Raw genomic sequence first — 115343 nt, 5'->3', positions numbered from 1 at the left:
GTTTTCGTCTAACGAAATTGCAGTTAAAGCAATAATTGGTGTTGTTTTGTCAAACTCGCGAATCATTTTTGTAGCAGTTGTTCCATTGATGCCTGGCAAATGCACATCCATTAAAACCATATCAAAGCGCTTCACTTTTAAAAGATCGACAGCTTCCTCGCCATTGTCAATTATTTCACAGCAAATAGCTTTGTTTTCTAGCATTTTTCGAGTAATCATTTGGTTGATTTTATTGTCTTCAATTAATAAAATCGATTTGTGCTCCAATTGTTTGTCATTGTAAAGTTTGGATGTTTCTTCTGCTATTTCCAATGGTTCAGTATTGATATTGAAATTCAGCTTGAATGTAAAAGTTGATCCTTTGCCTACTTCACTTTTAAGTTTAATTTCTCCTCCTAAAAGCTCAATCAGTTTTTTTACAATAGTCAAGCCCAGACCAGTACCGCCATATTTGCGGTTTACTTCAATAGAGCCTTGAGAAAAACTTTCAAAAACGGTTTGCAGTTTGTCTTCTGGAATTCCAATTCCTGTGTCAACGATTTCAAAGTATACAGTTGCATTTTCTTCTTCAATTGCATACAATTTAGCTATTACATTTACATGTCCGTTTTGTGTAAATTTTAAAGCATTATTGATTAAGTTGAGAATGATTTGTGATAATTTTGTTGGATCTCCGATTAAATTATCTGGAATAGCTTCGTCAATTTCAAGATTGAAATAGTTTTTATTGGCTGTAGCCAATTCTTTAAGAGAACTTTGGATATTGAATAAAAGTTCTTTTAAGTTAAAACTGATATATTCAACTTCAACTTTTGTAGAATCGATTTTGTTGATTTCCAAAATTTCATTGATAAATGTAGTCAAGTAGTTGCCTGAGAATTTCAAAGATTCCAAGTATTTTAACTGATTCTTTTTCGGATTGTCTTCTAAAAGCAAATGTGTAATTCCATTGATTGCATTCAAAGGTGTCCGGAGTTCATGGCTTACGGTCGACAAAAATTCAGATCTGGCTTTTGATGCTTTTTCTGCTTTATTTTTGGCAAGAATCAATTCTTTGTTCTTTTCTCTTAAAAGCAAATTATTCTGATTTCGAATAATATTATTTTTGTATAAAGCCAAACTCAAAAGCGACAAAATCGAAATTAGAGCGATTGCCAAAATACTCACCAATTTTGAGTAACGATACGTTTTTAATTGGATTTTTTGATCACTTTCGCGTTTAAGCGTATTTTTGATAGACTGCGTTTTTTTGAATTTCTCAAATTCATTGAGATCCAATTTCGCATTTTTCAATTTCAAAATATAGTTCTCGATTTGATAATGTTCATCGAGATAGGAATAGGCGAGATCAAAGTTGCGATTCTTTTTATAATACTGGCTGATAGCGAGTATGATTTTTGATTTCTGATTTAGGTTGTTGTTTTTGGCACTGTAATCCAGACCCTTGTCAAAATAAACCAAAGCCGAATCATTTCGTTTTAATTTTGTCTCAATCAATCCGAGCTGATAATAAGAATCGGCTTTCGTTTTAATGATTTTTGCGTTGTCTGGCTTTTTTACGATTTTTTGGAAAGTTTTTGCAGCAAGTGGCAAATCTTTGCCAATTTTCAAAGCCATTGCTTTTTGATAATTTAAAACTTCGGCATGATCAACGATTTTCAGTTGTTTTAATAAGCTGTCTGCTTTTTTATAATAAATATTTCCAATCTCAAAATTGCCCTGTGCTGTGTTTGTTGCGCCTATATAGTGAAGTGCTAATATTTTAGTGCAAGTTGGTTTTACCTTGTCAAACAAAGAAACGCTTTTATGGAAATTTTTTAGTGCAGCATCATATTTTTGCTGGTTGTAATAAAGTTTTCCGAGCTTAAAAGTTTGATTGGCTAAATCTTGGCTTTTGTTGTTGTTTTGGCAAAAATCGATTGATTTTTTAGTATAAAATACCGCTTGGTTGTACATGTTCTTATTAATATTTGAGTTGGCTAACTTATTGTAATAGGAAACACTATCTGTATTCTTTTTGGTTTGAGAATACAAAAATGAATTTAAAAAACAAATAAGAATAAGAATGTGGTATTTCATGTATGGCAACGCTTTTACAATGAATCTATGTTTTTCTTATCAGTAAAATCAAATCTATTAATCTTGATGAATAGCCAATTTCATTATCATACCAGCCTACTACTTTAACCATTTTATCAATGACTGAAGTTAGTTGGGAATCAAATAAGCACGAATGCGTATTGCCAATTATATCAACAGAAACGATAGGATCTTCTGTGTAATCTAATATTCCTTTTAAATTTGTTTTTGAGGCTTTTTCAAAAGCTTTATTAATTTCTTCAATAGTAACGGCACGCTTTACATTGAATGTAATATCTGTTAATGAACCATCGGGAACTGGAACTCGAATACCGCATCCTCCGATTTTTTGATGCAATTTAGGAAAAATTTTTGTTAATGCCTTAGCTGCACCTGTAGTTGTTGGAACAATTGACTGACTAGCGCCTCTCGCCCTGCGTAAATCCTTATGTGGCTGGTCATGAAGACTTTGGTCGGTAGTATATGAATGAATAGTTGTAATGTAAGCTTGCTCAATACCGCATAATTCATCAATGATTTTTATCATTGGCGCGGCATTATTGGTGGTGCAGCTTGCGTTCGAAACGATTGTTTCATTTCCTTCTAAAATATTTTCATTTACGCCTAAAACTACTGTTTTGATTGTGTCGACTTCTGATGGAGCCGAAAGTATTACTTTTTTTGCTCCTGCTTCCAGATGCGCATTTAATTCTTCATGCGTCTTATATTTTCCAGTCGATTCAATTACAAAATCAATATTGTGGCTTTTCCAGTCAAGATTAGAAATGCTTTTTTCGTGAAAAAATAAATATTGCTTGTTGTCCACAATAATTGATTCTTCATTATGGCTTACGGCATAAGGCAAAACGCCATGTATGCTGTCGTATTTTATTAAATGTGCCATTGTTTTGTTGTCAGCAATATCGTTGATAGCAACAACTTCAATTTCAGGATGGTTTAAAAGCAAGCGGAATAAATTTCTTCCAATTCTTCCAAACCCATTAATAGCAATTCTTGTTTTCAATTATCTAGTCAATTTATTTAATCAGTAATCGTCAATTAGGTTCTTCAATTAAACAAATTGACGATTATTCGATTAAACTATTTTATAAAATGTGTTTTTGTGCTTTGTATGAAGAACGAACCAATGGACCGCTTTCAACATGGCGGAAACCTAATTCTAGTCCGAATTTTTCATATTTCTCGAATTGTTCAGGAGTAATAAATTCTTTTACAGGCAAATGTTTTTTACTAGGTTGAAGATATTGGCCAAGAGTAACAACATCTACATTTGCATTGCGTAAATCAGTCATTGTTTGAAAAACTTCTTCTTCAGTTTCGCCAAGACCTAGCATGATGCCAGATTTTGTTCTGTTGATTCCTTTTTCTTTTAAATAACGCAAAACTTCAAGACTACGATCGTACTTTGCTTGAATACGAACTTCACGTGTCAATCGACGAACCGTTTCAACGTTATGCGAAACCACTTCAGGATTTGCTTCAACGATTCGATCTAGATTTCTTTCAATTCCTTGAAAATCTGGAATTAAAGTTTCAAGAGTAGTATTTGGGTTCATTCTTCGGATTGCTTTTACCGTTTCAATCCAGATAATAGATCCTCCATCTTTTAAATCATCCCTGTCAACACTTGTAATTACTGCGTGTTTGATGTTCATGATTTTAATAGAGCGGGCAACTTTTTCAGGTTCATCCCAGTCCACAGTTTCTGGACGACCTGTTTTTACACCGCAAAAACCGCAAGAACGTGTGCAAACGTTTCCAAGAATCATAAAAGTTGCTGTTCCTTCACCCCAGCATTCTCCCATATTTGGGCAACTTCCAGAAGTGCAAATTGTGTTTAAGCTGTATTTGTCAACTAAACCACGAAGTTCAGTATATTTTTGTCCAATTGGAAGTTTAACCTTTAACCATTTAGGTTTTCCAGTTGGTATATTTTCAATGACTGTTTCCATATATCAAAATTCAAAACACAAAGATACGGAATGTAGTTCATTTAGAGGCGTTAATTTGCTTTTCGTTTAGTTTGTCTTTTTGTTGTAATTTGTGATTATTAGGTTCAAATGTTAATACTTTATTTTTAAAAGCACTTTTGTAATGTCTTTTTATTTCTTGCTTAAGTTTTTTTTCTTAAAACCTCACCTTTTTTCAAATTTTAAAATCGTCCTAATCTGTTATAAATTTGACTCAATTGGCTAACTTAAATTTCACCCTGTAGTAATTTTGCTGTTAATTTAATTGATTTCAAAATGAAAAAAGAATTTATAGTATTGGGGATTTTATTAACGGTTTTTGGTTTTAATCAAATGAATGCACAAATACTTTCAGATAAGGCTATGGGAGCTTTAGGCAAAGGTGTTTCAGGATTTACTTTTAGCGATGCTGATGCGGTGGCTTTAGCTCAACAGTCAATTGCAGAATTGGATGCAAATAATCCTGTCGCTGGTCCAACTGATGGTTATGCAATTCGGTTAAATCGTGTATTTGGCAAACATGCTTCTACGGATGGGGTTGCTTTGAATTATAAAGTGTATCTCGTAAAAGATATTAATGCTTTTGCTTGCGCCGATGGAAGTGTTCGTGTGTTTGCAGGTTTAATGGATGTTATGGATGATAATGAATTGCTTGCTGTTATTGGGCATGAGATTGGACATGTTGTAAATCATGACACCAGAGATGCTATAAAAGCGGCTTATAAAAAAGAAGCTTTACTAGATGTAGCATCATCACAATCAGGAAAAATTGAAACGCTTACTAGTTCTCAATTGGGACAGTTAGGAAGTGCCATGATTGATAGTAAACACAGTAGAAAACAAGAATCTGAGGCGGATTCTTTTTCATACAATTTTATGAAAAAGAATGGCTATGATGTGAATGCTGTAGAATCGGCATTTAGAATTCTTCAAAATTTAAGCCAAGGAGCAGAGTCGTCTTTTATTACCAAAATGATGAGTTCGCATCCAGATTCAGGCAAACGGGCAGATGACGCTAAGAAAAAAGCGACCAAAGATGGTTTGTATAATGCTTATGTGCAACAGAAAATCGACAATACAGCGCCTGTAAAAGCAAAAGCAACAACGACTAAAACAACTGCTAAAAAGACAACGTCAAAAAAGAAGTAATTTTTGCATGAATATTAAAACCGGTAAATTCTGAAGAATTTGCCGGTTTTTTGTTTGGTTTTGTATGAATAATAGTTGTAAACCTCCATACAACTCATTTAAAATTTATACCTTTATTGTTGAAAAAACAGGCTTTGTGTGAAATAATAAAGCATTTTGTTGTGCTAAATTTGTTGTCAAATTGTAATAAATAAAAAGATGAAAAAGAAATTACTAGTTTTTGGAGTTTTATTTGCCACATTGGGTTTTACTAAAATGAATGCGCAAATTAATTTAGGAGATAAAGCGATCGGAGCTCTTCAAAAAGGTGTTACGAGTTTTACTTTGAGTAATGCAGACGCTGCTGCCTTGTCAAAAGAAGCAGTGAGAAAATTAGATTCGACTAATGAAGTAGCGGGGCCAAATGATGGTTATACTTTGAGATTAAACAGGGTTTTTGGAAAATATACTTCAGGAGAAGGTTATACATTGAATTACAAAGTTTACAAATTAAAAGAGGTTAATGCATTCGCGACAGCAGACGGAAGTGTTCGTGTGTATTCTGGTTTAATGGATATTATGGACGATAATGAGTTGTTGGCGGTTATTGGTCATGAAATTGGCCATGTTGCTAATAACGATTCGAGAGATGCAATGCGTGCAGCTTATCAAAAAGAGGCTTTGATTGACGGTGCATCTTCACAATCTGCAAAGATTACTGCTGTAACAGATAGTCAACTAGGAAAACTTGGAAGCGCAATTATTGATAGCAAATACAGCCGTAAACAAGAAACAGAGGCAGATTTGTTTGCCTATAATTTCATGAAAAAGAATGGCTACGACGTAAATGCTGAGGAATCTGCTTTTAGAATTTTGGCTAAAATGAGTGAAGGGAGTCAGGCTTCTTTCATTGATCAAATGATGAGTTCTCATCCAGATTCTAAGAAAAGAGCTGATGATGCAAAAAAGAGAGCTGAAAAAGATGGTTTGTATAAGCCTTATGTGCAACAAAAAATTGTGAATACGGTTCCTGTGACAAAAACAACTACCACAAAAAAGACGACTACAACTAAGAAAACGACAACGACAACAAAAAAGAAATAATTACTCTTTAAATAAAAAACGGCAAATTCAAAATTTGCCGTTTTTTTATTTAAAAGATTATCCTAGAACATGATGTGCTAAAACTTTTTGAACATCATACACATTTACAGATTTATTGAATTGTTTTACAATGCTAGGGTTTAATTCGCTTGAAACCCAAATTTTTAATTCGGCATCCAAATCAAAAGTTCCAGCAGTTTCAACGCTGAAACGTGTGATGCTTTTGTAAGCAATCGATTTGTATTCTGTTTTGCTTCCTGTGATTCCTTGAACATCAACCAGAATTAATCTTTTATTGGTGAAAATAAAAGTATCTCGAATCAATTTGAAACCCATTTCAATTTCTTCGTTATCTGTTAAAAGCTGTCCGTATTTTTTAAGCAAATCGTCTTGACTAACAGTACCAGCGTTGCCCATAAGAGCAGAAAATATTCCCATTTTTTAGTTTTTAATTTTGGTTTAAAATGTTTTGCCTTTTTAGGAAGGACAAAAGTAGTTAAAATTAAAAAAGGATTTGGTGTTTCATTGTTTAAGAATTGTGATAAATGAGATTAAATTGAATATAAAAAAAAGCAGAACCTAAGTTCTGCTTTTTCCGCTTTTTGATTATTATTTTATTCCGGTTGTGTTTTAATTGTGATCGGAAGATTATATGCGGTTCTAACAGGTTTTCCGTTTAAAATACCCGGAGTCCATTTTGTTTTTAATGATTTTAATACTCTGATAGCTTCTTTGCCCATTCCGTAACCTGGATCTTTTTGCACCATGATGTCAGTTATTGAGCCATCTTTTTCAATTACAAAAGAAACATATACTTTAAGAGTCATTTCAGCGTCCAATTCTGGTCTTTTAAAATTATTTCCAACATAGCTGTAAAACTTGTCCATTCCTCCAGGGAATCCAGGCATTTTGTCCAATATAGCCGAATTTACAGGAGTGTTGTCTACCGGAGCAGGATCTGCAATAGTTCCTTCTCCGCCGCTGCTCCCTGGTATTGCATTTGAAATTGTTCCATCACCAGGTGTAGCATTGTCTACAACTGTGTGATTTTCTACATTAGTTGCAATTTCCTGAACAGCTTCTTCTGTATGAGATACAACAGGGTTCGTTAGTTGTGCAGAAGTTATTGGCTCCGAAACAGGGTGTTTTTGTGCGGGAGGAGCAACAGGCTCTTGTTTTTCAGGTTTTACCAATGGGTCTACTTTTACAACAATTGGATCTGGAAGAGTAGTGATAGGCTCAACAGTTTCATGCCCCCTAAACTTATTAATCAGCATCGATGCGCTTCCTACGGCGGTTATTAACAACAATGCAATAAATAAGGCATTAATTGTAGTTCTCGGATTTTCTTGGCGTAATTGATACGCTCCGTACTCTTTGTTTTTGTTTTCGAAAACAAGATCGGTCCACTTGCTTTCATAGATGCTTGATTTTGACATGATTTTTGGATTTTAAGGTTAAGTAACTTTAAATCATACGCGAATAGGGTTTGGGTTTTAGCAAACAACGTAGGAGTTGTTGTTTTAGTATGTTAGATAATAAGTTTTTTAAGAAAAAGTATGATAATACTTTAATCGTTTCTTAAAGATAGTGAATTATCTGTTGCGTTCAATGATTTCTGCCAATAATTTTTTTGCACGCAGCAGTTTGACTTTTACGTTGCTTAAAGGCTCGTCAATTTTAGCTGCAATTTCCTGATAGGACATTTCTTGGAAATAACGCAGCTGAATAACTTCTTGATAATGGGGTTTCAATTCTTTGATGCATAAAAGCAAACGGGAGAGATTTTGCTCTTTAATTAATGCATCTTCGGCTGATGGAGTAGGATCGGCGATATTATATGCCTGTTGGTCTTCGGTATCAGTGATTTCGATAAAAAGATTGGTTTTCTTTTTTCGCAAAATATCTATATAAACGTTTTTTGCAATACTGATTAACCAAGTGTTGAATTTGAATTCAGCGTTGTAGGTGGCAATTTTGTCAAAAGCTTTTGAGAAAGTTTCAATTGTAATGTCTTCGGCAATTGTTTCGTTTTCGGTGCGTTTCAGCATAAAGCCGTACACTTCATTCCAATAAAAATCTAATAAAAAAGTAAAGGCGATCTGATCGCCTTTTTTTGCTTTTTCTATTTTAGAATTTATTTCCAATGTACCGGTTTTGAAAAGATATTAGTTATAAAGATATTAATTTGTGTGAATATAACCATAACCTCTACAACAGGAAACCAAATTTTAAGATCTTTTTCTTTTAATTTTCCGGCCGAAAATCCCATTACGGTCCATGCAACGGTATATCTAGTTGCCAAAATAGCCAATACTGCAATCCATTGAAATTGGAAAGACAGTAGAATAATAACTAATATGAAGAAAAATAATTGCGAGATATAAAAAAGACCCAATTGCAATTTGTCAAAAAACTTATAATGTTCAGCAGTGGAAACATGTCTTCTTTTTTGGCTGAACCATTCCTTATAAGATTCTTTTGGTTTTGAATAAGTAAAACTTTCCGGGGTATAGGATATCGTCGTGTTTAATTTGTTGGCGGCTTGATTTATAAATAAATCATCATCTCCAGAACGTATCTGAATGTGATCGATAAAACCATTCACATTAAAAAACTCTTCTTTTTTATAAGCCAGATTACGGCCAACTCCCATGTATGGAAGTCCTATTTTTGCCCATGAAAAATATTGAACTGCAGTTAAGATAGTTTCAAAACGAATTACTTTGTTTAACATCGAACGATCTATTTTTTCATAACCACCATAACCCAGCACAATGGTTTTGTTCATTGTGAACTGCGATGTCATTGATGTGATCCAGTTTTTAGAAGTTGGATAACAATCGGCGTCAGTGAATAAAAGATATTCTTTTTTTGAAGCTTTGATTCCTAAAGTCAAGGAGTATTTTTTATTCCCCCAGAAAGCTTCGTTGTTTTCAACTTTTACTAAACGAATATTTGAATATTGTTTTTCAAATTCTTCAAAAACTTCTAATGTTTCATCACTTGAAGCATCGTCGATTAAAACAATTTCAAAATCAGGATAATCTTGTTCAGCTAAAAGGGGCACAAATTTCTTTACATTTTCTTCTTCATTTTTAGCGCAGACAATTACTGAAACCGGAAGTTTTTTTTGTGTAACCTCTTGTGGTTTAGCGAAAGCAAACTTTCCAAATACACCTAAGTAATAAAAAAGTTGTACGACAACGATACCAATAAAAAAGTAAAATAAAATTGTAAGCATCTGATTTTAATATCTTTTAATTTCTGAATCTTGCGAGTGCAAATGTACTTATGAATTCCTAATTTTCAATGTTCAAAACCAATTTACTTTCGGCATTTTGACATTTCTTTTGCAACAGCAATAGCCTAAGGGTTTTCGGTTTTTTCTAATTCCGAAATTATGTTTTTATAATTAAAATCATCACGATTTTGAGATAGTTTTTTAGTTGCCTGAATTTCACTGATTTCGATCTCAAAACCGAAGATTCCACGAGCTTCTCGCATGGTTTTAGCTGATAAATTTTCAACTCGGATTGGCTTTTCGGAATTTGCTTCGTATTTGTCGACCAATTTCTTTAATTGTTCTACCGAAGTTTCGTAATCTACAATCTTGATTTTTCCGTAAACATGTACGGCTATATAATTCCAAGTTGGCACATTTTCATGATCGTACCAAGACGAAGAAATATAACTATGCGGACCTGTAAAAACGGCCAAAACCTGATCGTTTTCTTTGAAACCTTCCGCTTGCGGATTCAGTTTTGAAATATGCCCTTGCAGAATCTCTTTTCCGTCAGCATTAATTTCAAGTTCTATTGGAATATGCGTTGCACATAATTTTCCGTTCGTTTGATTGATCAGGATTCCAAAACTATTCTCTTTCAAAAATGCTCTGATTTCGTCCTGATTTTCGTTTTTGTATAAGTCTGGAGTGTACATCTTGATTGTTTTTTTGCCACAAATTACACGAATTAGCACAAATTTAAATTAGTGAAAATTCGTGTAATTCGTGGCAGAATATTTTAGATTACATTTACTTCTGCTTCAATCTGAATTCCGAATTTTTCAAAAACGGTTTTTTGAACTTCTTTAGCAACGGCTAAAATTTCTTGACCAGTTGCATTTCCGTAGTTTACCAAAACCAAAGCCTGATTTTTATGTACTCCCGCTTCTCCAAAGCGTTTTCCTTTTAAACCAGAATGCTCGATCAGCCAACCAGCTGGAACTTTAACTTCGGTATCTGAAACTTTGTAAAACTTCATTTCAGGAAATTTTTGATGGATTTTCTCAAAATCAGATTTCAATAAAATTGGGTTTTTGAAGAAACTTCCGCTGTTTCCTAATTCTTTAGGATCTGGCAATTTGCTTTGTCTGATGGCAATTACAGCATTACTGACATCTTTTAATGTTGGTTCAGAAATGTTGTTTTTGGCCAATTCAGCCAAAATATCTCCGTAAGAAGTATTGATTTTATGATTGTGTTTTGTCAATTTATAAATAACCGAAGTAATAATGTACTGATCTTTTACTTCATTTTTAAAGATGCTTTCTCGGTAACCAAAATCACATTCTGCATTTGTGAAAGTTTTGGTTTCTTGAGTCGCAATATTCATCGCTTCGCAAGAAACAAAAGTGTCTTTAATTTCGGTTCCATAAGCGCCAATATTCTGAACTGGCGTTGTGCCGACATTTCCAGGAATTAGCGACATGTTTTCTAATCCGCCAAAATTGTTTTCGATTGTCCACAGAACGAAATCATGCCAAACTTCGCCAGCTTGACTTTCAACCCAAACAAAATCGTCGTCTTCTTTTGTGATTTTTTTTCCTTTTAAATCAATATGAATAACAAGAGCGTCAATATCTTTGGTTAAAAGCATATTGCTTCCGCCGCCCAAAATAAATTTTTTCTCGTTTTTGTTTTCTTGTAAAACTGTTTTTAATTCAGCAATTGAATGAACAGCAACAAATTGTTTAGCACTGGCTTCAATGCCGAAAGTGTTGTATTTTTTTAAAGAAAAATTGGATTGGATTTCCATATATAAAAGGCTTTTTAATATAGTTCAAAAGTAAGGATTATAATTTTTGGTTTAACCGCAAAAAAGGTAAAGTTTTAAGCTTTTAGGCATAGCTTAGAATATTTTGTTTATGTGGTTGTTAGATTTTTCAATCATTATAATGATGAAGGGAATTGATATAGAAATTATATAAATTAAGAATCCAACAATTTTATCAATGAATCTTATTCCATTTTTTCCTCTAGCTGGTCTGGATCCTTTGATTGCAATAATAATGTTTCGTTTATATAAATACTGAAAAATTGGATTGAGAATTTTTATTTGTAAAATAAAAATTAGTGGAACAGTATAATATATGTCAAAAGGATGCGACTTGTGTCGAAGTATTCCAATAACAAAAAAAATAATGGCAAATAATAATTGTTTTATGAAGAAATCTCTTTTAAAAAGTAAATTATACCTGAAAGATGTAGGATTGGAATTTGGACCAGCGATCATGTAAAAAACAAGATATCCAAAAGCAAATAAAAGTGGCAGCAGAATTATGATTTTATCCATTTTTATTTAGAACATGAGTCCAGCAACTCCTGATATTTCTCCGAAATAACCTTCATATTAATATCGTAACTTGCATTTTCTTCCACAAATTTTCTATTTCGAATTATTGTTTCATTTCTCAATTCCGAATTCTCAAAAGACCAAATCAATTCTTCGGCTAACATTTCAATATTGTCGATTTCAATCAATTGTCCGTTTTCGCGATGATTAATCCAGCTTTGATTTCCAGGAATATCTGAAACTATTGGGTAGCAATTGCAAGCCATTGCTTCGAATAAAGATGCTGAAACGCCTTCGGTAATAGGCATGCTAATGTAAATGTTGGATTGCTGTAATAATTTGGGAAGTTCTGTATTTGGAATTCTTCCTGTAAAAATGACTTTGTTTTCGATTTGGAGTTCTTTGGCCAAATCTTTTAAATATTGCAATCGAGTTCCATCTCCAACAATCGTCAGCGAAAAATCAATTCCATTTTGATTCAAAATTCCAAAAGCTTTCAAAATAGAATCATGTCGGTATTCTGGCTGAAGTGAACGTGTTACAATAGCTTCAATTTTGTTTGAATTATTTGTTGAAGGTGTAAAAAGTGCTAAGTCAATTCCTTTCGGGAGAACCAAAACTTTATTCATATCAACTCCAGTTGCTTTCATATGAATTGCCATTACAGGTCCCCAAGCATGAATTAAATGTGCTTTTTTGAAAGCATATTTTTGAATGAATTTTTTAAAAGGATACAATTTAGATTTTTCTGGCCATAAATCAGTTCGGCCTTGTTGTGCGATTGCTATAGTTTTTGAACCTGATATAGCAGCTAGAAAACCATAACTTGTCGTTCTTTCGGCAATCACCATGTCTGGTTTTTCTTTTTTTATGATTTTCCGAATAGAAATCGGAGCAAAGAAATACTCTAAAATACGTTTGAATCTTTGATTGTTTGAGGTTTGAAGTTCCCAAGTGATGATTTCAAAATCGCCAAATTCTTTCAGGCCTTTCATCCAGGTTATGGCGTCGGCGCGATAAGATTCTCCAAGAAAAAGTATTTTCCTTTTCATTAATAAAATGTTTTTTCGCCACGAATTTCACAAATTTCCACTAATTAATTCGTGTCAATTCGTGAAATTCGTGGCGATCTAATCTTTTTTAGAATTCTTCAGTATCTAAAGCTCGGTTTATGAATTCGTTTAATGGCTTTAACGCAATCAGTTTTTTGCTCATTTTTGAAACGAAATCTTTCTGAGTCACTTCAGAAATATCGTAAACTTGAGTTGCGGTGAAACTCTTCAATTTTAAAAACTCGGCAGCAGGATGGTCTTTTTCATAACCGCGTGGCATACTTTTAAGTGAATTGTTTTCGTTGAAATCTAAGCTTCCGAACTCTTTTCTAAAATCTTTATTAGTAAGGATTTCTTCTAAATCATCATAAAAGAAAGCAATTTCTTTACGGACTTTTTTCAAATCTTCCGATTCAGGAGAGTAAAATCCACCGGCGATAAAACTGGCGCCTTTTTCGATATGAACATAATATCCAGCGCGGTTTAGACCTTTTGTTCCGCCAGACATCCAGATTCCTAAATGCGCTTTATAAGGTGATTTGTCTTTAGAAAAACGAATGTCACGATTAATTCTAAATGTACAATTTTTAACTTCTAATAATTCTAATGAAGGATCGAGCGGTTTCATCGCATCCAGAAAATCGCTTACTAATTGATGGTAATCTTTTTTGAAAACTTCGTACCGTTTTTTATTGTCCTGAAACCATTCTCGATTGTTGTTCTTTTTTAAATCGTCTAAAAATTGCAATGATTCTTTCGTTAGCATATTCCTTAATGTTATTGCAGTTGTTTTTAAGTTTTTTATTCAGGCTAATTTAATAATTTCTACTTTGGGATTGATTCTAAAAACTGATACAAATTATATCAATTTTAGTAATCAGCTAAAATCATAAATTGAATATTTTATAACTCTGATGTGTTGATTTTACAATCGCTTCGGTTCTTTCTGGATGTGTGTCAGAAATAAAAAGCTGTCCAAAGGTTTCGCTGTTTACCATTTCTACAATTTTAGCAACGCGAGTTTCATCCAGTTTGTCAAAAATATCATCAAACAAAAGGATTGGTTTTACACCACTCTGTTTTTTCAGAAATTCAAATTGAGCCAGTTTTAAAGCAATCAGAAAAGATTTTTGCTGTCCTTGCGATCCGAATTTTTTTATTGGATGCGAATCAATTTCAAAAGATAAATCGTCTTTGTGAATCCCAACAGTTGTGTAATGCAATGCTCGGTCTTTATTTACGTTTTCCTGTAAAAGCGTTAGTAAGTCTTTTTCGAACAAATGACTTTCATAAACTAATTGAACGCTTTCTTCAGATCCAGTTATGGCTTGATGGTGTCTATTAAATATAGGTATAAACTGCTCGAGGAAATCTTTTCGTTTTTCAAAAATCGATTTTCCATATTCTTGCAACTGCTCATTATATATAGATAAGGTGTCGTTGTCAAAAGTATGATTGAGTGCAAAATATTTTAAGAGCGCGTTTCGCTGCGTAATCACTTTTTGGTAGTTTATCAATTCATGCAAATAAGTTGAGTCTAATTGCGAAATAACGCTGTCCATAAATTTACGGCGCGTTTCACTTCCTTCCACAATCAAATCGCGGTCGGCAGGTGAAATAATTACTAAAGGAATAAACCCGATATGATCAGAAAATTTATCATAGGCTTTTCCGTTTCTTTTTAAAACCTTTTTCTGTCCTTTTTTTAAACTGCAAACAATCTGTTCTGTTCTTTCATTTTTGTCAAGTTCGGCATCGATTACAAAAAACTCTTCGCCGTGCTTGATGTTTTGAACCGCAAGCGGATTAAAATAACTTTTTCCGTAAGCCAAATGATAAATTGCATCAAGTACATTGGTTTTTCCAATGCCATTTTTTCCCACGAAACAGTTGATCTTGACGTCGAAATCAAAATTAGCTTCAGAAAAGTTTTTATAATTGAATAATGAGATCTTGTTTAAATGCATTTTTTAGGGACTCCAAGTGTAAAATTTGCTGTTTTTGAACAGCAAAAATTTGAGGGTGCAAATTACCGAAAATTATCGATATAATTGGCTTTACAGCAATCTCTAGCCGATTTATTTTACCGCTTCCGCGAAAGGACAAGCGAATAAGAAAAATATTTTTTTTAAAATAGTGATAAAATTGATTTTTTTTGTCTCAGTTTCAAGAAAAATTTTATTTTTGCCGTTCACTAAATTATTTTTAAATGGCAACTTACAATAAAAGAGGATATAAGACACCAAAAGAGAAGGAAGTTAAAGAAGTTACTGAAGAACAACAGGTAGTTATTGATGAAAAAGACAGCACAACAGCTGGTGTTTTTTCTAAATTAGACGAAACTGCTTCAAGAACTGAGGATTGGGTGGCTAAAAATCAAAAAATTATTATTGGTTTAGTTGCTGGTATTGCAGTAGCTACTATCGGTTATTTGGCTTACCAAAAATTTATTGAAACTCCTAAACAAGACGAAGCTGCAAACGAAATGTTTGTTGCGCAGCAAAACTTTGATAAAGCTGTAAACGGTGTTGCAAGTGATTCGTTATATAAATTAGCATTAAACGGATCAGAAGGTAAATTTGGATTCATTAAAATTGCAGATGAATATTCTGGGACAGATGCTGGAAATTTAGCAAACTACTATGCTGGTATGGCATATTTGAATACGGGGAAATTTGATGATGCTATCAAATATCTTGGAGAATTTAAATCTGAAGATGCTATTTTAGGTGCTTTGGCGACTGGAGCTATTGGAGATGCTTATTCTCAAAAAAACAATCAAAAAGAAGCTTTGAGCTATTATGTTAAAGCGGCTGGTGTTAATAAAAATGATTTTACTACGCCTCGTTTCTTGTTAAAAGCAGCTAAAACTGCAATCGCTCTAGGTCAGAAAGAAGATGCTTTAAAATATTTAAATGATATCAAGGATAATTTTGATGCAACTCCAGAAGCTGCTTCTGTTGATGTATTGATTGGATTAGCGCAATAATTATACTTTTTGAGTTCAGATTTTTGATTTTAGATTCGTATTTTAGCAATCTGAAATCTATCCCGTCCCGATTGTTTCGGGATTTGGACTAAAATTTAAAATAGTACAAATGGCTACTGAAAATAAAAATTTATCAGAATACGATAAAAACACAATCCCAAATGCGAAAGACTTTCGATTTGGGATTGTTGTTTCTGAATGGAATGATGTTATAACAGAAGGACTATATAATGGTGCTTTTGATGCATTAGTAGATTGTGATGTTCCTGCGCAGCAAATCATCAGATGGAATGTTCCAGGGAGTTTTGAGCTTATTTATGGCGCAAAAAAAATGTTGCAAACACAAAATGTTGATGCTGTAATTGTAATTGGATGTGTAATTCAAGGAGAAACTAAGCATTTTGATTTTGTTTGTGAAGGCGTAACGCAAGGAATTAAAGATTTGAATGTACAAACTGATATCCCGGTTATTTTTTGTGTTTTAACAGATAATAATATGCAGCAGTCAATCGACAGAAGTGGTGGTGCTCACGGCAACAAAGGAACCGAAGCTGCAATTGCAGCAATCAAAATGGCATACATTCGTCAGCAGGCATCAATAACTCATGCTTTCAATCAGCCTTTATTGACTTCTGGCGCGCTTCAAATTGAAGATTCTCCAAGAAAAATCGAAAACGAATAAAACACAATTGTTTTAAAAAATACTAAAACCTATACTGTGTAAAAATAGTATAGGTTTTTTGTTTTTTTTATGACTGCAGATATTCAAAATCACAATCAAAATTCATTAAATTTGTACACCTTGGTTTTTTAAAATCCAAAGTGGACTAACATTTTTAATCTAAGATTTTTAACCATAAAATCAAGGAAAAAACCTTTAACCCAAATTTTTTAATGTCGAGTATTATTCAATTACTTCCTGATCACGTTGCTAACCAAATTGCCGCTGGAGAGGTGGTTCAAAGACCAGCTTCAGTTGTAAAAGAGCTGTTAGAAAATGCTGTTGATGCAAAAGCGACTGATATTAAATTGATTATAAAAGATGCCGGCAAATCATTAGTTCAGGTTATTGATAATGGAGTAGGAATGACGGTTACAGATGCCCGTTTGTGTTTTGCGCGTCATGCCACTTCAAAAATTCGTCAGGCGGAGGATTTGTTTTCGCTGGGAACAAAAGGTTTTCGTGGAGAAGCTTTGGCATCAATCGCGGCGATTGCTCACATGGAAATGAAAACCAAGCAAGATCAAGACGAATTGGGAACGCATATCGTAATCGAGGGAAGTAAATTTGTCTCGCAGGAAGTGGCTGTTTTGCCGAAAGGAACGTCATTTGCGGTCAAAAATTTGTTTTTCAATATTCCAGCACGCCGTAATTTCTTAAAGTCTGATACAGTTGAATTTCGTCATGTTATGGATGAATTTCAACGTGTGGCTTTGGCGCATCCAAATATTCATTTTAGCTTTTATCATAACGGAAGCGAATTGTACAATCTTCCATCAGCAGGATATCGTCAAAGGATTGTCGGAATTATGTCGGGCAAAACCAATGAAAAATTGGTTCCTGTAAATGAAGATACCGAGATTATAAATATTCAGGGTTTTGTATGCAAACCGGAATTTGCGAAAAAGAGCAGAGGAGAGCAGTTCTTTTTTGTGAACGATCGTTTTATAAAAAGTGGTTATTTGCATCATGCGGTTATGGCGGCTTATGATGGTCTTTTGAAAGATGGCATGCAACCAAGTTATTTCTTATACTTGCAAGTACCGCCAAATACCATCGATATTAATATTCATCCAACAAAAACTGAAATTAAGTTTGACGATGAATCGGCTTTATATGCCATTTTAAGAGCATCGATCAAACATAGTTTGGGACAATTTAATGTGGCTCCTGTTTTGGATTTTGAAAGAGATGCCAATTTAGACACGCCATATCATTATAAAGATTTAGAAGCTGAAACGCCAACAATTCAAGTTGATGGGAATTTCAATCCCTTCACAGATGATAAAACGAATCAGCATTATTCAAAAGGAAGTTCAGGATCTGGCTATAGTTCAGGATCTTCATTATCGTCGTCATCTTCTGGTTCTTCGTATTCAGGATCATCTTATTCGGGTTATTCAAAAAGAGTCGAACCAACAGTAAGTTGGGAGAGTTTATATGTTGGTTTGGATACCGAAAATCCAGAAACGATTGAAAGTTCGCCTTTTACATTTGAAAATGAAGAAGTGACATCGTCTTTGTTTAATGATGATGAAGTAGAACAAGCAAGTCAGAAAACGTATCAAATTCATAAAAAATATATTGTTTCGCCAATTAAATCAGGAATGATTATTGTAGATCAGCAACGAGCGCATCAGCGTATTTTGTATGAGCAATTTTTGTTGAATATGACTGTTAATCAAGCTTCAAGCCAACAATTGCTTTTTCCATTGGATTTGTTTTATTCTACTGTTGAAATGAAATTGATTGAGGAATTAAAACCTTCATTAGAAACAACAGGATTTATTTTTGAAGATGCGAAAACAGATCATATTGTGATTTCTGGAATCCCTGTAAATATTACCGAGAGCGAAGTTTCGATTGTAATTGATCAATTATTGAGTGATTTGCAGGACGGAATTCCGGCAAACAGTTACAGTCAAAATGATACAATTGCCAAATCAATGGCAAAAAGTTTAGCGGTTAAAACAGGGTCTTATTTAACCGAAAAAGAACAAGATAATCTTGTAAATGGATTATTTGCTTGTAAAGATCCAAATATTTCACCTTTTCAAAAACCTACTTTCATCACTATGCGTGTGGAAGATATAGATAAAAAGTTTGCTTTATGATGAACATGACTCCAGTTGTCAAACAACTGCTTATAATTAATATTATATTTTTTATTGGTGCTCAAATGGTACCGATTTCCTACGAATATTTTTCATTGTTTTATCCGGAAAGCAATGATTTCAGACTATGGCAGGTTTTTACGCATATGTTTATGCATGCGCCATGGCCAAATTTTGCACATATTTTATTCAATATGTTTGCATTATACAGCTTTGGATCTGCATTAGAGCATTTTTGGGGTGGAAAAAAATTCTTGTTTTTTTACATTTCCTGCGGACTTGGAGCTGCATTGCTTCATACAGGAGTAAATTATTTACAATTGCATTCGCTTCTGGATTCTGTATCTGGTTTAAATTTATCTAAAGCAGATCTTCATTTGATTTTGAATATGAGATATGAATCTGGCGAAATCATACAAGGTGAAGTTGCTACAATTTTAAAAAATGCACATTGTACTCAGGAGCAATTTAATGTTTTAGGACAGGCAGCAGGAATTGTTCAGTCCCCTGTTTTGGGAGCTTCTGGAGCAATTTACGGTTTATTAACGGCTTTTGCTTTTATGTTTCCTAATGCGCAATTGGGATTATTATTTATTCCTGTTCCGATAAAAGCAAAATATTTTGTTCCTGGAATTTTGGCAGTAGATTTGTTTTTAGGGTTTAAAGGAAGTTCTTTATTTGGAAGTGGCGGAACTGGAATTGCGCATTTTGCACATATTGGTGGGGCAATTGCTGGTTTTTTAATGATGTTGTACTGGAAAAAAAATCAGTTTAATAACAATCGTTGGAATTAATTTTTAACTTTAATTGATTAACTTTAAAAAACGAAAAGAAGACTTTATGAATATTCTAGACGATTTAAAACTGCAATACAAACTTGGTGGTATCGCCATGCGTGTTATTTATTGGAATGTTGCTTGTTTTTTAATTTCTTTGGTTTTCTATAAGTTTTCAATTGGTGTATTTGATTTTCCAAATTGGCTGGCATTGTCGTCAGATCCGCAGGTTTTTATGTTCAAACCATGGACATTTTTAACGTATTCTTTTTTCCATTTCGGATTCATGCATCTGTTGTTCAATATGCTGGTTTTGAATTTTGCAAGTAATCTGTTTTTAACGTTTTTTAGTCAAAAACAATATTTAGGTCTTTATATATTAGGAGCTATCTTTTCAGGAATCATATTTGCATTAAGTTATTATATTTTAGGGAATTCAGCTTTAATAGTTGGTGCTTCGGCGGCCATTATGGCAATTTTAGTTGCTGCGACAACCTATCAGCCTTTAATGAATGTGAGATTATTGTTTTTCGGAAATGTTAAACTCTGGCATATTACTGGCGTAATTTTACTTTTAGATTTAATGCAGTTGCGCCTTGAAAATATGGGCGGACATATTTCGCATTTAGCAGGCGCATTTTTCGGTTTTATATTTATAAAACTGCTTCAAAATGGTACTGATTTAAGTATCATTGTTTCTAGAGTATTAGACTTTTTTGCTAATCTGTTTAGAAAATCCCCAACGACCCCATTCACAAAAGTTCATAAGAATTACAAAAAACCTACGGAAAAAACTTCGTCAAGAATTGTTGCGAAAGACAAGACACAACAACAAATTGATGAAATTTTAGATAAGATTAGCCAGTCTGGTTATGATTGTCTGACAAAAGAAGAAAAAGAGTTTCTATTTAGAGCTGGAAAATAAATCCTTTTAGCAAATAATATGAAAAACCTTTCGTGGTTTAATAAAATAATGTTCTTTTTGAATATAGTGCTTACTGTTTTTACTTTTAGCATTTATATTTTACCTTTTTTAGCACCTAAAAGTTTTCCGCTTTTATCGGTGCTTACGCTGTTTATGCCTGCTTTTTTCGTCGCAAATGGATTCTTCTTTCTGTATTGGGCAATTCAGTTCAAAAAGCGTCTAATTTTATCTGGATTGGTTTTATTGATGGGAATTACTTTCATTAGCAAATTCTATAAATTTTCTGCTAAGGATTATGTTGAAGATGAAAAAAACTTTTCAGTTATGAGTTATAACGTTCGTCTTTTTAATGTTTTCAAATGGTTGGATCGTGATGATATTCCAGAAAACATCAAAACGTTTATTGATGAAAAAGATCCTGATATTCTCTGTATTCAAGAATATTCAAATTCGGCACATTTGGATTTAAAAGTGTATCCGCACCGTTATATTTTTATTGATGGTAATAAAATTAAAACCGGACAGGCTATCTTTTCCAAATTTCCAATAATCGAAGAAGGGAATATTGTATTTCCAAAATCAGATAACAATGTTGTATATGCTGATATTAAACGAGGAAAAGATATTATTCGTGTCTATAACATGCATTTGCAGTCTATTAGAATATCGCCAGATGTAAATGAGATTTCAAATGATATTGACAACGTAAATCAGAAGAAATCACAGCTAATTTATAACAGAATAAGCAAAGGGTTTAAGCAACAGCAAGAGCAAGCAGAGATTTTTAAAGAACATATTAAAAAATGCAAAACTCCAATGATCATCTGCGGAGATATGAATAATAGCCCTTTTTCGTATGTATATAGAAATATTAAAGGAAAACTAAAAGATGCTTTTGAAGAAGCTGGAGGGGGATTTGGAGCAACTTATAAGTTCAAATATTATCCAGCAAGAATTGACTATATTTTTACAGATAGTAAAATGAAAGTGAAACAATTCGAAAGTTTTTCAGATTTCGAAAATTCAGATCATTATCCTATTATGGCAAGGCTTTCGATGGAATAGGTTTTTAAGTCGAAAGTCGAAAGTCAAAAGTCGAAAGTCAAAAGTCAAAAGTCAAAGGTCAAAAGTCGAAAGTCGAAAGTCGAAAGTGAAATGTTGGATTAAAATAAATAGTATATTTCACAGCTTACAACTTACAATTCTGCAATTCAGAGCTTAAAGTATTTTCTGTGTTTTTAAATAATCCATTGCGAATTTGCCTTCGTTAAAAAGCAGATCCAATACGCTTAAATTGTTTATGAAACCATGTTTGTCATCAAAAACCTGAGTGTATTTTTCGAATGAATTAGCGTCTTTTTTTCCATTTGCTAAATATCGGAAATCATTAAAATCGGGTGTTTCATGAAAATATTCAGTGGTTTTGCTAAAATCTAATTTCATTCGTAGGCATTTTGTTACAGTGTCTAAAACTTCGAAATTAAGATCCGTTAAAAAAGTGTGTTTTTTTTCGAAAATAGGTACAATATCATCTTCGAAGTACTCGAAGAAAGGAGAGCTTCTATATGCTGCTTCAAGCGATTTAAAATGCTGTTTCTGCCAGTCAAATTCGTTTTCGATCAAAATATCTTTTGTTTTTTGATGCGCCGCTTTTGAATGCTTCACTGGAATATTCAACAATTGAATTCCATTTGGACTGTAAATGTAAGTCCTGTTTCTGTTAGTCTGCTTCTGAAAATTATCCTCCATTTCAAAAGTAATAGTCTCAGATTGAGCCATAACAGCAAAGTGGCTTATTGATGGAAAATAGGTAGGAAGTAGTAACGAATTCATCTTGTTTGTTTCAGGTTTAAAAGTTTCAGGTTCCAAGTTGACGTTAAATAACGTGAAACTTGAAACCTGAAACAAAAATAACTTATTTTTTATTATGCTTTGTTTTCTTTTCTTTTTCTCCAGAAGAATTCTCCAACGAAATAAAGAGCAAGAAGGATTAGGAAGTATTTGAAATACGATTGCGGTTGGCCTTCGCCGTCAACAGTTGTGAAAACTCTGCTCCAGCGTATTTTGTTGATTCCTTTTCCGTTTGTATCCCAGCTTAACCAGATGAAAACAGGTTTTCCAACAATGTGGTTCTCTGGAACATATCCCCAATAACGGCTGTCTTCAGAGTTGTGGCGGTTATCTCCCATCATCCAGTAGTAGTTTTGTTTGAAAGTGTAGCTAGTTGCTGGTTTTCCATTTATGAAGAACTTTGAGTCTTTTAATTCTAAAGTGTTTCCTTCATAATTGGTAATGATATCTTTATAAAAAGGAAGAGATTCGTTTGTTAATGCTACTGTCTTTCCTGCTTCAGGAATATAAATTGGGCCCATATTGTCTTGGCTCCATTTATTGATATGAGGGAAAATGGCATTGTCATTTCCTTTATCAATTTTTCTAATTACAGCAGTGACACCAGGTGTGTTTTTGAATCTTTCTGCTCCTAGTTCGGTTAAAGCTCCTAAATAGAGAGTGTCTCTTTTTTCGATTGCATTCCCCGCGGCATCAATTTCAGTTCTGAAGCCTGCACGATCAGTAATGTCTAATTCTTTAAAAATAGTTCCAAAGTCAATTGGCGTTTTTTCGTCTAAAGCAACAGCGTAAGAATATTGAGGTTTAGCTCTTTCTGGTAAAGCTAATTTCTTTCCGTTAATGAAGACATAGCCATCTTTTATTGCTAAACTGTCACCCGGAATACCTACACATCTTTTTACATAATTAGATTTTTTGTCAATAGGCTTGATAACACCCGGTCTTCCTTTTGGTTCGAAGAAATAATGAACGGTGTCGACAGGCCAGTTAAAGACGACAATGTCGCATCTGTTGATTTTTTCAATTGCTGGAAGTCTAAAATATGGCAATTGTGGCCATTTTAAATACGATTTGCTTTTTGTCAATGGAATAGAGTCATGAACCATCGGCAAAGCAACAGTTGTCATAGGGACTCTAGGGCCATAGTTTAATTTGCTTACAAACAAAAAATCTCCAATCAATAATGATTTTTCAAGAGATGATGTAGGGATTGTGTATGGTTGCACTACATAAGTATGAACCAATGTTGCAACGATTATTGCAAAAAGCAAAGAACTTACAGTGTCTGCAGTTTTAGTTTTTGGGGTTAAATCACGGTCTGCACGATATTCAAGCTTTTGAGTGTAGTTTACATAATAGATGTAAAATCCTAATGTGAAAATTCCCAAAACAGTATCTAAGGTTGATCTTTTTCCAAATGTTCTCAAGGTTTCAACCCAAACAACAGGAAACATAATTAAGTTGATAATTGGAATAAAAAGCAACAAAGTCCACCAAGTAGGACGGCTAATTATTTTCATTAAAACAATTGAGTTGTAAACTGGAATTGCTGCCTCCCAGCTTTTTCTTCCTGCTGCTTGATACAGTTTCCAAGTCCCAATAAAATGAATTACCTGAACAGCCAAGAAAAAAACAAACCAAAAATATAGTGTCATAATATTTTGTTTAGAATTTGAAGTTCAAGGCCGTATTATTGCAACTTTGAACTTTAAATCAGTTTTTATTTTAGATTTAATACATCTTTCATTGTGAAAATTCCTGTTTTTCCTGCCAACCACTCGGCAGCAATTACAGCTCCTAATGCAAAGCCTTCACGATTGTGAGCGGTATGTTTTATTTCAATGCTGTCAATAGCAGAATCGTAATTTACAGTATGAGTGCCAGGAACTTCACCAATTCTTTTGGCTTCAATATGAATTTGATTGTTTTTCGCTTCATCTAAAGTCCATTCAGAATAGTTGCTATTTTGAATAACGCCTTGAGCTAATGAAATTGCAGTTCCACTTGGAGCATCAAGTTTGTGGATATGATGAATTTCTTCCATAGAAACTTTATACGAATCAAATTGATTCATGATTTTAGCTAAATATTCATTTAATCCAAAGAAAATATTTACACCTAAACTAAAATTTGAACTTGAGATAAAGCCTCCATTTTTTTCATTACACAATGCAATCATTTCGTCGTAATGTTCTAGCCATCCGGTAGTTCCCGAAACCACAGGAACACCAGCGTAAAAGCAGTTTGATATATTGTCTACTGCTGCAGTTGGAACACTGAAGTCGATCGCAACATCTGCTTCTGAAAGACCTTCGTATGTATTGAATTCGTCTTTTTTCAAAATAATTTCATGACCTCTTTCTAAAGCAATTCTTTCGATTACTTTACCCATTTTGCCATATCCTAAAAGCGCAATTTTCATTTTGTATGTTTTTTTTGAATTTCCAAATAGCGTTGATGCTATTTAAAAGTATAATTAAAAGTTAATCCAACGTTGGGTCTGAATGTTACATCGTTGGGATAGATTTCTGGACGCATTGATAGTCTTTCGTTTACATTGAATTGAATCAAAGCGGCATCAACGTTTGCGTCTATTATATTTAAGACGTAAAAACCAACAACGAATAATGCTGATAAATCCCTGTTTCTCTGATAAAATTTCTGACCTGCAATAAGTCGGTCATCATCTAAAAACTGATAGTTGTCGTCATTGTATCCTTCTAGCCTACGTTTATAGGCGTCGCGATAATCGTGGTATTTTTTGTTGTTGTCGATGTAGAAATAAAGACTGGTACCAATTGCTCCGTAAACTAAAGGAATTTTCCAGTATTTTTTGTTGTATGCTTGGCCTAAACCGGGCAAAATTGCTGAATAAAATGCGGCTTTTGCTGGTGTAAGCGGGTCTATTTCTTCCAGTTTGGTAGTGTCTTTAGCGACCAAAACCGCATCTGATTTTGCTTGAGCAAAAGTAGAAGCGGTTCCTATGAGAAAGAACAATAAACTTATGGGGACAATCTTATTCACTATCCATTAATTAATTTTATAATCCTATTAAAGTCTGCTTCGGAATTAAATGGAATTGTAATTTTTCCTTTTCCATTGCCAGCAACTTTAATATCAACTTTCGAACCAAAATAGTCGTTGAAAGTGTTTTTTTGTGTTTCTCTAACCACAAAAGAAGCGTCTGCTTTTGGTTTTCCTTCAGCTTTTGGCTGTTGACCTTCGTGGTAATTTTTAACTAAAGCTTCAGTTTCACGAACAGATAAATTCTGACTTACGATTTTTTGATAAATATCAGTCTGAACGTCTAAATCTTCAATGTTGATAATTGCTCTACCATGTCCCATGCTGATAAAACCATCGCGAATACCAGTTTGAATAATCGGATCTAATTTTAAAAGTCGTAAATAGTTTGCAATTGTTGAACGTTTTTTTCCAACGCGCTCACTCATTTGTTCTTGAGTTAATTGAATTTCGTCCATCAAACGTTGGTAAGAAAGAGCGATTTCAATTGGATCTAAATCATGACGCTGAATATTCTCTACTAACGCCATTACTAATGATTCATTGTCATTAGCAATACGAATATATGCAGGAACATGCGTTAGTCCAACTAATGTCGAAGCTCGCAAACGGCGTTCTCCAGAAATCAGCTGGTATTTGTTGAATTCTAATTTTCGAACAGTAATAGGTTGAATTACACCAAGTTCTTTGATAGAAGTGGCTAATTCGCGTAATGATTCTTCGTTAAAATTGCTTCTAGGCTGAAACGGATTTATTTCGATAGCACTTATTTCAAGCTCAATGATGTTTCCAACAACCTTGTCAGCATTTTTATCGTCAACTGATTTAATGTCGTTTTCGGGATCTTTTAATAATGCTGATAATCCTCTTCCTAAGGCTTGTTTTTTAATTGCTTTTGTCATAAAAACTATTTGCTGTTTTTCTTTATAATTTCTTGAGCTAAATGAATATAGTTCACGGCACCTTTACTTGTTGCATCATAGTTAATGATACTTTCTCCAAAACTTGGTGCTTCGCTTAATTTTACATTTCGCTGAATTACAGTATCAAAAACCATATCGTTGAAGTGTTTTTGAACTTCTTCTACAACCTGATTTGATAAACGTAATCTTGAATCGTACATCGTTAACAATAAACCTTCGATGTCAAGATCTGGGTTGTGTATTTTTTGAATACTTTTAATAGTGTTCAATAATTTTCCTAGTCCTTCAAGTGCAAAATATTCGCACTGAATAGGAATAACCACAGAGTCTGCGGCTGTTAAAGCATTCAAGGTCAACAAACCTAGAGATGGCGCACAATCAATAATGATATAGTCATATTCTTGTTTTGCTTCTTCTAATGCTTTTTTGAGCATATACTCACGGTTTTCTTTGTCAACCAACTCAATTTCGATAGCAACAAGGTCAATATGAGCTGGAATCACGTCGACATTTGGAGCTGTACATTTTAAAATGGCTTCTTTTGGTGTTACAGTATGTTCCAGAATCTGATATGTTCCTGTTTCAACTGTTTCTACATCAATTCCAAGGCCAGATGTGGCATTGGCTTGAGGATCAGCGTCGATCAACAATACTTTTTTTTCTAAAACACCTAATGAGGCAGCAAGATTTACTGATGTAGTAGTCTTTCCAACGCCTCCTTTTTGATTAGCAATAGCAATGATTTTGCCCATTTATTTTCTGAATTTTGAACCGTAAAAATACAATTATTTATGGTTTTTGAAAATCTATTTTGTTAACATTTAAGAAACTTTGTTTAATCGTTATGCGGTGGGTGTTCGGCAGAAAATAATTTTAGTTATGAATGAAATTAATGAAAGAATTTTGACTAGCTAAATTTATATTAATGCTAAAAAACATTCAGATTTAGTTTTTATTGTAAAAAAGTTGGATTCCATAAAATCGAAATAAAAATATAAGTTCAATCATTTTTTGTCAAGAAGTAACTTTTTGAGTGGTTTTGGTTTCTGGTTCAGTATGAAAAACCTATGATACGTCTCAGAAATCGTGATTTTGTATAGTTTTTGATGAGAAATTCAGGAACAAAATTGAACTCACAGATTAAAGATTATCGCTATTTTTCGAATCCTTAAAAACTATATTACTATTAAAACCAAAAAAGATTTTTTTATGATTAAAAAGGGAATCTCTTTATCTGTGGTATTTGGATTAATGCTTGTTTTGTGCAGTTTTGTGTCACCTTATGAGCCAGCTGAAAAAATACAGAAAGATAAAATTGAACGCAAAATTGTTTATAACAAAAAGAAACACAACATTACTTTATCTTGGTCGGCTTTTGGCTCTTCGGGAAATTATGTCATTACGAGAGGAGGAAGTCGGCTAGCATCAGATTTTGTGTCGGTTGGTTCTACTTCAAAATCGACTTTTACGGATAATAATCCAAATGCCGATAAATACGAGAACTATTATAAAATTTCTCGTAATGATATAACGATAGTGATTTCGTTGGAAAATCAGATTTTTGGCGACAACATCTATTTCTATGACAGAAAACATGAAAAAGCTGAAACAGCACGAAATGATATAAATTCTCAATTTAGTAGCATTGGTTTAGGCGGTGCAAATGGAGAATGGACAACAAAACGTCAGGCCTATTATTTTAAGCCAAATGTAAGTGGACAAACTTATGATGTTGGTGGGTCGGGTTCGGGTTCGTCAACAGAGGCTAACGCAATCGAATTAGGGTTTTATTCTCATATAGGAGGTTTGGGAAAAGTTCCTTCAGATGTAAAACTAGGCGCAATATTTACACGGCCTCATCTTTCTGGCGGTGCAAATGCAACCTGTACTTTTTGGCGTTCTGTTGAAAATGTAGAAATAATGCGTGATTTTTCATGGACAGTTTCTCAATCAACAAGTGCGAGAAGGTTGTTGATCGAAAGTACTTCTAAATATATTTCAGATATAGGAGATACCAACTTTTGGGGGAGTGGCGGTTTTATTGCTGATGCTCATTATACAACTAACCGACCAAATTGGAAGGGACAACAGCAATGGTATACTCGAAATACTATTTTTCCTGCAGGCTCTGGAGCAATGGGTGGTTCCTATAATATGGTTTGGCAAGGTTGTGTTAATGCTCCACAAGCGAATGAGTCCAATTCTCCAATTTCAAATACGCCAATTATTAGAGAAAAACCTTTTCTTTTTATTGATAAAGATGGCGAGTATAAAGTATTTGTTCCGGCTTGGCAAAAAGATCGAGTAGGAATTTCTTGGTCATCAAGTGATATGGGTAAAGGCCAAATTCAGGATTTGCTTAGCGATTGGTATGTTGCTAAAGAAGGTGATACTGATATAGAAATCAACAATGCTTTGAAAGCTGGGAAAAACATATTTTTCACTCCAGGACATTATTCGCTAAATGCTCCAATTCAAGTGAATAGGAAAGACGCGATACTTTTAGGAGCTGGAATTGCTTCAGTAACATTAGAGCCAACTGAGAAAAATACTTGGGGATGTATTTATGCTGATGACAAAGATGGGATTATCGTAGCGGGTCTTCTTATGGATTCGTTCAATAGTACAACATATCAAATTAGGATAGGGAATGAAGGGGCAAAAGCTGATCATTCTGAAGATCCAATTCTGCTGACAGATATTACTTGTAGAGTAGGTGGGGTTCAATCGAAAAATATTCAGATTCAGGTTGCAATGCAAATTAATAGTAATAATGTTGTTGGAGATCACTTTTGGCTTTGGCGTGCTGATCATGGTTCGCAAAAAGGCGGCCCTGTAAGATGGACAAGAGACAGATGTAAAAACGGACTTATTGTTACAGGCAATGATGTTACGCTTTATGCCTTATTTGTTGAGCATTTTCAAGAATATGAGGTGTTGTGGCTTGGGGAGCGTGGCAGAACTTATTTCTTTCAAAATGAACCTCCATATGACGCGCCAAATCAAGCCACTTGGAGCAGTCAAGGAGGCAAAGTAGATGGTTATGCGGCTTTTAAAGTTGCAAATTCAGTAAAAGAACATCACACTATAGGAATGGGATCGTATGCTGTTTTTACGGGAACTGATGGAAATGTGAATAAGAAAAATGGTTTTGAAGTGCCAAACACTCCAAATGTAAAACTTGAAAAAATGTGTATCACGCGTTTTGCTGGCCCGGGGAATATTCAAAATGTTATTAACAGCACTGGTGGAAGTACGGCAACTGGTGCAAAACGTGTAGCAGTATATAATAATGAATCGGGTATACAGCCTTTTGACGAAGAATTTGTCTTGCCAAGTCGGGAATCGTATCCTGTTTACATTAATATGGAGAAATAAGTAAATACAATGTTTTTTAGTATAGCCTTCGGTTTCAACCGTGGGCTTTTTTTTTGTAATTGAATAATGAGGTTTGGTTTTCAGTTTATTGCAAAAAAAAAAGTCTTTTCAAAATGAAAAGACTTTAGTCGGGGTGGCAGTCCCGAAAGCTTTCGGGAGAACCTGCGGCCTTCCCGATCTCAATCGGGACGTGATAACCGTTCACTATATTTCTTTTTAAAAGATTTTCAGTTTATTGCAAAAAAAAGTCTTTTCAAAATGAATGAAAAGACTTTTGTCGGGGTGGCAGGATTCGAACCTGCGGCCTCCTGCTCCCAAAGCAGGCGCGATAACCGGGCTACGCTACACCCCGAAGATGCATTTGTGGTACTGCCCGAAAGCGGATGCAAAGATATAAATAAATTTCGTTTACAAAAGGAAATAATGAAAATAAATAAAACTTATTTCAAGATAGTTATTTCGGATTTATTTTAGACCTAATTTTTTATAATAAAGTTTACATTTGCATCACAAAAAAACTATTCACATTATGTCAGATACAATCGAAAAAATTAAATGTCTTATTATAGGTTCTGGTCCTGCAGGTTATACTGCAGCTATTTATGCGGCTAGAGCTAACATGAATCCGGTGTTATATCAAGGACTGCAGCCTGGTGGTCAATTGACTACAACCAATGAGGTTGAAAACTTTCCAGGTTATGTTGATGGAGTTACTGGACCAGAAATGATGATTCAATTGCAAGAGCAAGCAAAACGTTTTGGTGCTGATATTCGTGATGGCTGGGCTACAAAAGTTGATTTTTCAGGAGATATTCATAAAGTTTGGATTAACGATACAATCGAATTACACTGTGAAACGGTAATTATTTCTACAGGTGCTTCGGCTAAATATTTAGGATTACCATCAGAACAACATTATTTGAATATGGGTGGAGGAGTTTCTGCTTGTGCTGTTTGCGACGGATTCTTCTACAGAAATCAAGAAGTTGTAATTGTTGGTGCTGGAGATTCTGCTTGTGAAGAAGCACATTACTTGTCTAAACTTTGCAAAAAAGTGACGATGTTAGTGAGAAGCGAAAAATTTAGAGCTTCAAAAATCATGGAAGAACGCGTTCGCAAAACTGAAAATATCGAGATTTTAATGAACCACGATACTGTTGAAGTTCTTGGAGATAATAATGTAGTTCACGCTATCAAAGCTTTAAATAAAACTACTGGAGAAGTTATCGAAATTCCAGCAACTGGTTTCTTTGTAGCAATTGGCCACAAGCCAAACACTGATATTTTTAAAGATTATATTACACTTGATGAAACTGGTTATATTGTAAATACTCCAGGAACATCAAATACAAATGTAGCAGGTGTATTTGTAGCGGGAGATGCTGCAGACCACGTGTATCGTCAAGCAATTACTGCTGCAGGTACAGGATGTATGGCAGCGCTTGATGCTGAAAGATATTTAGCTTCAAAAGAGTAATCTCTAGTATTCAGTCACAGTCGCAGTTTACAGACTAAAAAACAAAAGTCCTAATCTTATGATTGGGACTTTTGTTTTTTAGATTCTTTTCAGATTGCAAACTGAGACTGGTTACTGCGACTAAATTATTTTATTTTCTTAAACAATTTAGCTTCTTCAGAAAAGCGGGTCAATTGAATTGTTGGATTTCCGAATAATGAAAGTTCGGATTTGTCGCCAACAGCAATTGAAATGTTGGTTTCTGCTAAAATGCTTCCAACTGAATAACTTTCGGCAGTAACATTTGCATCTTTTAAAGTAAATTTAATTCCCGTGAAAACCGAATTGTTATCTAAACGAATAGTTGCTTTTTCAGCAATTCCTTCTATTATAGCATTTGATTTTTGGTACAAATCGCAGTTGAATTTTAAGGCCGAAACCAAGGATTTTAATACTGCATTTTTGCTCAATTGAATTGTAGCTTCGTCTGCTTTTAAGTTGATTTCTGCCCTCGATTTGTCATCAGCAACTAAGCCAAATTTCTTGGCATTTACATTTAAATATAATTTTGAAAAATCAACGCTGTTAAATGTAATGTCATCTAATTTTAATTCTTGAATGGCATAAATAACAGCATCATTTTTTGCAATTACTTTGTTTAATGTCCCTGTGTAAGTTACACGTACAGAAAGTTTTTTGAAAATTGTACTTTCTTTTGAAGTGTACAAACGAAGCGTTTTATCTCTTAAATCCATCGCAACAATATCATGAAGATTGTCATCGGCTTCAATTTTGATTTCGTTTTTTTCTCCGCGCTCTAAATAAACTTCTAGATTGTCGTCTACTTCAAGTCCGTCAAAGCTTCCAACTTCCTTTATTGATGTCGTAACGATTTTTGTTCCTTTTACTTTTTCTCTTCTTTGTGCAAAAGTTAATGTTGTGACTAACAACAACAAAATCAGGGCAATATTTTTTTTCATTAATTCTTGATTTGATTTTGACAAATATAAAAAAATCATCCACTTTTGATGAATGATTTCTTTTATATTTAACACTTGAATAGTGTTATGCTTTACTGACAGTACCACCTGAATTTTCTGATTTTTCATATATTTTAGGGTCTGTATCAAAATTGATACTTCCTCCGCTAGATGCTTCTGCTTTCAGTCTTACAATAGGATGAACATTTATGCTGGCACCGCTTGAAGCTTCAGCATGAACTTCATTTGCAAGCAGTTTTTCTGCATTGATACTAGAACCACTTGAAGCTGAAGTTCTAATTTTTAAAGCTTTTCCTTCAACAGAAACAGAGCTTCCGCTTCCAGAATCAACTGAAATATTATCAGACTCTACATTTACATTCATGGTTGCTGCACTCGATGTTTCAAGATCAATATCTTGTGCCTGAATTACATTTTTGCTTTGTACAGAGGCAGCGCTTGAAGCTTCTAATTTGTCGATAACCGGCATTTTTACTGTTACTTTTTTAGTAGTTACATTTCTGAATGAGCTGAATTTGCAGCTAATTACCAATGTTCCATCTTCTACTTTTGTAATGATTTCTTTTTGGATGTTATCATCTGCTTCAACAACAATTTCGGTTGAATCAGATTGTACAATAACAAGATCAATGGCATTGCTCACTTTTACTTTTTTGAAATCTCCTTGAACAATTCTTTTTTCAGTTGTTACATTACCGCTTCCTTCTACTGCATTCACATTAAAGTTGCAAGAGGCAAACAATAATGCGGTAACAGTTGCAATAATAAATTTTGTAATATGAATGATTATTTTGATCATGGCCTTAGTTGTTAGTTGATTTTAATTATAACTCCGTTTTTATCAGTGGTTAGCTTTCCTTTAGTTTTTTTTCCGTTTAAAATCTCTTTTCCATTAACTTTAATCGAAACTTCTTTAATCGTGTCATTTTCAATAGTGGTTTCTTCACTATTATAATCTCCATCATTAAATTCGTTTTCATCTGCAGGACAGTTCAAACATTTTATTTTTGAACCTTCAACTTTGTAATTGTAATCACCGCTGAAGTGCAAGTTGAAAAATTCATTTTCAGAATCATCATAATCTTGTACTGAAGAATCTGGTTTAAATAATTGCCCTTCTGGTAAGTACAAATATACATCAACTTCTTGTCCTCTAAACTTATTTTTTACATCTGTAAGAAAATAATTATCCAAAATTAAATGATTTCCGTTAATTTGAATATTATAATTGATTTTTTCTGCTCTTCTTTTTGCACTTGAGAATGAGTTTCCTCTCGCACTTTTTTCGATTTGCAAGTAAGCAGAAGCATTATCAGTGTGTAAAACATGCAAACGCACATCATTAGAATAAATCAAGTCATTGTTTGCAGAATCTTGTACAAATTCAAATTCTCTGTGGTGGTTCAAATCTTTAGCGTAATAATCACTGTATCTGAATTTTACATAAAGAGTGTCTTTTGGAGAAATATTCAATGATCTTTTCTCAACTGTTTTGTTGTCATAAGATATTTCAGTTGCTTGCTTAATTCCAAAACTGATTGCAATTGTAACAGAGATAATCCAAATGGCTAACAAAGTGTATTTTGTAATATTTCCGATTGATTTTAAGTTTGGAGACAACAATTTAAATCCTAACAAAGTCAAGAAGAAAAATGGAATTCCAACTGCAAAAAGCATCAGTAGACCGAAAGACCAAATTGGGTACTCTGTAAAGTTTCCTGCCTCAATAAAGTTTTGCCAAGGGAAATCAATAAAAACATTTGTTCCTAAAGTAAATACACCTATTAACAATAATATTAAAGTAGTGATTCCTGCCATTATCAAGATTACGCCCAAAAATTTAGCGAAGATTTTAAAAACCGTCATGATAAAGTCTCCAAATGAACTACTTATTCTCTCAGCTCCCGACTTTACTTGGTTTCCCATTTTGTCATAATCTGCATTTTTGAATTTTTCAGACAATGAATCAATTTCTTCACGAACTTTTTTTTCGATGTTTGAAATCGTAACAGGCTCTCCGGTCATTTCCAGTTTTTCTGAAGTTGTTACCGCTTCAGGAGTTACAATCCAAAGAACGAAATAAGCTAAGATTCCAGTTCCAAAGCCTGCAAAAACAAATACTAAGAAGATGATTTTGATCCATACGGCATCAACTCCAAAATAATGTCCTAAACCTGTTGCAACTCCACCGATCATACCTTTTTCTTTATCACGATATAATTTTTTGTGTTGTCTTGCACTGTAATTATTGAACGATTGATTTTGATTTTCTTCCTCTTCAATTCGGTAATCTTCTGGTTGTCCCATCACCGCAATCACTTCGTCAATGTCTTTTAAGCCAACAACATGTTTTTCGCTTTTTTGTTTTTCTGTTAATAATTCAGAAACGCGCATTTCGATATCTTTAATGATTTCATCTTGTCCAGACGAATTGTTTAATGATCGTTTTATAGCGTCAAAATAGCGTGTCAATTTTAAATATGCATCTTCATCGATGTGAAAAAACATACCGCCTAAGTTAATATTTACTGTTTTGTTCATGACTTATTGATTTTGATTGGTGATTAGTTTTACGGCGTCAGATAATTCTGTCCAAGTGCCGCTAAGTTCGTTTAAAAAAGTTTGTCCTATCTCGGTTAATCCATAATATTTTCGTGGTGGCCCTGAGGTCGATTCTTCCCAGCGATAATTTAGCAAACCGTCGTTTTTCAGCCTGGTTAAGAGCGGATAAACTGTGCCCTCAACAACTAATAATTTTGCGTTTTTTAAAGTGTCTAATATTTCAGATGTATATGCGTCTTTTTCTTTTAATACTGATAAGATGCAAAACTCAAGAACACCTTTGCGCATCTGTGCTTTTGTGTTTTCAATGTTCATAATTTCATTTTGTTTTTTTTAGATTGAACAATTCGTTTTTTGATTGATGATGATTGATTGATGATTGATTTCGAATTTATTCTATTAGAATTAGTTCGTATAACTTTTAATCTTTTTTAAGTGTTACTTTATAAAAGGAATCGTAAGCGGATAATTGTATAATTCTCCGTTTGAAGCTTTTATTGAAGCATAAATCACTAAAAAGAATTCAACAAATTTTAGCAATCCAAAAAGTAAAACAGCTGTTGCACCAATACTTAATAATCCAATGTTTCCTTCAAAATTAAAATTTCTGATTACGAAATCTTCGTCGTTAAAAACAGCTTCCATTGGAATGTTCTGCAATACTACTGATACGAAAATCGGAATTGCGATTAAAGCTAAAATTAAAGTGTAAAGCAATAAACTCAATTGAAAATTCAATGTCTGTTTTCCGTGGTGATTTACAAATTCTGATTTGTCTTTGTAGCTCGACCAAAAAATGATTGGGAAAATATAATTCCCAAACGGAATAATGTACTGGCTTAATGTACTTAAGTGCGTAAACGCAGCAGTGTTTCTTTCTGATGATGTTTCCATGATGAGTGGTGTTGTTGTTTCCATGATTAAAAGTATATAGTAATTTCTTATGCAAATATATGGCTAAAAAACAGTATCTTGTTTTACATAGTACCAAATATTAACAAAATTTTAACAAGTTTAAAATTTGTAAGGAATTGATAATTGGCTAAAAATCATTCGGAATCCCTGATTTTATTGACATTTTTTGAAAGTGTATCGAATTTATTGTGCATGCATAGTTTTTTTGTATTTTTACATAAAAAAAATAAATCTATGGCCGTTTCAGTTTCCAAACTCAACAAATTTGTATTGTTCAAATTACCTTCAGCATACTTTTGCGGGGTGCGTGTAAAAGCTATCGATAAAGACAGCTGTATTGTTTCTGTTAAGCATCGCTGGATAAATCAAAATCCGTTTAATTCGATGTATTTTGCGGTTCAGGCTATGGCGGCGGAATTGACCACAGGGGCTTTGGTGATTTCTCAAATTCAGGAAAGTGGCAGAAAGATCTCAATGTTAGTTGCTAATAATAAAGGAAACTTTACTAAAAAAGCGACTGGTAGAATCACATTTGTTTGCAACGACGGACATTTAATTGCTGAAGCGATTCAAAGAACGATTGAAACTGGTGAGGGACAAACGTTCTGGATGAAATCAATTGGAACAAATGAAGAAGGAGTTCAGGTTTCAGAAATGGATTTTGAGTGGAGTGTTAGATTGAAATAATTTTAAATCGTTTTGCCACGAATTTCACGAATTGTCACTAATTTTAAGTTGGAAAACTAAATGCGTTATTCGATTTACACAAATTAATTCGTGTTAATTCGTGAAATTCGTGGCAAAAACAAACCATAAAAAAAGGCCTCAAAAATTTTTGAGGCCTTTTTCTTGAAATATAATTTCAGCTTATTTTTTAACGCAACAAGATTTTTTGTCTTTTTTGTCTGTTGTTTTTTTACAACAAGATTCTTTTTTTGCTTTTTCCTTTTTAGGTGTAGTATCTTGTGCATTCATGCCAATGGTAAATAAAGCAACAGTAAGGATTGTAACTACTTTTGTCATTTTGATTTAATTTATTTTGTTAGAGAATTGTAATTGGTGAATCAAATATAACAACATTTCTTAAGGTTGATTCTTACAATTTAGTTAATGTTTTGATAATATAATTTGAGTGAGAATTAAATGAGGATTTAGAATTAATAATTCAAATTAATCCCAAAACCAATTCCCATATCGCTGTCATAATGCGTTGTGATTCCGAAGTTTCGAGCAACGATGTATTTTAAACCAGCCATATATTCTTTATCGGTATTCCACATTAAATTCATTCGAAGTCTTTGTGAAAGCGGAATATCTTTTCGTTCAAATTGTACTCTCACATTTCCATCCGTATAAACCTCAACTTGCGCTTTTATGAGCATTGGTAAAGTATATTCAAGACCCGCACTGAAAACCGAGCGATTGTCCTTGGTGTTTTTTTGCCCAAAAAGATTCTGTTCCTGTTCGTCCATTCTCATTTTTCGATAGCGCCAGTCAAAACCAATAAAAGGCATCAGCCACTGATTTTTACCAATATATCGTCCAATATGAGTTTCGGTTTCATAACCATGTTTGTCATTGTAACCTAATCTCCATTCGGTTCCGATGCTCCAACGCGTGTTGCTGTACATGGCTTCTCCGTCATTTCCGTTTGAAGCAAAATCATTTTCTGCCATAAAATGAAACATGCGATCGTCCATTTTCAGCATTTTGAAAGCCATTTCCGGATGATGAATCAACGGATTTGGAGCTGAATTTTCGTAAGTAAATATTCTTCCCATTCCCGCCATCATGTGATATAAAATATGACAGTGAAAAAACCAGTCACCATCAGCATTTGCCTGGAATTCGATGGTATCGCTTTCCATTGGCATAATATCAATTACATTTTTCAGCGGAGAATAATCGCCATGTTCGTTTATAATTCTAAAATCATGTCCGTGCAAATGCATGGGATGGCGCATCATCGAACCGTTGTATAAAACGATACGAACGTTTTCTCCTTTTTTGATTAAAATTTTATCCGTTTCAGAAACCACTTTATTATCCAAACTCCAAACGTAACGATTCATATTTCCAGAAAGCGTAAAACGCAATTCCTTAACAGGTGCATCTTTTGGAAGATTCGTTTTAAAAGGAGATTTCAGCATTCCATAATTCAAAGTCACAATTTCAGAAGTTTCAGTGCTGTCACTTTCCATTTTCATGTCTTCCATATTGTGATCGGAATGATCCATTGCAGGTTTTGCATTTTCATCTTCACCTGAAATTTCAGGATACATTACGGCATTCATGTCCATTTTATTCAAAGACATATTCATGCCCATGTCGTTCATTTCTCCGTTCATTTTCATCATATCGTTCATCATTTTCATTCCTTCAAAATATTTTAATTTCGAAAGATGATGAACAGGCTGTTTTTCTCCATTTCCTAAAAACAAAGATGCAGATCCAGTTCGGTCTTCGGCTGTAGCCAAAAAAGCAAAAGATTTATGGTCTTCCGGAATGGTAACCACAACGTCATAAGTTTCCGAAACCGCAATAATCAAACGATCAACTTCTACGGGTTCGACATCATTTCCATCACTTGCTACCACGGTGATTTTTCCTCCGCCATAAGTCAGCCAGAAATAACTGGAAGCACCTCCGTTGGCAATTCGCAATCGGACTTTTGAGCCGGGTTTGAGATCTGAAAACTGTTGCTCATTTTTACCATTAATTAAAAACTTTTCATAATAAACATCGCTGACATCCATGGCATTCATTCTTTTCCATTCGTTGACCACTTTGGTCGAAAAATGTCCTTGTTTTATGGCTTCGGCATAACTTTGCGTCGTTCCTTTTTTGATCGCAAACCAATCGTTGGCATTGTGAAGCATTCGCTGTATATTCTCAGGTTTCAGATCTGACCATTCACTTAAAATAACTGGAATAGTTGGCAAATCGTCAATTCCCTTTCTAATTGTTGCATCGTCTTTTTTCTTGTTGATGATAAAAAGTCCGTACAAACCAATTTGTTCTTGCAAACCCGAATGACTGTGATACCAATACGTTCCATTCTGAATAATTGGAAAAGTATATTTGTGGGTTGTTCCAGGTTCAATCGGCATTTGCGTTAAATAGGGAACTCCGTCTTCTTTATTTGGCAGAAATAATCCGTGCCAGTGCATCGAAGTCGTTTCTTTTTTGAGTTCATTATGCACATAAATTTCCGCAATATCGCCTTCGGTAAAAGTCAGAGTTGGCATCGGAATTTGTCCATTAACGGAAATCGCACGTTTTTCTTTACCAGAAAAATTGACAATGGTATCGCGAACATGCAAATCGTAACGCACTACTTTTTGAGCTTTCATCTGAAAAGCAATTAAAAAAGGGATTATAATATATTTAATATTAATCATGGATTGTAATTTTAAATCAATTGAGTACAATTTAATTTTATTAAGCTCCAGCGGAGCTAAATATTTATAGAGATTTAATTATGTTGATATAAAAGAGCTCCAGCGGAGCGAAATATGCAGTCAATGTAAAAAAGGTGTCGCTCCGCTGGAGCTTTACTACTGAGACTAAATACTATTTCTATAAATATTTCGCTTCTCCGAAGCGTTTTTTTGTCTAATGTTTTTCGTAGCGTTATTAAATACCTTATTTAATCTTCTAATAATTATCTTTCTATGTGTTTAGAATAATTTCGCTCCAACTTACAATTTTAGATTTCGCAATCGCAAAGCATTTACGATTACGGATACAGAACTCAAACTCATGGCAACCGCAGCCAACATCGGCGAAAGCAATATTCCTAAAAACGGATATAAAATTCCGGCGGCAATTGGCACGCCCAAAGTATTGTAGATAAAAGCAAAAAATAAATTTTGTTTGATATTTGACATTACCGCATGGCTGAGGTTTTTGGCTTTTACAATTCCGTTTAAATCACCTTTTACTAAAGTAATTTTAGCGCTTTCGATTGCAACATCAGTTCCGGTTCCCATTGCAATTCCGATATTGGATTGCGCCAAAGCCGGTGCATCATTAATTCCGTCTCCAGCCATTGCGACAATTTTTCCTTGTGCTTGCAAACGCTCGATTTCTTTTAATTTATCTTCTGGAAGACAATCTGCTTTGAAAGAACTCAAATGCAAATGTTCTGCAACGGCTTTTGCGGTATTATGATTGTCGCCAGTCATCATGATAACCTCAACGCCTTGAGCAATTAATTCTTTAATGGCTTTTGCGCTATTTTCTTTGATGGCATCGGTAATGGCAACATAACCTAAAACAATATTTTCAATTGCGATGTAAGAAATAGTTTTCCCTAAATTTTGTTCGGATGTAACTTTTTGTTCTAAATCACTAGAAATAGAAGCGCCGATTTCTTCCATTAATTTTTTATTTCCTAAAGCTACTTTTTTGCCTTCGATAGTTCCTAAAACACCTTTTCCTGCAATAGTTTCAAAACCTTGAACTTCTTTAAATGAACTATTTTTTGCTTTCGCGAAATTGACTACGGCTTGCGCCAAAGGATGTTCGCTATGCTGATTTAGAGAAGCAATGTTTTGAAGCAGAAAATCTTCCTCATTAGTAACCGAATAGACTTTTTCTACAGATGGTTTTCCTTCTGTAATGGTTCCGGTTTTATCGGTAATCAAAACATCGATTTTATTCATGTTTTCCAAAGCTTCGGCATTTTTAATTAAAATTCCGTTTTGAGCGCCTTTTCCAACTCCGACCATAACAGACATTGGAGTTGCGAGTCCAAGTGCACAAGGACAAGCAATTATTAGAACGGCAATCGCATTAATTAATCCGTAAACATAGGCTGGTTCTGGACCAAATTTTGCCCAAGCAAAAAAGGTTAAAATTGAAATAATAACAACCGTTGGTACAAAATATTTAGAAACACGATCGGCTAATTTCTGAATTGGGGCGCGAGATCTGCTTGCATCATTTACCATTTGGATAATCTGCGAAAGCATCGTTTCTGAACCCACTTTTTCAGCAATCATTACAAATGATTTGATTCCATTTATAGTTCCAGAAATTACAGCATCGCCTATTTTTTTATCAACTGGAATTGGTTCTCCCGTAATCATCGATTCGTCTATACTGCTTTCGCCAGAAGTTATTTTTCCGTCAACCGGAATTTTTTCTCCTGGTTTTACACGTAGTAAATCACCTTTTTTTATGTTGTGAATGGAAATAACTTTATCAATTCCATTTTCTACCAAAGTGGCTTCAGTTGGAGCTAATTTTAGTAATTCTTTTATTGCGCCATTCGTTTGTCCGTGAGCTTTTGCTTCCAATAATTGTCCTAATAAAACTAAAGTGATAATTACGGTCGAAGCTTCGAAATACAAATGAATCGTTCCGTGATGCGATTTGAATTCGGATGGAAAAATATCAGGAAAAAACATTCCGACAATGCTAAATAGGAAAGCAACGCTCGTTCCAATTCCTATTAGCGTGAACATATTCAAATTCCAAGTCACAATTGATTTGTAAGCGCGAACGAAAAACATCCAGCCTGCATAAAATAAAACGGGAATTGAAAATAAGAATTGAACCCAATTCCATTTCTCAATAGACATGATATTGTAAAGTGGATTATTCGTAATCATTTCTGACATTGAAATAATGAAAATTGGAAGCGTAAACAGAATCGCGATTTTCATTTTCTTCAATAAATCAGAATAGGTTTTGTTTTCTTCACTTTCTGAAGCCTGCATCGGAACCAAATCCATTCCACAAATTGGACAATCTCCCGGTTCATTTGAAACGATTTCAGGATGCATCGGACAAGTAAATTGTGTTGAAGTTATGGCAACTTGAGGAACTAAATCCATTCCGCAAACCGGACAGTCTCCAGGTTTGTTGTAGGTTTTGTTGCCTTCGCAATGCATTGGACAATAATAAACGCCATTTGCACTGTGTTGGTGTACTTTTTTAGTTTCTGTTTTATGATGATCGTGGTTCTCTTTTTTATGAGCTGAACAACAAGATTTTTCAGCTGTTTCAGAATGGTTTTTAGGAGAATCCATTTCAATGGTATAATTTCCAGCCACCGATAAAACTTCTTGAAATTTTTCTGTCGGCACATGTTTGTCCATTGTGATCGTAGCCGTTGGCGGATTCAAAGTCACTTCTGCCTGAACGCCCTCTACTTCATTCAAAGTTTTTTCGACTTTGGTTCGGCATCCGTTGCAAGACATTCCTGAAATTATATATTGATGAGTCATTGTATTGGTTTTTAAGTATTACAATGCAAATTTCCGAAGTATGTGTGAGTTTGGTTTGTAGAATTTTGGGAATGATTTGTAAGATTTACGAAATGCTGTTTTTAACCGCAAAGGGCGCAAGGTTTTTTTGATTAGCGTGGCTTTGTAAAAACGCAAAGTTCGCAAAGCTTTGTCGAAAATATCTTTACGAATTCTATATAAAACATAGCCCAAGGTTTCAACCTTGGGAAACGCATTTTGTTCCAATCTTTGTGTACCCAAGGTTGAAACCTTGGGCTATGTCCTCAATAAATTGCGAAATCGCTATGTAAAAAAGTTAGCCACAGATTAAGAGATTAAAAAGATTTTTTAAATCTGTGTTAATCTGTATAATCTGTGGCTAAATAAAACCTTTGCGCTCTTTGCGGTAAAATCTCTCGCAGATTCCGCAGATTGAACAGATTTATTTTTATTAATCAAAATTATCTGCTTAATCTGTTTAAATCTGCGAGAGAATGATTTTTGCGCCTTTTGGAGAAAATCAAATATTCTCGATCTGAATACGCTTATTATCTTTCAATTGTTTGAAGGAAGTAGGAGTGTAGCCGGTAATTTTCTTGAATTGATTACTCAAATGCGCGACGTTGCTGTAGTTGAGAATATCAGCGATTTCACTTAACGAAAGCTCATTATAAATCAATAATTCTTTTACTTTTTCGATTTTTTGGCTGATAAAATACTTTTCGATTGTAGTGTTTTCGATTTCAGAAAACAAATTGCTCAGTGAATTATAATCCTGATTTAAGTTTTCTGCCAGATATTCTGATAGGTTGATTTTTAAATCATTGTTTTTATGATGAACCAAATCGACAATTAGGTTTTTTATTCTTTCGACGGTTTTTGTTTTTTTATCATCAATTAAATCAAAACCTAAAGCTTGCAGATTTTTCAGCAAAACTTCTTTCTTATCATCACTGATTTCTTCTTTCAATTCAACTTCACCAAGTTCGACAGAAATCGTTTGGAGTCCAAGTTTTTCGAACTCAGACTCCACAACCATTTTACATCGGGCACACACCATGTTTTTGATGTAGAGCTTCATATTTATTTAATCGTTTCTACCACGTTTCCGCAAGTTAGCATTGATGAGCCGTAATACGGATTCTTAACTGCTTTTTCTTTGCTTAACCAGTCAGCATCTGCCATTGGGCAATATTGTTTGTAGATTGGCTGGTCCGGACTTGAAACTTTTATTAAATCATAAGTGCTTTTTGATAATGATTTAAACGTATCGCGTTGTTTTTTTAGATCTGCCGTAGACGAAATACTTTTGGCATCGGCAGTTAATTTTTTAACTACTTTCATCCAAACGGTATGTTCGTTGCTTTTCAGTTTGTCCATTTTTACCGCTGAAATTGCTGTCAGTAAATCTTTGGCTTTCGCCGAAGTCAGTTTGCTGTCACTTTTAATTAGCGCATCTTTTACATTAAAATAAGCATCGTAAACAGATTGTAATTGAGAATCTGCAGTTTCGATTGTTGTTAATTCAGAATTATTGTTTTTTGCCTGAATCGTATTTGTGCTAAATAATACGGTAAGCGCTGTTGCTAGAGCTATGATTGATTTTTTCATTGTATATAATATTTGAGTAAAGGATTTATTTCCTTTAAAATTAATTAAAAAATTTGATTTCGAAAAGACCCAATATGGGCTGTCACAAATACAATAATTATATTTTCGGCTTTAGCCAAATAGAAGTAAATCCCGAAGAAATAGTAGAATTACTGTAAGATGAAACAGTGTTTTTTAAAGAAAAGTTGAAAACATCGTTTTCCAAATCAAAATCGTTTGAGTTTAAAATAACGAATTGCAATGCAGAAGTTGTACAGCCTGAATGACTGCACTTTCCATCACAATTGTGTTTTTCTTGTTTTGAGGTTTTCTTTTCACAGCATTTTTTAGAACAGCTGTTTTCTTTTTTAGAAGCAATTTCTTTCTGATTCCCCATATTGCATGCATAAGTATAACTCGGATTCAAAAAGAAGCCAAGCGTTATAAAAAGCAGTATTATGTGGATTTTCTTGCTCAAAGAAATTGTTTTAGAAGTACAAATTTAGCTAAAAATGTTCGAGAAACTTACTTTTTAAGATTTCAATAACTTAAAGCTTTTTGAAATCAGTCGGTTTCATGTTTTTCCTTTTTTTGAAATAATTCGTCAAATGACTTTCATCGGTAAAACCAAATTCATAAGCAATTTGCTTGATGGGCAATTGATTATTATGAATTCTCTTTTCAATCAAAGTTGTTCGGAGGTTATTAATGTAATCACGATAACTAATAGAAAATGTTCTTTTGAAATAAGCGCTGAAATAAGTTGGAGCAATATTAAAATGCTCAGCGATTACTTTGATCTGAACCAATTTTGGCTGATAAACATTTTGATGAATGTAATTGGCAATTTGTTCATTATCTAAATGTGTCGATTTCATTTGAAGATTCATTCCCCGAATCGTTTCTTTAATCAGACCAAAAATCGAAAGAATTTGATAAAACACAATTGGCGAAGTGGTAACATCAATATAACGTCCGTACGTTACGATGTTTTCGACTGTGTTTTTTAAAATCGTTTTGCAAGGTTCATCAAACTTCAAAACTGTTTCTTTCAGGATTTTGTCGCGCATGAAATTTTCGGGAGTATTTACGAGAAATTCATCGCAGGTTAGATTCTGTTTAGAGTTAAAATAATTATCTGTGAATTTAATGAAAATGAATCCGGTACATTTCTTTATATCAAAATAATGTTCATCGTCTGGCGAAATCACAAACAGATCACCAGCTTTGTAAGATAACAGGTTGTTATTCAGGTGATGAACACCGCTTCCTTTCTTGATATAAATGATTTCGTAATACGTATGTGTATGTGGAGGAAGATGAAATTTTTCTTCTTCAAATTCATCAAGAACTAGTGTTTTAAACTGATTTAACTTAGGCATAACTTAAATTTACAATTTTATATCGTAAATGTACAACTTTTTTGAAGGTTAACGGTGTTAAATTTGCATCGTAGAAAACATAATATTCCTTTCTACTAAAATCAAAATGAAAAAAAGTCTTATTGCCTTGTCTTTAGGAGGCTTAACCATAGGGATAACCGAATTTGTTATGATGGGGCTTCTGCCTGATATTGCTTCAAATATGAAGGTTTCGATTCCTGTTGCTGGATATTTAATTTCATCATATGCTTTGGGCGTTGTTATTGGCGCGCCGTTATTAGTGATATTAGGAAGAAACTTTCCTCCTAAAAAAATGCTTTTATTGCTGGCTTTAATGCTGACTGTTTTTAATGCACTTTCAATAATTGCACCAAATTATAATTTCTTGTTCGCTTCGAGATTTCTTTCCGGATTGCCACATGGAGCGTTCTTTGGAGTTGGAGCAGTAGTCGCAAGCCGTTTGGCTGATAAAGGAAAAGAGGCGCAGGCAATCTCTATTATGTTTGCTGGTTTGACGATTGCGAATTTAATTGGTGTGCCAATTGGTACATATATAGGACACCATTTTATTTGGCGCTATACCTTTATATTAATTGCTTTTGTGGGATTGCTGACTTTCTTGTTTATTTCGCTGTGGATGCCGAATTTGGAAAAAGCCGGTGATGTAAATATGAAAACACAACTGCAGTTTTTTAAGAAAACAGAAGCTTGGTTAATTATTGGAATCACTGCAATTGGTTTTGGTGGATTGTTTGCCTGGATTAGTTATATTGCTCCTTTATTAATCAATATTTCTAAATTTTCGCCAGAAGATGTTTCTTCAATCTTAATCTTAGCAGGATTAGGAATGGTTGTCGGTAATTTTCTGGGAGGAAAATTGGCCGATAAATATTCACCAGCACCAACCGTGCTAGCGCTATTATTTGTAATGGTACTTGATTTGTTGATGGTTTATTTTTTCTCTTTTAATCAATATGTATCATTATTTCTGACATTCTTGACAGGAGCAATTTCTTTTTCCGTTATTGCACCAATTCAAATGCTTATGATCAAAACGGCTAAGGATGCAGAGATGATTGCATCGGCAGCACTTCAGGGAAGTTTTAATGTAGGGAATGCTTTGGGAGCTTTTTTAGGTGGATTGCCTTTGGCGGCGGGTTACGATTTTGCTTCTCCAAATCTTATTGGTATTGCAATGGCTTTGACTGGAATGATAATTACTTTTGCTTTAATGCAAAAACATAAGACAAATTTGCAGCTTCAAAGAGTATAATTATTCCAACGTATTATTCAAAAGTCCTTAAAATTAATTGTTTAAGGACTTTTTTTGTGCCTTTTTATTAAACCAATTTAAGTCTATCGCCTCTCGAGTTGTAGGAATTGGCTGGTTTTTTATTGGTACTTGTGTTTGATATCGTTTGCATAGGACGAATTTTTTCGTCGTGTGCAAACGATATTTTTTTTTCATGTAATCGATTGTTTTTTTGATAAAAACGAAAGATTTTAATATAACACAATAATATATTTACTATTTATTCATAATATAAATTACATATGTTGTATAAAAAAGTGCTTTTATTTTTGATATGTAATTTTTTTTAGCAAATTTTTATGAAAATTAATTTTTTATACAAAAAAAATATCTATGTTTGTGTAATCGATTACATGATTTGATTTTTGTTTCTTTCAAATTGTTTTTTTTAAACGAAATCGATTGAAAAACCTTGCTGTTGCTACGTTTTTAAAAATCAAAACCACATAATACAGAAAATTTAGAATGTCAAAACCACATAAATTTTACCATTAACCAATTAATAACTTAAACAATAAACCATGAACTTTAAAGAATCTTTAAACAAAGGGGCAAATTATTGCTCTGCACTTGTTTTCTTATTGTGCTTGCTTATGAGTAGTCAGGTAAATGCACAGACTACAACTATAGAAGGAACCGTTAAAGATGCTGCCGGACTTACTTTGCCGGGAGTTAATGTACTTGAGAAAGGAACTAAAAACGGCGTTTCTACTGATTTTGACGGACGTTATAAGATCAAATTAACTAATCCTAAAGGTGTTTTGACTTTTTCATTTATCGGATTTGGGACTAAAGAAGTTCCTGCAGGAGGAAAATCTAAAGTTGATGTAATACTGACAGAAGATTCTAATAATTTGAATGAGGTTGTTGTAATTGGATATGGAACTTCTAAGAAATCTGACTTGACTGGAGCAGTTTCTACATTTTCAGGAAATGAGATGCGTAAAATCCCAACTCCTAACGTTGCAGAAGCATTGACAGGGCGTATTGCCGGAGTATCGGTATCTTCTTCTGAAGGTTCACCAGATTCGAATGTCCAAGTTAGAATTCGTGGAAATGGTTCTTTAAGCCAGGACGCATCTCCATTATATATTGTTGATGGATTTCCTGTAAACAGCCTTAATGATATTTCTTCTTCAGATATCGAAACTATGACGGTATTGAAAGATGCTTCTTCTACTGCTATTTATGGGTCTAGAGGAGCTTATGGAGTTATTATTGTTACTACGAAAAAAGGTAAAGATGGTAAAATTGCTGTAAACTTCAATATGTTCTACGGAATGAAACAGATGGCAAATACTATCGATGTAACATCTCCTGAGGATTATGTGAAATGGCAATATGAATATGCATTGCTTGATCAAACTGATAAAACTATTTTAAGCAACCCAAGTTCATACACAAAATATTTTGGTAATTGGCAGGATTATGACCAGTACAAGGGGATGAAAGGAAATAACTGGCAAAAACAAATTTTTGGACGCACAGGTGAAGTTCAAAGCCGTGACTTGTCTATTCGTGGAGGGTCTGATAAAATAAACTATAATTTCAACTATGCTCATTATGATGAAAAAGCAATTATGTTGGGATCAGATTTCAACAGAAATAACTTGTCTCTTGCCTTAAACAGCAAGGCTTCTGATAAAATTGATTTAAGTTTTACAGTTCGTTACTCAGATACAGAAATTAATGGTGCCGGTATGAATGAGCAAAATGAAGTTTCATCTGCAGATTCTCGTTTGAAAAATGTTGTTGGATATGCCCCAATTCCGGTTCCTGGTTTGACTACAGATGATACAGATGAAGCGGTAGCTCAAAACTTAACTCATCCTTTTGTGTCGATTGTTGATAACAACCGTCAACAGTTTAGAAAAAACTTCAATACTTTGGGAAGCTTTTCTTGGAAACTGACTCAAGATTTAGTTTTTAAAACAGAATTAGGTTTAGATAACTATAATTATCAAGATTACCGTTTCTACGGACGTACAACTTATTATGTAAAGAATAATCCTGCGGCAGAAAGACAAAATATGCCTGCGATGATTATGATGGACAGAAAGGATACTCGTTTTAGAAATGCCAATACACTTAATTATGATTTAAAAAAATTAGTTGGTGAAGATCATAATTTGAAATTCCTTGTGGGTGAAGAGTCTATTGATTATCAAAGAAATGACCTTACTAGTACAATTCAAGGTTATCCATTATCTTTTGAATTAGATGAGGCAAAAAAATTGACTAGTCAAGGTACGCCAATTTCTGTTGATAATTTTTATTATCCAGATGACAAATTGCTTTCTTTCTTTGGTCGTGTGAACTACGATTATAAAGATCGTTACCTTCTTACAGCAACGTACCGTGCCGATGGATCAAGTAAATTCTTAGGTGATAATAAATGGGGATTCTTTCCAGCAGCAGCAGCAGCTTGGAAAATTTCAGGAGAAGAATTTATGAAAGATGCTTCTTGGATCAATTTGCTTAAATTAAGAGTGAGTTATGGTGAGGCTGGAAACAATAATATTCCAACTGGACAAATGGTTCAAAGCTTTATCTCTTCTACATCTACTTGGATTAATGGTGTTGATAATTTTTGGGCAGCTTCAAAAACAATGGCCAATCCAGATTTGAAATGGGAAACAACGATTACTCAAAATATAGGTTTAGATTTCGACTTGTTCAAAAATAAAGTAACAGGATCTGTTGAGGTTTATAAAAATAAGACGAAAGATTTGTTAATGCTTTTCCCAATTTCTGGAGGTTATGATAATCAATACAGAAACATGGGCGAAATTCAAAATAGCGGAGTTGAAGCAACTTTGAATCTTAATCTTATTGAAAGAGAAAAGTACGGAGTAAGTTTATCTTTCAACGCTGCATTCAATACTAATAAAATCAATTCGCTTGGTGTAATGAGCAACTTTACTGCAGCATCTGGATGGGCTTCTTCATCTATTACTGGAGATTATTTAGTAAACGTAGGACAACCATTAGGTATCATGTATGGCTACAAGAGCGCTGGACGTTATGAGGTAAGTGATTTTGATTACGCTGCCGGAGCTTATACTTTAAAAAGTGGTGTGCCAGATGGTAGTACAGTTGTTGGTAAAATGCAACCAGGTGCTATGAAATTAAGAGATCTTGACGGTGATGGAAAAGTAAATGCTAATGACTTAACAGTAATTGGAAATGCAAATCCAAAAAGTACAGGTGGTATGGTGTTAAATGCAAACGCTTACGGATTTGACCTTTCTGCTGCTTTTAACTGGAGTATTGGTAACGATGTTTACAACGCAAATAAAATTGAATTTGCTTCTTCAATTCCAAACGGACAATATAGAAATTTAAGCAGCGAAATGGCTGACGGAACAAGATGGACAAATCTAGATCCTTCGACTGGACAATTAGTGACAGATCCTGCTGCATTGACTGCGTTAAATGCGAATACTACAATGTGGTCTCCTTATATGCCTCGTTATGTTTTTAGCGACTGGGCTGTTGAAGATGGTTCTTTCTTGAGACTTAATACTTTAAGTTTAGGATATACTACACCTGGCGCTTTAACTTCTGCTTTAGGAGTTTCTAAATTGAGATTTTATTTTACAGCTAGCAATGTTTTTGTTTGGACTAATTATTCAGGTCCAGATCCTGAATCTTCAACTAGAAGAAATACGCCTTATACACCGGGAGTTGATTATTCAGCTTATCCGCGAAGCAAACAGTTGATCTTTGGTCTAAACCTTAATTTTTAATTCAGAAAAATTTTCACAAGATGAAACATAAAATATTAATAGCAGGAATTTTTGTTGCAAGCCTTTTTGCTTCTTGCTCAGACGATTATTTAGATGCTCCGGCAAAATCAACATTAGACGAATCAGTTATTTTTTCTAGTCCAGGATTAGCCGAAGCTGCAATTGATGGTATTAAAATTCCGTTTGCAGAAACCAACTCATACAGAGGGCGTTTTCTTCCTTTTTACGGATTAAATACGGATACAGAATGGTACAACTCTTCGCAAACTGTCAGTGATGCGTCAGATTTATGTACTTATGATGCAAAACCAAATAACTCACAAATGAATACTGCAAACAATTCTTGGGCAATGAGCTATTCAGGTATTGAGCGTGCTAATATTTGTATTCGTGGTTTGCGTGCTTATGGAAATCCTACTGCAGGGTCTCAGTTAGGGTATTTATTGGGTGAAGCCTTGACTTTAAGAGCAATTTATTACGCTGATTTGTTAAAAGCTTGGGGAGATATTCCTGCAAGATTTGAGCCATTGAACAATGCAACTATTTATATTGAGAAATCAAGCCGTGATGTAATTTACAAACAACTTTTGGCTGATTTAGGTGAGGCAGCTACATTGGTTCCTTGGCCGGGAGAAACTCCTGCAACTAGCAGTGTAGAAAGAATTAATAAAGCTTTTGTAAAAGGGCTTCGTGCTCGTCTGGCGATGGCGGCAAGTGGTTATCAGCAATATCCTGATGGAATTAGAAGAAGTACTGATCCAGCATTGTCAGTTGCAAACATGTATGCTTTGGCTTTAAGTGAATCTCGCTCGGTTATTGCAAGTGGATCTGCGCATTTAGAATCTTCATTTGAAACATTCTGGAAAAAATACAATCAAGAGTATATTGTAGCAGGAGGAGAATCATTATGGGAACTTCCTTTTTCATCAGGTAGAGGGCGTATGCTGTTTACTTTTGCTGTTCGTCACACTACAAACGACCAGTTTCATGCTAATGGACCAAACCGTGGAGGAACTGCTGGACCGCTTCCAACAGTATTTTACGATTATGATACAAAAGATACAAGAAGAGACGTAACATGTGTTCCTTACAAATACGGAACAGCTGTAAATAATATCGCGAAACAAGAATTAGGAGCATTAAATACTTGGTATTTTGGTAAATACCGTTATGAGTGGATGACTCGTTTTGTAACTTCAACAAACGATGATGGCGTGAATAAAATTTATATGCGTTATGCTGAAGTTCTTTTAATTGCTGCTGAAGCTGCAAATGAATTAGAAGGACCTGCAGCCGCGGCTCAATATTTGAAAGCAGTAAGAGCAAGAGCATTCGCAGCAGCTGATCAGCCAGTAAAAGTGGAGGCTTATGTAAACGCATTGACTACAAAAGATGCGATGTTTAAAGCGCTTGTTGAAGAAAATAAATATGAGTTTACAGGAGAAATGGAGCGTAAACAAAATCTTATTCGTTGGAATTTGCTTAAAGCAAAAATGGATCAAGCTAAGGCGGATATGAAAGATTTGTCTGCTCGTTCAGGAAAGTATGCTGATGTTCCTTCTACTTTATATTATAAATTTAAAGCAGATAACGTAAGTCTTGATATTTACGGTCTAAACCGAGGAGAAACTACTAATCCTGGAACTGGTTGGAGTAGTTTTGCTTGGACATGGACAGGAGCGACAGCAGATACTAAAATCAATACTTTGTACAAACCAGGAGTGAATCCTGATAATAGACAATTCTGGCCAATATGGCAAGTATTCCTAGATGGAAGCAACGGGAAATTGACTAATGATTATGGGTATTAATAAGTTTCTGAAAATTAATAAAGTATTAGTATGAAAACAAAATATATAATAAAAGGAATATTTGCGGCATTGATTCTCGCATTGACTTTTTCTTCTTGTGAAACTTTTAATGAAGAAGTAATTGACACTTTGGATGTAAACAGAGCGTTTTCTCCAATAGAACTTAAAGCAACAGTTAGAAATGAGACTTCAGTAGAGTTGAATTGGACTGTAAAACCAGATGCTGATCATTATGTAGTACAATTCAGTGCTGATGATCCTGAGTTCAAAACCATTTTTAAAACAGTAAATGTTGCGCCATCTGAATTGCCTGTAAAGGTACAGCTTGAAGGAGAAACAGTTTATTCTATTAGAGTAAAAGCAGTAAGTTCAACAGGTTTAGAGGATTCGAAATGGTCGGTAACGACAGCTACAACTTTATCTGAGCAACTTTTCTATCCAGTTCAAGATGCTGATATTGAAGCTACACAAGTAACTTTAAGATGGGTTCCAAATAGCAACGTAACGCAAATTACAGCTGAACCAGGAGGTATTTCGCATACAATCACTGCCGCTGAAAAAACTGCCGGAGTTGCCGTAGTTAAAGGTCTTACTGGTGAAACTACATATACTGCTACTTTGTTGAATGGAACAAAGAAGCGTGGTACTACGACATTCAAAACTGGAATTGATATTGGAACTGGAATTTTAGTTAAAGAGACTGATGATCTGAATGCAAAAATTTCAGCAGCACCTGCAGGTTCTGTATTGGTATTAATGCCAGGGGATTATAAAGTTTTCACTGGAGAAATAATTTTAGCCAAATCTATTACTTTAAGAGGTTTGCGTACTGGAGATAAACCAAAACTACATGTTAGATTTACACTAAATGCAGGTGTGACAAATCTTTCTTTAATTGATTTAGATGTAGAAGGAAGCGGAGTTGGTGATAGTAATTTTATTACGATCAGTGGTGCTAGCACTTCTTACGGCGATATTTTAATTAGTGGATCTTATATTCATGATTATTTACGTGCTTTAGTTTATGGTAATGCGAGTGCTGCAAAAGTAGCTTCGTTTACTGTAGATAATAGTATTGTGAAAAATGTAAATACAAATGCTCAAGCAGATTTTATTGATTTTAGAAATACATATGCAGCAACGATTACAGTAAAAAACAGCACATTTGATTCTTGTTCAGTTGGGCGTGATTTTGTTAGAGCTGATGCCGTTGCTCCTGCTAATGGTTTTTCTGGAACTGGCTTGACCACTACTGTCTTAATCGATAGCTGTACTTTGTATAAAACGTCTGATACTTCGGCTCCAAAAAGAATTTTATATGTTCGCTTTGGTTCAAATGCTTCAACCGTGAAGAATACTTTGATTACGTCTACAAGTGCAATTTATACAAACCAGGCGCTTACAACAATGCCAACTTTTATTAAAAATTATTACAATTTAGCAGCAAGTTTTATTGATGCTACAATTCCAAATAACAAAATAGATAATTCAGCGACTACTGCAGATCCACAGTTTGTAAATGCAGCAGCAGGAAATTTTAAAGTTCAAAACCAAACAATGATCGATAATAAAATTGGAGATCCTCGTTGGAGATAATTAAATATTTTTATAGTTAGTTTGAAGAGGGATGCAGCAATTAAACTGCATCCCTTTTTTATTTTTGGAAGAATTATTCTAATTCAACACAATCAAAAAGACCGTTATTTAAAACCAAATCGGTTATTTCGTGTTCGCTGTCAATCCGTAGAATATTGTCGCAATCTTCGAGGTCAAAATTCCATAAAGTTTTTGGCAACAATTCAGTTAAGAGAGCAGAAGCTTGTTCAAATTTTGTTTGGCTATCAACAGAAGTCTTAAAAACATAAATCATAATTTGCAGTTTTGTTGGAGCAAATTTCAATAAAATGTGTTTTTGTTTTCTAGGATTCTATAATCAATAATTAGGACTTATCAATCATTTTTCGATATTGAATAGGAGAAATTCCTTCGTGCTTTTTGAAAAATCGACTGAAATAAGATTGATCTTCATGTCCTACCTGCGCGGCAATTTCATTGATTGAGAGAGTAGTTTGAAAGAGTAAATATTTGGCTTCCAGTAAAATGTTCTCATCAATCCATTTAACTGCCGACTTGCCTGTTACATTTTTTACACATTTGTTTAGATGATTTGGCGTTACACTCAGCAATGAAGCATAATGATTGACTTGATGGTGGGTTTTGATGTGAATATGAATCAGCTCCTTAAATTTATTCGTAATAATTTCTGAAGCTGAAATAGTTTTAGGTGACTTAACTGATTTTTTATTCATTTCATGAAACAAAGCGATTAAATACGTTTGTACGATATTTAAATTTGCTGTGTTTGTATCTGTATATTCTTTTTGAAGTCTTTTAAAGATGGTTGTGACCAAAGCAATATCCTCAGTGGCTAACCTTGTTTTTGGATTTCCTGAAATTTTCAAAAAATCAAAATCATTGAGCAGTTCACGGCAGCCATATTTTCCAATTAAAATATCAGGATGAAATTGGCAAATATAACCGTTGTAGGTATTGTTGATGTCTTCTATCGAAAAGACTTGACCAGCTGGAATCATAAGAATCTCATTCGGAACTGTTTCGTATTCTACAAAACCTAAATTCATTTTATGAGTTCCAGATTCGACATATATCAAAGTATGGCAAAGGTGTTTTGAAGGCGGAACTGGATATTGCAAATGCATCATTTCTTCAGTTTTCAAACAGAAAAAATGATCCGAATTGGATTTGAATAGCAAATGCATGGGATTGTCTTTTCCGAGAAATTTCTCCCGGAATCCTTTTGCTTCGTAGGTTTTTATTTTTTCTGCCGGTTTTGATTTCATCTTTAATAATATAACCTGAAATCAAGCAGTTTGCAAAGTGCGTAATGTTTTTGGTACAACTCCTCAACTACTTCGGTAAGGTCGTCATTTTCTTGATATAAACTAAAAAATGCTTTGTCAATTGTACTACAGCTTGCTATTTTGTTATAAGTTGATCCATAGCCAGAAATGGCACGTGCACCAGTTATGTCTAGAAAATATTGCGCTTCTTCGTCGTTGAGGTCGAGACGTTTCTTATTGGCAAAATGAATGATTTTCCCTTTCATTTTTCCCTCAAAAAGTTCGGCTATTTCTTCAATGCTGTAATAATAATCATGAAGGCAAATATTGTTTTCCTGTCCCGGCATTACTAAATAAATGATTTCATAATCCTTAAAATTATGATCGTCGTAAAGTAGTGTGTTAAGGCTTTCTTCTAAACCTTCAATAGTGTCGCAGGTTTTATGGATGCTTGCAAGACCTTGATCAATAGCAATTTCTTCCAAATTTTTAACCACATCAGTAATAGTGACTTCATCTATATCCTGAACGCCTTCAAGGCAGAAAATAAATTTTTCATTATCCATACTCATGTCTTTTGGGTTTATTTTCTAAAGTAGAAATGTGGTTTTAGACAAAAGTATTTTTTTATGCGGAAAAACTGTTATGCGATTACAATTTTAACGCAGATTTTAGATTTGATTAAAGTTTACTGAATCGCAGCTATTTAGTACTGTTTTTCAAAACGCCCAACAATTCAGCCAAATCAACTACGGCATAAGTCGAAGAATAATCAGAAACGGCATAAGGCAATATTAAACTATTGTTATGAATAATAGATCCGCAGGAATACACAACATTTGGGACATAACCTTCTCGCTCATCTTCTAATGGGGCAAGTAATGGTTCTTGAAGTCTTCCAATTTCTTTTGAAGGATCGTCAAGGTCAAAAAGGGAAGCTCCTATACAATAACGTCGCATTGTGCCTACGCCATGAGTAATGACAAGCCAGCCTTCTTCTGTCCATAATGGTGAGCCACAGTTTCCTATTTGCGTAAATTCCCAAGTGTAGCGTGGTTCTTGTAAAAGAATAGGGCTGTTCCATTGCGTAGCTCTTTCAGAAAACATAATATAATTGTTTACGCCATCAATTCGGGCTAGCATGGCATATTTGCCTTTTATCTTTTTTGGGAACAATGCCAAGTTTTTATTTTGTGCGCCGTTGCCATGCAAAGGAAGCACTCTAAAGGTGTAGAAGTCATCGGTTGAAATTAATTTTGGCAATATCGCATGTCCGTTATAAGCGGTATATGTCGCCATAACACGAACTGAATTATCATCATCAACAAAACGAACAAAACGAGCATCTTCGATACCACGACTTTCAGAATCGGAAATTGGAAAAATAACGCGTTCTGTAATATCAGAATCGTGACTGAACTGAACATCATAAAATGAATTAGCAAGCCAAATTATTTCTTCTAATGCAATTCTTCTTTCTTGGCGTATTGAAGGATCATTCAAAGCTGTGTTTACCAAATTTTTTAAAACAACAAATTCAAACGAATCTGGCAAATCCTGCATAATTTGGTCAATATATTTGTCCTTGGTATGCATTTCCGATAATTTTGTTAGAAATCGTTCTTTGTTCAGTAACGTTTTGTGCTCAATTTCGGCTTTGTCAATTTGGCTTCCAATCTTCATGATCTGCAGATTGTTGTCTTTGTCCAAAATTCCTCTTCTAAAAACAATTGAAGAAATATGTCCTTCGCCTGTAGCTCGAAACGAAATAATGACACGTTTTTCGCCTGCTTCAAGTCCAGATTGGTCAAAATCTTCAACAATCGAGGGATTAAAAATTGCGGCAGATTCTATTGCGTATTCCATTGTGCAATAGGAACCTATCAGCATTTTTCTGTTTAGTGAAAGCCCTTCGTAGTCAATTTGCATTGCTTCGATCAAAGGTTTTATTTCTTCGCAATGTCTAAAAAATATAGCTGAAATATTTCGATGCCTTCTCGCAAATTCACGAAGTGTTTGTTCTAAAGTATTATATACTTGTTTTTCATCAAGCATCATTATCCGAATAATCATTTGTTGGGTTCGCTCGTCGCCATTCATAAAATATCGGGCAACTACTCTTCTGGAATCTGGGGTAAATTTTATGTTTTTTCGGGTTACTGATACTCGCATAGTTTTCTTTTTTTGATTGAAATAAATAGCTGTATTGAAAAAATGGTTTGAGGATAATCTGTATTTCTTCTAAAGAATAAAACCATCTAATCAAGAAAAATATTGTGTCCTGATTATTAAGTACAAACAAGTTAGTGATTTTGGAAATGAAAAAAAAAATAATTGTTAAAATTTTAAGTTTTTAACCCGAAAACACTGGACTATCCTAGATCTACGTACAAATACACCCCTGAAAAAGGTAAAATAAAGCCCTCTTTTTTTTGCAGTTGATTTACTTTGCAAAGAATTCAATCGATAATTTTCATACGTTTATCGAAATTAAAATTACCCGAGCTTTTATCCCTTTGTGTTTATGAAGAACATTCAGATCTCTATTTTAAGTTTTGTTTTATTTTTTGTAGTTCCTTTTCAGTCAGGTGCTCAGAATTCTGATCTGTATTTTGATCATATCAATTACGATACGAGTTTTTCTCAAAGCATGATTTCCAGTATTCATCAAACGCAAAAAGGTTTTATATGGATTGGAACGGCAAACGGTTTGATTAGTTATGATGGTTATGATTTTTTGAGATATGTTTATAATAAGGATATTCTCAATAGCATCAGTAACAATCATGTTAATGTTATTTTGGAAGACAGTGAAAAACAAATCTGGATTGGAACTAATAATGGTTTAAATCTTTTCAATAAAAATGAAAGGACATTTCTGCGAGTTGATGTTCAAAAAATAAAAGGCGGACGTAATTATATTTCGTCAATAATTCAAGATGATCAAAACCGAATCTGGATTGGAACTTTTGGAGGAATCAAGCGTCTTAATAAACAGAAATATTTGTTGGAAGAAATTTCCAGCGACCATAATTCACCTTTCAGAAAAAGCAGAGTTTTGTCTTTGTTTTATGATCGAAATTATGGTGTTTTAGTGGGAACTTCAAAAGGTTTGGAATGTTTTGATCCAAAAAATGGCTCAAAAAAAGCAATGCCAAAAGTTTTGAGTGAGAATGAATCTTTGCTGAAATCGAAAATTTGGAAAATCATCAAGGAAAATAATGGCGACTTGTGGTTTGCAACCGAAGCTAATGGGATTTTTCATTTTGATGTACGTAAAAATGAAGTAATTAATTTTCTTTCGAATCCGAGCAACCAAAACAGTTTATCATCGAATTGGGTAAATGATATAGTGGTTGTTGACGCCAACACCATTTGGTTTGCTACAAAAAATGGTTTGTGCGCTTATAAAAAAGACAAAAATGAATTCACCAAATATGCACACAATCCCTTGCAGACGTATAGTCTTTCGGATGATGATATAAAATGTTTTCTGAAAGATCGCCATAATGATTTATGGATTGGAACAAATGGAGGAGGAGTCAACTTCTTTCAAAAAACAAATACCAATTTTGCGAATATACGCGAAGTTGTTAAACCTAATTTTGGATTAAATAATGCATCCGTCAATGCGGTTGCACGACAAAATGACGGTTCAATTTGGGTGGGAACAAATGGAGGAGGTTTAAACTATCTCGATGTAAAGAGTAATAAAAGCACTTCCTATGCGGTTCAAGGTTCTGATAAAAGTGTCAACATGATTACGGCGTTGGTCAGCCAGAATGAACAAAATTTATTTTGTGGCACTTTCAACGGATTGTTCAAGTTTAATAAAAACAGCAAATCGTTTCAATATGTATCGCTTTCGCGAAAAGATTCCAAAGAAAGAGAACGTCCTATAACTTCTCTAATAATGGATAATGGCGATTTATGGGTAGGAACAAACGGAAACGGTTTAAAGAAAGTAATGCCTGATGGAACGGTTGAAATTTATATGGCTGACGGTTCTTCTAATTCACTCAGCGATAATTTTATTACGGATATCGCAAATCGCAAGGACGGACTTTGGATTGCCACGCAATATGGCCTGAATTATTTTGACAAAAAGTTAAAACAAGTTACAAAAGTATTTAAAGCTAGCGCCAAAAGTGGCTTATCCAATAACAGTCTTACAGTAATGTTTACCGATTCAAAAAACAGGTTTTGGGTAGGCGCAGAAAGTGGCGGGGTAAATATTTTTGATGAAAAGAAAGGACGTTTCTTTGAAATTAATCGCTCAATGGGTTTTACAGATGAAACCATCAAAAGTATTTCTGAGGATGCGCATGGAAATATATGGATCAGCGACAACAATTTATTGTACAAGATCAGCACTAAAAGCGTTAAATCGGTTTTAAATATTAAAGATTTTGAAATCACTTCTTTTTCTTCAAAAGATGGTTTGAAAGTAAAACAGTTCTCCAATAATTGCAGTTTAAAACTCAACTCAAAAGAACTTGTTTTTGGATGCTCGAATGGTTTGATCATTTTTAATCCTTCAAAATTGATCAAAACAAAAGACAAATCGCCCATTGTTTTAACGAAGCTGATTGTTAATAATGAAGAAATCAGGCCAGGAAATAAAGAAGTTGCTTTGGAAAAACGTATTAGTGAAACTTCTGAAATTACTTTAAAACACGATCAAGGATATATTGGACTGGAATTTAGTGCGATGAATTTTATTTCGCCTGAAAAAAGTGAATATGCTTATAAACTCGAAAGTTCTTTTAATAAGGATGAATGGCATATTATAGGTTCGCAGCATTATATCAATTTGACAAACTTGAATTCGGGAACTTATGTACTGAAAATTAAAACTTCAAATGGAGGCGGAGAATGGAACCCGACGATAAAGACCTTAAAAATTATTATGCTGCCACCTTGGTGGAAAACTTGGTGGGCGTACTTGTTTTATATTGCTTTATTAGCAGGAGCTTCGGTTTTGACTTTCCGTTTTTTTAGAAATCGCGAGTTATTAAAACAAGCCTATTACTTGGAGCAAGTCGAAAAGGAAAGACAGGAAGAATTGTATAAAATGAAACTCGATTTTTTTACAAATGTTTCACATGAAATTAGAACACCTTTGACTTTGATTAGTGGTCCAGTAGAAGAACTTTTAAGCACCGCCGAAAAGAATTCGAATCTGGAGCATAAATTAAAAACCATTAAAAACAATTCAGATCGATTGCTGAAATTGGTCAACGAATTAATGGATTTTAGAAAAGCCGAAAAAGGAAGCATGAAGATTTATTGTGAACAGCAAGACATTGTTGCGTTTTGTTTTGATATTTATGAATCGTTTCGTGGCATTGCTGTTGAGAAAAAAATTGACTACAAATTTGTTTTGAATATCAATACGGCTCTGATTTATTTTGATAAAAATCAGATGGAAAAAGTAATTTATAATCTGCTTTCTAATGCTTTTAAATTTACGAGCAAAGGCGGTAAAATTACTTTGGCTGTTGAGCAAAAGGAAGATTCAGATGTTATAGAAATTAAGGTTAAAGATAATGGAATCGGGATTCCAGATAATCGTAAAAAGAAAATTTTTAAGAACTTTTTCCAATTGGATGATCGCGGAAGCGCCAATTTAGGGAGTGGCATCGGTCTGGCTTTAAGCAAAAGTATTGTAGAATTGCATCACGGAGAAATTAAAGTGCAAACAGAAGAAGATCCGAATTTCAATACCATCTTTACCATTAAATTGAAAAAAGGAAAAGACCATTTCAAAAAATCACAGATTGTTGAAAATGCAATTTCGATTAATGAAAATGCCAGCCCGATTTCTGATACGAAAACAGAAATGGATATTTATGAACCCGATTATTCAGAAGATGCTAGTGGCAAAAAAACCATTTTGGTTATTGATGATAATGAAGAAGTTTTGTCCTTTATTTTTGATGTGCTTCACGCCGAATATCGAGTGTTAAAGTTTACCGATGGTTTGAATGCGCTGGAATATATGGATACCGAAATTCCAGATTTGATCGTCAGTGATGTGATGATGCCTGAAATGGATGGTTTTGAATTGTGTAAAATATTGAAAACAAGTTTAAATACGAATCATATTCCAGTGGTTTTATTGACAGCAAAATCGTCTACTTTAAATAGAATCGAAGGACTTTCAACTGGAGCGGATGCTTATATTTCAAAACCTTTCAGCATAGAGGAATTAAAACTGACTATTGCCAATTTATTGTCGGCAAAAGAAATCATGCGTCAAAAATATGGAGAAGGTTTTATCGCCTCAGTAGAAGAAGAAAACACTAACACGCCTGAAGGTATTTTCTTGAAAAAATTAACTCAAATTATTGAAGAAAACCTCGACAATGCTGATTTTGATGTAAACGTTTTGGTGAATGAAATCGGAATGAGCCGAACGGTTCTTTATAAAAAGGTACAAACACTTACCAATCATTCTGTTGCTGGTTTCATTAAAAACATGCGATTAAAGAAAGCTGCCAGTCTTTTGGCAAATACCAGTTATTCAGTTGCCGAAGTAACCTACATGGTTGGGTTTAATGATCGAAAGCATTTTAGCAAGGAATTTAAAAAGTGCTATAATCTTTCGCCTAGCGATTATAAAAATTCTAAAGTGAATTAGCAATCCCGATAGCTACCGGAAGCTTGGATTTACGCAAAGTCCGCAAAGTTTAATTTAAACTTTGCGGACTTTGTGCATTACTTTGTGTCCTTGCGGTAAAAATTTTCTAGTTGTCAATGAAATTACACGTCCGGCAATTTTTTAAGTATTTTATTACGAATACCTTTTTTTAAGCATTCAAAATGTATAAAATCCTTAAATAAAGACATTGACACCCCTAAAAACGAATAACACCCTCCCTTTCACACGTCTTTTATTAGTCACTTTTGCAACACAATCACGTAACCAATTTAATTAACTAACCAAAAAAATTACAATGAAAAACAACAAACATGAAAAGATGCTTTTTCTTGGAGGAAACTATCTGAAATTAGTTTTGATGCTGTTCATGTGTCTTTTTGCAATACATGCGAATGCACAAGAAACTGCAATCACAGGAAAAGTTGTCGATAATGCAGGATTACCTTTGCCAGGTGTAAATGTGCATGTCAAAGGAACTACAAAAGGAACTCAAACCGATTTTGACGGGAATTTCTCGGTAAATGCACCTGCAAAAAGCACACTTGTTTTTTCTTTTATAGGAATGGACGAAGTGTCGGTAGAAACAGAAAACAAAAAAAATCTAAAAGTGGTTTTAAAGGCAAGTTCTCAGGCGCTGGATGAAATCATAGTCGTAGGTTATGGCACTAAAAAGAAAAGTGACGTAATCAGTTCCGTTGCATCGGTTAAGCCGGGCGATATGACAAAAGTGGCTACTTCTGATGTGGGAGAAATGCTTCGAGGAAAAGCGGCAGGGGTACAGGTTACTTTGGCTGATGGAGGACCAGGAAGTTCGTCTTCTATTCAAATTAGAGGAAAAAAATCAATCAACGGAAGCAACGAGCCGATAGTAATTGCAGACGGTATCGTGATAGGAAACATCAATGATATTAATGCCAATGATATTGCTTCATTAGAAATCTTGAAAGATGCCGCCGCTCAATCAGTTTATGGAGCCAGAGCATCAAATGGAGTGATTTTGATTACCACCAAAAGAGGGAAAACCGGAAAAGCAAAAGTGTCTTATAATGGTTTCTCAGGAGTGCAGACAATAAACCGAAATTTTGATATTTATAGCGGTGAAGAATTTGCACAATTAAAAAGAGAAGCTTACAGAACAAGCAATAACGGAGTTTATAGACCAGACAATCAGGTTTTTTCTCCACTTGAATTGCAGTCTGTTCAATCAGGAGAATATATTGATTGGGAGAAATATATTTTGAGAACCGGCGTGACCAATAACCACAGTGTAAGTATTTCTTCGGGTACAGACAAAATGAGTATCTTCTCAAGTATCAACTATATTAATACATCTGGTGTAATTCCAAATTCTGATTTTGAAAAAGTAGCAATGCGACTTAATGTCGATCAGCGCATCAATGACTGGATTAAAATTGGGATGAACGTTTCCCTTCAATATTCGGAAACGAATAGTCCAAATGTTGGAAATGTTTTGAATAACGCCATTAATACATCACCGCTTGGACAGGTGTATAATGAAGATGGGTCTTTCCGTCATTTGCCAGGAGGAATTCAAGAAACACCAAATCCACTGATTGATATTTATGAAACCAATACAAATCAATTGAATCGAAATGATATTATGAATATCTTTTTGGACATCAATATCTTAAAAGGTTTTACATATAAATTAAATGCCAGCCGAAGATCTTGGAATTATAAAGGAATGACTTTTAACTCCTCAAAATCACTTTCTGGAATTGCAAATTCAGGTCAGGGAAGCGGGAATATCACTTTTAAAGACAACGTAGAATATCAGTTGAGTAATATTTTGCATTATAATTTCAATTTGGCCGAAAGAAATCATTTTAATGCTACTGGAGTTTATGAAATTACCTCGTCAGAATATAATGACTTTGTAAATACTGCAAGCAGAATTCCGAGTGATATTTTAGGAATCTATGGTTTGGAAAGTGCTTTTTTGAATACGCCACTTATTGGCGGAAATGAACGTGATCTTATTTCATTTGCCGGAAAATTAGAATATGATTTTGACAGCAAATATTATTTCACTGTTTCAGGAAGAGCTGATGGGTCTTCAGTATTTGGAGCCAATAACAAATGGGGTTTTTTCCCGGCTGTTAATGCTGCTTGGAATGTTTCAAATGAAGAATTTATGAAAGAACACGTTCCTGTTATCAGCAACTTGAAATTAAGAGCAAGTTATGGAAAAGTGGGTAATCAGCCTCAAAATCCTTATCAGAGTATGGCAACTGCTAGTCAAAGGGATTACATCATAAACGGAGTGAAAGTTTCAGGTTATGTTCCGGGGTCTCAATTGTCAAATCCAGATTTAAGATGGGAAACCTCAACGCAGTTAAATCTTGCAGCCGATTTTGGATTATTCAAAAATAGATTAACAGGAACGGTAGAAGTTTATAATACCGATACTTCAGATTTATTGATTTATGAAACTTTGAATGCCAATACAGGTTACACGACAAAACTTTCGAATCTTGGAAAAGTAAACAACAAAGGTCTTGAGATTACATTGAATTCAGATGTTATCAAAAAGAAAGATTTCAGATTGAGTTTGGGGGCAACTTTTACTAAGAACAAAAACAGCATTGTAAGTATTTATGGCAAAGATGCCAATGGAGATGGAAAAGAGGATGATGCTGTTGGGAATCTTTGGTTTATTGGAAAGCCAATCGATGTTTATTACCAATACAAAGCGGTTGGGATTTATCAAGAGGGAGAAAATATTCCAGTTGTGACAGGAACGACTTTACTTCCGGGAGACATAAAATTATATGATGCTGATCCGTCAAATGGTTCAAATCCAAATCCGGATCAAGACCGAGTTCTGACTTCAAAAATGCCAGATTGGTTTGGAACATTTTCGATAGGCATGGAATACAAGCGATTTGATTTCTCTGCAGATATTTACACGGTTCAGGGAATTACAAAAGACAATCCATTTTTATACAGTTATGTTCAAGGAGGATCTTTAAGAGGGGTTAAAAATGGTCTGAAACAAGATTACTGGACACCAGAAAATCCTGGAGGAAATTGGCCAAGGCCAAGAGATGGGAATGATCCGCCATACATCTACACGTTAGGATTGCAGGACGCATCATATGTTCGACTTCAAAATATATCTGCTGGATTTAAATTTCCTGAAAATACCATTAAATCTTTAGGATTAACTAATCTGAGACTTTATGTAACAGGAAGCAATTTGATTACCATTACTGATTTTCAATCGTACAGTCCTGAAAAAAATGCAAATGAATATCCGGAGCCTGTAACTTTTGTAATGGGATTGCAATTAGGTTTTTAATTAAGACACAAAATGAATTTAATAATTAACAAGATCATGAAAAATATAAATTTCCTATTTGTTTTGCTGTTTCTATTGACTTTAGGATTTGCCTCTTGCGAAGATTTTTTGGAGGAAAATGTAAAAGATCAGATTGCAGTAGATTATATCTATAATTCCCAAGCTGGACTTGAGGTTGGGGTGAATGCACTTTATAACCAAATGCGCTATTATAATTTGCCATCGGGCGACAACAATGATTTGTGGGCCAATGTATTTTTTATGGTGGCAACAGATTTAGGTTTGCATAGAACATGGAATACACCTTATGGAACGGGACATAATCCACAAGCTTTCACAGGCTCAAAATGGATTCAAGGCTATAAAATTATCGACAGATGTTCTGCTATTATCACTTCAGCAAGATCGGTAAAAATGGATGAAAATGCCAAGAAAAGATTAGTAGCGCAGGCACGTGTAATAAGAGGTGAATTGTATTTAGACCTTAAACAAATGTATGGTGGTATCTTGATTGATACTATCCCGACAACTCCTCAAAATATCAACGATCCAGTAGAATACAAAGTAGCAACTGATGCCGATGTTTACAAACTAATTGACAGCGATTTGGATTATGCGATTGCTAATCTTCCTTATAAAGTTGATGCAGGGCGTTACGGACAAGGAGTTGCCAGACATATTCGTGGCAAAAGCGCCATGTGGCAACAAGATTGGGCAACAGCAGCGGCACAGTTTGATGCTGTAATTAATGAAGGAACTCATGCTTTAGTAGCCTTGAGCGAGGTTTGGGGGCAAAATGCTAATCATAAAGAATCGCTTTTCACATATCAAAAAGACTTTTTGTTAGGTCCAAATGATAATTTGGCCGGTGGTGGCGGTTCGTGGCTAAGCAGTGTTTTTACTAATAGAACTTACGAATTAAATGCAAGCGAATTAGTTCAAGATGTGGCTTATGGCGGACAAGCATTAGGATGGTTTTATCCAAACAATTATCTGAAATCACTTTACGATCAAGCTAATGACTTACGATTCAAAACCTATTATTATTCGGATAATTATCAGGATTATAAAATTAATGTGGCAAGCAATCCAAAATTTGGACAGCCTATTACAAACCCCGCAATTGCCGCTCCAAACGGAAATTACAGAGCTTGGCATTGGAGTTTGAAAAAGTACCACGATACTGAGAAACTGCCTATGACTTCTGATAGTTATAAGGATTATATGTATTACAGATTAGCAGAAACGTATTTGCTAGGATCTGAAGCACATCATAATCTAGGTAACGATACAAAAGCGCTTTTGTATCTCAATAAGGTGAGAAGAAGAGGTTATACAGGAAATCCGTTAAGTACAGTAACTACTTATGATATTACAACCTGGACATTAAATAATTATTTAGACGAATCGGCAAGAGAATTGGCTTTTGAAAACAACAGATGGTTCCTTTTGAAAAGATTAGGGCTTCTGGTAGAAAGACAGAATTTATATTTCCGCTCAAGTCCGTCAGGAACTATTTCTGGTGAAGTGCCTCTAAAAATGACTCCAGCAATGGTAAACATGCCAATTCCGCAGAGCCAAATTGATTTGATGGGAAAACCAGCAGGATTTAATGTTGGTTACAATTAAGGTTAAAATCTGATTTATGGATAGAAACATATTTCTTTTTTCATAGTTAAAGCTATGTGCATTTGAATAAGTGAAATACCTTTTATGTTCAAAGTAAAGCTATGTTTCTATCTGTTTAAAAAAAAATCAAAAAAGTTAAGGTTAAAGTTAGTAATAACCCATCCGGAAGTTGGAATAATCCTGACTGACTTCCGGATTTAAAAACAGACACAATGATCAATAAAAAATATATTCTGGGTATACTTACCGTATTGATGTTTGCTTCTTGCAGCAACGACGAAAAAGTAGTTTTTATAAACGCTGATGAAGACGGTTCAGGCAATCCAAATCCGATTACGCAGACTTTAAAAGAAAAAGCAAAATTTAAAATTGGTGCCGCAGTCAAAATGAAGGATTTGCAAAACGAAGCCAATTATAAAAATGCAGTTTTAAAACATTACAATCAAATTACAGCCGAATTTGAAATGAAAATGGCTAGTATTTGGACTTCGTCAACAGCATACAATTATACTGCTGCAGATTATTTGGTGGGTTTTGCCCAAGAGAATAAAATGGAAGTTCACGGGCATACTTTGGTTTGGTACGACTCTTTTCCAGAATGGTTCAAAAAAGCCCAATACGATTCGATTGCATTTGAGGCAAAAGTCAAAGTTTACATTACCGATGTTGTAGGGCGTTACAAAGGAAAAGTAAAAAGTTGGGACGTAGTGAATGAAGTTTTTGCTGATGGTGGTGCTTTAAGAAATGAAGCTGTAATTAAACCTGTTTTTAAAGATCCAATCGGATTTTACGGAAGATGTTTCCGCTATGCAAAAGCGGCAGATCCCGATGCGAAATTGTTTTACAATGATTATAGCGTAGTTCTAGATGCAGGAAAAAGAACCGCAATTAAAAAAATGGTAGCGCGATTTAAAGCCAATGGTGTGCCGATTGACGGTTTAGGTGATCAGTTTCATTATGCAACAGATACTAACAGACAAACCATGAAAACCGGTTTTACCGATATGGCTTCAACAGGATTGCTCATTCATATTTCTGAGTTAGATATTAAAGTCAACACTGGAAAATCGGATTCATATGTGTTTAATGATACTGAAAATCAAAAGCAAGCAGAAACGTACAAATACATCACTACTATGTATGAGGAATTGCCGCAGAATCAAAAGTTTGCTATTTCAACTTGGGGCGTAACGGATAAATATACATGGCTGACGGCCTTTTGGCATTCAAAAGAGTATCCATTGCTTTTAGATGCTGATTATAACAAAAAACCTGCGTATCAAGGATTTTTAGACGGATTGAAATAGGAGTTTAGAGAATAGAATAAAGAGAATAGACAATAGAAATAAGATTTGAAAGAGTCTTTTTTCTATGCTCTACCTTCTGTATTCTTCAGAAAATATTTAAAATGAAAAGAACAATTACATTACTGTTTGCTTTTTACTGCGCACTTAGTACAGCACAGCAGAATGCAACAGATAAAAAAATATCCGAACTGTTGTCAAAAATGACCCTAGAGGAAAAAATCGGGCAGATGACTCAGATTACTTTGGGCACTTTTGAAGAAAAAGGAAAACCAGGACTAAGTGTTGCAAAACTTAATGAAGGAATTCAGAAGTATTTTATTGGTTCGATATTGAATACGCCAAACCGCTATTCGCCGGATACAAAAGAATGGAGGCAGATTATGACCATGATTCATAATGCCAATAGCAAAAACCGACTACCTATTCCAGTTTTGTACGGAATCGATGCCATTCATGGCGCAAGTTATACTATGGGAGCAACTTTGTTTCCACAGCAAATTGGAATGGCGGCAACTTTCAATACTGAAATTGTGAAAAAAGGCGCTTCAATTTCTGCTTATGAAACAAGAGCATCCTCGATTCCGTGGGTGTTTTCTCCAGATTTAGATTTACCTAGAAATCCAGCTTGGTCAAGAATCTGGGAATCTTTTGGTGAAGATACCTATTTGACATCCCGAATGGGAGAAGCGATGGTAAATGGTTTTGAAGGCGGAAACATCAGTTCAAAATACCAAGTTGCTTCTTGTATGAAACATTTCATCGGATACGGAAGCACTACCACAGGAAAAGATAGAACGCCAAGTATCATTCCGGAACGTGTTTTAAGACAATTTGATCTTCCTATTTATGAAGCCGCAATTAAAGCTGGCGCAAAAAGTGTTATGATCAGTTCAGGTGAAATAAATGGAACTCCTGTTCATGCCAGCAAATACTTGATTACTGATGTTTTGAAAAAAGAATTGGGTTTTAAAGGCGTTGTAGTAACCGACTGGAAAGATATTATTTACCTGCACACACGTCATAAAGTGGCTGAAACGAATAGAGAAGCAGTGAAAATTGCTGTTTTGGCCGGAGTAGACATGAGCATGGTTCCAGAAAATTACTCTTTTTGTATTGATTTGTTAGACTTGGTAAATAAAGGAGAAGTCCCGATGTCGCGTATTGATGACGCCGTAAGCCGAATCCTGAAGTTGAAAATAGAATTGAATTTATTCGAAGGAACTCTCGCCGATGCAAAGCTATATCCAAAATTTGGTTCTGCTGAATTTATCAATGAAGCTTATAATGCCGCAGCAGAATCCATCACTTTATTGAAAAACAAAAATGCAATTCTTCCTTTAAATAAAAATGAAAAAATACTGGTTACAGGACCAACAGCCAACAGTATGGTTGCATTAAACGGAGGATGGACCTACACTTGGCAGGGAGACAAAACTGATGAATTGGTTCCCGATAAAATGACAATTCTAGAAGCTATCCAGCAGAAAGCTGGAACTACAAATGTAATGTACGCCAAAGGCGCTGACTTAGCATTAGAAAACGATGAGGAAATCAGTAAAGCAGTTGCGTTAGCAAAAGATGCTTCGAAAATTGTTCTCTGTTTAGGTGAGAAAAATTATACTGAAACACCTGGTGATATCACGAGTTTGTATATCAGTGCCTCGCAGATTAAGCTGGCCTTGGCGCTAGCCAAATTAAACAAACCAATCATCTTAATTTTGAATGAAGGAAGACCTCGATTAATTAGTGATTTTGAGGACAAAATGGACGCTATTGTTCAGTGTTATTTACCCGGAAATGAAGGAGGAAGAGCATTGGCAGCTATTTTATTTGGTGAAGTGAATCCAAGTGGAAGACTGCCATACAACTATCCTAGATTCCCAAATTCATTAGAAAAATACAATCGCAAATACACTGAAAGTTTAGCCGACAGCGAGCAGAATGATGATGCAAAATACCAAAGAAGTTATCAGCCACAGTTTGAATTTGGAACGGGATTGTCATATACCACTTTTACGTATTCAAATCTTCAATTGGATAAAACAGAAATCAATTCGGGCGAGGAAATTTCAGTAAGTGTTGAGGTTACAAATACGGGCAAAATGGCTGGAAAAGAAGCTGTTTTGCTTTATTTAAGTGATTTATATGCTAGTATTACGCCAGAAGTAAAGGCTTTAAAACGTTTTGAGAAAATTGCTTTAGAACCAAATGAAACCAAAACAGTTCGTTTTAAATTAAATCAAAAAGATTTGCAATTTGTCAATAACGATTTGAAGTGGATTTCGGAAAAAGGAACTTTTAAAGTTCAAATCGGAAATCAAACCAAACAGTTTGTGTTAAAATAAATTACAATCATTGAAAGTCTTTTTTGCCTCAAAAAAAAAACTTTATAACTAACTATTATTAACCAAAAATTTGAAATCATGACTATAAAATTAAACCATATAGGACAGTTGAAATATTTGCTTTTTGTACTTTTTGCCGTTTTGTTTTCTTGTGAAGAAGATGTGAGAGAAGTCTATCTTTATAAAAAGGGGACAATAGAGGCTACTGCTACAAATACTTCAATCAAAGCAGGAGAAACAGTAACCTATACTGATTCGTCTACAAAAATACGTGCAATAAAATGGACTTTTCAGGGGGGATCTCCTGGCGTTTCAATCGAGCCGAATGTTGAGGTAAAATATAACAAAGGAGGATCTTTTACCACAACGCTTGAAATTACGCACGTAGATAATACAATTCAAAAGAAAACCTTTACAGTTGAGGTTGAAGCACCTGCAACGCCTCCAATCATTATTCCGGCTGACGCTCTTAAAATTTATTCTGAAAATCCTGATTTTACTAAAACTGCTCCTGTGTTAAACTGGGTTTCGAGCAATCAGTTTGTAATCAAAGAAGTTGCGACTGATGGATATGAAGGTGCATTCAGGAATTTTTCTCTTCCTGCAACAGCTCCTGCAACTGAAGCGAAATGGGCAATGGCAATTCTTCAGTTTGTAAACTTCACAGACATTTCATCTTACACCTATATCAATATGGCGGTAAGAACAAGCAGTACGGGTAAAATTAGATTCAGAATGAAAGATGCTTCTAACACTGGTTATGTAGAATTTGATGCGACAAGCAATTTGTACGGATTGAAAAGAGACGGGAGTTGGAACATGGTTAAAATCCCAATTGCAGATTATAAAAAACAAAATCCGCTTTTAGATTTAACAAAAATCAAGGACATATTAGTATTAAGAAGCGTTGATCCAGAAGACGTAAGAGCTTTAAACAATTACACTTTTGATATTGATCATATCTATTTGTCTAAATAAGACATTCCACTTGTTTATTACACTATTATGTAATTACGGGGCAGTTTTGCTCTGCCCTGTGATTTCTCAAAAAATAATTAAAAAACGAATTTAATGAAATATTCCATTTATGTATTGTTCTGTTTTATAAGCCTGATTTCACTACATGCACAGAATAAAATTACGTACCAAAAAGTCGAAGCCAGACAAAATGCATTGGATCCAAAATGGGTGGCTTATGACGCCAAAACAATTGATAAATTACCTGGATTTAAAACAAAAAAAATAACCTCGGGTTCGATTTATGGCGGTTCTAAAATGTGGCAGAAAGAAGCAACAGGATTTTTTAGAACCGAAAAAATAGACAATAGATGGTGGATTATTGATCCCGAAGGTTTTCCTTTTATTTACAAAGGAATTGCAGTTTTTAATGCAGGACGTTCTGTAAATCAGCAGAAAGCATTTGATGCAAAGTACGGTAGCAAAGAAAACTGGGTAAAACAGGAATCGGAATTATTGCGCAATAACGGATTCAATGGCGTGGGGGCATGGTCAAATGTTGACTTGGTTCGAAATGCAGAAAATCCATTGGTTTATACCGTAATTATTTCGCCAATGGGAATGTATCACTCAGATCATATTAAAAGATACGGCGGAAAATACAAAGAAGCCAGTTGGCAAAATTACCGTTTTGATTTGGTGATGGTTTTTGACAAAGAATTTGACGCATATGTCCAAAAAGCGGTTCAAGAGGTTTCTCAATACAAAAATGATAAGTATTTGATGGGTTATTTTACTGATAACGAACTTCCTTGGTATAACGACGCATTAGATAAACATTTAACTTTATTGGCCAAAGATGAGCAGGGATATATCGCTGCGAAAACGTGGTTAGATCAAAGAAAAGGATTTAATGCATCATTAGCCGATGTTACAAAGGAAGATAGAATGGCATTTACAGCATTTTATTTTGAAACCTATATGAAAAAGGTAACAGAAGCACTTAGAAAAGCAGATCCGAACCATATGTATTTAGGATGTCGTTTCAATCAGGATAAAGAACAAGAATTAACCAATCCTGAGATTTTTAAAGTTGCCGGAAAGTATATGGATATTGTTTCGATCAATCATTACAGAAAATGGGAGCCCAATCAGGAATTGATGAACAAGTGGGGAGAATGGGCAGGTAAACCATTTTTGATTACAGAATGGTACACTAAAGGAGAAGATTCTGGTTTGCCAAACAATACAGGCGCGGGCTGGCTGGTTCGCACGCAAAAGGAAAGAGGGCTTTTTTATCAAAACTTTACATTGGAATTGCTTAAAAATAAAAATAGCGTCGGTTGGCATTGGTTCAAATATATGGATAATGATCCACAGGATTTAAGCACAGATTATTCAAACAGAGATTCAAACAAAGGAATTGTGAACAGTAATTTCGAACCGTATCTGCCTTTGTTAAAAGAGATGAAAGTGATTAATGACAACGCTTACGAATTGACGCGTTATTTTGATAAAAAAAATAAAAACTAAAATCTGCGCCATCTGCTAAATCTGCGAGCGAATAATTTTTTCCGAAGATTTAGCAGACCCGCAGATGAAATCTAAAATAATTAAATGATTTAACTATGAAAAAAATTGTAATGCTGTGTTGTACTTTTCTGATCTTTGGAAAAGCAATGGCTCAGGAAGTTCCTTTGGTCTCTAATATTTCTGCCAGAAACAATATTACGTTAAACGGACAATGGCGTTACATTGTAGACCCACTGGAAAATGGCTATTATGATTACCGCTTAATGCCATTTAAAAACAACGGGTTTTTCGAAAACAAAAAATTCAACACTACAGATTTAACCGAATATAACTTTGCGACTTCAGCTGTTATGAATATTCCGTCTGATTGGAATTCGAAAGATCAAAGATTGTTCTTTTACGAAGGAACGGTTTGGTTTCAAAAAGATTTTAATTATAAAAAAGAGGCTAAAAGCAAAGGAATTCTTCACTTTGGTGCGGTTAATTATGATGCGAAAGTTTATGTAAACGGAAAATTGGCTGGAACACACGTGGGCGGTTATACCCCTTTTAATTTTGATGTAACCGATTTGTTAGTTGACGGAAATAATTTCGTAGTTGTAAAAGTTGATAACAAACGCCATAAAGACAATGTGCCAACCGTAAATATGGATTGGTGGAATTACGGTGGCATTACAAGAGATGTGACTTTAGCGCAAGTTCCAAATACCTATATTGAAGATTATCTGATTCAATTGGACAAAAAAGAAAAAGGGAAAATTTCAGGTTGGGTAAAATTGAATAGTCAAAGTGGAAATCAGTCTGTTTTAGTTTCAATTCCAGAATTGAAAATCAAAAAAAACGTTATGACTGATGCTAAAGGGATGGCTTATTTTGAAATCAAAGCCAATCCAGTTTTATGGACACCAGAAAAACCAAAGTTATATGACGTAACCATCAGCAAAGCTGACGAAAATATAGCCGATCAAATAGGGTTTCGAACTATAGAAACTAAAGGAAAAGAAATTCTATTAAATGGGAAAAAAGTCTTTTTGCGTGGTATCAGCATTCATGAAGAAGCCCCTTTTAGATCAGGAAGAGCATGGTCGACAGATGATGCCCATACATTGCTGACTTGGGCGAAAGAATTAGGCTGTAATTATGTTCGTCTGGCGCATTATCCGCACAATGAAAATATGGTAAAAGAAGCGGAGAAAATGGGTTTGATGATTTGGTCAGAAGTTCCAGTTTATTGGACCATTTCTTGGACAAATCCTGATACTTATGCTAATGCAGAGCGTCAATTGCATGATATGATTTACAGAGATAAAAACCGTTGCGGTATCGTAATTTGGTCGATTGCAAATGAAACACCACATGGTGATGACCGCGATATTTTTCTAAGCAAATTGGCAAAGTATGCCCGTACGCAGGATAATTCTCGCTTGATTAGTATGGCAATGGAAGTTACAAAAAGCCCAAACAATGTCAACACGCTTCATGATAATATGAATGAATACGTAGATATTGTGAGTTTCAACCAGTATTTAGGATGGTACCGAGGAACAAATGAATCTTGCAAGGATATGACATGGGTAATTCCGTATAACAAACCAGTTATTATCAGTGAGTTTGGAGGTGAAGCTTTACAAGGTCTTCACGGAGACAAAAAAGAACGCTGGAACGAAGAATATCAAGAAGAATTATACATTCAAAACACGCAAATGTTCAACAGGATTGAAGGTTTAGCTGGAGTTTCTCCTTGGATTTTGGTTGATTTTAAATCGCCAAGAAGACAGTTGCCAAATATTCAGGATTTCTTTAATCGTAAAGGATTGATTTCAGATCAAGGAATTAAAAAGAAAGCTTTTTATGTGATGAAAAGCTGGTACGAACAAAAAGAAGAAGAATATAAGTAAACATGAAGTTTAAATAAAATGCAAAACCTTCAAAGTCATTTTGATTTTGGAGGTTTTCTATTTTAAAAAAAACTGTAGTAACTTTTTTGCAACAGCTACATAATTTTAAATGTATTTTTGCCAACGAAAATTAAAGTTACTCATGATAAAAATTAATCAAACAGAATCTTTTGCCGTTGAAGATATATTATTCTGTTTTGCACTTGAGTCTGAAGCGGCAGAAGTTTTTAAAGAAAATAATGTTGTATTTACAGGAATCGGAAAAGTGAATGCTTCTTATGAATTATCAAAAGCGATTCAAAATAAAAAACCTTCTATAATTATAAATCTTGGTTCGGCTGGAAGCAGTTGTTTTCAAAAAGGAGAAGTAGTTTGCTGTACCAAATTTGTTCAACGAGATATGGATGTTCGTGGATTGGGTTTTGCATTATATGAGACACCATTGTCTGGTTTGCCTCCAGTTTTAGAATATGGTTTGAAAATGGATAATTTGACGGAAGGAATCTGCGGAACTGGCGATAACTTCGAAATGGAACATTGCTCAGATGCGTACAATGTTGTCGATATGGAAGCTTACGCATTAGCCATGATCGCCATGAAAGAAAATATTCCCTTTTTATGCTTAAAATATATTTCTGACGGAGCCGATGATAACGCCGCAGAAGATTGGGCCGTTCAAGTACATAAAGCGGCCATTGCTTATGGCAAAATTTTAGGATTAATCTAAAAAAAAGAAAACCCTTAACATGATAGTTAAGGGTTTTTCTTTTAGGTGAAAATCTACTTTACCAAATAAGAAACAGCATCTGCTTCGCAAAGCCTAAAATAACCCAATGCATAGTTATTGACATTATTTGTATTTACAATATTTCCTCTGATATTTCCAGGCGGAACCTGAAAAGGATTTGAGTTCGAAGCTTCCAAAATTAGTTTCATATAATTAAAAAAGTTTTTAGAAATACCACGATGCAAAAGGTTTAAAGTATTTCCTGCCTTCATGTCTTCATGAGAATATCTCGTGCTTATTTGGTTTCCATTATAGAAATCGTCATTTGTTATTTCATATTCTGGAAAAATTAAAAATTCGCTTTGGTATTCTGTTAAATAAAAATTTACTTGATCAGCAGGATCGGTATAATAAAACGTGACTTCAATTACATCTTCTCCTCCAAAATCAGGCACAATTTTTTGTTCTATTTTATCAATTGGCGTAACCGATGTCAGTTTTTCTGCTGCCGTATAGCTTTGTCCTTCGGCTTGAACAAATAGTTTGTAATCCATGTTGATGACCGGAACAAAATTGGTGCATTTATAAATTCCTGCTTCAGCTTCAGTAAAGGTAAAAACATCGCCATTGCTATTTTCCACTCGCACTTGCGCGCCAGAAACTTTTGGCGTCGTGCCATTGTAATAAGGTGCCGTTTTGCTGATTTTTATGGTTTGTTCATTTCCAGCTGTTCCTTTTTTCCAAACGATTTCAGCATCAATAACAAGTTTCGTTTCACCACTTTTTAAATCCAGATTTACTACATCTTCGCAGGAGCTGAAAAACAAAACAGAAAAAAGACTCAATAATGCCAATGCTTTATTCATGATGCTGTATTTTTTTAACTTATTCATCGCATTAAAATTTAAAATTATAAGAAACCCCAGGCACGATTCCGAAGATTGAAAGTCTTCTCGTTTCATTCATTCCTGTATCTTCATTAGTCGTAAAATTCATTGAAGCAGCATTTTTTCTATTGTAAATATTGTAAATGCTGAATACCCAATAGCTTTGCCATCCTTTCTTTTTTTCTGGTCTTGGTGTATAAGTTGCGGCAACATCAAGATGATGGAAAAGTGGCAATCTGTTTTCGTTTCTCAAAGAATAATTAGGAACATGAATACCGCCAAATTCATAGTAACCATTTGCATATGTTACCGGCTGACCGGATTGCAAGGTGAAATTTCCATTAAAAGACCATTTTGGACTAAATTCATAACTTCCCACAACACTTAAATTGTGCAGTTTGTCATAACCAGATAAATACCAGTCACCGTTTGCAATTCCAGGTTCTTCAGGAGTTCTTCCTGGTGTTTTTTGTTCAGCGCGCGATAGGGTATAAGAAATCCATCCGGTGAAATTGCCGGTATTTTTTCTCAACAATAATTCCATTCCGTATGATCTGGCTTTTCCGTTCAGGATAACTTGTTCGATATTATTATTTGCCAAAACATCAGCTCCGTCAATATAATCAATTCGGTTTTGAACTTTTTTATAAAACAATTCTCCTTCAAAAGAATAATCGCCGTCTTTAAAGTTTTTAAAATAACCCATTGCATATTGATCCAGCATTTGCGGTTTAGTAAATGGGCCACTTGGTGTCCAAATGCTCATTGGCAAAGGCGACTGAGTATTGGATAAAATATGGATATACTGCGCCATTCTGTTGTAGCTTGCTTTTACAGAAGTGTTGTCGTTAAAAGCATAGGATAAAGCGGCTCTCGGTTCAAAATTGTCGAAACTGCTTATCGTTTTCCCTTTTCCATAAGATATTGTACCTGTAGGAGTTCCTTCTTGATAAATATTATACAACGGATTAAAAACTACGGCTTGGCCATTTTCATATGTACTTATTTCTTCTGATCCTAATCGATAAAACATGCTATAACGAAGTCCGTAACGGAAATTCAATTTCTCTGTAATTTGATTTTCAAAATCGATAAAAGCTGAAGTTTCTAAAGCATATTTCTTATCTAATTGCTGATAATTAAACTGTGAATCTGAACTAGTTGGCTGTACAACTCCAGGATTGAAATTATAATACAAACCGTCAATTCCATAATTGATTTTGAACTTTTCAGATTTCTGATAAAACCAATTATATTTTAATCCATAACTTTTAATGTTGCTGTCCCATTCAAAATTTTCTGATGAAAGTTCTAAATTGAATTTATAATCACTGTAAAAAGCAGAAAGATTTGAATTTAAACGTTCAGAGAACTTATGTTTCCAGCTCAAGATTCCCATTGTACTTCCGTAAGTGCTGGAAAAACGCTCATTGATATCAAATAAATCATTGCCCAAATAACCAGAAAATGAGATCGTATTATTAGCATTGAAACGATAATTAAATTTAGCATTCAAATCATAAAACATGGCAGAGTTTTTATTATCTGCCAGTTTCATGAACAAATGCGCATACGAAGCACGTCCGGAAAGGATGAACGAACTTTTCTCTTTCTGTATTGGTCCTTGAACCAAAAGGCGGCTCGAAATAATTCCGATTCCACCGTTTACTTTATAGTCTTGAAAATCTCCGGTTTGTTGTGCTACATCCAAAACAGAAGAAACACGGCCACCAAATCGAGATGGAATACCGCCTTTATATAAATCTAAACCATTGACAATATCAGCATTAAAAATCGAGAAAAAACCAAACATATGTGAATCAGCATAAACAGGAGCGCCGTCTAAAAGAATCAAATTCTGATCAGCTGCACCACCGCGGACATTAAATCCTGAAGAAGCTTCTCCAGCATTTGTAACGCCCGGCAAAGTCAAAATTGATTTTAAAGGATCTGGCTCGCCCATTGCAACAGGAATTCGTTTTATTTCTTGCATCGAAAGCTTGTTGACACTCATTTGGGTATTTTTGATATCGGTAGCTTTGTTGGTTGTTACAATTACTTCGCCCAATTGCTGACTGTCTGATTCTATATTGAAATTAATTGTAGCATCATCAGTAATCGTGATTTCTTTTTCTTGATTTTTAAAACCAACGTAACTGATTACAAAAGTGTAAGTGCCATCTGGAACTTCAATGATGAATTTTCCGTTATAATCCGTTACGGTGCCGGTTTCTAATTCCTTAACAAAAACATTGGCACCAATAACAGGCTGTTTTTCATCATCAATAATCTGACCTTTCAGCTTGTTTTTTTTTTTAGCTGTTTTTGCAGATTGTGATTTCTGCTTTACAAAAATATTATTGCCAACAATCGAAAATTGAACAGTTGCTGATTTATTTAATTCCGAAATAAGTTTCGAAACCTCAATCTGCTTGTAAGTGTTTTTCTTTGTGAAATACCTTTTGTTGGTATCGATTTGATCTGTAAAAGCAAATTTAAAATCGGTTTGATTTTCAATCTGCTTAAAAAATTCTTTCAAGGTTAAGTTTTGATCCACAGTGACTGTTACCTTTTGGGCAGAGGCCCATAAACTGATTAAAAAAAAGCATGCTGAAATTATATGCTTCATGAAATTTTGTATTTTTGGATTATTATTAAATGGAATAACTTCGTGTTATCCTGATTATAAGGAGGATGTGTAGTTTCGCGGCTTACATCCTTTTTTTCTTTTCTACTGAAAAGTAATCTGTTTTAAATCTTCATTTATTTCAAAATTTAGGTTATACATTTCTGATATTAATTGTACAATTATTTTTAAATCCTCTTTTTTATTGATTCGGATTGTGATTTTCTGATCTAAATTTTCTGTTGGAAGAATTACTTTGTAGCCATAATTTTCTTGAATGTATTGGCTTACGGCAGAAAGTTTTTCATTATCAAAATCAATAAATCGGATAAATTCTTCCACAGCTGCAGTTTGGTTTCCGTACGTAAATTTTTCGCCCGGTTTCAAAATCCATTTTTGATTTTTGCCTTTAACATTCATTTGAACGCTTCCTTCATAAAGCTCCACCGTTACTTTTTCATCTTCTGTTTCATTAACGATAAATGAAGTTCCTAAAACTGTTGTTGTGGTTTCATTGCAAAAAACCTGAAAAGGGTGTTGTTTGTCTTTTTTGACCTTGAAATAAACTTCGCCATCAACTTCGATTTTTCTGTTTGTAGCAAAATTATTTCCGTAAATAATTTTGGAATTCGGACTCAATTCAATTTTGGAAGAATCTGGCAAGACAACGAATTTTATTTTTGAAGACGTATTTTCAATTACGTTTGCTGCAAAAACGGCATGTTCTTGTTGGGAAGCGTTATTTTTAAAGAAAATTCCAGTTCCAATTAAAACAAAAAGCAATACTGCCGCGGCCGCGTAATAACGCCAAGGCTTGGTTTTCTTTTTCTTTGCAAAAGTTTTAGAATGGAATTTTGTCCAACAAGCTTCTTTTTCGCTTTCAGAATTTGAAACAGGAGTTTCGTTCCATAATTTTTTGAATTCTTCGTCAAAGTTTTCTTTATCCATGATTTTGGGGTATTAAATGATTTGACAATGAAAACCTTGTTTACTGAAAACTCCATAAACCATTTCTTTAATATCACGATTGGTTTTGATTTTGAGGATGTTTTCTTGACCCTTTTTATCGAAATTTATGATACAATCTGAAATGACGAATTGTAAAAGAGCGACAAGCAAACTTGCGTCTTTTTTGGTTTTAACATTAGTTTTATACGCTTCGATGTGCATTTTTTTGTCCTTGTTTTTATAGATAACAAACGAGAACAAAAAAGTTCCTAATGGTTTTCGATTTTTTTTCGAATAAATTTACTGGCGAGATAAATATGATTGGCAATAGTCTTCTCAGAAAGATCTGTGATTTCTGCAATCTCCTTATAGCTAAGGTTTTCCAGTTTGTGTAAAGTAAATATTTTTTGTTGCTGTTCCGGAAGCTGATTGATGAAATTATGCAATTTTTCGCTTCTTTCGTCAAACACTGAAGTATCAATCTCTTCCTGTAAGATATCAACTTGCGGATCAAGCTGAATTATTTTATTTTCTCTATTAATATGATTGATGATGATATTCTTGCAAATGACAAATAATTGTTTGTCTAGTAAAACATCTTCGTTGAGTAATTCTCTTTTGTTGTATAATCGAATGAAAGTCTCCTGAACAAAATCTTCTGGAGTGAATATTGTAGAATTAAATCGTTTGGCAATATTTATCAGTTTGTCGTAATAATTGAAGTAAACTTCCTTAAAAGCTTCTTCATTACCTTTTTTTAAACTTAAAATAAATTTTTTATTGTCCATAACGAAAAATATCGAGACTAGCTTTTAACTAGTCAAAACTCATTGGAGTCAATATTATTGTATTCAAAATTGATCATTTTCAATTAAGAATGTAACAAGTTGCAAAGAACCGTAATTTAATTGAAGATTTGTCGCCATTTATTGGAAAATGTTACAAAAAAAACAACTTGTATTTTATTTCCAAGTGACAGTAAAATGAAAAAAGCCGTTAAAAATAACGGCCTTTTAAATAAATTTGATAGATAATTTGTTGATTCAAGAACGAAAATTAATGTTTGCCATTTCCTTTTCCATTTCCATTATTCCCGTGTCCATGGTTTCCATTATCTTTTCCTTGTTTGTTGTTTCCTTTTCCAGGTTTTGAACCAATTGTTTGTTGAGGTTTGCCCTTATATCCTTTTGCATATTTTACTTTATGCGTTTTGAAATTGTCATAAGGCGAATTTCCTCTATAATCAGTCAACACAACTTTATATTCGTTGTAAAGGTCATAATTTCTATAGGCCGTAGGTAAATATTTGGCTCTTGTCCATTTTCCTTTATTAATGTAGATGTAATTTGCCGTGTTAATATCATAATAAGTTTCAAGATCCGGCAAGTAGTAATAACGGACATCAGTATATCCTACAGGCCCCCAAGCTGGTGGCGTTCCTATATTTACATTCACGTTTACTTGTGCATTTGAAAAATAAACTGCAAAAAACAAAATTCCTGTTGCTAAAAATTTAAATGATTTCATAATATTTAATTTTTTAATTATTAATTAATTATATCCAAAAAGCGTACCTAAAAATCAGCATCGGTATTATTTTACAATCTGAGCTTCGGGAAATTTCCAAGTGCCATTTAAAATTTCTTTATGAGGACGATAAAGTCTGATCCAATAATTCCAGCCATCAATTGTTGGAATGCAATTTGGTGTTTTTCCGTCACAGCCACCAAATTGGATTGTTACAGACCCGTCAGCATCTTTTTTTGCAGTAATATTATTTAATGTATAAGCGTTAAGATCATTTTTTTCAAAATAACCTTCTTTATTGTAAACACTCACAGACCAAAATCCATCTACTGGGACATTTTTTACTTTTAACTTATAAACGGTCTTTCCGTCATTTTTAGCTGGATTAACTGAAAGATAAAGCGCATCTTTTTCAGGATTTCCGCCCCATCCGGTAGCACTACCAATCAAATGAAGTGTTTCATCTACTTTTCCTCTTGAGCCAAACATTCCTTTTGTGTCAGCCAGTTTTTTTGATACTTCAATAAGCGAATCCCTAACTTTCTTTTGGCTTACTTGATCCCAATTTGGAATTTCAAAACTTCCTTTTTCTTTTTGTTCAACTTTAATTGCATCTTGTAAATTAGTTACGATTGGCAAATCTTTAGGGTCATTTGGGTTGATAAAGGTTCGAATTCCGAGCATTAAATAGCGTGTGCCGACTTTTTCTTTTGTAAAAGTAAAAGTCCCGGGAGCATAATAGGTTTCAGAATATTGATCTTGGTCAATCGTTTGCATCGACATGAATCGTTTGCCTGGATTAGGCAGTGTAACTGTTACTGGGCCGGCATCGAGATCAAAAACACCTGATGAATATAAAACATCACGATTAGCGCGAATAACAGATTGATTATCTATAGGCATTAAAGTTCTGTAGTGAAAAATAGCACCAATACCGTTGGATTGTTTAACTGAAGTACTAAAATACAAATCGGTTTCAGCTCGATTGAAATTAGCTGCTGTTACGCGATCGCCATTTGTTGAAGACAAAGAATCTGTTGTTGTTTGCACTGAATCTTTTTTTGTCGAATCAGAATCTGATGTTGAATTTTTTTTACAGGCAAAAGCCAAAAATGATACTACTAATAAAAATATTCCTGCTGATAATTTCTGTTTGATTTTCATATGACTGAAGTTTTGGTGAGAAATAAAAAGGCTAATTATTTATGGGATTTCCTTTACTAAGTTATGAAAATATTTTAAGTTTTGATGTTGTAATTGTTTGATTTCATGTTTCTTGCTTTTTAAAAATTACTGTTGGGTAATCTAATTGCAACAAAAAGCCCTTAAGTAAATTGCTTAAGGGCTTGTTTTTAAATGTTCAGATTGTAAATCTGTATTTCTTTGAGAGCGATTAGCCTTTATTCTCGTTTTCTAAACTTGTAGCAGCAGAAATTTGATCCAAGATATTAGTTTGGTTAGGCGAAATGTAATTTTTTACTTCCGGCAAATTTTCTTTCTTAAAAAGAAGGTCTAATGCATTATATAGTTTTAATAAAACATCTCGATCTGCTTTTTCGATTTCTAAAGCAGTATTAAAATTAAAAACATAATTATTCGAATTTCGTACTTCGACTTTTATCGTTTTAGATGTGATTTTAAATTTAACTATATCCATTTTATGTGTAAATTAATTTATTTGCAAAAATGAGACTTTACCATCAATTAATGTTGTAATTTTTTATGTTTTTTAAAAAGTTGCTTTTGAATATTAAAGTTATGTATTACGATTTAAAAATCCAAAATTTATCTTCGACGGTAAATGTAATAATGGCAATATGCCAATTGAACTGATTTTTAGATTGATAAAATAGTTTTGTTGATTTTAAATTGCCTAAATTTTTATTGATAAATTTCATAAAAAATAAAACTTTTAATTAATTATTAGCTGTAAAATCCCTATAATTGCTGAGAATTTTACTTAATAATAGCAATAAAAAAATGATTTGTTTAAATATAATTTTTACAAAATCGTTTTAGTTGTTATTTTTGTTTATATTTGTGATTGTTGATTAATGATAATTTAATAAATTAACCTATTATATGAAGAAGATTACAATAAAGGATATTGCTGCAGAAGCTCAGGTTTCTATATCAACAGTATCTTTTGTTATAAATGGTAAAGGCGAGAAAATGGGTATTAGCGCGGCTGTTATTAAGAAAGTGCAAGATGTTGCAGAAAAACTTAATTACAGGCCAAGTATGATTGCCACCAGTTTGCGAACTGGAAAAACAAGATCGATTGGACTTATTGTCGAGGATATTTCGAATCAGTTCTTTTCAGATCTTGCGCGTGTAATTGAAGACGAAGCGAAAAATATTGATTATAGAGTTTTTTACTGTAGTACCGGAGACGATGATGAGCGTTCTGAGGAGTTGATACATAGTCTTTTGCAGGCTAATGTAGACGGTTTTATTATCACTCCCACTAAAAATCTTGAGCAAAAAATTGATCTTCTCATGAAGCTAAAAAAGCCGATGGTGTTGATCGATAGGTATTTTCCAGGACAAAATGTTAGCCATGTTGTAATGGATAATTATGAAGCGGCAAATTCGGCTACTAAATTTTTGATCAAGAAAAATCGTAAAAATATAGCTGTCGTTAATAATACTTCTGAAATGATTCAGATGAAATTACGAGAAGATGGCTATAGAGATGCTTTGAAAGAAGAAGGAATGTACAAAGAAAATCTTGTGCTGCATTTGGATTATCATAGCAATGAAAAAACAAGAATTGATGGTCTGGTGAAGTTTTTTAAGAAAAACACAGAAATTGATGCCGTTTTATTTTTGACAAATTATATGGGACTTTCAGGCCTTCAGGCTTTAAGGGGAATGGGAATTAATATTCCTAACGATATTTCAATTATAAGTTTTGATGATCATGACAGTTTTAAATTACATAGCCCAACGATCACTGTTATAGCACAGCCTATTGCTGCTATTGGTGTTAAGGCAATACAACTGTTAATGAGTCAAATGAAAAATATTGAAACATTTAAAGTTGAAAAAAGTTTGAAAAAAGGCGATTTGATAATTAGAGAATCAGTCTGATTTTTAAAAAGATTAAAAAAGAAAACTTAACGTTTTTTTTTGCAATTTTACTAAATCGTTTTAGGCTATATGCTGATTTGGTTTGCTCAAAATGTCAGTCAAATAAGCACATTGAATTAAGAGCGTAAGCTTCCATCGATTTTGAAGAAAGAATATTTGTGATTTAAATAAGTTAAAATTTTGGTTAGTTTAGTTGAATAAGCCGGGTTGGAATTTGGTTATTCCCGGCTTATTTTAAAATTAAATTTTAGAAAGATGCTTATTGTCTGATTTCAGTTTTTTAATTAAAAGAATCAGGAAAAAAGATATATAAGATTAAAATGATTGCTTTTTAGCAACCAAACAATAGAGTGTAAATTAAGCCTGGCAGCCGTAAAAAAGGAAATGATTTCTGGATATTTTGTTAGTTACTGTTATTCTGATATAAACCTAAAAGAGAAGGAGCCAATTGCGAAAAATCAATTGCCCTTCTCTATACTGCCAGCGATTAATAAAATAAAATTATAATTGGATTTCTTAAAATGAAATATATAAAAAGAGTTTATTGTTTTTTGGGCATTTGTGCAGCATGTTTTTCGCATGTTGCCAATGCTCAAAATGTAAATATAAAAACAGGTTGGCAATTTCGTGAAATGAAAACTGCAAATTGGTTTCCTGCAACAGTTCCAGGCGAAGTGCATACAGATTTGTTGAATAATAAAACAATTCCAGATCCATTTTATAGAGATAACGAGAAAAAACTGCAATGGATCGAAAAGAAAGATTGGGAGTATAAAACCACTTTTCAGGTTGCTCCTGCTTTATTGAAAAAGAAGAATGCCGAATTGGTTTTTGACGGATTAGATACATATGCAACCGTTTATTTGAATAATAGAGAGATTTTAAAAGCAGATAATATGTTTCGTCAATGGCGAGTGGAAGTAAAACAACTGCTGAAATCTGGAAATAACGAATTAGTTGTAGTATTTAAATCGGCACAAAATGTAGCAGATTCACTTGCAAAAAAAGATCTGCCTTTTGTAATTCCAGATAATCCGCGTGCTTATGTTCGAAAAGCGCAATATCATTTTGGATGGGATTGGGGGCCAAAATTCACCACTTGCGGTATTTGGAAAACACCGCGTTTAGAATTTTATGATAAAAAAGCGCCTGAGAAACCTTATGTGTTGAACCGTAAAATAGAATTGGTTCAGGAGCCAGATAGTGTTGGCAAATCATTTTATTTCAAAATCGATGGAAAGCCAGTTTATATGAAAGGCGCCAATTATATTCCGTCAGACGCTTTTCTTTCGAGAATGACAAAAAAAGAATACGAGAAAGTAATTTCAATGGCAAAAGGCGCTAATATGAACATGCTTCGCGTTTGGGGTGGCGGTATTTATGAAGATGATTATTTTTATGATTTATGCGATAAAAATGGGATTTATGTATGGCAGGATTTTATGTTTGCCGGTACAATGGTTCCTGGCGACAAAGCCTTTTTTGAGAACGTAAAAGCTGAAGTTCAATATCAAGTAAAACGTCTTCGTCATCATCCGAGCATTGTTTTATGGTGTGGAAATAATGAAATTGATGAAGCTTTTAAAAATTGGGGCTGGCAAAAAAGCATGCAAATGTCGAAACAAGATTCAACGCGTTTGTGGCATGATTATGTTCGTTTATTTCAGGATAGTATTCCAAAATGGGTAAAGGAAGTTGACAACAAACGTCCGTATGTAAGTTCTTCGCCTTTATTTGGTTGGGGTAAAAAAGAAAGTATTACACAAGGTGACAGCCACTATTGGGGCACTTGGTGGGGACTTGATGATATCGAAATAACAAACTCTAAAACGGGCCGATTTGTAAGTGAATATGGAATGCTGGCGATGCCGAATTACTCTTCTATTGAGACGTTTACCCTGCCAGAAGATCGCTATTTGTATTCAGAAATTTTAGAAGCACATCTAAAAGCTGGAAAAGGTTTCATGAAATTGAATTCTTATTTGAATCGCTATTTCATAAATGAAGAAAAAATCAAGAAAATGAGTGTTGAAGATTATACGTATCTCACGCAATGTCTTCAATATTATTCTTTAAAAAACATTATTGGAATTCATCGTTCAAAAGCGCCTTACAATATGGGAACTTTGGTTTGGCAACTCAATGATTGCTGGCCAGTTGCAAGCTGGAGTGTAACTGATTATTATGATCGTCAGCCAAAAGCCGCTTGGTATGCCATGAAGGAAGCCTACAGAGATGATAAAAAACCAGAAATTGATTTGACTCGTCCGATTAATTTGAAATTAGAAGATCCAAAAATTACTTATAAAATCTTAGGAAATAAAGTCATTTTAAAAGCTTTAAAAGATGCAAAATATGTATATGTTTCTCTAAAAGGTTATACAGGGAAATGGAGCGACAATTATTTTGATTTGAAAGCAGGAGAAGAAAAAGTAATTACGTTTGAAGGAAAAGCTGAGAAGCCAGTTTTGAAGGTTTATTCGCTTTACGATGTTTTGAATAAATATTAATCACTAGATATTGAGCTGTTTAGTCTAAGAAAAATTAGAGAAAAAACTTAGAAATTCAGCATCTCAGTAGCTTAGAAGCTAAAGAATATATGTTTACAAAATGCACCAAAATAGCTGTCAGCGGTATTTTCGCTTTAAACTTGTTTTTTGCAACTTCCGCAGAAGCGCAGAAAAAAAGTGTGAATCAAAATACTGTAGATTATACTAAATATGTAAATCCGCTTATAGGATCGGCAGGGCATGGCCATGTATTTGTGGGAGCAAATGTGCCTTTTGGGGCAGTTCAGTTAGGACCTGTAAATATTTTTGAGGGTTGGGATTGGTGCAGCGGTTATAATTATGCAAGCAATACTATTTTAGGATTTACCCATACACATTTAAGCGGTACTGGAATTGGCGATTTGAACGATATTTTATTGCTTCCGGTGACAGGAAAAGTGCCTCTTTTTAAAGGCACAAAAGAAGATATGACAAATGGCTACGGTTCGTATTTTTCGCATGCAAACGAAGTGAGCAAACCAGGCTATTACAGTGTCATTTTGGACAAATATAAAATTAAAGCCGAGTTGACGGCAAGCGAAAGAGTTGGTTTTCATAAATATACTTTTAACTCGGCGTCTGATGCTCATGTTTTATTAGATCTTGCTGACGGAGTTGGCTGGGATAAACCGGTAAAAACTTTTATCAAAAAAATAAATGCAACAACGCTGGCAGGCTATCGTTTTTCGGCAGGATGGGCAACAGATCAGCGTGTTTATTTTACAATGGAATTTTCTGAACCCATTTCAAATGTAGCTTTATACGACGATAAAACGCCAGTTTCAGGAAATGAAGGCGAAGGTTTGAAAATGAAAGCGGTTTTAGATTTTGCAACTTTAAAAAACAAACAAGTTTTAGTGAAAGTTGGAATTTCGCCAGTAAGCTCTGAAAATGCTTCGGTAAACATAAAAGCTGAAATTCCGAACTGGGATTTTGATCAAATCGTAAAAACGGCTTCTTCAAAATGGAATAAAGAATTAAATAAAATTCAGATTACAGGAAATGACAAAACAATGAAAGTTTTCTATACTTCATTGTATCACACTATGTTTGCGCCTTCCATTTTTAATGATGTAAACGGTGATTACAGAGGGACAGATAAAAAAGTTTACGAAAAAGCAAATTTCACAAACTACACTACTTTTTCACTTTGGGACACGTACCGCGGACTTCATCCATTATATACAATTACGCAACAAGATAAAATCAATGACATTGTAAAATCATTTTTGGCGATTTACGAGCAGCAAGGACGATTACCGGTTTGGCATTTAATGGGTAATGAAACCAATACTATGAATGGAAATCATTCGATTGCAGTAATTGCAGATGCTTATTTGAAAGGATATCGTGATTATGATGTGAATTTGGCTTACGAAGCCATGAAGAAAACAGCGATGCAAACTCGCGATGGAATGGATTACATTCAAAAACTGCAATATATTCCGGCAGATAAAATGTTGGAATCTGTTGGAAATGCTTTAGAATATGCTATTGATGATTATTGTATTGCACAAGTAGCAAAAGCTTTAAACAAAACTGAAGATTACGAGTATTTCTCAAAAAGAGCGAATTTATACAAACTTTATTTTGATAAAGAAACCACATTCATGCGCGGAAAATTAACAGATGGAAATTGGAGAACGCCTTTTAATCCGCTTTCATCGGCGCATCGAAAAGATGATTATGTTGAAGGAAATGCTTGGCAATATACTTGGTTGGTTCCTCAAGATCCGTATGGCTTAATTGATTTATTTGGAGGCGAAAGCAAGTTTTTGGCTAAATTAGATTCCCTTTTTCAAATAACAGACAAAGTAGAAGGCGAGGAAGTTTCTCCAGATATCAGCGGTTTAATTGGGCAATATGCACAAGGAAATGAACCAAATCACCATATTCCGTATTTATACGCCTTCGCTGGACAGCCTTGGAAAACAGCAAAATTAATTCGAGAAATCGACGATAAATTCTATTCAACAAAACCAGACGGTTTGTGTGGTAATGAAGATTTAGGGCAAATGTCGGCTTGGTATGTTTTGTCTTCAATGGGATTTTATTCAGTTAATCCAGCTAATGGAGTTTACGTTTTAGGAAGTCCATTAGTAAATACTGCAACAATTCATTATAAAAAAGGAATTTCATTTACAGTAAAAGCAATCGACAACAGTGCTTCAAATATGTACATTCAAAAAGCAGAATACAACGGAAAATCTTATTCAAAATCATTTATCACACACGATATGATAGTTAAAGGTGGGGAATTGAAATTGTATATGGGAAGCAAACCATCTACGACTTTTGGAGTAAAGAAAGAAGATAGACCGCTTTAGTTTTCAGTCGCAGTTTACAATTCCAGCAAGGTTTTTAAAACCTTGTAGTTATAATTTAAAGTTTCAATAAAAAAATACCTACAAGGTTTTAAAAACCTAGCAGGATAAAAAAGCATAATATGAAATTAAAGAGCTTAATTTTTTTAGGATTAATACAGTGCGGTATTGTCGCAGCGCAAGTAAAAACTGTTGAGCCTGTAGAATATGTAAATCCATTAATGGGAACACAATCTGTGCATAGTTTGTCAAACGGAAATACCTATCCAGCAATCTGCAGGCCATGGGGAATGAATTTCTGGACACCACAAACCGGGAAAATGGGTGACGGATGGGCATATACCTATACGGCAGAAAAAATTAGAGGATTTAAGCAAACGCATCAGCCATCGCCTTGGATGAACGATTACGGTCAGTTTTCGATTATGCCTGTTACGGGGAAAATAGTAGTTGCCGAAGCCGATAGAGCAAGCTGGTTCAGTCATAAAGCAGAGGTTTCAAAACCGTATTATTACAGCGTTTATCTTGCGGATTATGATGTTACAACAGAAATCACAGCCACTGAAAGAGCAGCGCATTTTCAGATTACTTTTCCTGAAAATGAACAGTCTTCAATTGTTGTAGATGCATTTGACAAAGGTTCGTATATCAAAATAATTCCTTCAGAAAATAAAATTATTGGTTATACAACTCGCAACAGCGGGGGAGTTCCAACGAATTTCAAAAACTATTTTGTGCTTGTTTTTGATAAACCATTTGCAACAAGCAGCGCATGGAATGAAAAAGGTATAGAAAAAGATAAATTAGAATTGCAGGACAATCACGCTGGTGCGGTAGTAAGTTTCAAAACTAAAAAAGGCGAAGTTGTAAACGTCAAAACAGCTTCATCATTTATAAGTCCGGAGCAAGCTGAATTAAATTTAAAAACCGAATTAGGAAATGCGACTTTCAACGAAACGGTTGCAGCTTCTAAAAAAGAATGGAATAAAGTTTTAGGAAAAATTACGGCTGAAAGCAACGATGTTGATCAATTGAAAACTTTTTATTCGTGTTTGTATCGCGCAACTTGCTTTCCTCAAAAACAATATGAAATAAATGCCAAAGGCGAAACGGTACATTATAGTCCGTACAACGGAAATGTTTTGCCGGGTTATATCTATGCAGGAACAGGATTTTGGGATACTTTCCGAGCGCTATATCCTTTGTTGAATTTGGTTTATCCTTCTGTAAACAAAGAAATGCAGGAAGGTTTGATCAATGATTATAAAGAAGGTGGCTTCTTGCCAGAATGGTCAAGTCCTGGTTTCAGAAATGTAATGGTCGGCAATAATTCGGCTTCTGTGGTTTCTGATGCTTATATCAAAGGTTTAAGAGGATATGACATCAATATTTTATTTGAAGCTTTAGTTCATGGAGCAAATAATGAAGGCCCGATGGATGCCGTTGGAAGAAAAGGAGTTTCGTATTACAATACTTTAGGGTATGTTCCTTATGATGTCAAAATCAATGAAAATGCGGCAAGAACGCTGGAATATGCTTACGACGATTTTGCGATTTGGAAATTAGCTAAGGCCTTAAACCGTCCTAAAAAAGAAATCAGTTTGTTCGAGAAACGAATGATGAATTATAAAAACGTATTTAATCCTGAAATCGGATGGATGAGCGGCAGAAATAAAGACGGAAGTTTTCCGAAAAACTTCAACCCATTAAAATGGGGAGATGCTTTTACAGAAGGAAATGCAATGCATTACAGCTGGAGCGTTTTTCATGATATTCAGGGATTGATTAATTTGATGGGCGGACAGAAAAAATTTGTAGAGAAATTAGATGCGGTTTTTTCAACACCTCCAGTTTTTGACGACAGTTACTACGGATCGGTTATTCATGAAATCCGCGAAATGCAGATTATGAATATGGGGCAATATGCACACGGAAATCAGCCTATTCAGCATATGATTTATTTGTACAATTATGCAGGCGAACCTTGGAAAACACAATATTGGTCAAGAGAAGTTATAAATCGCTTATATAAACCAACTCCAGATGGTTATTGTGGAGATGAAGACAACGGACAGACTTCGGCTTGGTATATTTTCTCTGCAATGGGATTTTATCCAGTTTGCCCAGCAACAGACGAATATGTTTTGGGCGCGCCATTATTCAAAAAACTGACTTTGGAATTAGAGAACGGCAAAAAGCTGTTTATAAATGCTCCTAAAAATTCTGAAACAAACAAATATGTTCAGGATTTAAAATGGGACAATGCGAGTTATGCCAAAAATTTCATCAATCATTCGGATGTCTTAAAAGGTGGAGAATTGAATTTTGAGATGTCAGCCGAACCAAATTTACAAAGAGGAACTTCGTCAAGTGCCTTTCCATACTCTTACTCAACTTCAAAATAATATTATGCAGTCACGTAGAAAATTTATAAAAAATGCAGGAATTTTTTCAGCTGGACTATTGGCGATTCAAACAGATGTTTTTGCTTCACAGTCAAATGTGTTTGATTTTGCGTTAAAAGATTTTATCAGCAAGAGACCTCCCTTGGCTGAAAGAAAATTTACAAGTCCTGCAATTGAAGCGGCAATTACACGCATCAAAAAACAAATTGCGAATCCAGAATTGGCTTGGTTGTTTGAAAACTGTTTTCCAAATACTTTAGATACCACAGTTGATTTCGAAATTATCGACGGAAAACCGGATACGTATGTAATTACAGGAGATATCGATGCAATGTGGCTTCGCGATAGTACGGCTCAAATTTGGCCTTATATTCCGTTTGTGAAAGAAGATAAAAAACTGGCTGAATTGGTAAAAGGTGTAATCAATCGCCAGACAAAATGTATTTTGCTGGATCCTTATGCAAACGCTTTTTATAAAGATTTCTCGAAAGTAAGCGAATGGAAAAATGACTTGACCAAAATGAAACCTGGAATTCATGAACGCAAATGGGAAATTGACAGTTTGTGTTACCCGATTCGTTTGGCGCATGGATATTGGAAAGAAACTGGCGACTTAAGTTTGTTTGACAAACAATGGAAAGAAGCCATGCTTTTAGTATTGCAGACTTTTAATGAACAACAAAGATGGACAGATAAAGGACCGTACACTTTTCAAAGAGAAACGGCTTGGGCAACTGATGGCGTGCCTTTGAGCGGTTACGGATATCCGGTAAAACCTTGCGGTTTGATTGTTTCAACTTTTAGGCCAAGTGACGACAGTACTTTGTTTGGGTATTTGATTCCGAGCAATATGTTTGCAATTGAAGTTTTGGGTTATTTGATCGAAATTTTCTCTTTGCCAGCCATGTTGGATAAAGATTTGGTTGCAAAAGCAAAAGAATTAAGAGATCAGGTTCAGAAAGGTTTACAAGAAAACGGAATTATCGACCATCCAAAATTTGGAAAAATCATTGCTTTTGAGGTAAACGGTTACGGCAGTTTTCACATGATGGATGATGCCAATGTTCCTTCGTTATTATCGCTTCCATATTTAGGAGCAATTGAGCCAGACAGCCCATTGTATTTGAATACGCGAAAAGTGGTTCTTTCAGAAAACAATCCGTTTTTTTACAAAGGAAAAGCTGGGGAAGGAATTGGTGGCCCGCACACCGGAGCCGACACAATTTGGCCAATGAGCATTGTTTTGAGAGCCATTACAAGTGTCGATGAAAAAGAAATCAAAGCCTGCATCAGCAATTTGATCAAAACAAATGCCGATACCGGTTTCATGCACGAATCGTTTCATAAAGATGATGTTGCAAAGTTTACCCGAAAATGGTTTGCTTGGGCCAATACGCTTTTTGGAGAAATGATTGTGCACACCAGCATCAAATACCCACAAATTTTAAAAGATAAAAATTTATAAAATCCTCAAAAATTAGAAACGAAGTTAAGAGGGTAAATTAGTTATAGTTTCAAAATGCTATTGGAAAAGTTTATGAATGAAATGAATATTATTGAGCTAAAGCCAGATTTTAAGAAAATAGATAAAAGTGAAAAAATGAATAAAGAATATGCCGTTGGAGTCGACATTGGAGGAACACATATTACCGCTGCAATTATTGATATTGCGAATATGAAAATGATTGACTTTTCGGTACATAAAGAATCTTTTGATTCTAATTTGCCAGTCGATCAGGTTATGACTATTTGGGAAAAAGTGATTCGCATTTCAATTGAAAACTCAAAAGTAGAACAAGTAAAAGGACTTGCCGTGTGCATGCCTGGTCCGTTTGATTATGCTAATGGATTTTGCTGGATAAAAGATCAATCTAAATATGAGCATTTTTATGGTTTGAATGTTCGTTATTTGTTTCAGGGAACGCTTAATTTGTCTAGTGATTTTCCAATTCTTTTTGAAAATGATGCCGTTTGCTTTGGAAAAGGCGAAGTTTTTAAAGATGCCGCAAATCTTTCTAAAAAGGTTATGGCAGTGACGCTTGGTACTGGACTTGGTGCTTGTTTCATTGATAAAGGCGTTTCGGTTTCAACAGGAGAATTAGTTCCTACTGACGGAGAAATTTATAATTTACCTTTCAAAGACGGTATTGCAGAAGATTATGTTTCGGCGCGCGGACTTTTGGGAGGTTATAAAACTTTTACAGGAAAAACGTTGAAAAATGGTTTAGAACTTTATAACCTGGCACTTGCTGGAGATGAAATTGCCATAAAAGTTTTTGAACAAATGGGGGAGGACTTGGCAGAGGTTGTAATTCCTTGGCTCACTAAATTCGGTGCAAATCATTTTATCATTGGAGGAAAAATTGCAAATGGAAGTGAATTCTTTCTTTCCGCCTTTAATCAAAAAATTAAAGAAAACGGTCTAGAAGTTAGTGTCGTTATTTCTACAGATAATGAAGGAGCGGCTCTTTTGGGAGCAGCAAGTATGCTTTATAAAATGTAATTAGACTTTAATTCATATAAAAAAACACCATTTTGTATTTCTAATGCAGAATGGTGTTTTTTGTTTTTCCAAAACTAAAAGTCATTGAAAAGCATATTATTTAGTACCGCCATTTGACAATATATCATTGTTAGATAAGAATCTTTCTGTTTAAGTTTGAAATGATGCTTAGTAATAAAAAGTTCATGTGGAAATGCTTTAATTACATTGTGTTAGGAGCACAAAGTGTCGGTTTCGGTTAAACAATTAAAATGAACAAAAATGGCAATAATTATAGGCGTGGACGTTGGAGGTAGCCACGTAAGCAGTGCGGCAGTTGATAGCGAAAGTTTTAAAATAATGCCCGACACTTATTTTTGCTCTGCTGTCGATTGTATGGCATCAAAAGAAACAATTTTTGAGAAATGGGCAGAGGCAATTAATCAAACTATTGGGGTTATTGAGAAAAATGAATTGATTTCAGAAAATGAAATGATTGGAATCTCTTTCTCAATGCCTGGCCCTTTTGAATATGAATCTGGTGTTGCAATGTTCAAAGGCAATAATAAATTTGAAGCTTTATTTAATGTTTCGGTTTCTGACGAACTTTTAAAATACATCAAAAACAAAAATGTAAGTTTTAGATTCTTAAATGACGCAAGTTGTTTTGGAGTTGGAAGTACTTTAAAGCAAATAGCAGGTTCAGACCATGAAAAAGTAATTGCGATAACTTTAGGAACTGGTTTTGGTGCTACTTTTTTAGATGATAAATTGCCTTTGACGCAAGGTTTGAATGTTCCTGACAATGGCTGTTTATGGGACAAACCATTTGAAGATGATATTGCAGATAATTACTTTTCGACTCGATGGTTTTTAAAAGAATACGAAAATGCTTCTGGTATAACCGCAAAAGATGGCGTTAAGGAAATTGCAGGTTTGGAAAACCATTCTACAGCTAAAATTTTTGACAGTTTTGCAGATAATTTGTCCGAGTTCTTATCGCCGTATATTATAAATTTTGATGCCGATTTATTAGTGATTGGTGGCAATATTGCTAAATCATACAAGCTGTTTTTATCCAAATTAGAAGAAAATTTTAAAAACAGAGATATTGATCTTGCCATTTCTATTATTGATGAAACGGAAGAAACGAGTATTCTCGGATCAAGTTATTTGTACAACGACGTTTTTTGGGAACGCATTAAACATGAATTGCCAAATTTTTAATATGCTCTTTTGCAAATGCATAGCGTCGATTTCTTTTAAGAGAAATATTCTATTTGTATCTTTATGAAACTAGAATCGTATTCTGAATTTTTCCAGATTCGATCCTGTTTGTGAATTTTGAGAGTAGAAAATGAAAGATATAATTTTAAAAAGAGTTTACGACGCCAAGACAAAAGACGAAACATATCGAATATTAGTTGATCGCTTGTGGCCGCGTGGCATGAAAAAAGAAGATTTGCATTTTGACGAATGGGATCAAGAAATAACGCCTTCGCCAGAATTGCGCAAATGGTTTGCTCATAAGGAAGAACGCTACAAGGAATTTTCGAAACGATATCTGGAAGAATTAAAAACTAAAACTGAAGAAGTAACGCGTTTGAAGAATATTGCAAAAGAGAAATCTTTAACTTTGTTATATGCAGCAAAGGATCCGGTTATCAATCATGCTGTAATTTTGAAAAGTTTTTTAGAAAAAGGAAAATGATTACGGAGCGAAAGAAAATCAGTTTTACTGTAATGGAAAATGGTACAATTCGAACTATCGAAACTTTTGTTGGCGAATATCCTAATTTAATGTTTTTACTGAAAGATAAACTTTTTTTGGATGAGTTTGGCCAATGTGGAGGTGTGGGCAGATGCGCAACTTGCGTAGTAAAAGCAGATGATATTACAGGGAATTCGCAAAAAAAAGACCGTAATGAACCTGAAACTTTATCGAAATTAGGCTTTGATCAGGAAAATATACGTTTATCTTGTCAGCTGTATATTACTGCTGATTTAGAAGGTGCCAAAATTGAAATTCTTGAATTATAAGCTTTTATTTATGTAGAAGAATTTAAAATTCTTTGCTTCACATGTTCCATATACGATCTTCCAATAACGTATCTAAGGCCTTCAATTTCGATGCTGTTTCCTTCAACGGCATCAATTTTGTCTATCGCAACTGTAAAAGAGCGATGGATTCTTAAAAAATTTCGCTCCGGCAATAAATCGGTAAAGTCAGATAAAGTGCTGTGTATTATGTATTTGTTGGTGAGTGTACTGATTTTTAAATAATCTTTTAGACTTTCGATCACCAAAATTTCATTCAGGAAAATCTTTTTCATTCTCTTTTTGTCAATTTTGACAAAGATGAAAGGATGGTCTGCGGTATTTTCAGGTGTAATATTGTTTATAGTTTCAAGACGTTTGCTCACCTTGTTTAAGGCTTTCATAAGTCTTGGGAATTCAATTGGTTTTACTAAAAAATCTACTACATCAAGTTCATAAGTTTCGATAGCAAATTGGCTATAAGCGCTGGTAATGATTACTAACGGCGGATTTTCAAGACTTTTTATAAAATTGATACCATCCAAAACGGGCATATTGATATCTAAAAAAATGACATCGACTTTATTGTTTTTTAAAAAATTCAAGCCTTCAATCGGGTTGCTAAAAGTATTTAGAACCTCAAAATCTTCAAGGGGTTCCAAATAATTTTTAATAACATTGATTGCCAAAGGCTCATCATCAATAATCAAACAATTTACTTTCATTTTTTTATTATTATTTTTTGCGCAAAATAATTTAGCAGGTACTGTTTTTACACAGCAAAAGTCGTGCTAAGTGACTTTAATTTTAAGCTTTACAACAAAAATATTCTTTTTCTTTTTAAAAGAAAGATTATACTCGTTTTTATTGTAACCTAATTCCAGTCTTTTCTTTACATTTTCAATTCCGATGCCACTAGCAATGTTGAAATTGTCTTCATGAAGCGTAACTTCTGGTTGTGGATTTGAAGCACTAAAATGCAGAAAATCTCCCTTTATTTTAAAATCAATATCAATCACTACTTTTCCTGTGTTTTTGTTTACACCGTGTTTAAAAGCATTTTCAATAAAAGTCAAAAGGATAATTGGTGCTATTTCTTTATCATGAATATCGCCCGAAATGGACATATTGATTTCCAGTCGGTCGTCATTTCGAATACGTTCCAAATCAAGATAATTTTGAATGCAAATAATCTCACTTTCCAAACTCTGCCTTCTGTTTTTTGTTTCATATAGCATGTAACGCATTAGTTCAGAAAGTTTTGTGACTATTCTTGGGGTTTTGTTTGATTTCTCAACGGCTAAGGAATAGATGTTGTTCAGCGTATTAAAAAGAAAATGAGGCGAAATTTGAGATTTCAGAAAAAGCAATTCGGTTTCTAATTGTGATTTTTCCAGATCGACAACTCTTTTTTGTTCTTTCATAAAATCCAATGTAATCTTAATCGCTGTCACAAAAGTAATTACGTAAAGTTCCCCAATCATCATGTCGATCGTGTAAGTAAGCGTCAGTTTGTCAATTTTGGTAGGGCCTTCGGGCCAAACATCATGATTAATCAGCAAGTAAGTAAGATTGAATTTTAGAACAACCATTAAAAATATAGATGTCAAAACGGCGAGTATGTATAAAAGGTATTTTTTACGATAAACCAAATACGGCATAAAAAGCAAAATATTCAGATAACATAAAGTCATGTGAATAGGAAATCCTAATAAATTACTTTTGAATGAATAGACGTAATCGTTAAAATAAATTCCCCAGCGGAAAGTATTGAATAAAAAGTACGTCAACCAGAAAAACACATGGTAGCGCAAGGGAATCGAATAAAATCTGCTCGAACTGAAATTCATAATAATACTACGTTTTGTAACTTTTTTTGATGTTTGTCTTCGTTTAGATGTCGTTTGTCTAAATTACTTTAAGCAAAAATCAATTTTGTATAAATTTAAAGTTAAATTATTAGATAAAAATAATAGTTAACTAGTTTTTGTCAACGCTAATTTATTATAAACAATAATAAAGTCTTAATAAAATATCATTATGCTTACCAAAAGTCAATACCGCATCATCAACAGGTTTTTCTTGAGAATTCTAAAATCAATGTAGAATTACTTTCTTCTAAATCTTTTTCTTTTTCTGCATTTCTTGAATAAGAAATGATGAAAATCGGCCATTATGAATGGTCGTTTCGAATGCCCCAACCAAAATCAACTAACCAGCTAATACCATAAAATTTAATGAATATCATTGACATAGCGATCATCATTGCCTACATCGTGCTTTCTGTAGGAATAGGAATTTGGATTTCAAGAAAAGCATCAAAAGGCTTAGATGATTATTTTCTCGGCGGAAAAACAATCAAATGGTATTTTTTAGGATTAAGTAACGGCTCCGGAATGTTTGACGTTTCAGGAACTTCATGGATGATTGGAGTTTTGTTTTTATACGGTGTCAAAAGTTTTATGTTTATGTGGCTTTGGCCCATTTGGAACCAGATTTTCGTGATGATGTTTCTCGCCGTTTGGATCAGAAAATCCAAAGTAATGACGGGTTCTGAATGGATTTTAACCCGTTTTGGAAGCGACAGAGCCGGAAAAGCCTCTCATATTATCGTAGCAATTTTTGCCATTATTTCTACAATTGGTTTTATTGCTTACTTTTTTGAAGGAATCGGGAAATTTGTAACCATTATTCTTCCCTGGGATTTAACGCTTCATTATGGCGATTTAGTACTCTTGACTTCAGAGCGTTCTTACGCATTACTAATTATATTTTTAACGACAATTTATACCGTTAAAGGCGGCATGTTTTCTGTAGTAGCGACCGAAGTAGTGCAATATTTAATTATGATTACGGCAGGAACGCTGATTGCAGGTTATGCTTTTGTAAATTATACTGATATTCAAATCAATTCGGTAATTACAGAAGAATGGAAAAATGTTTTTTTCGGATGGCAGTTTGAAACCCAGTGGAGTGATAAATTTCAGACATTCAATAATTTAATTGATTCTGAAGGATACAAAATGTTTGGCGCTTTCATCGGAATGACTTTATTCAAAGGATTCTTCGCAAGTGTGGCCGGACCAACTCCAAGTTATGATTTGCAAAGAATTCTTTCGACAAAATCAGTTAAAGAAGCGGCATATATGAGTGGTTTTACCAACTTGATTTTATTCATTCCAAGATATTTATTGATTACTGGAATCGTAGTAATTGCATTGGTAAATCTTGCGCCAGAGTTAAATGCAAACACAGGTTTGACAGGAGCTGATTTGGAATTGCTAATGCCAAAAGTGGTTAATTTATATATTCCTGTTGGAATAAAAGGACTTTTGCTGGCGGGATTATTAGCAGCGTTTATGTCTGGATTTTCAGCTTTTGTAAATGCAGGGCCGGCTTACATCGTAAACGATATATATAAAAAATATTTCAAACCCGTAGCAACAAATGCACATTACATCAAAGTGAGCCAAATTTCCTCTTTTTTGGTGGTGGGTTTAGGAGTTTTTATGGGCTTTTTTGCTGATTCAATCAACTCCTTGACTTTATGGATTACCAGCGCACTTTATGGAGGTTATGTCGCAGCCAATTTTTTAAAATGGATTTGGTGGCGTTTTAATGGATGGGGTTATTTCTGGGGAATGTTTGCCGGATTGATTATCGCTTCATTGCAATTTATTTTAGGCCAGAATCAAGCCAATTTAACGGAAGGTTCATTTTTATACAACTTATCACATGTACAAGCCATTTATCTCTTTCCGTTAATTTTTGGCTTCTCGATTTTGGGTTGTGTTTTAGGAACTTTTTTAAGTGAGCCAACAGAAATGGAAGTATTAAAATCGTTTTATTCTAACGTAAGACCTTGGGGATTCTGGAATCCGGTTTATAAAGTATTAAAAGCGGAAGATCCGACTTTTGAAAAAAACAAGGATTTTGGTCGAGACATGATGAATTGTGCAATTGGGATTGTATGGCAGTCGAGCATGATTTTGCTTCCGATTTTCTTTATCATCAAAGATTATCCAAAAGCAATTATAGCATTAATTGTCTTTCTGATTACGACTACCATCCTGAAATTTACGTGGTTGGATAAAGTCCGAAAAATTGAAGAATAAATAAATTTTGATCCACATAGAAACATAGGCTTTTATTTTTAGAAAAGAAAAATGACAAAAGAAAGATTCCACACATGCTGTCTTTTGGACTGACCGAAACCTTTTTTTTAATTTTAAAAACTATGTTTCTAAGTGTTTCAATTAAAAGAAAAATAAGAAACAATTTCAACATCACTTAAAGAAATAAAATGCCTTTTTTGATGTTTGAATAATTAAAAATAATAAGCAAAAATTTAGAAAAAATGAGCAGTATTCCTTGGCAAGACAGACCCGAAAACAGTAACGATGTAATGTGGAGATATTCTAACAATCCAATTATAGAAAGATACGCCATTCCGTCATCAAATAGTGTTTTTAACAGCGCGGTTGTTCCTTTTGGAGATGGTTTTGCGGGTGTTTTCAGATGTGATAACAAAGCAGTTCAAATGAATATTTTTGCTGGTTTTAGTAAAAACGGGATAGATTGGGAAATCAACCACGAACCAATCGAAATGAAAGCCGGAAATACAGACATGATCGAGTCTGCTTATAAATACGATCCGCGTGTGGTTTTTATCGAAGATCGCTATTGGATTACGTGGTGCAACGGTTATAACGGGCCAACAATCGGAATTGGATATACTTTTGACTTTAAAGAATTTTTCCAATGCGAAAATGCTTATTTGCCTTTTAACAGAAATGGAGTTTTGTTTCCACAGAAAATCAACGGAAAATATGCTATGTTAAGTCGTCCGAGTGATAATGGGCACACACCTTTTGGAGATATCTGGATCAGTTATAGTCCGGATATGAAATATTGGGGAGAACACCGTTTGGTTATGAAACCGACTCCTTTTGAAGACAGTGCTTGGCAATGTACAAAAGTGGGTGCAGGACCAATCCCAATTCTTACTGACGAAGGCTGGTTGATGATTTATCATGGCGTTATTAATACGTGCAACGGTTTCCGTTATGCAATGGGATCGGCACTTTTAGAAGTCGATTCGCCAGATAAAGTAAAATACAGAACACAGCCTTATTTGTTAGGGCCAGCAGAACTTTACGAAATGGTAGGCGATGTTCCAAATGTTGTTTTTCCATGCGCTGCTTTGCATGATACTGAAGAAGATAAATTAGCCGTTTATTATGGTGCAGCCGATACTGTGGTGGCTATTGCTTTTGGAAAATTAAGCGAAGTAGTTCAGTTTACAAAAGATAACAGTTTATAAAAAAGCGATGAATTTAAAATTTAAATGTTTAACAATCGCTTTAGGATTTCTTTCGATTATAGCACATTCACAATCGAGAAAGACAGTTGTGCCTAAAACGTATGTAGCATCCAAAACAACAACTTCAATTGCAATTGACGGAGAAGATACTGACGCTGCATGGAGTAAAGCAGATTGGACGGATCTTTTTGAAGATATAGAAAATGGCATAAAACCAAAATATGCAACGAAAGTCAAAATGCTTTGGGATGAAACCAATTTCTATATTTTGGCAAAAATGGAAGAACCTCACGTTTGGGCTAATTTGAAACAGCGTGATACAATCATTTTTTATAATAATGATTTTGAAGTTTTCATTGATCCAGATAATGATACATACAATTATTACGAATTAGAAATAAACGCTTTAAACACGGCATGGGATTTATTTTTGACAAAGCCTTACAGAGAGTCAGATATTGTTGTGGCAAATGGCTGGGATATTCCGGGATTAAAATCGGCGGTGAAGATTAATGGAACAATCAACAATCCGAATGATACAGATCAAGGCTGGGTTTTAGAAATGGCAATTCCGTGGGCATCTTATAAAACATCTTATTTTGATAAAGTGGTTCCAATTGATAAATTCTGGAGAGTTAATTTTTCGAGAGTAAATTGGCAACATTCCATCAAAAATGGAACATACGAACGAAAGAAAGATGCCAATGGAAAGTTCCTTCCCGAATACAATTGGGTTTGGTCGCCAATGGGCGTTATCAACATGCATGAACCTGAAAAATGGGGCTATGTTTATTTTTCTTCAAAAGAAGGGAAAGATACTTTCGTAATTCCGCAGGATGAAAAAATAAAATGGGAACTTTATGCTTTGTATCGTGCTCAAAAAGAGTATAATGGAAAACACAAAGCTTGGGCAAAATCGACAACAGAACTTATAAAAGAACCAATCGTAGTTGATAATAAAATTTTGAAACCTGTAATAGAAAACCATTCATCAGGATACAATATTTTAATAAAAAGTCCTTTTTCAAACCAAACTTATATCATAAGACAGGACGGCAGAATAATCTCAAAATAAAAAATGATTATTTTCATACGTGTAAAAAAGAGCATGTAGAGAATAAAACCAAAGAATGAAAAAAGCAATATCCATATTATCCCTATTATTTGCCTCGGCATTGAATTTGAATGCTCAGGAAAAAGTTCCGTTTTGGCAGAATGAAAAAATCAACGAAGAGAATAGAGAACCTATGCATGCTTCTTATTTCGTATTTGAAAATGAAGCTTTAGCAAATAAAAACGACTGGAGAGCATCTAAGAATTACCTTGACATTAATGGGCCATGGAAATTTAAGTATGTAGACAGTCCAAATGATCTTCCAAAGGATTTTGAAAAAACAGATTTTAACGATAACTCTTGGGATAATTTTAAGATTCCTGCAAGTTGGGATGTAAACGGATATGGATTTCCAATTTATGTAAATACAACCTACGATTTTGATTATTTAATGAAGCCAAATCCGCCGTTTGTTCCAACAAAATACAATCCGACAGGCGTTTACAGAAAAGAAATCACAATTGATAAATCTTGGGAAGGAAAAGATATTTTTCTTCACATTGGTACAGCAAAATCAAATCTTACGGTTTGGGTAAATGGTGTGTATGTGGGTTATGGCGAAGACGGAAAATTGCCTTCTGAATTTAAGTTGAACAAATATGTAAAAACGGGTAAAAACTCAATTGTTCTAAAAGTAATGAAATGGAATGATGGTTCGTATCTCGAATGTCAAGACATGTGGCGTATGAGCGGTATTACAAGAGATTCTTATCTGGTTGCCCGAAATAAAGCGCATTTAAATGATTTCGAAATTATTCCAGATTTAGATGCAAATTACATAAACGGAACTTTAAAAATCACAACTGATTTCTCTGATTTAGATAAAAAGGAAGCTTACAATTTTGAAGTTCAACTAAAAGATAACGGCCAAATTATCGACTCAAAAAAAGCAGTTTTTTCAGGTAATTCTAAAAAAATGAATTTTGATTTCGCTGTTAATAATCCTAAAAAATGGAGTGCCGAAATTCCAAATTTATATCAAGTGAGTTTTCTTTTAAAAGATAAAAAAGGAAACGTAATTGAGATAATTAATCACAATATTGGATTTAGAAAAGTAGAAATTAAAAACGGACAACTTTTGGTAAACGGAAAAGCGATTTACATAAAAGGCGTGAACCGTCATGAAACCGATCCTATTACCGGACAAACGATTTCAAGAGAACGAATGGAGCAGGATCTTAAAGTGATGAAAGAATTTAATATCAACGCCGTGCGAATGTCGCATTATCCAAACGATGAATATTTTTATGAATTATGCGATAAATACGGAATTTATGTAGTCGATGAAGCCAACATCGAATCACACGGAATGGGTTATGATATTACTAAAACGTTAGGGAATAAACCAGACTGGGAATTGGCACACATAGAACGTATGCAACGTATGATCGAGCGTGATAAAAATCATACTTCGATCATTATTTGGAGTATGGGGAATGAAGCCGGAAATGGATATAATTTTTACCGTGGTTATTTATGGATTAAGAATCGAGACAAATCAAGACCAATTCAGTACGAAAGAGCAACTGCTGGCGCTTGGGACGGAAAAGATTTGAAATTTGAATGGGATTCGGATATTATTGATCCAATGTACAGTGCTCCTGATAAAATGGAGGAATATATTTTTGCAAACCCAAATCCGTCAAGACCTTACATTCAATGCGAATATGCGCATGCAATGGGGAATTCTATGGGGAATTTTAAAGATTATTGGGACGTTATCCGAAAATATCCAAATTTTCAAGGCGGATTTATTTGGGACATGGTTGATCAATCAGTTTATAAAAAATTGCCAAACGGAATTACAGTTTTAGCATATGGCGGTGATTTTGGGCCAAAAGATGTTAAAAGCGACAACAACTTTGTAAACAACGGAGTATTTACGGTCGAAAGAAAACCAAATCCGCATGCATTTGAAATGCGAAATGTGTTGCAAAATATTTTGACTTCTTGGGAAAATAAAGAAACGGCAACTATTAAAGTTTACAATGAGTTTTCATTTAAAGATTTAAGCAATGTAAAACTGCATTGGAAATTGATTTTGGATGGAAAAACAGAAGAAACTGGAGTTATTGATAATTTAGATATTCTTCCAAATCAATCTCAAACCTATGCTTTGCCAATTAAATTGGCAGACAAAAAGTTTCAGGAAGCATTTGTAAATATTACGTATACCTTAAAAGATGCTGAACCACTTTTGCCAAAAGGTTTAGAAATCGCAACGGAGCAATTGGCCTATAAAGGCGAATGGAAAAATGATATTAAAATTGCTGGCGACGGAAAAATAACGGTAGAAAAAAAAGCAAATAGTACGGTTTTTAAAAGTGAAAATGCCGAAATTGCCTTTGATAAAAAAACAGGTTTTATAAACGGATATTCTTTCCAAAATTTGCCAATTATAAAAGAAGGTTATCAGCTGCGTCCAAATTTGTGGAGAGCGCCAAATGATAATGATTTTGGAGCAAATTTCCAGAAAAATTTAGTAGCTTGGAAAGAAGCAACAGAAAATCCAACGTTGATAAATTGGACGTTTTCTGTTACAAAAAATAATACGATTTTGGTAAAATCGACATATAGTTTGCCACAAGTTACTTCTACTTTAGAACTAAATTACGAGCTTAACGCCAACGGAGAATTAAGTGTAAAAGAAGAATTAAAGATCGACAAAACCAAAGAACAGCCAATGTTGCCAAGATTTGGAATGGAAATTATTGTTCCGAAAGATTTTGGCAATATGACCTATTACGGAAGAGGACCACATGAAAATTATATTGACAGAAATTACAGTTCAAAAGTCGGACTTTACAACCAGACGGTTTCTGAGCAATATTATCCATACATTCGTCCGCAGGAAACAGGAAATAAAACCGATATTCGATTTTTGGAGTTAACAGGAGATAAACTGAAATTGACCGTGACTTCGGATAAATTTTTAGCAATTACAGCGCTTCATTATTTAAACGAAGATTTAGATGATGGCTTAGAAAAAGATCAAAGACACGCAGCTGAATTGCAGGAAAGAGATTTAACAAGTTTAAAAATCGATTATAAACAAATGGGCGTTGGAGGTATTGACAGCTGGCAAGCATGGCCAATGAAGCAATATCTTTTGCAAGACAAAAATTATCAGTATCAATTTAAAATAACACCATCTTTAAAATAATAATTATGAGAAAATTAAAGTCAATATTCATATTAATCTTCTTAGCGGTTTTAAGTTCGGGTTATGGTCAGCAACAAACGGTACAAAACGATTACGGAATCATTCCAAAACCAAATCAAATGATTTTATATCCGGGATCTTTTGTGTTTTCAAACAAAACAACTTTTGTAGCTAACACAGATTTTCAAAAGGAAATTTCAAACGCATTAATCAATAAATTCGGCGTTGCAGCAGGCTGGCGTCCCGTTATTGCGGCAAAAGCACCAAAAAGCAATTTTATTCGATTTCAAGTTGACCCTTCATTTCATAAAGAAGCATATAAATTAGAAGTAAATCCGAATAGTATCGTGATTACTGCAAACGGAAATGCAGGTTTTATTTATGGTTTAGAAACCGTTCGACAATTGCTCCCAGAAGCAATAGAGAGCAAATATGCAATAACATCTGCAAAATGGCAGATTCCGAATGTTACGATTACAGATGAACCACGTTTTCAATATAGAGGTTTGATGCTGGATTTGTCGCGTCACTTCTTCGATAAAAACTATATTTTATCTACAATAGATCGTTTGGCAATGCACAAAATGAACGTGTTGCATTTGCATTTAGTCGATGATCAAGGTTGGAGAATTGAAATCAAAAAATACCCAAAATTAACCGAAGTTGGCGCATGGAGAGTTGATCAGGAAAATTTAGCATGGAATGCCAGATTGGTTACAAATCCAGATGAAAAGGGAACTTATGGCGGATTTTTAACCCAGGAAGAATTAAAAGAAATCGTAAAATATGCCGCTTCAAAAAATGTTGAAGTAATCCCTGAAATCGAAATGCCAGCGCACGTAAGCAGTGCTATTGCCGCTTATCCTGAACTGGCTTGTTTCGATCAGCGCATTGGTGTTCCTTCTGGTGGTTTATGGCCAATTACAGATATTTATTGTGCAGGAAAAGAAAATACATTTGAATTTCTTCAAAACGTTTTGGATGAGGTGATGACTATTTTCCCTTCAAAATATATTCATATTGGAGGCGATGAGGCTACGAAAACCAATTGGGAAAAATGTCCACATTGCCAGAAAAGAATGAAAGATCAGGGATTGAAAAATATTCATGAACTGCAAAGTTATTTTGTTAAGCGAATGGAAAAATACATCAATTCGAAAGGCAAGAAACTTATTGGGTGGGATGAAATTTTAGAGGGAGGTTTAGCGCCTGAAGCAACAGTAATGAGCTGGAGAGGAACTAAAGGCGGAACTGAAGCGGCAGCACAAGGACATCATGTGATTATGACGCCTGAATCACCTTGTTATTTTAATTTTTACCAAGGACCTCAAAACGAAGAGCCTTTAGCTTTTGATGCATATAATCCACTAAACAAAGTTTATGAATTTGATCCTGTTGTTTCGACTATGTCGGCTACTGAAGCAAAGCACGTTTTGGGCGGACAAGCAAATTTATGGGCAGAATTTCTTCCAGGACCCAAAGATTCTGAATATATGATTTTTCCGAGATTGGCTGCTTTATCTGAAGTTTTGTGGAGTACGAAAGAAAACCGTAATTGGAATGATTTTACAACGCGATTAACTTCGCTATTCAAACGTTATGATTATCTGGGAATAAATTATGCGAAAAGCGCTTATTTGGTGACTGCTTCTTCAACTGCCGATTTAGCTAACAAACAAGTAAATGTGACGCTAAAAAATGAGTTCCCAAATCCAGATATTCGTTACGTTTTAGGGAATAATACTGTCGGACAGAATGCTGTAAAATACACGAATCCGATTCAGTTTAAAGAAACTACAGTTCTAAAAGCTTCGCTTTTTCAAGATGATAAACCTGTAGGGAAAACATTTATAGATACTATTGTATTTCATAAAGCGGTTGCGCACAAAGTCAATTATTTAACGCCTTACAATAAAAGTTATACTGGAGCTGGGCCTTTTACGATGGTAAACACTATTCGAGGCTCTAAAAATTTTCATGATGGACAATGGCAGGCGTGGCTTGTAAATGATATGGAATTGGTTGTCGATTTCGAAAAACCTGAGAGTATTAAGCAAGTTACAGTTGGAACTTTAGAGAGTCAAGGTGCGGGAATATTTTTTCCGATACAAATAAAAGTATTGATTTCAACTGATGGCATTAATTATAAGGAGGTTGGAAAAGTATCACGTCAGTATACTGCAAATCCAATTTCAGAATTGAAAGATTTTAAAATCAGTTTCCAACAGCAAAATGCGAGATATGTAAAAGTGATTGGAGTGAATTTGAAAAAAAGTCCAAGAGGCGAGAGTTCATGGTTGTTTGTAGATGAAATTTTAGTGAATTAAAAAGTAAGCAAAGTAAGATATGAAAAAAGGAATATTGATTTTGTCATTTTTATTTTCGGTGCAATTGTTTTCGCAGGCGATTTATGAAGATGAGCGTTATGTACCAGAAACAGATCCTGTAGTATTAAAAAATTTGGAAGAGTGGCAAGGTAAAAAATTCGGCCTTTTAATGCACTGGGGAACTTACAGTCAGTGGGGAATTGTAGAGTCTTGGTCGATTTGCCCAGAAGATTATGGTTGGTGCGAACGAAAAAAAGGGGGCAACCCGAACAATTATACAGAATATGTAAAAGAGTATGAAGGATTGAAAAAAACATTTAATCCAACAAAATTCGATCCTGCGAAATGGGCAAAAGCGGCAAAAGCAGCCGGAATGAAATACATGGTTTTTACCACAAAACATCATGACGGATTCACGATGTTTGATTCAAAATTTACGGATTATAAAGTGACTGACAAAGATTGTCCTTTTAGCACAAATCCAAAAGCAGATATTTTAAAAGAAGTGTTTAATGCTTTCAGAAACGAAAATATCTCAACGGGAGCTTATTTTTCTAAACCAGATTGGCACAATGAAAATTATTGGGATCCGTATTTTCCTCCTTTTGACAGAAACGTAAATTATGATCCGTCACTGTATCCAGAAAAATGGAAAAAATATGTTGATTTCACACACAATCAGATTTTGGAAATTTTGACGAATTACGGAAAAGTTGATATTTTGTGGCTAGACGGCGGATGGGTTAAAAAGAGAGATTTGCAGAACATAAAAGAAAACTATGCAGAGAAATTTGCCGAAAACGAATCTAAAAACGGTTTTATAAAACATAGAGTTGTCGATCAAGATCCTAAAATGGATGAGTTGGTTGTGAAAGCGCGTCAGAAACAACCAGGATTGATTGTCGTTGACCGTGCTGTTCATGGCAAAAACCAAAACTATTTGACTCCAGAAAACCGAGTGCCAGAAAAAACATTGCCATATCCGTGGGAATCTTGTATTACTTCAGGTGGTGGCTGGTCGTATACGCCTGACGCCAAATACATGACAGGAAGACAAGGAATTCACATGCTGATTGATGTTGTCGCAAAAGGCGGAAATTTATTGTTGAACATTGCTCCAAGCCCGGAAGGTGAGTGGCAACAAGGCGCTTACGATTTGTTGAAAGCTTATGGAGATTGGATGAAAGTAAACAGTACAGCAATTTATAATACAAAACCAATTGCGCCTTATAAAGAAGATAACATTTGTATGACGCAGAATAAAGAAGAAAATGTATTTTTGTTCTATCTGGCTAAAGATGGAGAAGACAAAATTCCTGCAGAGGTAACAGTAAAATCTATTAGTCCGAAAAAGGGAACTAAAATTACGATGTTGGGTTCAAAAACTTCTTTAAAATGGACGAAGGAAACGCAGGGATTTAAGGTTCAAATTCCGGAAAGTCTGCGAAACAATCTTCCTTCAAAAGAAGCTTGGACTTTAAAAATCGAAGCGATTAACAAATAGCACTATGTTAAGAAAAAAAAGAATTATACAAGCAGCATGTTTTATGAGCATGCTGTTTTTTAGTTTAACTGTTTCTGCCCAGGAACCGGCAGAGTATGTGAATCCATTAATTGGAACATCAAATTATGGAGCCGCATTTCCAGGTCCAATTGCGCCTCGGGGAATGGCGAGTATTAGTCCGTTTAATGTTGCTGGGCCTCAAAACAAGCCTTTGGAAAAAGACAGTCAATGGTTGTCTAATCCTTACGTAAATGAGAATAAATTTTTGACAGGATTCAGTCATGTTAATTTGAGTGGTGTTGGTTGCCCTGACTTGGGGGTTATTTTATTAATGCCAACCACAGGAAATGTAGAAACGGATCACTTAAAATACGGATCTACTTATTCTAAAGAAGTAGCCAAAACAGCTTATTATGGAGTCGAGATCGACAAATATAAAGTTAAAGGCGAATTTACAGCATCAAAAAGAGTAGGAGTAAGCAAATTCACATTTCCAAAAGGTCAAGCCAATATCTTGTTGAATCTTGGTTTGGGATTGACCAATGAAGAAGGCGCGATGATAAAAGTAGTTTCTTCAACAGAAATCGAAGGGATGCGTTCTGTAGGCTCATTTTGTTATAACAGTCCGGAGGATGCGTATCCGGTTTATTTTGTAGCAAAATTTTCAAAACCAGCGACTAACTATGGCGTTTGGAAAAAAACACCAAAATATGAAGGTGTAGAAGCGCAATGGATGGGCTACAACGGGAAAACAAGAATGATGAAGAATACGATCAAAACAGTTGTTGGAGATAGTATTGGGAGTTATTTTTCCTATCAGTTTGATAAAAAGGAGACAGTTGAGGTCAAAATTGGAGTTTCTTACGTGAGTATAGAAAATGCGCGCGAAAATTTAGAAAAAGAAACTGGAAATAAAGTATTTGATACTATTTACAAAGAAACATACGACGAATGGAATAAGGAACTTTCGAAGATTTTGGTAGAAGGTGGCTCTTATCAAGACAGAGTTATTTTTTACACTGCGTTGTATCATACCTTAATACATCCGAACACTTTAAATGACATTAATGGCGAATATCCGGTAATAAAAAGAAGCGAAATTGGTAAAACTGAAGGAACACGTTATACGGTATTTTCGCTGTGGGATACCTATCGAAATATGCACCCTTTAATGTCTTTAGTCTATCCTAAGCAACAATCGGATATGATTAAAAGTATGTTGAAAATGTATGACGAAAATGGCTGGTTGCCAAAATGGGAATTAAATTCAACAGAAACCTTTACCATGGTTGGAGATCCCGCCAGTATTGTTATTGTAGATGCCTGCTTAAAAGGAATTCAGGATTTTGATATTTACAAGGCGTACTACGCAATGTTAAAAGGTGCCGATCAAACGGAAAATAATCCTTTGCGCCCGGGACTTAAAGAATATATCGAAAAAGGATATTTGTCAACTAATTATTCTGGGCCAGTTTCTACAACAGAAGAATATAATATGTCAGATTATGCGATTTCACTTTTGGCGAAAGCTTTAGGCGAAAAAGAAGATCATAAACGTTTTGCTAAACGATCCTTATCGTACCAAAAATTATATGATAAAGATTTAAAATTGCTTCGACCAAGATTAGCTAACGGAAAATGGTATGAGCCTTTTGATCCAGCAGCGGGAGCAAATTTTCAAGCAAATGTAGGTTTTGTCGAAGGAAATGCGTGGCAATATGCTTTTATGGTACCGCATGATATTAAAGGATTGATGAAGTTAATGGGCGGGGATAAACCTTTCTCTGAGCAGTTGCAAAAAGTCTTTGATAGCAAACAATTTGACATGGCAAACGAACCCGATATTGCTTATCCTTATTTGTTCAATTATGTAAAAGGAGAGGAATGGAAAAGCCAGGAAATGGTGAGGAAATTAGTGAGAGAATATTTCAAAAATGAGCCTAAAGGACTGCCTGGAAATGACGATACGGGAACAATGTCGGCTTGGCTGGTATATTCCATGATGGGATTTTATCCAATAACGCCTGGAGAGCCAATTTACACGGTTACCACGCCTATGTTTGATAAAATAACGATTCATCTGGATCCAAAGTATTATAAGAGAGAAAAGATTGTAATTGAACGCGAAATAAATGAAGATGGAAAAATCAAAGAAATTCAGTTAAACGGGAAAAGCTTAAACAGTTTCTTTATGTCGCATGATGATTTTGTAAACGGAACAACATTAAGAGTGATTCAAGAATAATAGCATCAATACGATTTAAATAAAAACAGGCCGTTCATTTGAACGGCCTGTTTCTTTGCAAATAGCTTTTTGAAAAAAGCAATATTTCTTTTTATTAGTTTTTTGCGTTTACTCCCAATTCAGCAACAGAAATGTAATTTCCATCTTCACTGCTCTTTCCAATAAATTTAATAAATCGGGCTTTAACCGAAGTTTTTAAAGTGATAATCTGTTCAACAGGATTGCTTTTGATATTCGAAAATTCGCCTTCGGCAACCGTTTTCCAAATTGCACCATCTGTGCTTACTGCCCATTGATAATTTTTTACAATTCCACCTGTGTTATTCTGACGAGGCAAATATGATAAAGATGAAATTTCCATTTCTTGCTCCATGTCTATTGCAATAACTTGTGGGAAATGTGTTAACGATGTATTGTTCATAGTGCTCCAGAAAGTTGATGGATTGTCATCAATAGCGTTTGATGCTTTTTCTTTTTCCTCATTTTCAAAAGTAGCAGTTACTATTTTCCAATCTTTTTTGCAGACATTGAAAGATTGAATTACAGTTTCGCTTGATTTCAAATCTGTTCCAAAAGATTTAGCTTTTACGTCACCAGATGATAAAAATGAAAATGCTTGCTCATAAACTGGAGATTGCAATGTAGGCTCAGTTCCATCAATTGTGTAATGAATTTTATTTACAGCTGTTTCAGTCGTAATAGAAACATTTCCATCTTTATCTCTCTTTATTTTTGGAAGCGCCAATTGTTCTGGCTCTCTAAAAACACCAACATCGCTTAAAGCAATACAAACTGGAGATTCTTCAATACGAATTCTCAATTTTGAAGTTGAAATGTAATTAGGCAAACGAACCAAGCGGTTTGCCCCAATACTGGTTGCCTCTGCTACTTTTTTCCATTTTCCATTAAAAAACGCATCAAATTCAACTTTTTCAATACGTTGGCCCAGTTTGATGTTTTCTCTTAAACGAATAATATTAAAGGTTTGTTCTTTGTTCCATTCTAAAGTCAGAGATGCTTTTTTTACATCATCATTAGTTGCCCAATAGGAATAACGATCATTGTCGGTAAGATTTTTTGTTCCAAAGAATATTTCATTTTCACCTCTAACTTCTGAAGTTTTAATCACAGCAGATTTGGCTAGGTTATCGGCAAATAGTTTTTTTAAGAAGTCACCAAAATCTTTTAACGCTTTAACATCGTTTTGATGTAATAAACCTTCTGTATTTGGAGAAAGTCCTAAATCCAGACAAGCGCCTCGTCCAACCGAATTCATATAAATCTTAAATAATTCTGAAACCGATTTTACATGATTGTCTTCATTTGAATGATAAAACCATCCATTTCTAAGCGGTACATCGCATTCTGCAGGTTTCCAATATTTGCCATTTCGAGTTCCTTCGGGCGCTTTGCTAGAATCTGTTGCTCCTGGAACCGCTACTGTATTTCCAGCAATTGGTAGCGGCGTAAAAGTTGCCCAAGAAGTTTCTGCCGCAAAGCCGTGTTCGTTTCCTACCCAGCGTACATCACCCATATCAGAAAAAATAACCGCATCAGGCTGTAGTTTTCTTGAAATTTGCCAAGTGTTATCCCAGTCGTAATATTTTGTACGGTCGATGTTTCTTTTTTCATTTTTACCACCGTAATAACCATCACCTCCATTAGCACCGTCAAACCAAGTGATAAATAATTTTCCGTAATTGGAATATAATTCGGTTAATTGTTCACGGAATTTAGTAACATATTCGGGCGTTCCATAAAATTCATTATTTCGATCCCAAGGCGAACAATAAAGACCAAATTTCATTCCAGCACTACGAGTAGCAACTTCAAATTCTTTTACCATATCTCCTTTTCCATTTCGAAAAGGGCTTTTGCTGATATTGTAACTTGTTGTTTTTGTTGGCCATAAACAGAATCCGTCATGGTGTTTTGCTACAACGATGACACCTTTAAAGCCACCCGCTTTTGCTGCATTTACAATTTGGCTTGCGTCAAATTTTGTAGGATTAAAGATTTTAGGATCGGCATCCCCATATCCCCATTCTTTATTTTGAAAAGTGGTCGGCGTAAAATGCACTAAAACGTACTGTTCTACTTCTTGCCATTGCAGTTGGGCTTCGGTTGGCAATGCTCCATAGGGCGCCGGAGCGCTTACTTTTTGAGCAGTTACAGATGCAAAAAACAAACATCCAAAAAGCATTAATAGCTGTTTTTTCATTTTCTCATTGTGGTTTTTTAGTCAGTAATAATGTGCTGTTTTTTTTGAATTTATTTAATTTACTTTAAAAACAACCGCCTCCGAATTTATTAAAGAAGTTCTAAGGTTTTGTGGAATACTAACAATAATCCCGCCAGTTGTTTTTTTGCTGATCAGTTTTTGTTTGTTCGCTAATAAAGTAATTTTTGGATTCTTTAAGTCCGTTTTAATGGTAATTTCTGCTGGCAATTCTTTTTCATCTTTTGCCGGCATGTAAATTCCGTAAATTGCATTTCCTTTTTGTGTATAACCCACTTTTCCATCTAAATAAGGAGCAACGGGTTTGGTATCATAAATTGCTTCCCCGTTTGCCGAAAGCCATTTTCCGACATTGGCTAAAGTAGTTTCAATTTTTGGATCAAATTCTCCTTTTGCATCTGGTCCAACGCCTAGTAATAAGTTACCGCCTTTTACCACGATATTGGTCATCAACTGAATTACTTCTTTTGATGATTTGTAATGATCATTTGGTACCCATCCCCAAGCACCACCAAGTGTAATGCAACTTTCCCAAGGCACTGTCAATGGTTTTTCTGGAGTTTTTTGTTCTGGAGTCAGATAGTTTTCATATTCACTCGGAACCCAACGATCTACTACAAGCATTCCTGGCTGTTTTTTGCGAGCAGTTTCAGAAATGTATTTCATGTCGATATCCATGTCATAAGGATATTTACAAAATTCTTCCACCTTTTTGTTGATTGTAGAAAGTGGTCGAACCCAGCATCCATCAAGCCAAAGAATATCTACTTTTCCATAGTTTGTTGTTAATTCATTTAACTGGTTTTGAGTATACTGAACATAACTTTTCCAACGTTCTGGAAATTTTTTAATATCGTAAGTTGGGTTTCTGTCTTTTGGCGGATAGTACGACCACCAGAAATTTTCAGTTGTCCAGTCTGGTTTTGAGAAATAAACACCAACAGCCAGTCCTTCTTTTCTTGAAGCATCTAAAACATCTTTTAATACATCCGCTTTTGGATTTTTCGCATAAGGCAATTCTGGATTTGTGATTTTAAAATCAGTAAATTTGGAATCGTACATGCAAAATCCATCATGATGCTTCGAAGTAAAAATCATGTATTTTGCTCCAGCATTTTTGAACATCTTCGCCCATTTTTCAGAATTCAAATTCGTTGGGTTTAATTTGAATTTTGTATTTCTGTAATCAGTGGCATATTTGTAGTAATCGTCATAACCGTCTCTGGTTACCCAGTCTTCGGGAGCCAATCCCCATGATTCTACAGTTCCCAATTGAGAGTAAAGTCCCATATGGATTAAAACTCCGAATTTGTATCCCTGCCATTTGTCAAGATTGGCCTTTACTTGTGGATCTTTTGTCCAAACGTAACCAGCTTCTTCTGATTTGTTTGCTTCCATGCTAAAGTCGCCTTGCGCGTGAATAGAAAACGAGCCCGCACAAACTAAAGCGGTAAACAGTAACTTGAATTTATTTTTCATTTTGTTTTTGGTTAAATCATTATTGGTTTTGACAGATGATTATTTGATGTAAAAATCAGGATCAATCAAACGATTTCCAGTTTCGTCGTAAACAGCGTAGTTAAAACCACTCTGAACACAATATGAACCATAATCTCCTTTTTTGTTCAAAGCAATAAAACCAACCTGAATATCTTTTAAGTT

Annotated in this window: 87 protein-coding genes and 1 tRNA gene (2 of these 88 running past the window's edge); 40 read left to right on the top strand and 48 right to left on the bottom strand. The window is 34.3% G+C overall.

Annotation, left to right across the window (positions count from 1 at the left end):
• From H600_RS0104840 to lipA, 3 genes are all read right to left on the bottom strand, one after another.
• Positions 1-2079: the 5' portion of a tetratricopeptide repeat-containing hybrid sensor histidine kinase/response regulator gene (locus H600_RS0104840; protein ID WP_026727734.1), read on the bottom strand. The gene continues 96 nt to the left of window position 1, outside the view; 2079 of the gene's 2175 nt are visible here — the first part of the coding sequence; its start codon is at positions 2077-2079; its stop codon lies beyond the left edge, outside the window.
• 25 nt (positions 2080-2104) lie between these two features.
• Complete coding sequence (gap, locus tag H600_RS0104835; protein ID WP_026727733.1) at positions 2105-3103, bottom strand: type I glyceraldehyde-3-phosphate dehydrogenase; 999 nt, start codon at positions 3101-3103, stop codon at positions 2105-2107.
• An 82-nt stretch (positions 3104-3185) separates the two neighbouring features.
• Positions 3186-4052, bottom strand: coding sequence for a lipoyl synthase (lipA, locus tag H600_RS0104830; protein ID WP_026727732.1), 867 nt, complete (start codon positions 4050-4052; stop codon positions 3186-3188).
• A gap of 294 nt (positions 4053-4346) precedes the next feature.
• Between lipA and H600_RS0104825 the strand changes: the two genes are divergently transcribed.
• Positions 4347-5219, top strand: a complete 873-nt coding sequence (locus tag H600_RS0104825) for a M48 family metalloprotease (RefSeq protein WP_026727731.1) — start codon at positions 4347-4349, stop codon at positions 5217-5219.
• Between the two features lie 198 nt (positions 5220-5417).
• On the top strand, positions 5418-6302 hold the full coding sequence (locus H600_RS0104820) for a M48 family metalloprotease (RefSeq protein ID WP_026727730.1): 885 nt from the start codon (positions 5418-5420) through the stop codon (positions 6300-6302).
• Positions 6303-6359: 57 nt separating this feature from the next.
• On the opposite strand, the gene H600_RS0104815 is transcribed toward H600_RS0104820, so the two are convergent.
• The 9 genes from H600_RS0104815 to recF form a co-directional block, all read right to left on the bottom strand.
• Entirely contained in the window at positions 6360-6740 is a 381-nt protein-coding gene (locus H600_RS0104815; protein WP_026727729.1) for a PH domain-containing protein, read from the bottom strand.
• 176 nt (positions 6741-6916) lie between these two features.
• Complete coding sequence (locus tag H600_RS0104810; RefSeq protein WP_026727728.1) at positions 6917-7741, bottom strand: energy transducer TonB; 825 nt, start codon at positions 7739-7741, stop codon at positions 6917-6919.
• Between the two features lie 156 nt (positions 7742-7897).
• Positions 7898-8449 (bottom strand): RNA polymerase sigma factor, encoded by a 552-nt coding sequence (locus tag H600_RS0104805; protein ID WP_026727727.1) that lies wholly within the window; start codon positions 8447-8449, stop codon positions 7898-7900.
• On the bottom strand, positions 8440-9546 hold the full coding sequence (locus H600_RS0104800; RefSeq protein ID WP_026727726.1) for a glycosyltransferase: 1107 nt from the start codon (positions 9544-9546) through the stop codon (positions 8440-8442). Before H600_RS0104800 ends, H600_RS0104805 begins: the two co-directional genes overlap by 10 nt.
• A 125-nt stretch (positions 9547-9671) precedes the next feature.
• Positions 9672-10244, bottom strand: a complete 573-nt coding sequence (locus H600_RS21845) for an FMN-binding negative transcriptional regulator (protein WP_051234368.1) — start codon at positions 10242-10244, stop codon at positions 9672-9674.
• An 83-nt stretch (positions 10245-10327) separates the two neighbouring features.
• Positions 10328-11341 (bottom strand): UDP-N-acetylmuramate dehydrogenase, encoded by a 1014-nt coding sequence (gene murB, locus H600_RS0104790; RefSeq protein WP_026727725.1) that lies wholly within the window; start codon positions 11339-11341, stop codon positions 10328-10330.
• 539 nt (positions 11342-11880) lie between these two features.
• Entirely contained in the window at positions 11881-12930 is a 1050-nt protein-coding gene (locus tag H600_RS0104780; RefSeq protein ID WP_026727723.1) for a glycosyltransferase, read from the bottom strand.
• 88 nt (positions 12931-13018) lie between these two features.
• Positions 13019-13696 carry a DUF2461 domain-containing protein gene (locus tag H600_RS0104775; protein WP_026727722.1) on the bottom strand — a complete coding sequence of 226 codons (678 nt, stop codon included), beginning with the start codon at positions 13694-13696 and terminating at the stop codon, positions 13019-13021.
• A gap of 121 nt (positions 13697-13817) precedes the next feature.
• Positions 13818-14897: a DNA replication/repair protein RecF gene (recF, locus tag H600_RS0104770; protein WP_026727721.1), complete on the bottom strand. Its 1080-nt coding sequence runs from the start codon at positions 14895-14897 to the stop codon at positions 13818-13820.
• Positions 14898-15139: 242 nt separating this feature from the next.
• Between recF and H600_RS0104760 the strand changes: the two genes are divergently transcribed.
• The 6 genes from H600_RS0104760 to H600_RS0104735 all read left to right on the top strand — a co-directional run bounded on the left by H600_RS0104760 (position 15140) and on the right by H600_RS0104735 (position 21520).
• The gene (locus H600_RS0104760; RefSeq protein WP_026727720.1) at positions 15140-15919 is read left to right on the top strand and encodes a tetratricopeptide repeat protein; all 780 of its coding nucleotides are present in this window, start codon (positions 15140-15142) and stop codon (positions 15917-15919) included.
• Between the two features lie 109 nt (positions 15920-16028).
• Positions 16029-16601 (top strand): 6,7-dimethyl-8-ribityllumazine synthase, encoded by a 573-nt coding sequence (gene ribH / locus H600_RS0104755; RefSeq protein WP_026727719.1) that lies wholly within the window; start codon positions 16029-16031, stop codon positions 16599-16601.
• A gap of 212 nt (positions 16602-16813) precedes the next feature.
• Positions 16814-18754 (top strand): DNA mismatch repair endonuclease MutL, encoded by a 1941-nt coding sequence (gene mutL / locus H600_RS0104750; RefSeq protein WP_026727718.1) that lies wholly within the window; start codon positions 16814-16816, stop codon positions 18752-18754.
• Positions 18751-19548, top strand: a complete 798-nt coding sequence (locus H600_RS0104745) for a rhomboid family intramembrane serine protease (protein ID WP_026727717.1) — start codon at positions 18751-18753, stop codon at positions 19546-19548. The genes mutL and H600_RS0104745 overlap by 4 nt, the downstream gene beginning before the upstream one ends.
• Before the next feature lie 46 nt (positions 19549-19594).
• Positions 19595-20455, top strand: a complete 861-nt coding sequence (locus tag H600_RS0104740) for a rhomboid family intramembrane serine protease (RefSeq protein WP_026727716.1) — start codon at positions 19595-19597, stop codon at positions 20453-20455.
• A gap of 18 nt (positions 20456-20473) precedes the next feature.
• Complete coding sequence (locus H600_RS0104735) at positions 20474-21520, top strand: endonuclease/exonuclease/phosphatase family protein (RefSeq protein ID WP_026727715.1); 1047 nt, start codon at positions 20474-20476, stop codon at positions 21518-21520.
• Between the two features lie 153 nt (positions 21521-21673).
• On the opposite strand, the gene H600_RS0104730 is transcribed toward H600_RS0104735, so the two are convergent.
• From H600_RS0104730 to H600_RS0104705, 6 genes are all read right to left on the bottom strand, one after another.
• Positions 21674-22288, bottom strand: a complete 615-nt coding sequence (locus tag H600_RS0104730; RefSeq protein WP_026727714.1) for a WbqC family protein — start codon at positions 22286-22288, stop codon at positions 21674-21676.
• Between the two features lie 92 nt (positions 22289-22380).
• The gene (lepB, locus tag H600_RS0104725; RefSeq protein ID WP_026727713.1) at positions 22381-23961 is read right to left on the bottom strand and encodes a signal peptidase I; all 1581 of its coding nucleotides are present in this window, start codon (positions 23959-23961) and stop codon (positions 22381-22383) included.
• Between the two features lie 65 nt (positions 23962-24026).
• Positions 24027-24728, bottom strand: coding sequence for a 4-hydroxy-tetrahydrodipicolinate reductase (dapB, locus tag H600_RS0104720; protein WP_026727712.1), 702 nt, complete (start codon positions 24726-24728; stop codon positions 24027-24029).
• A gap of 38 nt (positions 24729-24766) precedes the next feature.
• A complete protein-coding gene (locus H600_RS0104715) occupies positions 24767-25330 on the bottom strand; it encodes a DUF5683 domain-containing protein (RefSeq protein WP_035108377.1) in 564 nt (187 codons plus the stop codon).
• Positions 25330-26232, bottom strand: a complete 903-nt coding sequence (locus tag H600_RS0104710; RefSeq protein WP_026727710.1) for a ParB/RepB/Spo0J family partition protein — start codon at positions 26230-26232, stop codon at positions 25330-25332. Before H600_RS0104710 ends, H600_RS0104715 begins: the two co-directional genes overlap by 1 nt.
• A gap of 5 nt (positions 26233-26237) precedes the next feature.
• Entirely contained in the window at positions 26238-27005 is a 768-nt protein-coding gene (locus H600_RS0104705; protein ID WP_026727709.1) for a ParA family protein, read from the bottom strand.
• Positions 27006-27462: 457 nt separating this feature from the next.
• Here H600_RS0104705 and H600_RS0104700 point away from each other — a divergent pair, with 457 nt between their 5' ends.
• Entirely contained in the window at positions 27463-29631 is a 2169-nt protein-coding gene (locus H600_RS0104700) for a hypothetical protein (protein WP_026727708.1), read from the top strand.
• A 277-nt stretch (positions 29632-29908) separates the two neighbouring features.
• On the opposite strand, the gene H600_RS0104695 is transcribed toward H600_RS0104700, so the two are convergent.
• Positions 29909-29983: transfer RNA gene (locus H600_RS0104695), tRNA-Pro, on the bottom strand.
• Positions 29984-30160: 177 nt separating this feature from the next.
• On the opposite strand from H600_RS0104695, the gene trxB reads away from it, so the two are divergent.
• A complete protein-coding gene (gene trxB / locus H600_RS0104690) occupies positions 30161-31108 on the top strand; it encodes a thioredoxin-disulfide reductase (RefSeq protein WP_026727707.1) in 948 nt (315 codons plus the stop codon).
• A 125-nt stretch (positions 31109-31233) separates the two neighbouring features.
• Here the strand turns inward: trxB and H600_RS0104685 are convergent, their stop codons facing one another.
• The 5 genes from H600_RS0104685 to H600_RS0104665 form a co-directional block, all read right to left on the bottom strand.
• On the bottom strand, positions 31234-32067 hold the full coding sequence (locus tag H600_RS0104685; protein WP_026727706.1) for a GIN domain-containing protein: 834 nt from the start codon (positions 32065-32067) through the stop codon (positions 31234-31236).
• Positions 32068-32152: 85 nt separating this feature from the next.
• Positions 32153-32887 (bottom strand): head GIN domain-containing protein, encoded by a 735-nt coding sequence (locus tag H600_RS0104680; RefSeq protein ID WP_026727705.1) that lies wholly within the window; start codon positions 32885-32887, stop codon positions 32153-32155.
• 11 nt (positions 32888-32898) lie between these two features.
• The gene (locus H600_RS0104675; protein WP_026727704.1) at positions 32899-34629 is read right to left on the bottom strand and encodes a PspC domain-containing protein; all 1731 of its coding nucleotides are present in this window, start codon (positions 34627-34629) and stop codon (positions 32899-32901) included.
• Positions 34630-34632: 3 nt separating this feature from the next.
• Positions 34633-34965, bottom strand: coding sequence for a PadR family transcriptional regulator (locus H600_RS0104670; protein ID WP_017498072.1), 333 nt, complete (start codon positions 34963-34965; stop codon positions 34633-34635).
• Between the two features lie 123 nt (positions 34966-35088).
• Positions 35089-35568 (bottom strand): DUF4870 domain-containing protein, encoded by a 480-nt coding sequence (locus H600_RS0104665; protein WP_084157352.1) that lies wholly within the window; start codon positions 35566-35568, stop codon positions 35089-35091.
• Positions 35569-35799: 231 nt separating this feature from the next.
• On the opposite strand from H600_RS0104665, the gene H600_RS0104660 reads away from it, so the two are divergent.
• Positions 35800-36252 carry a DUF4442 domain-containing protein gene (locus tag H600_RS0104660; RefSeq protein WP_026727702.1) on the top strand — a complete coding sequence of 151 codons (453 nt, stop codon included), beginning with the start codon at positions 35800-35802 and terminating at the stop codon, positions 36250-36252.
• Between the two features lie 180 nt (positions 36253-36432).
• Here H600_RS0104660 and H600_RS22855 read toward each other — a convergent pair whose 3' ends face one another.
• The 7 genes from H600_RS22855 to H600_RS0104620 form a co-directional block, all read right to left on the bottom strand.
• Positions 36433-36588: a hypothetical protein gene (locus tag H600_RS22855; protein ID WP_157509875.1), complete on the bottom strand. Its 156-nt coding sequence runs from the start codon at positions 36586-36588 to the stop codon at positions 36433-36435.
• Positions 36589-36722: 134 nt separating this feature from the next.
• Positions 36723-38966, bottom strand: coding sequence for a multicopper oxidase family protein (locus tag H600_RS0104650; RefSeq protein ID WP_035108376.1), 2244 nt, complete (start codon positions 38964-38966; stop codon positions 36723-36725).
• Between the two features lie 300 nt (positions 38967-39266).
• On the bottom strand, positions 39267-41801 hold the full coding sequence (locus tag H600_RS0104645; protein WP_026727700.1) for a heavy metal translocating P-type ATPase: 2535 nt from the start codon (positions 41799-41801) through the stop codon (positions 39267-39269).
• Between the two features lie 520 nt (positions 41802-42321).
• Positions 42322-42840, bottom strand: coding sequence for a helix-turn-helix domain-containing protein (locus tag H600_RS0104635; RefSeq protein WP_026727698.1), 519 nt, complete (start codon positions 42838-42840; stop codon positions 42322-42324).
• 44 nt (positions 42841-42884) lie between these two features.
• A complete protein-coding gene (locus H600_RS0104630) occupies positions 42885-43412 on the bottom strand; it encodes a DUF3347 domain-containing protein (RefSeq protein ID WP_026727697.1) in 528 nt (175 codons plus the stop codon).
• Positions 43413-43509: 97 nt separating this feature from the next.
• Positions 43510-43869, bottom strand: a complete 360-nt coding sequence (locus H600_RS0104625) for a hypothetical protein (RefSeq protein WP_026727696.1) — start codon at positions 43867-43869, stop codon at positions 43510-43512.
• A gap of 70 nt (positions 43870-43939) precedes the next feature.
• Positions 43940-44773 carry an AraC family transcriptional regulator gene (locus H600_RS0104620; protein WP_026727695.1) on the bottom strand — a complete coding sequence of 278 codons (834 nt, stop codon included), beginning with the start codon at positions 44771-44773 and terminating at the stop codon, positions 43940-43942.
• Between the two features lie 106 nt (positions 44774-44879).
• On the opposite strand from H600_RS0104620, the gene H600_RS0104615 reads away from it, so the two are divergent.
• The 4 genes from H600_RS0104615 to H600_RS0104600 all read left to right on the top strand — a co-directional run bounded on the left by H600_RS0104615 (position 44880) and on the right by H600_RS0104600 (position 53241).
• Positions 44880-46046: an MFS transporter gene (locus tag H600_RS0104615; protein WP_026727694.1), complete on the top strand. Its 1167-nt coding sequence runs from the start codon at positions 44880-44882 to the stop codon at positions 46044-46046.
• A gap of 560 nt (positions 46047-46606) precedes the next feature.
• Positions 46607-49834 (top strand): SusC/RagA family TonB-linked outer membrane protein, encoded by a 3228-nt coding sequence (locus H600_RS0104610; RefSeq protein ID WP_026727693.1) that lies wholly within the window; start codon positions 46607-46609, stop codon positions 49832-49834.
• A gap of 20 nt (positions 49835-49854) precedes the next feature.
• On the top strand, positions 49855-51645 hold the full coding sequence (locus H600_RS0104605; protein WP_026727692.1) for a RagB/SusD family nutrient uptake outer membrane protein: 1791 nt from the start codon (positions 49855-49857) through the stop codon (positions 51643-51645).
• A 30-nt stretch (positions 51646-51675) separates the two neighbouring features.
• On the top strand, positions 51676-53241 hold the full coding sequence (locus H600_RS0104600) for a DUF5123 domain-containing protein (protein WP_026727691.1): 1566 nt from the start codon (positions 51676-51678) through the stop codon (positions 53239-53241).
• A gap of 73 nt (positions 53242-53314) precedes the next feature.
• On the opposite strand, the gene H600_RS0104595 is transcribed toward H600_RS0104600, so the two are convergent.
• The 4 genes from H600_RS0104595 to H600_RS0104580 all read right to left on the bottom strand — a co-directional run bounded on the left by H600_RS0104595 (position 53315) and on the right by H600_RS0104580 (position 56678).
• Positions 53315-53545 (bottom strand): hypothetical protein, encoded by a 231-nt coding sequence (locus H600_RS0104595; protein WP_245176536.1) that lies wholly within the window; start codon positions 53543-53545, stop codon positions 53315-53317.
• Between the two features lie 40 nt (positions 53546-53585).
• Positions 53586-54506 (bottom strand): helix-turn-helix domain-containing protein, encoded by a 921-nt coding sequence (locus tag H600_RS0104590; protein WP_035108374.1) that lies wholly within the window; start codon positions 54504-54506, stop codon positions 53586-53588.
• Between the two features lie 2 nt (positions 54507-54508).
• The gene (locus tag H600_RS0104585) at positions 54509-55072 is read right to left on the bottom strand and encodes a DUF6642 family protein (protein WP_026727688.1); all 564 of its coding nucleotides are present in this window, start codon (positions 55070-55072) and stop codon (positions 54509-54511) included.
• A gap of 136 nt (positions 55073-55208) precedes the next feature.
• Positions 55209-56678 carry a glycoside hydrolase family 130 protein gene (locus H600_RS0104580; protein WP_026727687.1) on the bottom strand — a complete coding sequence of 490 codons (1470 nt, stop codon included), beginning with the start codon at positions 56676-56678 and terminating at the stop codon, positions 55209-55211.
• A 352-nt stretch (positions 56679-57030) separates the two neighbouring features.
• Between H600_RS0104580 and H600_RS0104575 the strand changes: the two genes are divergently transcribed.
• The 9 genes from H600_RS0104575 (at position 57031) to H600_RS0104535 (ending at position 74888) form a co-directional block, all read left to right on the top strand.
• The gene (locus H600_RS0104575; protein WP_026727686.1) at positions 57031-61149 is read left to right on the top strand and encodes a hybrid sensor histidine kinase/response regulator transcription factor; all 4119 of its coding nucleotides are present in this window, start codon (positions 57031-57033) and stop codon (positions 61147-61149) included.
• Positions 61150-61465: 316 nt separating this feature from the next.
• Complete coding sequence (locus H600_RS0104570; protein WP_026727685.1) at positions 61466-64492, top strand: SusC/RagA family TonB-linked outer membrane protein; 3027 nt, start codon at positions 61466-61468, stop codon at positions 64490-64492.
• A 36-nt stretch (positions 64493-64528) separates the two neighbouring features.
• Positions 64529-66121 carry a RagB/SusD family nutrient uptake outer membrane protein gene (locus H600_RS0104565; protein ID WP_026727684.1) on the top strand — a complete coding sequence of 531 codons (1593 nt, stop codon included), beginning with the start codon at positions 64529-64531 and terminating at the stop codon, positions 66119-66121.
• A 212-nt stretch (positions 66122-66333) separates the two neighbouring features.
• Positions 66334-67428 carry an endo-1,4-beta-xylanase gene (locus H600_RS0104560; protein WP_026727683.1) on the top strand — a complete coding sequence of 365 codons (1095 nt, stop codon included), beginning with the start codon at positions 66334-66336 and terminating at the stop codon, positions 67426-67428.
• A gap of 101 nt (positions 67429-67529) precedes the next feature.
• A complete protein-coding gene (locus H600_RS0104555; protein ID WP_026727682.1) occupies positions 67530-69773 on the top strand; it encodes a glycoside hydrolase family 3 N-terminal domain-containing protein in 2244 nt (747 codons plus the stop codon).
• 78 nt (positions 69774-69851) lie between these two features.
• Positions 69852-70751, top strand: coding sequence for a PKD domain-containing protein (locus tag H600_RS0104550; RefSeq protein WP_026727681.1), 900 nt, complete (start codon positions 69852-69854; stop codon positions 70749-70751).
• 93 nt (positions 70752-70844) lie between these two features.
• The gene (locus H600_RS0104545) at positions 70845-72263 is read left to right on the top strand and encodes a hypothetical protein (protein WP_026727680.1); all 1419 of its coding nucleotides are present in this window, start codon (positions 70845-70847) and stop codon (positions 72261-72263) included.
• A gap of 95 nt (positions 72264-72358) precedes the next feature.
• Positions 72359-74161 (top strand): glycoside hydrolase family 2 protein, encoded by a 1803-nt coding sequence (locus H600_RS0104540; protein WP_026727679.1) that lies wholly within the window; start codon positions 72359-72361, stop codon positions 74159-74161.
• Positions 74162-74303: 142 nt separating this feature from the next.
• Positions 74304-74888 carry a 5'-methylthioadenosine/S-adenosylhomocysteine nucleosidase family protein gene (locus tag H600_RS0104535; protein WP_026727678.1) on the top strand — a complete coding sequence of 195 codons (585 nt, stop codon included), beginning with the start codon at positions 74304-74306 and terminating at the stop codon, positions 74886-74888.
• A gap of 53 nt (positions 74889-74941) precedes the next feature.
• Here H600_RS0104535 and H600_RS0104530 read toward each other — a convergent pair whose 3' ends face one another.
• The 8 genes from H600_RS0104530 to H600_RS0104490 form a co-directional block, all read right to left on the bottom strand.
• Positions 74942-75781, bottom strand: coding sequence for a DUF4249 domain-containing protein (locus H600_RS0104530; RefSeq protein ID WP_026727677.1), 840 nt, complete (start codon positions 75779-75781; stop codon positions 74942-74944).
• Between the two features lie 4 nt (positions 75782-75785).
• On the bottom strand, positions 75786-78404 hold the full coding sequence (locus tag H600_RS0104525) for a TonB-dependent receptor (RefSeq protein ID WP_026727676.1): 2619 nt from the start codon (positions 78402-78404) through the stop codon (positions 75786-75788).
• Between the two features lie 102 nt (positions 78405-78506).
• A complete protein-coding gene (locus tag H600_RS0104520; RefSeq protein WP_026727675.1) occupies positions 78507-79349 on the bottom strand; it encodes a FecR family protein in 843 nt (280 codons plus the stop codon).
• A 12-nt stretch (positions 79350-79361) separates the two neighbouring features.
• Positions 79362-79571 (bottom strand): hypothetical protein, encoded by a 210-nt coding sequence (locus tag H600_RS0104515; RefSeq protein WP_026727674.1) that lies wholly within the window; start codon positions 79569-79571, stop codon positions 79362-79364.
• 47 nt (positions 79572-79618) lie between these two features.
• Positions 79619-80137, bottom strand: coding sequence for an RNA polymerase sigma factor (locus H600_RS0104510; protein ID WP_026727673.1), 519 nt, complete (start codon positions 80135-80137; stop codon positions 79619-79621).
• 268 nt (positions 80138-80405) lie between these two features.
• A complete protein-coding gene (locus H600_RS0104500) occupies positions 80406-80876 on the bottom strand; it encodes a hypothetical protein (RefSeq protein ID WP_026727672.1) in 471 nt (156 codons plus the stop codon).
• A 66-nt stretch (positions 80877-80942) separates the two neighbouring features.
• On the bottom strand, positions 80943-82040 hold the full coding sequence (locus tag H600_RS0104495; protein ID WP_084157349.1) for a DUF1214 domain-containing protein: 1098 nt from the start codon (positions 82038-82040) through the stop codon (positions 80943-80945).
• A 229-nt stretch (positions 82041-82269) separates the two neighbouring features.
• On the bottom strand, positions 82270-82533 hold the full coding sequence (locus tag H600_RS0104490) for a hypothetical protein (protein WP_026727670.1): 264 nt from the start codon (positions 82531-82533) through the stop codon (positions 82270-82272).
• Positions 82534-82958: 425 nt separating this feature from the next.
• Between H600_RS0104490 and H600_RS0104480 the strand changes: the two genes are divergently transcribed.
• The 9 genes from H600_RS0104480 to H600_RS0104440 all read left to right on the top strand — a co-directional run bounded on the left by H600_RS0104480 (position 82959) and on the right by H600_RS0104440 (position 95769).
• Entirely contained in the window at positions 82959-83969 is a 1011-nt protein-coding gene (locus tag H600_RS0104480; RefSeq protein WP_026727669.1) for a LacI family DNA-binding transcriptional regulator, read from the top strand.
• Between the two features lie 521 nt (positions 83970-84490).
• A complete protein-coding gene (locus H600_RS0104475) occupies positions 84491-86479 on the top strand; it encodes a beta-mannosidase (protein ID WP_026727668.1) in 1989 nt (662 codons plus the stop codon).
• An 89-nt stretch (positions 86480-86568) separates the two neighbouring features.
• Positions 86569-88845 (top strand): GH92 family glycosyl hydrolase, encoded by a 2277-nt coding sequence (locus tag H600_RS0104470; protein ID WP_026727667.1) that lies wholly within the window; start codon positions 86569-86571, stop codon positions 88843-88845.
• A 119-nt stretch (positions 88846-88964) separates the two neighbouring features.
• Positions 88965-91247, top strand: a complete 2283-nt coding sequence (locus H600_RS0104465) for a GH92 family glycosyl hydrolase (RefSeq protein WP_026727666.1) — start codon at positions 88965-88967, stop codon at positions 91245-91247.
• Positions 91248-91251: 4 nt separating this feature from the next.
• On the top strand, positions 91252-92712 hold the full coding sequence (locus tag H600_RS0104460) for a glycoside hydrolase family 125 protein (protein WP_026727665.1): 1461 nt from the start codon (positions 91252-91254) through the stop codon (positions 92710-92712).
• A 54-nt stretch (positions 92713-92766) separates the two neighbouring features.
• On the top strand, positions 92767-93750 hold the full coding sequence (locus H600_RS0104455; protein ID WP_245176535.1) for an ROK family protein: 984 nt from the start codon (positions 92767-92769) through the stop codon (positions 93748-93750).
• Between the two features lie 261 nt (positions 93751-94011).
• A complete protein-coding gene (locus H600_RS0104450) occupies positions 94012-94956 on the top strand; it encodes an ROK family protein (protein ID WP_026727663.1) in 945 nt (314 codons plus the stop codon).
• A 130-nt stretch (positions 94957-95086) separates the two neighbouring features.
• Positions 95087-95440, top strand: coding sequence for a DUF488 domain-containing protein (locus H600_RS0104445; protein ID WP_026727662.1), 354 nt, complete (start codon positions 95087-95089; stop codon positions 95438-95440).
• Positions 95437-95769, top strand: coding sequence for a 2Fe-2S iron-sulfur cluster-binding protein (locus H600_RS0104440; RefSeq protein ID WP_026727661.1), 333 nt, complete (start codon positions 95437-95439; stop codon positions 95767-95769). The genes H600_RS0104445 and H600_RS0104440 overlap by 4 nt, the downstream gene beginning before the upstream one ends.
• An 8-nt stretch (positions 95770-95777) precedes the next feature.
• On the opposite strand, the gene H600_RS0104435 is transcribed toward H600_RS0104440, so the two are convergent.
• Both H600_RS0104435 and H600_RS0104430 read right to left on the bottom strand, forming a co-directional pair.
• Entirely contained in the window at positions 95778-96491 is a 714-nt protein-coding gene (locus H600_RS0104435) for a LytR/AlgR family response regulator transcription factor (RefSeq protein ID WP_026727660.1), read from the bottom strand.
• 66 nt (positions 96492-96557) lie between these two features.
• Positions 96558-97616 (bottom strand): sensor histidine kinase, encoded by a 1059-nt coding sequence (locus H600_RS0104430; RefSeq protein WP_026727659.1) that lies wholly within the window; start codon positions 97614-97616, stop codon positions 96558-96560.
• 387 nt (positions 97617-98003) lie between these two features.
• On the opposite strand from H600_RS0104430, the gene H600_RS0104425 reads away from it, so the two are divergent.
• The 7 genes from H600_RS0104425 to H600_RS0104395 all read left to right on the top strand — a co-directional run bounded on the left by H600_RS0104425 (position 98004) and on the right by H600_RS0104395 (position 111442).
• Complete coding sequence (locus H600_RS0104425) at positions 98004-99881, top strand: sodium:solute symporter family protein (RefSeq protein WP_026727658.1); 1878 nt, start codon at positions 98004-98006, stop codon at positions 99879-99881.
• A 242-nt stretch (positions 99882-100123) separates the two neighbouring features.
• Entirely contained in the window at positions 100124-101089 is a 966-nt protein-coding gene (locus tag H600_RS0104420) for a glycoside hydrolase family 130 protein (RefSeq protein ID WP_026727657.1), read from the top strand.
• A gap of 7 nt (positions 101090-101096) precedes the next feature.
• Complete coding sequence (locus tag H600_RS0104415; protein ID WP_026727656.1) at positions 101097-102164, top strand: carbohydrate-binding family 9-like protein; 1068 nt, start codon at positions 101097-101099, stop codon at positions 102162-102164.
• 55 nt (positions 102165-102219) lie between these two features.
• Complete coding sequence (gene lacZ / locus H600_RS0104410; RefSeq protein ID WP_026727655.1) at positions 102220-105366, top strand: beta-galactosidase, LacZ type; 3147 nt, start codon at positions 102220-102222, stop codon at positions 105364-105366.
• Positions 105367-105371: 5 nt separating this feature from the next.
• Entirely contained in the window at positions 105372-107693 is a 2322-nt protein-coding gene (locus H600_RS0104405; protein WP_026727654.1) for a glycoside hydrolase family 20 protein, read from the top strand.
• A gap of 19 nt (positions 107694-107712) precedes the next feature.
• A complete protein-coding gene (locus tag H600_RS0104400; protein WP_026727653.1) occupies positions 107713-109197 on the top strand; it encodes an alpha-L-fucosidase in 1485 nt (494 codons plus the stop codon).
• A 4-nt stretch (positions 109198-109201) separates the two neighbouring features.
• Positions 109202-111442, top strand: a complete 2241-nt coding sequence (locus H600_RS0104395; RefSeq protein ID WP_026727652.1) for a GH92 family glycosyl hydrolase — start codon at positions 109202-109204, stop codon at positions 111440-111442.
• 94 nt (positions 111443-111536) lie between these two features.
• Here the strand turns inward: H600_RS0104395 and H600_RS0104390 are convergent, their stop codons facing one another.
• The 3 genes in view from H600_RS0104390 to H600_RS0104380 are tightly spaced (at most 54 nt apart) and all read right to left on the bottom strand, a layout consistent with a single transcriptional unit that may run on beyond the window.
• Positions 111537-113663, bottom strand: a complete 2127-nt coding sequence (locus tag H600_RS0104390) for an alpha-L-fucosidase (protein ID WP_026727651.1) — start codon at positions 113661-113663, stop codon at positions 111537-111539.
• A gap of 54 nt (positions 113664-113717) precedes the next feature.
• On the bottom strand, positions 113718-115160 hold the full coding sequence (locus tag H600_RS21840) for an alpha-L-fucosidase (RefSeq protein WP_084157348.1): 1443 nt from the start codon (positions 115158-115160) through the stop codon (positions 113718-113720).
• A 39-nt stretch (positions 115161-115199) separates the two neighbouring features.
• Positions 115200-115343, bottom strand: partial view of an isoaspartyl peptidase/L-asparaginase family protein gene (locus H600_RS0104380; RefSeq protein WP_026727650.1) — the 3' portion only. It continues 864 nt past the right edge of the window; the window shows 144 of its 1008 coding nt (coding positions 865-1008); its start codon lies off the right edge, out of view; it ends in the stop codon at positions 115200-115202.

The sequence above is a fragment of the Flavobacterium denitrificans DSM 15936 genome, from assembly GCF_000425445.1.
GTDB classification, from domain to species: domain Bacteria; phylum Bacteroidota; class Bacteroidia; order Flavobacteriales; family Flavobacteriaceae; genus Flavobacterium; species Flavobacterium denitrificans.
The sequence above is the reverse complement of the archived record's forward strand: the minus strand, read 5'-3'. Positions and strand labels throughout refer to the sequence as shown.

Bases quoted from the DNA above. Each gene is read 5' to 3' on its own strand.
- H600_RS0104810 (WP_026727728.1), bottom strand. From the start codon at position 7,741: ATGTCAAAATCAAGCATCTATGAAAGCAAGTGGACCGATCTTGTTTTC.
- trxB (WP_026727707.1), top strand. From the start codon at position 30,161: ATGTCAGATACAATCGAAAAAATTAAATGTCTTATTATAGGTTCTGGT.
- H600_RS0104735 (WP_026727715.1), top strand. From the start codon at position 20,474: ATGAAAAACCTTTCGTGGTTTAATAAAATAATGTTCTTTTTGAATATA.
- H600_RS0104760 (WP_026727720.1), top strand. From the start codon at position 15,140: ATGGCAACTTACAATAAAAGAGGATATAAGACACCAAAAGAGAAGGAA.
- H600_RS0104480 (WP_026727669.1), top strand. From the start codon at position 82,959: ATGAAGAAGATTACAATAAAGGATATTGCTGCAGAAGCTCAGGTTTCT.
- H600_RS0104530 (WP_026727677.1), bottom strand. From the start codon at position 75,781: ATGAATAAGTTAAAAAAATACAGCATCATGAATAAAGCATTGGCATTA.
- H600_RS0104620 (WP_026727695.1), bottom strand. From the start codon at position 44,773: ATGCCTAAGTTAAATCAGTTTAAAACACTAGTTCTTGATGAATTTGAA.
- H600_RS0104390 (WP_026727651.1), bottom strand. From the start codon at position 113,663: ATGAAAAAACAGCTATTAATGCTTTTTGGATGTTTGTTTTTTGCATCT.
- H600_RS21845 (WP_051234368.1), bottom strand. From the start codon at position 10,244: ATGTACACTCCAGACTTATACAAAAACGAAAATCAGGACGAAATCAGA.
- H600_RS0104780 (WP_026727723.1), bottom strand. From the start codon at position 12,930: ATGAAAAGGAAAATACTTTTTCTTGGAGAATCTTATCGCGCCGACGCC.
- dapB (WP_026727712.1), bottom strand. From the start codon at position 24,728: ATGAAAATTGCGCTTTTAGGATATGGCAAAATGGGTAAAGTAATCGAA.
- ribH (WP_026727719.1), top strand. From the start codon at position 16,029: ATGGCTACTGAAAATAAAAATTTATCAGAATACGATAAAAACACAATC.
- H600_RS0104575 (WP_026727686.1), top strand. From the start codon at position 57,031: ATGAAGAACATTCAGATCTCTATTTTAAGTTTTGTTTTATTTTTTGTA.
- H600_RS0104745 (WP_026727717.1), top strand. From the start codon at position 18,751: ATGATGAACATGACTCCAGTTGTCAAACAACTGCTTATAATTAATATT.
- H600_RS0104405 (WP_026727654.1), top strand. From the start codon at position 105,372: ATGAGAAAATTAAAGTCAATATTCATATTAATCTTCTTAGCGGTTTTA.
- H600_RS0104570 (WP_026727685.1), top strand. From the start codon at position 61,466: ATGAAAAACAACAAACATGAAAAGATGCTTTTTCTTGGAGGAAACTAT.
- H600_RS0104740 (WP_026727716.1), top strand. From the start codon at position 19,595: ATGAATATTCTAGACGATTTAAAACTGCAATACAAACTTGGTGGTATC.
- H600_RS0104455 (WP_245176535.1), top strand. From the start codon at position 92,767: ATGCTATTGGAAAAGTTTATGAATGAAATGAATATTATTGAGCTAAAG.
- H600_RS0104630 (WP_026727697.1), bottom strand. From the start codon at position 43,412: ATGAAAAAATCAATCATAGCTCTAGCAACAGCGCTTACCGTATTATTT.
- H600_RS0104730 (WP_026727714.1), bottom strand. From the start codon at position 22,288: ATGAATTCGTTACTACTTCCTACCTATTTTCCATCAATAAGCCACTTT.
- H600_RS0104435 (WP_026727660.1), bottom strand. From the start codon at position 96,491: ATGAAAGTAAATTGTTTGATTATTGATGATGAGCCTTTGGCAATCAAT.
- H600_RS0104800 (WP_026727726.1), bottom strand. From the start codon at position 9,546: ATGCTTACAATTTTATTTTACTTTTTTATTGGTATCGTTGTCGTACAA.
- H600_RS0104590 (WP_035108374.1), bottom strand. From the start codon at position 54,506: ATGAAATCAAAACCGGCAGAAAAAATAAAAACCTACGAAGCAAAAGGA.
- lacZ (WP_026727655.1), top strand. From the start codon at position 102,220: ATGAAAAAAGCAATATCCATATTATCCCTATTATTTGCCTCGGCATTG.
- H600_RS0104710 (WP_026727710.1), bottom strand. From the start codon at position 26,232: ATGACAAAAGCAATTAAAAAACAAGCCTTAGGAAGAGGATTATCAGCA.
- H600_RS0104580 (WP_026727687.1), bottom strand. From the start codon at position 56,678: ATGCGAGTATCAGTAACCCGAAAAAACATAAAATTTACCCCAGATTCC.
- H600_RS0104585 (WP_026727688.1), bottom strand. From the start codon at position 55,072: ATGGATAATGAAAAATTTATTTTCTGCCTTGAAGGCGTTCAGGATATA.
- H600_RS0104550 (WP_026727681.1), top strand. From the start codon at position 69,852: ATGACTATAAAATTAAACCATATAGGACAGTTGAAATATTTGCTTTTT.
- H600_RS0104560 (WP_026727683.1), top strand. From the start codon at position 66,334: ATGATCAATAAAAAATATATTCTGGGTATACTTACCGTATTGATGTTT.
- H600_RS0104540 (WP_026727679.1), top strand. From the start codon at position 72,359: ATGAAAAAAATTGTAATGCTGTGTTGTACTTTTCTGATCTTTGGAAAA.
- H600_RS0104700 (WP_026727708.1), top strand. From the start codon at position 27,463: ATGATTAAAAAGGGAATCTCTTTATCTGTGGTATTTGGATTAATGCTT.
- H600_RS0104475 (WP_026727668.1), top strand. From the start codon at position 84,491: ATGAAATATATAAAAAGAGTTTATTGTTTTTTGGGCATTTGTGCAGCA.
- H600_RS0104525 (WP_026727676.1), bottom strand. From the start codon at position 78,404: ATGAAGCATATAATTTCAGCATGCTTTTTTTTAATCAGTTTATGGGCC.
- H600_RS0104675 (WP_026727704.1), bottom strand. From the start codon at position 34,629: ATGAACAAAACAGTAAATATTAACTTAGGCGGTATGTTTTTTCACATC.
- H600_RS0104555 (WP_026727682.1), top strand. From the start codon at position 67,530: ATGAAAAGAACAATTACATTACTGTTTGCTTTTTACTGCGCACTTAGT.
- H600_RS0104395 (WP_026727652.1), top strand. From the start codon at position 109,202: ATGTTAAGAAAAAAAAGAATTATACAAGCAGCATGTTTTATGAGCATG.
- H600_RS0104685 (WP_026727706.1), bottom strand. From the start codon at position 32,067: ATGAAAAAAAATATTGCCCTGATTTTGTTGTTGTTAGTCACAACATTA.
- H600_RS0104470 (WP_026727667.1), top strand. From the start codon at position 86,569: ATGTTTACAAAATGCACCAAAATAGCTGTCAGCGGTATTTTCGCTTTA.
- H600_RS0104545 (WP_026727680.1), top strand. From the start codon at position 70,845: ATGAAATATTCCATTTATGTATTGTTCTGTTTTATAAGCCTGATTTCA.
- H600_RS0104445 (WP_026727662.1), top strand. From the start codon at position 95,087: ATGAAAGATATAATTTTAAAAAGAGTTTACGACGCCAAGACAAAAGAC.
- H600_RS0104815 (WP_026727729.1), bottom strand. From the start codon at position 6,740: ATGGGAATATTTTCTGCTCTTATGGGCAACGCTGGTACTGTTAGTCAA.
- H600_RS0104510 (WP_026727673.1), bottom strand. From the start codon at position 80,137: ATGGACAATAAAAAATTTATTTTAAGTTTAAAAAAAGGTAATGAAGAA.
- recF (WP_026727721.1), bottom strand. From the start codon at position 14,897: ATGCATTTAAACAAGATCTCATTATTCAATTATAAAAACTTTTCTGAA.
- H600_RS0104825 (WP_026727731.1), top strand. From the start codon at position 4,347: ATGAAAAAAGAATTTATAGTATTGGGGATTTTATTAACGGTTTTTGGT.
- H600_RS0104460 (WP_026727665.1), top strand. From the start codon at position 91,252: ATGCAGTCACGTAGAAAATTTATAAAAAATGCAGGAATTTTTTCAGCT.
- H600_RS0104680 (WP_026727705.1), bottom strand. From the start codon at position 32,887: ATGATCAAAATAATCATTCATATTACAAAATTTATTATTGCAACTGTT.
- H600_RS0104650 (WP_035108376.1), bottom strand. From the start codon at position 38,966: ATGATTAATATTAAATATATTATAATCCCTTTTTTAATTGCTTTTCAG.
- H600_RS0104615 (WP_026727694.1), top strand. From the start codon at position 44,880: ATGAAAAAAAGTCTTATTGCCTTGTCTTTAGGAGGCTTAACCATAGGG.
- lipA (WP_026727732.1), bottom strand. From the start codon at position 4,052: ATGGAAACAGTCATTGAAAATATACCAACTGGAAAACCTAAATGGTTA.
- mutL (WP_026727718.1), top strand. From the start codon at position 16,814: ATGTCGAGTATTATTCAATTACTTCCTGATCACGTTGCTAACCAAATT.
- H600_RS0104420 (WP_026727657.1), top strand. From the start codon at position 100,124: ATGAGCAGTATTCCTTGGCAAGACAGACCCGAAAACAGTAACGATGTA.
- H600_RS0104660 (WP_026727702.1), top strand. From the start codon at position 35,800: ATGGCCGTTTCAGTTTCCAAACTCAACAAATTTGTATTGTTCAAATTA.
- H600_RS0104635 (WP_026727698.1), bottom strand. From the start codon at position 42,840: ATGGTTGTGGAGTCTGAGTTCGAAAAACTTGGACTCCAAACGATTTCT.
- H600_RS21840 (WP_084157348.1), bottom strand. From the start codon at position 115,160: ATGAAAAATAAATTCAAGTTACTGTTTACCGCTTTAGTTTGTGCGGGC.
- H600_RS0104450 (WP_026727663.1), top strand. From the start codon at position 94,012: ATGGCAATAATTATAGGCGTGGACGTTGGAGGTAGCCACGTAAGCAGT.
- H600_RS22855 (WP_157509875.1), bottom strand. From the start codon at position 36,588: ATGACAAAAGTAGTTACAATCCTTACTGTTGCTTTATTTACCATTGGC.
- H600_RS0104440 (WP_026727661.1), top strand. From the start codon at position 95,437: ATGATTACGGAGCGAAAGAAAATCAGTTTTACTGTAATGGAAAATGGT.
- H600_RS0104605 (WP_026727692.1), top strand. From the start codon at position 49,855: ATGAAACATAAAATATTAATAGCAGGAATTTTTGTTGCAAGCCTTTTT.
- murB (WP_026727725.1), bottom strand. From the start codon at position 11,341: ATGGAAATCCAATCCAATTTTTCTTTAAAAAAATACAACACTTTCGGC.
- H600_RS0104495 (WP_084157349.1), bottom strand. From the start codon at position 82,040: ATGAAAATCAAACAGAAATTATCAGCAGGAATATTTTTATTAGTAGTA.
- H600_RS0104610 (WP_026727693.1), top strand. From the start codon at position 46,607: ATGAACTTTAAAGAATCTTTAAACAAAGGGGCAAATTATTGCTCTGCA.
- H600_RS0104520 (WP_026727675.1), bottom strand. From the start codon at position 79,349: ATGGATAAAGAAAACTTTGACGAAGAATTCAAAAAATTATGGAACGAA.
- H600_RS0104820 (WP_026727730.1), top strand. From the start codon at position 5,418: ATGAAAAAGAAATTACTAGTTTTTGGAGTTTTATTTGCCACATTGGGT.
- H600_RS0104430 (WP_026727659.1), bottom strand. From the start codon at position 97,616: ATGAATTTCAGTTCGAGCAGATTTTATTCGATTCCCTTGCGCTACCAT.
- H600_RS0104670 (WP_017498072.1), bottom strand. From the start codon at position 34,965: ATGAACATTGAAAACACAAAAGCACAGATGCGCAAAGGTGTTCTTGAG.
- lepB (WP_026727713.1), bottom strand. From the start codon at position 23,961: ATGACACTATATTTTTGGTTTGTTTTTTTCTTGGCTGTTCAGGTAATT.
- H600_RS0104600 (WP_026727691.1), top strand. From the start codon at position 51,676: ATGAAAACAAAATATATAATAAAAGGAATATTTGCGGCATTGATTCTC.
- H600_RS0104705 (WP_026727709.1), bottom strand. From the start codon at position 27,005: ATGGGCAAAATCATTGCTATTGCTAATCAAAAAGGAGGCGTTGGAAAG.
- H600_RS0104500 (WP_026727672.1), bottom strand. From the start codon at position 80,876: ATGAAATCATTTAAATTTTTAGCAACAGGAATTTTGTTTTTTGCAGTT.
- H600_RS0104775 (WP_026727722.1), bottom strand. From the start codon at position 13,696: ATGCTAACGAAAGAATCATTGCAATTTTTAGACGATTTAAAAAAGAAC.
- H600_RS0104415 (WP_026727656.1), top strand. From the start codon at position 101,097: ATGAATTTAAAATTTAAATGTTTAACAATCGCTTTAGGATTTCTTTCG.
- H600_RS0104465 (WP_026727666.1), top strand. From the start codon at position 88,965: ATGAAATTAAAGAGCTTAATTTTTTTAGGATTAATACAGTGCGGTATT.
- H600_RS0104565 (WP_026727684.1), top strand. From the start codon at position 64,529: ATGAAAAATATAAATTTCCTATTTGTTTTGCTGTTTCTATTGACTTTA.
- H600_RS0104490 (WP_026727670.1), bottom strand. From the start codon at position 82,533: ATGGATATAGTTAAATTTAAAATCACATCTAAAACGATAAAAGTCGAA.
- H600_RS0104515 (WP_026727674.1), bottom strand. From the start codon at position 79,571: ATGCACATCGAAGCGTATAAAACTAATGTTAAAACCAAAAAAGACGCA.
- H600_RS0104400 (WP_026727653.1), top strand. From the start codon at position 107,713: ATGAAAAAAGGAATATTGATTTTGTCATTTTTATTTTCGGTGCAATTG.
- H600_RS0104665 (WP_084157352.1), bottom strand. From the start codon at position 35,568: ATGGAAACAACAACACCACTCATCATGGAAACATCATCAGAAAGAAAC.
- H600_RS0104645 (WP_026727700.1), bottom strand. From the start codon at position 41,801: ATGACTCATCAATATATAATTTCAGGAATGTCTTGCAACGGATGCCGA.
- H600_RS0104535 (WP_026727678.1), top strand. From the start codon at position 74,304: ATGATAAAAATTAATCAAACAGAATCTTTTGCCGTTGAAGATATATTA.
- H600_RS0104425 (WP_026727658.1), top strand. From the start codon at position 98,004: ATGAATATCATTGACATAGCGATCATCATTGCCTACATCGTGCTTTCT.